At 62.8% G+C, this 111,564-nt stretch carries 98 protein-coding genes, 4 tRNA genes and 1 pseudogene (2 of these 103 running past the window's edge); 40 read left to right on the top strand and 63 right to left on the bottom strand.

What is annotated here, in order from left to right; translation table 11 throughout:
• From ACZ9GA_RS22065 to ACZ9GA_RS22020, 10 genes are all read right to left on the bottom strand, one after another.
• Window positions 1-148, bottom strand: the beginning of a protein-coding gene (locus ACZ9GA_RS22065; RefSeq protein WP_457360755.1) for a 2-hydroxyacid dehydrogenase. The gene continues 842 nt to the left of window position 1, outside the view; 148 of the gene's 990 nt are visible here — the first part of the coding sequence; its start codon is at window positions 146-148; its stop codon lies beyond the left edge, outside the window.
• Window positions 149-263: 115 nt separating this feature from the next.
• Window positions 264-3,017, bottom strand: a complete 2,754-nt coding sequence (locus ACZ9GA_RS22060) for a response regulator (RefSeq protein ID WP_457360756.1) — start codon at window positions 3,015-3,017, stop codon at window positions 264-266.
• A gap of 114 nt (window positions 3,018-3,131) precedes the next feature.
• Window positions 3,132-3,827, bottom strand: a complete 696-nt coding sequence (locus tag ACZ9GA_RS22055; protein WP_457360757.1) for an outer membrane protein — start codon at window positions 3,825-3,827, stop codon at window positions 3,132-3,134.
• Between the two features lie 4 nt (window positions 3,828-3,831).
• Entirely contained in the window at window positions 3,832-4,326 is a 495-nt protein-coding gene (locus ACZ9GA_RS22050; RefSeq protein ID WP_457360758.1) for an SRPBCC family protein, read from the bottom strand.
• A gap of 46 nt (window positions 4,327-4,372) precedes the next feature.
• Complete coding sequence (locus ACZ9GA_RS22045) at window positions 4,373-7,705, bottom strand: beta-ketoacyl synthase N-terminal-like domain-containing protein (protein WP_457360759.1); 3,333 nt, start codon at window positions 7,703-7,705, stop codon at window positions 4,373-4,375.
• A 40-nt stretch (window positions 7,706-7,745) separates the two neighbouring features.
• The gene (locus ACZ9GA_RS22040) at window positions 7,746-8,825 is read right to left on the bottom strand and encodes an acyl carrier protein (protein ID WP_457360760.1); all 1,080 of its coding nucleotides are present in this window, start codon (window positions 8,823-8,825) and stop codon (window positions 7,746-7,748) included.
• Between the two features lie 91 nt (window positions 8,826-8,916).
• Entirely contained in the window at window positions 8,917-10,686 is a 1,770-nt protein-coding gene (locus ACZ9GA_RS22035) for an FAD-dependent monooxygenase (protein WP_457360761.1), read from the bottom strand.
• Window positions 10,687-10,689: 3 nt separating this feature from the next.
• On the bottom strand, window positions 10,690-11,301 hold the full coding sequence (locus ACZ9GA_RS22030; RefSeq protein ID WP_457360762.1) for an HAD family hydrolase: 612 nt from the start codon (window positions 11,299-11,301) through the stop codon (window positions 10,690-10,692).
• The gene (locus ACZ9GA_RS22025; RefSeq protein ID WP_457360763.1) at window positions 11,291-12,805 is read right to left on the bottom strand and encodes a class I adenylate-forming enzyme family protein; all 1,515 of its coding nucleotides are present in this window, start codon (window positions 12,803-12,805) and stop codon (window positions 11,291-11,293) included. Before ACZ9GA_RS22025 ends, ACZ9GA_RS22030 begins: the two co-directional genes overlap by 11 nt.
• Before the next feature lie 36 nt (window positions 12,806-12,841).
• Entirely contained in the window at window positions 12,842-13,882 is a 1,041-nt protein-coding gene (locus tag ACZ9GA_RS22020) for an SDR family oxidoreductase (RefSeq protein WP_457360764.1), read from the bottom strand.
• 540 nt (window positions 13,883-14,422) lie between these two features.
• Between ACZ9GA_RS22020 and ACZ9GA_RS22015 the strand changes: the two genes are divergently transcribed.
• The 8 genes from ACZ9GA_RS22015 to ACZ9GA_RS21980 all read left to right on the top strand — a co-directional run bounded on the left by ACZ9GA_RS22015 (window position 14,423) and on the right by ACZ9GA_RS21980 (window position 23,437).
• Window positions 14,423-15,004 carry a TetR/AcrR family transcriptional regulator gene (locus tag ACZ9GA_RS22015; protein ID WP_457360765.1) on the top strand — a complete coding sequence of 194 codons (582 nt, stop codon included), beginning with the start codon at window positions 14,423-14,425 and terminating at the stop codon, window positions 15,002-15,004.
• A gap of 81 nt (window positions 15,005-15,085) precedes the next feature.
• A complete protein-coding gene (locus tag ACZ9GA_RS22010) occupies window positions 15,086-15,811 on the top strand; it encodes a response regulator transcription factor (RefSeq protein ID WP_457360766.1) in 726 nt (241 codons plus the stop codon).
• Window positions 15,811-17,157, top strand: coding sequence for a HAMP domain-containing sensor histidine kinase (locus ACZ9GA_RS22005; RefSeq protein ID WP_457360767.1), 1,347 nt, complete (start codon window positions 15,811-15,813; stop codon window positions 17,155-17,157). The genes ACZ9GA_RS22010 and ACZ9GA_RS22005 overlap by 1 nt, the downstream gene beginning before the upstream one ends.
• Window positions 17,158-17,246: 89 nt before the next feature.
• Window positions 17,247-18,149, top strand: a complete 903-nt coding sequence (gene cysM, locus ACZ9GA_RS22000) for a cysteine synthase CysM (RefSeq protein ID WP_457360768.1) — start codon at window positions 17,247-17,249, stop codon at window positions 18,147-18,149.
• A complete protein-coding gene (gene rlmD, locus ACZ9GA_RS21995) occupies window positions 18,149-19,531 on the top strand; it encodes a 23S rRNA (uracil(1939)-C(5))-methyltransferase RlmD (protein ID WP_457360769.1) in 1,383 nt (460 codons plus the stop codon). Before cysM ends, rlmD begins: the two co-directional genes overlap by 1 nt.
• Before the next feature lie 83 nt (window positions 19,532-19,614).
• A complete protein-coding gene (relA, locus tag ACZ9GA_RS21990; RefSeq protein ID WP_457360770.1) occupies window positions 19,615-21,861 on the top strand; it encodes a GTP diphosphokinase in 2,247 nt (748 codons plus the stop codon).
• Window positions 21,862-22,038: 177 nt separating this feature from the next.
• Window positions 22,039-22,872 (top strand): nucleoside triphosphate pyrophosphohydrolase, encoded by an 834-nt coding sequence (gene mazG, locus ACZ9GA_RS21985; protein ID WP_457360771.1) that lies wholly within the window; start codon window positions 22,039-22,041, stop codon window positions 22,870-22,872.
• A gap of 25 nt (window positions 22,873-22,897) precedes the next feature.
• Window positions 22,898-23,437, top strand: coding sequence for a DUF2058 domain-containing protein (locus ACZ9GA_RS21980; protein ID WP_457360772.1), 540 nt, complete (start codon window positions 22,898-22,900; stop codon window positions 23,435-23,437).
• Between the two features lie 69 nt (window positions 23,438-23,506).
• Here the strand turns inward: ACZ9GA_RS21980 and ACZ9GA_RS21975 are convergent, their stop codons facing one another.
• The 5 genes from ACZ9GA_RS21975 to pyrC all read right to left on the bottom strand — a co-directional run bounded on the left by ACZ9GA_RS21975 (window position 23,507) and on the right by pyrC (window position 26,914).
• A complete protein-coding gene (locus tag ACZ9GA_RS21975) occupies window positions 23,507-23,689 on the bottom strand; it encodes a hypothetical protein (RefSeq protein ID WP_457360773.1) in 183 nt (60 codons plus the stop codon).
• A 349-nt stretch (window positions 23,690-24,038) separates the two neighbouring features.
• Entirely contained in the window at window positions 24,039-24,515 is a 477-nt protein-coding gene (bfr, locus tag ACZ9GA_RS21970; protein ID WP_457360774.1) for a bacterioferritin, read from the bottom strand.
• Window positions 24,516-24,716: 201 nt separating this feature from the next.
• Window positions 24,717-24,935, bottom strand: coding sequence for a bacterioferritin-associated ferredoxin (locus tag ACZ9GA_RS21965; RefSeq protein ID WP_008365903.1), 219 nt, complete (start codon window positions 24,933-24,935; stop codon window positions 24,717-24,719).
• A gap of 264 nt (window positions 24,936-25,199) precedes the next feature.
• On the bottom strand, window positions 25,200-25,871 hold the full coding sequence (gene rnt / locus ACZ9GA_RS21960; RefSeq protein WP_416426392.1) for a ribonuclease T: 672 nt from the start codon (window positions 25,869-25,871) through the stop codon (window positions 25,200-25,202).
• Window positions 25,868-26,914, bottom strand: a complete 1,047-nt coding sequence (pyrC, locus tag ACZ9GA_RS21955; RefSeq protein ID WP_457360775.1) for a dihydroorotase — start codon at window positions 26,912-26,914, stop codon at window positions 25,868-25,870. Before pyrC ends, rnt begins: the two co-directional genes overlap by 4 nt.
• A gap of 131 nt (window positions 26,915-27,045) precedes the next feature.
• Here pyrC and ACZ9GA_RS21950 point away from each other — a divergent pair, with 131 nt between their 5' ends.
• Together ACZ9GA_RS21950 and ACZ9GA_RS21945 are read left to right on the top strand one after the other, a co-directional pair.
• Entirely contained in the window at window positions 27,046-27,990 is a 945-nt protein-coding gene (locus ACZ9GA_RS21950) for a flagellar protein MotY (protein ID WP_457360776.1), read from the top strand.
• A gap of 246 nt (window positions 27,991-28,236) precedes the next feature.
• Entirely contained in the window at window positions 28,237-29,454 is a 1,218-nt protein-coding gene (locus ACZ9GA_RS21945; RefSeq protein WP_455924394.1) for an argininosuccinate synthase, read from the top strand.
• A 63-nt stretch (window positions 29,455-29,517) separates the two neighbouring features.
• Here ACZ9GA_RS21945 and ACZ9GA_RS21940 read toward each other — a convergent pair whose 3' ends face one another.
• Window positions 29,518-30,213, bottom strand: coding sequence for a hypothetical protein (locus ACZ9GA_RS21940; protein WP_457360777.1), 696 nt, complete (start codon window positions 30,211-30,213; stop codon window positions 29,518-29,520).
• 573 nt (window positions 30,214-30,786) lie between these two features.
• On the opposite strand from ACZ9GA_RS21940, the gene ACZ9GA_RS21935 reads away from it, so the two are divergent.
• On the top strand, window positions 30,787-31,413 hold the full coding sequence (locus ACZ9GA_RS21935; RefSeq protein WP_027977185.1) for a response regulator: 627 nt from the start codon (window positions 30,787-30,789) through the stop codon (window positions 31,411-31,413).
• A 109-nt stretch (window positions 31,414-31,522) separates the two neighbouring features.
• Here ACZ9GA_RS21935 and ACZ9GA_RS21930 read toward each other — a convergent pair whose 3' ends face one another.
• The 4 genes and pseudogenes from ACZ9GA_RS21930 to metG form a co-directional block, all read right to left on the bottom strand.
• Window positions 31,523-31,702, bottom strand: coding sequence for a PA3496 family putative envelope integrity protein (locus ACZ9GA_RS21930; RefSeq protein ID WP_457360778.1), 180 nt, complete (start codon window positions 31,700-31,702; stop codon window positions 31,523-31,525).
• Window positions 31,703-31,809: 107 nt separating this feature from the next.
• Entirely contained in the window at window positions 31,810-32,448 is a 639-nt protein-coding gene (nth, locus tag ACZ9GA_RS21925; RefSeq protein WP_027977187.1) for an endonuclease III, read from the bottom strand.
• 49 nt (window positions 32,449-32,497) lie between these two features.
• Window positions 32,498-33,295, bottom strand: a pseudogene (locus ACZ9GA_RS21920) (RnfABCDGE type electron transport complex subunit B); the annotation flags it as partial.
• A gap of 155 nt (window positions 33,296-33,450) precedes the next feature.
• A complete protein-coding gene (gene metG / locus ACZ9GA_RS21915) occupies window positions 33,451-35,493 on the bottom strand; it encodes a methionine--tRNA ligase (RefSeq protein WP_457360779.1) in 2,043 nt (680 codons plus the stop codon).
• Between the two features lie 238 nt (window positions 35,494-35,731).
• Here metG and apbC point away from each other — a divergent pair, with 238 nt between their 5' ends.
• The gene (gene apbC, locus ACZ9GA_RS21910) at window positions 35,732-36,826 is read left to right on the top strand and encodes an iron-sulfur cluster carrier protein ApbC (RefSeq protein WP_457360780.1); all 1,095 of its coding nucleotides are present in this window, start codon (window positions 35,732-35,734) and stop codon (window positions 36,824-36,826) included.
• 162 nt (window positions 36,827-36,988) lie between these two features.
• Here apbC and ACZ9GA_RS21905 read toward each other — a convergent pair whose 3' ends face one another.
• Window positions 36,989-37,198, bottom strand: coding sequence for a cold-shock protein (locus ACZ9GA_RS21905; protein ID WP_008365925.1), 210 nt, complete (start codon window positions 37,196-37,198; stop codon window positions 36,989-36,991).
• A gap of 361 nt (window positions 37,199-37,559) precedes the next feature.
• Here ACZ9GA_RS21905 and dcd point away from each other — a divergent pair, with 361 nt between their 5' ends.
• Both dcd and ACZ9GA_RS21895 read left to right on the top strand, forming a co-directional pair.
• Entirely contained in the window at window positions 37,560-38,126 is a 567-nt protein-coding gene (gene dcd / locus ACZ9GA_RS21900) for a dCTP deaminase (protein ID WP_003184751.1), read from the top strand.
• Window positions 38,127-38,226: 100 nt separating this feature from the next.
• The gene (locus tag ACZ9GA_RS21895; protein WP_457360781.1) at window positions 38,227-38,442 is read left to right on the top strand and encodes a hypothetical protein; all 216 of its coding nucleotides are present in this window, start codon (window positions 38,227-38,229) and stop codon (window positions 38,440-38,442) included.
• Here the strand turns inward: ACZ9GA_RS21895 and pdeM are convergent.
• The 9 genes from pdeM to ACZ9GA_RS21850 all read right to left on the bottom strand — a co-directional run bounded on the left by pdeM (window position 38,415) and on the right by ACZ9GA_RS21850 (window position 48,714).
• Window positions 38,415-39,098 (bottom strand): ligase-associated DNA damage response endonuclease PdeM, encoded by a 684-nt coding sequence (gene pdeM / locus ACZ9GA_RS21890; RefSeq protein ID WP_457360782.1) that lies wholly within the window; start codon window positions 39,096-39,098, stop codon window positions 38,415-38,417. The genes ACZ9GA_RS21895 and pdeM overlap by 28 nt on opposite strands.
• Window positions 39,095-41,533, bottom strand: coding sequence for a ligase-associated DNA damage response DEXH box helicase (locus ACZ9GA_RS21885; RefSeq protein ID WP_457360783.1), 2,439 nt, complete (start codon window positions 41,531-41,533; stop codon window positions 39,095-39,097). The genes pdeM and ACZ9GA_RS21885 overlap by 4 nt, the downstream gene beginning before the upstream one ends.
• A 154-nt stretch (window positions 41,534-41,687) precedes the next feature.
• On the bottom strand, window positions 41,688-42,452 hold the full coding sequence (locus tag ACZ9GA_RS21880; RefSeq protein ID WP_457360784.1) for an ABC transporter ATP-binding protein: 765 nt from the start codon (window positions 42,450-42,452) through the stop codon (window positions 41,688-41,690).
• A 13-nt stretch (window positions 42,453-42,465) separates the two neighbouring features.
• Entirely contained in the window at window positions 42,466-43,584 is a 1,119-nt protein-coding gene (locus tag ACZ9GA_RS21875) for a succinylglutamate desuccinylase/aspartoacylase family protein (protein WP_457360785.1), read from the bottom strand.
• A 9-nt stretch (window positions 43,585-43,593) separates the two neighbouring features.
• Complete coding sequence (locus ACZ9GA_RS21870) at window positions 43,594-44,304, bottom strand: ABC transporter permease (protein ID WP_457360786.1); 711 nt, start codon at window positions 44,302-44,304, stop codon at window positions 43,594-43,596.
• Window positions 44,301-45,029 carry an ABC transporter permease gene (locus tag ACZ9GA_RS21865; protein ID WP_457360787.1) on the bottom strand — a complete coding sequence of 243 codons (729 nt, stop codon included), beginning with the start codon at window positions 45,027-45,029 and terminating at the stop codon, window positions 44,301-44,303. Before ACZ9GA_RS21865 ends, ACZ9GA_RS21870 begins: the two co-directional genes overlap by 4 nt.
• A gap of 66 nt (window positions 45,030-45,095) precedes the next feature.
• On the bottom strand, window positions 45,096-45,875 hold the full coding sequence (locus tag ACZ9GA_RS21860) for a transporter substrate-binding domain-containing protein (protein WP_457360788.1): 780 nt from the start codon (window positions 45,873-45,875) through the stop codon (window positions 45,096-45,098).
• 197 nt (window positions 45,876-46,072) lie between these two features.
• Entirely contained in the window at window positions 46,073-47,710 is a 1,638-nt protein-coding gene (locus tag ACZ9GA_RS21855; RefSeq protein ID WP_457360789.1) for an ATP-dependent DNA ligase, read from the bottom strand.
• The gene (locus tag ACZ9GA_RS21850) at window positions 47,707-48,714 is read right to left on the bottom strand and encodes a ligase-associated DNA damage response exonuclease (RefSeq protein ID WP_457360790.1); all 1,008 of its coding nucleotides are present in this window, start codon (window positions 48,712-48,714) and stop codon (window positions 47,707-47,709) included. The genes ACZ9GA_RS21855 and ACZ9GA_RS21850 overlap by 4 nt, the downstream gene beginning before the upstream one ends.
• Window positions 48,715-49,008: 294 nt before the next feature.
• Between ACZ9GA_RS21850 and ACZ9GA_RS21845 the strand changes: the two genes are divergently transcribed.
• Complete coding sequence (locus ACZ9GA_RS21845) at window positions 49,009-49,557, top strand: glutathione peroxidase (RefSeq protein WP_027977201.1); 549 nt, start codon at window positions 49,009-49,011, stop codon at window positions 49,555-49,557.
• A 151-nt stretch (window positions 49,558-49,708) separates the two neighbouring features.
• On the opposite strand, the gene ACZ9GA_RS21840 is transcribed toward ACZ9GA_RS21845, so the two are convergent.
• From ACZ9GA_RS21840 to ACZ9GA_RS21830, 3 genes are all read right to left on the bottom strand, one after another.
• Entirely contained in the window at window positions 49,709-50,980 is a 1,272-nt protein-coding gene (locus ACZ9GA_RS21840; protein ID WP_457360791.1) for an OmpP1/FadL family transporter, read from the bottom strand.
• A 144-nt stretch (window positions 50,981-51,124) separates the two neighbouring features.
• Window positions 51,125-51,607 carry a hypothetical protein gene (locus tag ACZ9GA_RS21835; protein WP_027977203.1) on the bottom strand — a complete coding sequence of 161 codons (483 nt, stop codon included), beginning with the start codon at window positions 51,605-51,607 and terminating at the stop codon, window positions 51,125-51,127.
• Window positions 51,608-51,960: 353 nt separating this feature from the next.
• Window positions 51,961-52,182, bottom strand: coding sequence for a hypothetical protein (locus ACZ9GA_RS21830; RefSeq protein ID WP_027977204.1), 222 nt, complete (start codon window positions 52,180-52,182; stop codon window positions 51,961-51,963).
• Window positions 52,183-53,363: 1,181 nt separating this feature from the next.
• Between ACZ9GA_RS21830 and ACZ9GA_RS21825 the strand changes: the two genes are divergently transcribed.
• Window positions 53,364-54,740 carry a DNA recombination protein RmuC gene (locus ACZ9GA_RS21825; RefSeq protein WP_457363675.1) on the top strand — a complete coding sequence of 459 codons (1,377 nt, stop codon included), beginning with the start codon at window positions 53,364-53,366 and terminating at the stop codon, window positions 54,738-54,740.
• Here the strand turns inward: ACZ9GA_RS21825 and ACZ9GA_RS21820 are convergent.
• On the bottom strand, window positions 54,711-58,184 hold the full coding sequence (locus ACZ9GA_RS21820) for a hybrid sensor histidine kinase/response regulator (RefSeq protein ID WP_457360792.1): 3,474 nt from the start codon (window positions 58,182-58,184) through the stop codon (window positions 54,711-54,713). The two genes, ACZ9GA_RS21825 and ACZ9GA_RS21820, sit on opposite strands and share 30 nt — an antisense overlap.
• Window positions 58,185-58,396: 212 nt before the next feature.
• Complete coding sequence (locus ACZ9GA_RS21815) at window positions 58,397-58,948, bottom strand: TetR/AcrR family transcriptional regulator (protein WP_457360793.1); 552 nt, start codon at window positions 58,946-58,948, stop codon at window positions 58,397-58,399.
• Between the two features lie 91 nt (window positions 58,949-59,039).
• On the opposite strand from ACZ9GA_RS21815, the gene ACZ9GA_RS21810 reads away from it, so the two are divergent.
• The 3 genes from ACZ9GA_RS21810 to ACZ9GA_RS21800 all read left to right on the top strand — a co-directional run bounded on the left by ACZ9GA_RS21810 (window position 59,040) and on the right by ACZ9GA_RS21800 (window position 63,427).
• The gene (locus tag ACZ9GA_RS21810) at window positions 59,040-60,224 is read left to right on the top strand and encodes an MFS transporter (protein WP_457360794.1); all 1,185 of its coding nucleotides are present in this window, start codon (window positions 59,040-59,042) and stop codon (window positions 60,222-60,224) included.
• An 88-nt stretch (window positions 60,225-60,312) separates the two neighbouring features.
• Window positions 60,313-61,461 carry a TDT family transporter gene (locus ACZ9GA_RS21805; protein WP_457360795.1) on the top strand — a complete coding sequence of 383 codons (1,149 nt, stop codon included), beginning with the start codon at window positions 60,313-60,315 and terminating at the stop codon, window positions 61,459-61,461.
• A 91-nt stretch (window positions 61,462-61,552) separates the two neighbouring features.
• On the top strand, window positions 61,553-63,427 hold the full coding sequence (locus ACZ9GA_RS21800; RefSeq protein WP_457360796.1) for an MFS transporter: 1,875 nt from the start codon (window positions 61,553-61,555) through the stop codon (window positions 63,425-63,427).
• 136 nt (window positions 63,428-63,563) lie between these two features.
• On the opposite strand, the gene sugE is transcribed toward ACZ9GA_RS21800, so the two are convergent.
• The 3 genes from sugE to rdgC all read right to left on the bottom strand — a co-directional run bounded on the left by sugE (window position 63,564) and on the right by rdgC (window position 66,011).
• Window positions 63,564-63,878, bottom strand: coding sequence for a quaternary ammonium compound efflux SMR transporter SugE (gene sugE, locus ACZ9GA_RS21795; RefSeq protein ID WP_457360797.1), 315 nt, complete (start codon window positions 63,876-63,878; stop codon window positions 63,564-63,566).
• 121 nt (window positions 63,879-63,999) lie between these two features.
• Window positions 64,000-64,932: a bile acid:sodium symporter family protein gene (locus ACZ9GA_RS21790; RefSeq protein WP_457360798.1), complete on the bottom strand. Its 933-nt coding sequence runs from the start codon at window positions 64,930-64,932 to the stop codon at window positions 64,000-64,002.
• A 158-nt stretch (window positions 64,933-65,090) separates the two neighbouring features.
• Window positions 65,091-66,011: a recombination-associated protein RdgC gene (rdgC, locus tag ACZ9GA_RS21785; RefSeq protein ID WP_455924419.1), complete on the bottom strand. Its 921-nt coding sequence runs from the start codon at window positions 66,009-66,011 to the stop codon at window positions 65,091-65,093.
• A gap of 163 nt (window positions 66,012-66,174) precedes the next feature.
• On the opposite strand from rdgC, the gene ACZ9GA_RS21780 reads away from it, so the two are divergent.
• The 4 genes from ACZ9GA_RS21780 (at window position 66,175) to ACZ9GA_RS21765 (ending at window position 66,686) form a co-directional block, all read left to right on the top strand.
• Window positions 66,175-66,250 (top strand) — tRNA-Val (locus ACZ9GA_RS21780).
• 19 nt (window positions 66,251-66,269) lie between these two features.
• Window positions 66,270-66,346, top strand: a tRNA-Asp gene (locus tag ACZ9GA_RS21775).
• A gap of 168 nt (window positions 66,347-66,514) precedes the next feature.
• Window positions 66,515-66,590 (top strand) — tRNA-Val (locus ACZ9GA_RS21770).
• Window positions 66,591-66,609: 19 nt separating this feature from the next.
• A tRNA-Asp gene (locus tag ACZ9GA_RS21765) sits at window positions 66,610-66,686 on the top strand.
• Between the two features lie 186 nt (window positions 66,687-66,872).
• Here the strand turns inward: ACZ9GA_RS21765 and ACZ9GA_RS21760 are convergent.
• From ACZ9GA_RS21760 to ACZ9GA_RS21750, 3 genes are all read right to left on the bottom strand, one after another.
• Complete coding sequence (locus ACZ9GA_RS21760) at window positions 66,873-69,326, bottom strand: penicillin acylase family protein (protein WP_457360799.1); 2,454 nt, start codon at window positions 69,324-69,326, stop codon at window positions 66,873-66,875.
• Window positions 69,327-69,473: 147 nt separating this feature from the next.
• Window positions 69,474-70,118 carry a glutathione binding-like protein gene (locus ACZ9GA_RS21755; protein WP_457360800.1) on the bottom strand — a complete coding sequence of 215 codons (645 nt, stop codon included), beginning with the start codon at window positions 70,116-70,118 and terminating at the stop codon, window positions 69,474-69,476.
• Window positions 70,119-70,240: 122 nt separating this feature from the next.
• Window positions 70,241-70,444 carry an SEC-C metal-binding domain-containing protein gene (locus tag ACZ9GA_RS21750; RefSeq protein WP_027977214.1) on the bottom strand — a complete coding sequence of 68 codons (204 nt, stop codon included), beginning with the start codon at window positions 70,442-70,444 and terminating at the stop codon, window positions 70,241-70,243.
• A 166-nt stretch (window positions 70,445-70,610) separates the two neighbouring features.
• On the opposite strand from ACZ9GA_RS21750, the gene ACZ9GA_RS21745 reads away from it, so the two are divergent.
• Together ACZ9GA_RS21745 and ACZ9GA_RS21740 are read left to right on the top strand one after the other, a co-directional pair.
• Complete coding sequence (locus ACZ9GA_RS21745) at window positions 70,611-70,925, top strand: hypothetical protein (protein ID WP_457360801.1); 315 nt, start codon at window positions 70,611-70,613, stop codon at window positions 70,923-70,925.
• Complete coding sequence (locus ACZ9GA_RS21740; RefSeq protein WP_457360802.1) at window positions 70,925-71,215, top strand: helix-turn-helix domain-containing protein; 291 nt, start codon at window positions 70,925-70,927, stop codon at window positions 71,213-71,215. Before ACZ9GA_RS21745 ends, ACZ9GA_RS21740 begins: the two co-directional genes overlap by 1 nt.
• Window positions 71,216-71,221: 6 nt before the next feature.
• Here the strand turns inward: ACZ9GA_RS21740 and ACZ9GA_RS21735 are convergent, their stop codons facing one another.
• A complete protein-coding gene (locus ACZ9GA_RS21735) occupies window positions 71,222-71,701 on the bottom strand; it encodes an LEA/WHy family protein (protein ID WP_457360803.1) in 480 nt (159 codons plus the stop codon).
• A gap of 103 nt (window positions 71,702-71,804) precedes the next feature.
• Between ACZ9GA_RS21735 and ACZ9GA_RS21730 the strand changes: the two genes are divergently transcribed.
• A complete protein-coding gene (locus ACZ9GA_RS21730) occupies window positions 71,805-72,341 on the top strand; it encodes a hypothetical protein (RefSeq protein ID WP_457360804.1) in 537 nt (178 codons plus the stop codon).
• Here the strand turns inward: ACZ9GA_RS21730 and ACZ9GA_RS21725 are convergent.
• Complete coding sequence (locus tag ACZ9GA_RS21725; RefSeq protein WP_457360805.1) at window positions 72,331-72,807, bottom strand: YchJ family protein; 477 nt, start codon at window positions 72,805-72,807, stop codon at window positions 72,331-72,333. The two genes, ACZ9GA_RS21730 and ACZ9GA_RS21725, sit on opposite strands and share 11 nt — an antisense overlap.
• A gap of 4 nt (window positions 72,808-72,811) precedes the next feature.
• A complete protein-coding gene (locus ACZ9GA_RS21720) occupies window positions 72,812-73,309 on the bottom strand; it encodes a DUF6231 family protein (protein WP_457360806.1) in 498 nt (165 codons plus the stop codon).
• Window positions 73,310-73,461: 152 nt separating this feature from the next.
• Between ACZ9GA_RS21720 and ACZ9GA_RS21715 the strand changes: the two genes are divergently transcribed.
• The 4 genes from ACZ9GA_RS21715 (at window position 73,462) to ACZ9GA_RS21700 (ending at window position 76,212) form a co-directional block, all read left to right on the top strand.
• Window positions 73,462-74,163: a PA1041 family peptidoglycan-binding anchor lipoprotein gene (locus ACZ9GA_RS21715; RefSeq protein WP_457360807.1), complete on the top strand. Its 702-nt coding sequence runs from the start codon at window positions 73,462-73,464 to the stop codon at window positions 74,161-74,163.
• An 89-nt stretch (window positions 74,164-74,252) separates the two neighbouring features.
• Complete coding sequence (locus ACZ9GA_RS21710; RefSeq protein WP_457360808.1) at window positions 74,253-74,978, top strand: PA1041 family peptidoglycan-binding anchor lipoprotein; 726 nt, start codon at window positions 74,253-74,255, stop codon at window positions 74,976-74,978.
• Between the two features lie 204 nt (window positions 74,979-75,182).
• A complete protein-coding gene (locus ACZ9GA_RS21705; protein WP_457360809.1) occupies window positions 75,183-75,461 on the top strand; it encodes a DUF1145 domain-containing protein in 279 nt (92 codons plus the stop codon).
• A complete protein-coding gene (locus ACZ9GA_RS21700) occupies window positions 75,454-76,212 on the top strand; it encodes a collagen-like protein (RefSeq protein WP_457360810.1) in 759 nt (252 codons plus the stop codon). The genes ACZ9GA_RS21705 and ACZ9GA_RS21700 overlap by 8 nt, the downstream gene beginning before the upstream one ends.
• Window positions 76,213-76,218: 6 nt before the next feature.
• Here ACZ9GA_RS21700 and ACZ9GA_RS21695 read toward each other — a convergent pair whose 3' ends face one another.
• The gene (locus ACZ9GA_RS21695) at window positions 76,219-76,683 is read right to left on the bottom strand and encodes a CopD family protein (RefSeq protein WP_457360811.1); all 465 of its coding nucleotides are present in this window, start codon (window positions 76,681-76,683) and stop codon (window positions 76,219-76,221) included.
• 96 nt (window positions 76,684-76,779) lie between these two features.
• Here ACZ9GA_RS21695 and dinG point away from each other — a divergent pair, with 96 nt between their 5' ends.
• The 6 genes from dinG (at window position 76,780) to ACZ9GA_RS21665 (ending at window position 85,121) form a co-directional block, all read left to right on the top strand.
• On the top strand, window positions 76,780-78,924 hold the full coding sequence (dinG, locus tag ACZ9GA_RS21690) for an ATP-dependent DNA helicase DinG (protein ID WP_457360812.1): 2,145 nt from the start codon (window positions 76,780-76,782) through the stop codon (window positions 78,922-78,924).
• A gap of 83 nt (window positions 78,925-79,007) precedes the next feature.
• Complete coding sequence (locus tag ACZ9GA_RS21685; protein ID WP_457360813.1) at window positions 79,008-81,296, top strand: beta-galactosidase; 2,289 nt, start codon at window positions 79,008-79,010, stop codon at window positions 81,294-81,296.
• Window positions 81,297-81,521: 225 nt separating this feature from the next.
• Window positions 81,522-82,667: a serine hydrolase domain-containing protein gene (locus ACZ9GA_RS21680; RefSeq protein ID WP_457360814.1), complete on the top strand. Its 1,146-nt coding sequence runs from the start codon at window positions 81,522-81,524 to the stop codon at window positions 82,665-82,667.
• 116 nt (window positions 82,668-82,783) lie between these two features.
• Entirely contained in the window at window positions 82,784-83,785 is a 1,002-nt protein-coding gene (locus tag ACZ9GA_RS21675) for an OmpA family protein (RefSeq protein ID WP_457360815.1), read from the top strand.
• An 18-nt stretch (window positions 83,786-83,803) separates the two neighbouring features.
• Window positions 83,804-84,451: a pyridoxamine 5'-phosphate oxidase gene (gene pdxH, locus ACZ9GA_RS21670; RefSeq protein WP_457360816.1), complete on the top strand. Its 648-nt coding sequence runs from the start codon at window positions 83,804-83,806 to the stop codon at window positions 84,449-84,451.
• 205 nt (window positions 84,452-84,656) lie between these two features.
• Window positions 84,657-85,121 carry an outer membrane lipoprotein gene (locus tag ACZ9GA_RS21665; protein WP_027977231.1) on the top strand — a complete coding sequence of 155 codons (465 nt, stop codon included), beginning with the start codon at window positions 84,657-84,659 and terminating at the stop codon, window positions 85,119-85,121.
• Window positions 85,122-85,246: 125 nt separating this feature from the next.
• Here ACZ9GA_RS21665 and nhaA read toward each other — a convergent pair whose 3' ends face one another.
• The 4 genes from nhaA to ACZ9GA_RS21645 all read right to left on the bottom strand — a co-directional run bounded on the left by nhaA (window position 85,247) and on the right by ACZ9GA_RS21645 (window position 89,796).
• Window positions 85,247-86,422 (bottom strand): Na+/H+ antiporter NhaA, encoded by a 1,176-nt coding sequence (nhaA, locus tag ACZ9GA_RS21660; protein ID WP_457360817.1) that lies wholly within the window; start codon window positions 86,420-86,422, stop codon window positions 85,247-85,249.
• 288 nt (window positions 86,423-86,710) lie between these two features.
• Window positions 86,711-88,324 (bottom strand): NAD(P)/FAD-dependent oxidoreductase, encoded by a 1,614-nt coding sequence (locus tag ACZ9GA_RS21655; RefSeq protein ID WP_457360818.1) that lies wholly within the window; start codon window positions 88,322-88,324, stop codon window positions 86,711-86,713.
• Window positions 88,325-88,438: 114 nt separating this feature from the next.
• Window positions 88,439-89,116, bottom strand: a complete 678-nt coding sequence (locus ACZ9GA_RS21650; RefSeq protein ID WP_457360819.1) for a COG3650 family protein — start codon at window positions 89,114-89,116, stop codon at window positions 88,439-88,441.
• Window positions 89,117-89,196: 80 nt separating this feature from the next.
• Entirely contained in the window at window positions 89,197-89,796 is a 600-nt protein-coding gene (locus ACZ9GA_RS21645) for a short chain dehydrogenase (protein ID WP_457360820.1), read from the bottom strand.
• A gap of 100 nt (window positions 89,797-89,896) precedes the next feature.
• Here ACZ9GA_RS21645 and ACZ9GA_RS21640 point away from each other — a divergent pair, with 100 nt between their 5' ends.
• Entirely contained in the window at window positions 89,897-90,781 is an 885-nt protein-coding gene (locus ACZ9GA_RS21640) for a LysR family transcriptional regulator (RefSeq protein ID WP_457360821.1), read from the top strand.
• A gap of 100 nt (window positions 90,782-90,881) precedes the next feature.
• Here the strand turns inward: ACZ9GA_RS21640 and ACZ9GA_RS21635 are convergent, their stop codons facing one another.
• The 6 genes from ACZ9GA_RS21635 to ACZ9GA_RS21610 all read right to left on the bottom strand — a co-directional run bounded on the left by ACZ9GA_RS21635 (window position 90,882) and on the right by ACZ9GA_RS21610 (window position 96,245).
• Window positions 90,882-91,583, bottom strand: coding sequence for an ABC transporter ATP-binding protein (locus ACZ9GA_RS21635; protein ID WP_027977237.1), 702 nt, complete (start codon window positions 91,581-91,583; stop codon window positions 90,882-90,884).
• The gene (livG, locus tag ACZ9GA_RS21630) at window positions 91,584-92,351 is read right to left on the bottom strand and encodes a high-affinity branched-chain amino acid ABC transporter ATP-binding protein LivG (protein WP_457360822.1); all 768 of its coding nucleotides are present in this window, start codon (window positions 92,349-92,351) and stop codon (window positions 91,584-91,586) included.
• On the bottom strand, window positions 92,348-93,604 hold the full coding sequence (locus tag ACZ9GA_RS21625; protein WP_457360823.1) for a high-affinity branched-chain amino acid ABC transporter permease LivM: 1,257 nt from the start codon (window positions 93,602-93,604) through the stop codon (window positions 92,348-92,350). Before ACZ9GA_RS21625 ends, livG begins: the two co-directional genes overlap by 4 nt.
• The gene (gene livH, locus ACZ9GA_RS21620; protein ID WP_455921385.1) at window positions 93,601-94,524 is read right to left on the bottom strand and encodes a high-affinity branched-chain amino acid ABC transporter permease LivH; all 924 of its coding nucleotides are present in this window, start codon (window positions 94,522-94,524) and stop codon (window positions 93,601-93,603) included. Before livH ends, ACZ9GA_RS21625 begins: the two co-directional genes overlap by 4 nt.
• Window positions 94,525-94,751: 227 nt before the next feature.
• Entirely contained in the window at window positions 94,752-95,870 is a 1,119-nt protein-coding gene (locus ACZ9GA_RS21615; RefSeq protein ID WP_457360824.1) for a branched-chain amino acid ABC transporter substrate-binding protein, read from the bottom strand.
• A 60-nt stretch (window positions 95,871-95,930) separates the two neighbouring features.
• Complete coding sequence (locus ACZ9GA_RS21610; protein ID WP_457360825.1) at window positions 95,931-96,245, bottom strand: hypothetical protein; 315 nt, start codon at window positions 96,243-96,245, stop codon at window positions 95,931-95,933.
• Between ACZ9GA_RS21610 and ACZ9GA_RS21605 the strand changes: the two genes are divergently transcribed.
• A complete protein-coding gene (locus ACZ9GA_RS21605; protein WP_457360826.1) occupies window positions 96,244-96,549 on the top strand; it encodes a DUF2288 domain-containing protein in 306 nt (101 codons plus the stop codon). The two genes, ACZ9GA_RS21610 and ACZ9GA_RS21605, sit on opposite strands and share 2 nt — an antisense overlap.
• Before the next feature lie 108 nt (window positions 96,550-96,657).
• Here the strand turns inward: ACZ9GA_RS21605 and ACZ9GA_RS21600 are convergent, their stop codons facing one another.
• The gene (locus ACZ9GA_RS21600) at window positions 96,658-98,793 is read right to left on the bottom strand and encodes a hypothetical protein (protein ID WP_457363676.1); all 2,136 of its coding nucleotides are present in this window, start codon (window positions 98,791-98,793) and stop codon (window positions 96,658-96,660) included.
• A 172-nt stretch (window positions 98,794-98,965) separates the two neighbouring features.
• Window positions 98,966-101,233 carry a putative bifunctional diguanylate cyclase/phosphodiesterase gene (locus ACZ9GA_RS21595; RefSeq protein WP_457360827.1) on the bottom strand — a complete coding sequence of 756 codons (2,268 nt, stop codon included), beginning with the start codon at window positions 101,231-101,233 and terminating at the stop codon, window positions 98,966-98,968.
• 260 nt (window positions 101,234-101,493) lie between these two features.
• Between ACZ9GA_RS21595 and ACZ9GA_RS21590 the strand changes: the two genes are divergently transcribed.
• Window positions 101,494-102,843 carry a spinster family MFS transporter gene (locus ACZ9GA_RS21590; RefSeq protein ID WP_457360828.1) on the top strand — a complete coding sequence of 450 codons (1,350 nt, stop codon included), beginning with the start codon at window positions 101,494-101,496 and terminating at the stop codon, window positions 102,841-102,843.
• Between the two features lie 145 nt (window positions 102,844-102,988).
• Here the strand turns inward: ACZ9GA_RS21590 and ACZ9GA_RS21585 are convergent, their stop codons facing one another.
• From ACZ9GA_RS21585 to rapA, 6 genes are all read right to left on the bottom strand, one after another.
• On the bottom strand, window positions 102,989-104,356 hold the full coding sequence (locus tag ACZ9GA_RS21585; RefSeq protein WP_457360829.1) for an ABC transporter substrate-binding protein: 1,368 nt from the start codon (window positions 104,354-104,356) through the stop codon (window positions 102,989-102,991).
• Window positions 104,357-104,367: 11 nt separating this feature from the next.
• Complete coding sequence (locus ACZ9GA_RS21580) at window positions 104,368-105,195, bottom strand: aKG-HExxH-type peptide beta-hydroxylase (protein ID WP_476227656.1); 828 nt, start codon at window positions 105,193-105,195, stop codon at window positions 104,368-104,370.
• A gap of 13 nt (window positions 105,196-105,208) precedes the next feature.
• Window positions 105,209-106,180 (bottom strand): ThiF family adenylyltransferase, encoded by a 972-nt coding sequence (locus tag ACZ9GA_RS21575; protein WP_457360831.1) that lies wholly within the window; start codon window positions 106,178-106,180, stop codon window positions 105,209-105,211.
• On the bottom strand, window positions 106,173-107,366 hold the full coding sequence (locus ACZ9GA_RS21570; protein WP_457360832.1) for an MFS transporter: 1,194 nt from the start codon (window positions 107,364-107,366) through the stop codon (window positions 106,173-106,175). The genes ACZ9GA_RS21575 and ACZ9GA_RS21570 overlap by 8 nt, the downstream gene beginning before the upstream one ends.
• A gap of 86 nt (window positions 107,367-107,452) precedes the next feature.
• Entirely contained in the window at window positions 107,453-107,605 is a 153-nt protein-coding gene (locus ACZ9GA_RS21565; protein WP_457360833.1) for a hypothetical protein, read from the bottom strand.
• 439 nt (window positions 107,606-108,044) lie between these two features.
• A complete protein-coding gene (gene rapA / locus ACZ9GA_RS21560; RefSeq protein WP_457360834.1) occupies window positions 108,045-110,891 on the bottom strand; it encodes an RNA polymerase-associated protein RapA in 2,847 nt (948 codons plus the stop codon).
• A 374-nt stretch (window positions 110,892-111,265) separates the two neighbouring features.
• Here rapA and ACZ9GA_RS21555 point away from each other — a divergent pair, with 374 nt between their 5' ends.
• Window positions 111,266-111,564 carry the 5' portion of an aspartate-semialdehyde dehydrogenase gene (locus tag ACZ9GA_RS21555; RefSeq protein ID WP_457360835.1) on the top strand. It continues 46 nt past the right edge of the window, so only the first 299 of its 345 coding nucleotides appear in the window; it begins with the start codon at window positions 111,266-111,268; its stop codon lies off the right edge, out of view.

Below are 111,564 nucleotides of genomic sequence, written 5' to 3'. Positions count from 1 at the left end.
CGCACACCACCTGGAAGCCCGCGGCCAGGGGCGCGGTGTCCGGGGTCAGGCGGGCGGGTTGGAAGTGCAGGTCGATGTCGAGGTCGCGGGGTACGGACAGGAAGCTGTCCTGGTCGTAGGGTTGGCTGCTGAACAGGAGGGTGCGCATGGGGGCTTCCTTAGGGGCAGGTTTGGGTCCGCGGTGTGGCCATCGCGACCAAGGTCGGCTCCTACGCGGATCGTGGTAGGAGCCGGCCTTGGCCGCGATGGGGCCGATACGGTCTTCAAGCAGAAACGCGGGCATGCTCCGCCAACCGCTGGATCGCCGCATCCAGCTCATCCAGGGCTTCCTGCGCCTGGCCATCGTCCTGCTTGAGCAAGGTCTCGCTGCGCTGGCACGCCGCGCGCAGTTGCGGCACGCCGCAGTAGCGGGTGGCGCCGTGCAGGCGGTGGACGCGCTCGATGGTCAGGGTCTGGTCCTGGGCGTCGCGGGCGGCCTTGATGGCTTTGCGTTCTTCGTCCAGCGAGGCCAGCAGCATGGCCAGCATGTCGGCCGCCAGGTCCTCCTTGCCGGCGGCCAGGCGCAGGCCTTCCTCGGGGTCGAGCACGTGCAGTACGTCATCCTCGGGCGCCCAGTCGCTGCGCTCGGTGGTGCGGGTGCGCAGCACCAGGCCTGTCCATTTCAATACCACCTGGGCCAGTTGCCGGTCGCTGATGGGCTTGGTCAGGTAGTCGTCCATGCCGCTCTGCAGCAGGGCGCGCTTTTCGTTGGCCATGGCGTGGGCGGTCAGGGCGACGATGGGCAGGGCCGGGCCGGTTTGCGTGGCTTCCCACAGGCGGATTTTCTCGGTGGTCTCGCGGCCGTCCATGCCGGGCATCTGCACGTCCATCAGCACCAGGTCAAAGCGCTCCTCATCCTGCACGGCCTTGATGGCGGTCAGGCCGCTGTCCACGGCCAGTACTTCGGCGCCCAGGTCTTCCAGCAGGGTTTGCACCAGCAGCAGGTTGGCCGGGTTGTCGTCCACGCACAATACCCGTGGCGCGCGGTTGCCCAACGGTTCGCTGGTGTCGTGGCGCAGGCGCTTGGGGTTGATCAGGTCGCTCAGGCCGCGGCGCAGCTTGCGCATGCAGGCCGGCTTGGCCTGCAACTGGCTGTGCGGGTTGGGCACGGTGTCGTGGAACAGCGTCTGCTCGGTGGTGGGGCACAGCACCAGCACGCGGCAGCCCAGTTGCTCGATGTCGCGCACCTGGGTGGTCAGGCGCTCAGGCCCAACGTCATAGCTGGTCAGGCCCAGCACGGCCAGGTCGATGGGCTGGCCGGCCAGTTGCGCGGCACTCACCCCGGCCACCAGTTTCTCCATCGACGCGAAGGCGGTCACCATCAGGCCCAGGTCTTCCAGCTGGTGCTGCAAGGCCTGGCGGGCCAGTTCGTGCTGCTCGATGATGGCGATGCGGCGACCCTTGAGCGGTTCGGTGGGCAGGTCCTCGGCATCGTCACGGGCCTTGGGCAGGCGCAGGCTGATCCAGAACTCCGAGCCTTCGCCGGGAGTGCTGTCGACGCCGATCTCGCCGCCCATCTGCTCGATCAGGCGCTTGGAGATCACCAGCCCCAGGCCGGTGCCGCCCGGCTGGCGCGACAGCGAGTTATCGGCCTGGCTGAAGGCCTGGAACAGTGCGCGCACGTCCTGGGTGGACAGGCCGATGCCGGTGTCCTGCACGCTGATGCGCAGCTGCACGCCGTCGTCGTTCTCGTCTTCGAGCATGGCGCGGGCGACGATGGTGCCTTCGCGGGTGAACTTGATGGCGTTGCTGACCAGGTTGGTGAGGATCTGCTTGAGGCGCAGCGGGTCGCCGATCAGCGACAGCGGCGTGTCGCGGTACACCAGGCTGACCAGCTCCAGCTGCTTGGCGTGCGCGGCCGGTGCCAGGATGTTGAGGGTGTCCTGCAGCAGGTCGCGCAGGTTGAACGGGATGCTGTCGAGCACCAGCTTGCCGGCCTCGATCTTGGAGAAGTCGAGGATCTCGTTGATGATGCCCAGCAGGCTGTCGGCCGACTTCTCGATGGTGCCCAGGTAATCGAGCTGGCGCGGGGTGAGCTCGCTTTTCTGCAGCAAATGGGTGAAACCCAGGATGCCGTTGAGCGGGGTGCGGATCTCGTGGCTCATGTTGGCCAGGAACTCGGACTTGATGCGGCTGGCCTCCAGGGCTTCCTTGCGCGCCAGGTCCAGCTCGATGTTCTGGATCTCGATGGTTTCCAGGTTCTGGCGCACGTCTTCGGTGGCCTGGTCGACGCTGTGTTGCAGTTCTTCCTGGGCGCCTTGCAGGGTCTCGGCCATGCGGTTGATGCCGGCGGCCAATTCGTCCAGCTCGTGGCTGCCAAGGGCGGGCAGGCGGCTTTCCAGATTGCCGTCCTTGAGTTGCAGCACGGTCTGCTTGATGTGGCTGATGGGGCCGTTGATGCTGCGGCTCATGCGCAGCGCCAGCAGGGTGGTGGCCAGCAGGCCGCCGAGGATCAGCATCAGGCTGGCGAACAGCCCGCGGTACACGCGCAGCAGGGTGCCGTCATGGGACAACTCCAGCTCCACCCAGCCCAGCAGGCGGTCGGACTCGCCGGGCACTACATCGCCCGCCAGGTCGCGGTGGTGGCCGAACACCGGCAGCAGGTAGCGGGTGGCGTCGTTGCCGCTGCGTTGCAGCAGGTGGGTGCTGTTGCCGATGGGTACCGGGTTGAGCATGCTCGGGCCGGCATGGGCCAGGGAGGTACGGTCGGCGCCCAGGAACGACACGGCGCGCACGTCGGCCTGCTCCAGGGCCTGGGCAGCGATGCGCTCCAGCAGCGGCGAGTCATTGCGCGCCATGCCATGGGCCACCAGCGGCGCCAGCTGCTCGGCAATCATCTGCCCGCGGCGCAGCAACTGGGCCTCCAGTTCGGCCTGCTGCACCCAGCTGAAATAGCCCCCCAGCAGCACCGCCATCAAGCTGGCGGGCAGCAGGGCCAGCAAGAGCACGCGGCCCTTGATCCCGAGTCGTTTCAGCACGCCTGTTTCTCCCGGCCATGGCTTTCGATAATGGGCGCGAACAGCCGCGCGCCACACGGCAAAATACCTTGCCGTGGCCGCGCGTGCATCCGTTAAGGGCGCTTTCTATCGATTTTAAAGCCAGTACTGCACGCCGAACATCAGGGACTGGGCGTTGTAGCGGGTGCTGACATCCCCTGCGGGCAGGCCATTGATGTCGCCAAAGTGCGCCGCGCGGGTTTGCAGGTAGCGGTAGTCGACGGAGGCCGACCAGTGGCTGTTCAGGGGCATGGCCACGCCGGCGCCCAGTTGCCAGGTGGGTACGTCATCGCGGTGGGTGGCGCCGAACGACACGCCGTTCGCCGACAGGCCTTTGATGGTCAGGCGGGTATAGCCCAGGCCGCCGCCTATGTAAGGCTTGATGCGCGAGAAACCGTTCGGCATCGGCAGGTCATACCACAGGTTGGCCATCAGGCTGCTGCCCGCCTCCTGGCCGTTGCCCGAGGCGGTGCTGCCGCCTTCGTACACACGGTTTTCGAAGCGGTCCAGGGAGTTCTTGCGGTACGCCAGCGCCAGTTCCGGACGCAGGCCGATCGGTGAGCGCCAGCCCACCGCGGCGTCCAGGGCGTAGCCTGACGACAATGGCTGGTCGTAGTGCATTTGCACGAAGTTCAACGAGTTTTGCCGCAGATCCTGCGGGGCAACCCAGTTGGCGCCGCCCAGCAGGCTGGCATATATGCCGCTGTCTTCGGCCTGGGCAAGGGCGCTCTGGCTGCAGGCCAGGCCCAACAACAACGAGGTGGAGAGGTAACGCAGTGGCAATGCTGTCATGGGTTCAGTTCGCTTGAGACGGTGTGAGCGCCAGGGGCGCGGGGGGCAGTGACGGCAATGGCGGCTGTTGGGCCAGGGTGGCGCGCTGCTCGGCCAATGTGCGCAGGTTGCGCAGCGCCTTGCTCATGGCGCCGCGCAACAGGCCCAGCATCAGGCCGCGATACAGGAAGCTGAACCGCCCGGCGAGCCGCACGGTATGGATGACATGGGTTTCGCGTGCGCCGATGCGCCGCAGGTGATGGCTGAAATTCAGGTCCATCCCCAGCAGCCGGGCACTGTTGGTGTAGCTGTAGGTGGGTTTGACGTCCTCCAGCCGCAGCGGCATTTTCAGGCCGTTCTTGAGGGTGCACAGGCCGCGCGTGCCGGCGGCGAAGGGGCCGTCGAGCGTGCAATGGCGCACGTCGGTGTCCCACTGCGGGGCGTTGGCGAAGTCGCTCCACAGGTGCCATATCTCGGCGGCGGGCGCTTGTACGCGTATTTCCAGTCGTAGCTCGGTCATGGTTGCACCTGGGCGGTGGATTGAGGGGGGAACTGGCGCGGCTCGGTCATGCTGGCTCCAACTGCTCGCTGAGCACCTGGGCGGTCAGGCTGGCCTGGCCGAGGGGCTCGCCGTCGACCAGCAACTGGATCACCGTGCGGTTGGTCTTGAATGCCCGCTGTGTGGTGGCGGGCGCAGCAGGGGTGGCCAGGGTCAGCGTGCGTCCGCGGGGCAGCGGGCGCCGCAGGCTGAAATCCAGGGCCAGCAGGTTCATGGGGGTGTTCAGGGCAATGCCCATGGCGCCGTGGGCAACCTGCATAAAGGCCTGGCGGGCGATCTCCAGGAAATACACCATGGAGTGGCAATGCGGGTGGCCTTCGTGAAAGAAATGGCCCGCGGCGATTGCCGTGGTCAGCACCTGCCCCTGGGTGTCGATATCGCCCACCAGGATGTTCTGCGCGCGAACCTTGTGCAGCCACGCCTGGCGTGTGCAGGGGGCCACAGCGTTGGGCTGCGACGCACCGCCCTGGGCGTCGCCGCGGGCAATGGACAGGGTGCACAGGCACACCAGTTGTTCATCCTGCACCAGGCGGGCAACGAACACCTGGGTGTCGCCCTGCTGTTGCAGCTCGATCGTGACCGGGCGCTGCTTCTGGACGTAGCGGTGGAAGCGGATGCTCAAGCCATGAATGAACAGGCCATCGCCCTGCAGGCCAGGCACGGCGTACTCGCCCAGCTGCAGGGCACCCTCGATCAGCAGGATGCCGGGCACGTGGTCCAGCGGATGGTCGAAGAAGTAAGGATGGGACTCGTCCACCACCAGTTGCGCGTGCAGGCTTTGGGGGCTGCGGCGTACCACGTGCTGGATCACGCTGTGTCGCGGGTGGCGCTGCATGGGCAGCGGTGCTGCCGGTTGACGGCTGTGCTCCAGCAGGGCCTGGAGCGCGCGGCTGCGCAGTTGCAGGCTGCTGAGCAACGTCTGGGCCATGGTATCGCCCAAGGCCAGCATATCCACGCCCTCTGCCGGCTGCAGGGTTTGCCGGGGCGATATCGGCGGCGCCACGCGCGCCGGCGCGAAATTGAGCGTGAACGGCGAGCGGAGGGGGGCGGTTTCAGCTGGCGCCTGCCAGGCGCGGAGCTGTTCGGCGTGCAGCCATAGCACCACCTGGTCGCCCTGGCGGACTTCGATCAGGCGCGGTCCGGGTGCGTCGAGCAAAACGGCCAGCAGGGTGGTGATACCGCTGGCCTCGGCCAGGTAGCCGGTGGTGCCTTGCAGCGGGTCGGCAGGCGAGGCCTGCAACTGGCATTGGCTGACGGTGGTGTGGGCCGGTACTGCCAGTAGCTGGCGGGCCTGTTCAAGGCCGGGCGCCGCGTGGCCGGGCAAGGCGGCGTGCAGGCGTAGCAGGGGTGTGTGTTCGTCGTCCTGCCGGTAGCGGCGCAAGGCCAGGACGCCCATGCCCTCACCCTGAGCAACGGATGCCTGGTGTGCCTGCCGGACTTCCACGGCGCCACTCAGGAAGCGCCCGGCGCCCAGCAACAGGGTGTCGATGCCCTGTTCAAACCATTGCGGTGCGGCCAGCAGGGTGTGCCAGAACAGCCCGGCGGTGCCCGCCAGTGTCTGGTGGAAACCACGCAGGTCAAAGATCTTGGCCGGGTAGCCGGACAGCATGCAGGGCAACATGGTGGCTACGTCGGCTACTTCGATGCCGGGCGCGGCGCTGCCGGCGTCGCGGTAGTGCCCGCTGGCGGCGCTGTAGGCGTTGGTGAAGCGCTCACCGCCCATGTTGCAGCACATGATCATCGCGGTGCTGCTGTTACCCGCTACCCCTGGCAGCCGACGCAGCAGGTGCCCGACACGGTCGGCAATCAACAGTTTGAACGGGTCGATGTGGTTCAGCGGTTTGGGCCCCATGCCGTAGCCGTGGATATCAATGACGCGGTTGTCACTCAGGAAATGCCCGTACAGGGGCGGCTGGCCGTCCAGGCTGTCGCCGAAGCGCCCGCTGGGAAAGGCGCGCGGCTGGGCCGGTGGCTGATGAAGTTGCCCGGCCAGTTCGTGCAGTGAGCCGGCGTGGGCAAAAGCGGCCTCCGCCTCGACCACCATCAGGTCCAGGGGCACGACCGCCGAGGGGGCAGGCACCGGGGCGGCGGGCTGTGGCCGGTATTCTTCCACCACCACATGGGCGTTGGCGCCGCCGAAGCCGAAGCTGGATATGCCGATGCGCAGCGGTTCGTCGACCGCTGGCAGTGGGCAGGCGGCAGAGGTCGCCAGCCGCAGGCACGTGGCGTCCAGTTTGGCGCTGGCGGGGTAGTCAACCTGTGGCGGAACCTGGCGATGGGCGAGCATCAACAGGGCCTTGGCCAGTGCCGGGCCGCCCGCCGCTGCCAGGGTGTGGCCGATGGTGGTCTTGATCGAGCCCAGGGTCAGCGGCCGGTCGTCGGCCCGGTGTGCGCCGAAGAAGCGCTGCAGTGAGCCCAGTTCCGTGGCGTCGCCCAGGGGCGTGCCGGTGCCATGGCTTTCCAGGTAGCTGGCGCTGGCGGGGTCCAGGCCGGCCCATGCCCGTTGGTAGGCGGTGTACTGGGCCCGCTCGCCCGGGGCGAACGCCGAGCCTTCGGCGCCGTCCGCCGACAGGCCGACGGCTTGCAGCCGCGCCAATGGCTGACGCCCTGCGTTCACGGCGCAGTCCGGGGGTTCGAGCAGGAAGGCGACCGCGCATTCCCCAGGGACAATGCCGTCGGCGTCCTGGCCGAATGCCTGGAGACGGGCGCGGGGCGAGAAGGCGGTCAGCTGCGAGAACCCCAGAAAGAGCGCGGGCGGCATCAGCGTGTTCAGTGCCATCACCACGACCTGGTCGGCCTGGCCGCTGCTGATCAGTGCCCCGGCCATGTCCAGGGCATAGGGGAACGAGCTGCAGGCGGTGTCTACGGTCAGGGCCGGGCCCCCCAGGTGCGCCTCGGCGGCCAGGCGGGCGATCTGTTGCGCAGGGGTCAGGCCCGCCGCGGCAGGGTCGCCGGCGCTGGCGATGAAGTAGCTTTCGTCGCTCCAGGATGTGGCGACGATCAGCGCCGTACGTTGGCGGTCCAGGCCTTGGCACTGGGCCAACAGGCTGTCGAGCACCTGCTGGCCGATCCCCAGTTGTCGTCCCTGGTGCAGCGTCCCGGTGTGGGCGTCATCGGCCAGGGCAAAGGCGTTGTGCAGGTAAACGCGATCCTTGCTGCCGGGGCGTGGGTGGTAAATGCTGTCGGCGTCCAGGTTCCAGCGTGGCAGCAATGATTGGCTGCTGGCGCTGCGGCCGCTTTGCAGCAACTCCCACAGGCCTTCGATGCTGTCGGCGCCCGGGAAGCGGCCGGCCATGGCGCTGAAGCACAGCGCCGGTTTGTTCGAGGCGGTTGCCGTCATGACGATCTCCTTATGTGTGACGGTGCTGCCGAAGGCGGCTTCAGCTCATGCGGGCCAGCAGGTCCAGGGTTTCGCTGGAGTTGCGTCGCGACATCAGCGCCTCGCCGGCGAAGGCGCTGGTTTTGCAGGCCTGGGCCATGTTCTGGCACAGCGCCGCGCGGTCGAAGCCGTTCAATCCCAGCTCGGCGAACGGCTGGGTGCTGTCGGTGGCCGCCGTGGTACTGAGCAGCGGCGTCATGGCCTCTGCCAGCAAGGTGTCGTGGCCGGGCAACGGGGGGCGCGTGTCATCGCGCAGCAGGGCCTTGATCTGCTCGATGGTTTGCTGGGCACAGCGGCTGTCGGCGAGGGCGCTTTCGTGGGCCTTAAGGCGTGGCCATTGCTGACTGAGCAGGTCGAGGAAATCCAGGCGGATCAGTGAATCCAGGCCCTGTTCTTCATAAGCCTGCCGTGGATCGAGATCGCCGATGGCGAAGCCGGTGATGCTGGCCAGGTGCGCCATGACCTGGGTGTGCACGTCCTGGTCATCGGGTTGCTCACCGTGCGTGGCGGCTGCCTGCGGGGTGGGCTGAGCCTGCAGCATGGCCAGCACGGCGGCCGGCGTGGCCAGGTCGAAAAAGGCGCTGGCGTGTTCGCAGGCTTCGGGGAAGGCCTTGGCCATGGCGTCGAACAGGTCGACCCGGCTCAGCGAGTCCAGCCCAAGCGCATCGAAGCGCTGGCCCAGGTCGATGGCGGCGCTGGGCTGACCGATGAGCGCGCTGATTTCATCGCGCAGCCACTGCTGCGGGCCGGCCTGGGGTTCAGGCAGGGGGCTGTTGGCGGCCGCCTGGGGGGCGGGCACGCTGGACACCACGGTGGGTGGCGGCACAGGGGCAGTGACCAGGCGCACGGCCGGGCTGTGCTGGTTCAGGTACAGGCTCTGCACCACTTGCCGATGGGCGTCCAGGTAGTGCGAGGTGACTGTCTGGGCCTGCTCCAGCAGGCGCATTAGCACGCTTTCGCGCGATTCATGGGTATCGCACAGTGAATCGATGATTTTGCCCGAGAGATCGAAGTAGCTCTGGGCGATCTTGCCATTTGAAACGATGAAATCCTGAACCACATTATCAAGTGCTGCACGCATGGAGTTGCCTCATAAAAATGGAGATGAACGTGACCTTGCCGCCGCAGGTGGGCGGCAGGTCGTTTCGGCAATGGCATCAGTCAGGGGGCGCTCAGGCGGGCTGGGGCTCCGGCACCCGTGCCATGGCGGCGGCGGGCGTTATTGTTTTTATGAGGCCTGAGCGCAGCTGCAGGAAGCTGGTCAGGGCCAGGGGGGCCAGGCCCTGGAAGGCAATGTAGCCATCAGGGCGGATCAGCATCAGGCTGCCGGCGGGCGCGTGATAGCGCCTGTGCAGGCGCCAGTCGGGGTCCAGCAGGGTGCGCTGGTGGGGGGCGAAGTCGTTGCTGTCCAGGGCGTCCAGTACACAGAACGCCTGCACTGCGGGGTAGTCGCGCTCCACCTGGGCGGCCAGTTGGCGGTGGCCCTGCAGCCACGGGGAGAACTGGTCGGCGCCGGTGAAGATCAGCAGGGTGAAACCCTGGCCAAACAGGTCCAGCAGGTGGCTGGGCAGCGAGTCGGCCTGGCTTTGCCACAACTGCACGTCGGGGGCCAGTTGGCCGGCCAGCGGCGCGCGGCCGTTGTATGGCTGCTTGTCGCCTTTGCGCTTCCAGTCATTGCGCTGTTTGGGCGTCAGCGACTGCTGAATGTATTCGCTGGGCGTGTAGTGGTACTGGTGGCCGGAAATCATCGAGGGCAGCACGCGCTGGACCTTCTTGCGGCGTGTCAGCAGGGGCAGCAGGTTGTCACGCGCCCACACCAGGGCACGTTTTTGCACGGTAATCAGGGACGTCAGCCGGTGCGCGGTATTTTCCACTTCCAGCGCCACCGGGTAGCGCTCCTGGTGGTAGCTGTCGAGCAGCGAGGCGTCGCTGTAGCCCTTGTCGACGAACGCCAGCTTCCACGCCAGGTTGTAAGCTTCGGAGATGCCCAGGTTCATCCACTGGCCGCCAATCGGGCTGCCGATGTGAGCGCTGTCGCCCAGCAGGAACACCGAGCCTTTCTGCATGTGCTGCACGCGGCGGTGCTGGAACGAGGCGATGGTGGTGGACGACAGGTTGGACAGGGTCATGCGCTGGCCACGGCCTTCGCACAGGCGCTGGAAATTCTCCAGGGTCAGGGGCGGGCGGTCGGCTTCGTCGGCCGGCAGGTCGTAGGGCATTTCGATGAACAGGCGGTAGCGCGACTGAGCGTTGATCGGTGCCACGGCCACATAGCCCTGGGTGGCGCCCAGGAAAAAGGCACCCTCGTCCTGGCTGCCGTCCCACTGGATGTCGGCATCGGCGAGCATGAAGAAGCGCTCGTAGAACGCGCCCTCGAAGGTCATGCCCAGTTGTTTGCGAATCGGGCTGCGCGCGCCGTCGCAGGCGGCTACCCAGCGGGCGCTCAGGTGCTCCTCGCCCCTGTCGGCGTGCACCAGGCGTACGGCTGCGTGGTCGTCACCCTGCAGCAATTGGGTCAGCTCGGTGTTCCATTCCACTTCCACCCCCAACGCCTCCAGGCGCTGCAGCAGAATCGCTTCGGTCTTGGGCTGGGGCAGGCTGAGCAGCATGCGGTAAGGCGCCTGCAACTGGGCGAAGTCGTAATTGAGGATGCGCTTGCCGTCGGACTGCACCGAGAACTGGTTGATGCTGAAGCCCTGTGCCACGGCCTGCTCGGCCACCCCCATGGTGCGGAAGATTTCCAGGGTGCGCGAGTGCACGGCAATGGCTTTGGTGGCCGTGGAGGGCCCGGCGTTTTTCTCGATGATGCGAAACGCCACGCCGCGCTGTTTGAGCAGGATGGCGAGCGTCAGCCCTACGGGGCCGGCACCGACGATCAGAACGGCAGGCGATGACGGGCGCGGAGTGCTGTTGGGGGCTTCGCTGGGCATTGGGCTGTTCATCGATCAGTACCAGTTGCGATAGAAGGGGAACGTGGCGGCGTCCAGCAGGGCGGCGTCACCGGAAGAATCGCCGTAGGCGTAGATGTCGTAGTCCTCGAGGTTGCCGACACAGGCGCGCAGGCGGGTGACCTTTTCCCGGTCCACGCAATTGCGTCCGTCCAGGCCGCCGGTCAGCCCGTGCTTGTCGGTGGCAAGGCGGGTGCCGCACACGTGGTCAAAGCCCACCATGGCGCCCCAGGGGCCCAGGTAATTCTCGGGTGAGTTGCTGACCAGCGCCGTGACATGGCCCCGCGCCTGATGCCATTGCAGGCGCCGCAGTGCGTCGGGGCGTAGCCAGTGGACCAGGTGTTCGGTGATGAAAAAGCGCGCATGCTCGCGCTCCTGATCCACCCCCAGCCCCTTGAGGTAGCGCTGGATGAAGGACAGCCGCGCTTCCATCAGCGGCACCACCCCCAGCAGTACGCCGGCCATTTTTGGCAGCATCGGTACCATGCGCAGCCAGAAGCGCGGGCTGCCTTCGATAAAGCGCATGTAGCGCCAGAACGTGTGGCGGTCGGTGAGGGTGCCGTCGAAGTCGAAGACGGCAAGCACCGGGCGTGAGGTTTCAACTTGCATGGGCGGGCTCCATGAGGGGGACGATTCCGATGGCGCGCGGCAGTTTGAAACTGCACAGGTGGCGGGCCAGCACAGCATTGAGTTCGGCGGGGGCGAGGCTTTCGCTGCACTGCACGCTGAGGTACAGCACGTTGACCTGTTTGTGGTCGGCGACCACGTAGGCCTTGGCCGCGGTGACGTGGGGGTGCTTGAGGGCGACAGCTTCGATTTCGCTGAAGTCGATCATCTGCGCCTTGATCTTCGAGATGCGCAGGCGCTGGCAGTAGAAAAACACGTGGCCGCTGGCGTCGCGCCACACCAGGTCCCCGGTGTGCAGCCAACCGTCGCGGACAAAACGCGCGCTGACCTCGGGTTCCGCATCGTAGCCCTCGAACACCATGGGGCCGCGAATCAGCAATTCGCCGATCTGGCCGGTTCGTACCGGCTCACCTTCGCTGTCCACGACCTGCAATTGCACATCGCGCACGGGCCGGCCCATGGCGCCGGTTGAGCCGGGTTGCAGCGAACTCTGGACCAGCATCGGCATGCTTTCGGTCAGGCCATAGCCTTGCAGCACCGCCGCGCAGCCCAGCAGGTCGCCCAGTTTGCGGCCTTCCTCGGCTGGCAGGTGGCTGCCCCCCGAGTACAGCATCAACTGGGGGTGCAGCGGCAGTGGCGCGGACTTGCGCTTGGCCAGGCGCAGATTGAAATAGCGAATCACGTCCGGCACCAGGCAGGCGAACGTCACTTGATGCTGCGACAGCACCTCGGCCAGGTCCCGGTTGAGCAGGGTGTTGGTCATCAGCAGCGTGGCACCGATGCTCAACGGGAAAACCAGCATCACCGACAGGCCGAAAATCGCATACAGCGGCAGTGTCACCAGGTGGACCGAGCCCACGCCCTGTGGGTGGAAGTGTTCGTGCAGGCCATCGCTGGACAGGGTCAGGTCCAGGTACCGATGGGGCACCCCCAGCGGCCGACCAAGGCCGCGGTAGGTGTATTGAATGGACGCGATCGGGTTGCCCTGGGGCAGCACCAGGGGGGCTGGCCGTACTGTCAGGCTGCCCAGGGCCACGGCGTTGTCCGGCAGCGCCGCCTGCGCGTTGGCCGGGTCGATCAGCAACGTCTGGCGTATTGGCGCCTGGCCCAGCGCGGCAGCATGCTGCTCGGCCAATTCGGCCAGGGTAATCACCACGGCGGGGCGTGCGGCGCGCAGTACCCCGGCCATCTCGAAGGGGGTCAATTTGTAGTTGAGAATGACCGGGGTCGCGCCGCTGCCCAGCAAGGCCAGGTAGAAGGCAATGAATGCCGCGCCGTTGGGCAACATCAGCGCCACGCGCTCGCCTTCGGTGACGGCCAGCGTGTCCAGGGCACCTTTGCACTGGCGAGCGTATTCGTGCAGTTGCCCGTAGGTGAAGTCGGCGTCGCTTTCGTCCAGGTTGCGAATAGCGCACTGGTCTGGATGGGAATGGGCGAACTCAATGAAACGATGCACAAAGCCGGGTTGGGGTGAAATAGGTGCCATTGCTGCAAAACCTCCTTCCTGGTTCAGGGGCGGTGCTTAGTCGAGCGTTGAAAGCGGGGCGCCGTTGTCGGCCAGATAGTCGTTGTCGCGGTACCACGTGAGCGTGTCGGCCAGGGTCTGTTCCACCGGCCGGAAGCTGCAGCCCAGTTCCCGGGCGCTTTTGTCGTGGCTGAAGTGGGTGCGGCCGCGCTCCTGGGCCATCAACTTGACCGTCGAGGTGCTGATCAGTACCGGCTTGCCAGTGATCAGGTGGTACACCTCGTACACGGAGGCGATCAGCCGCAGCATCGCCAGCGGTACCTTGCGTTGCGGCGCGGGTACGCCGCTGACGCTGGCCAGTGCCTTGAAAATGCTGCCCATGTCCATGTGCCGGCCGGCGGCCAGGTACCGTTCACCGCTACGGCCTTTCTCGGCGGCCGCGATCAGGTGCAGGGCAACGTCCCGGGCATCGACCACCGAGAACGTGCCTGGCAATACACCGGGCAACTTGCGCTGGACGAAATCGAGCAGGAATTGCCCCGAGGACGTAGGCCCGATGTCGCCGGGGCCGAACATCCAGCCGGGCAGCACCATGCTGATCGACATGTCGGGGTGCTGGCGCAGGAACTCATGCACCACCTGCTCGGAAAGGATCTTGCTGCGGTAGTAATCATCGGCGCCGTGTTCGGGGCGCGACATGGTCTCGTCGATCAAATCGTCGGGGCCGCCCTGCAGTACGGCGATGGAGGAAACGTGCACGGCCTGGCGGACACCGGCCTTATACGCGGCGGCCAACAGTAGTTCGGTGGCCTTGACGTTAGTGTCGTAGAGCATTTGCCAGTGTTTACCACCCTTGTAACTGTCACGGAAGTACGCGGCGGTGTGCAGCAGGGTGTCACAGCCCTGCAAGTGCTGACTGAATTTTTCCACTTCCAACAAGTTGCCCTGTATCCATTCGACGGGCAGATCGCCAAATTGCTTTCTGGCTTTTTCCACGGATCGCACCAGCGCTTTGACTTTGATGTTGCGCTGCAGAAGTGTATGTACCGTGTTGTTTCCCAATAAGCCGGTTGCACCGGTTACAAATGCACATTCCATTGAAAGACCTGCTTGATAACACGCTTCGGTGGGGTGGACCCAGACCTGTGCGCTGTGCCCAGGGGGCGCCGCCAGGTCCGTGGCTGAAGCGATTAAAGACCATTCGGTATTCAAAAATCAAGCGGTATTTAATTGGTCATTAAGGACTGGTACCAAAGTCGTAATTATTGGTTAAGTTACTGATTTATATGAAGTTTATACGGTTATTCGCGCTGTTTGCACAACGCTTCCAGGCTGCTAAAATGGCTAGCAATATGAAAAAATGTGTCAGGGTGCCTAGGTTTTTGTCGAGGTGGTACGATGGTTTCAGTTGTGCCGGCAGGGGTTGAGGGCGCGTGCCCATGAGGGGTAATGGCCATTACTTTGGAATCAGTTGTCGAACGCTTTTTTTGCCGATGCATGCCCAATGTTGGGATGATGGGTTATCATGAATCTGAAATAAATTGTTACCTGCCTGCTGTTGTGGTTTCGGGATGTCTCGCCAACTATTCATCCTTTCAGCGTTAAAGTCTGGAGTTTCAAGTGTTGATAAAAACTAGAATGGGTCGGGAAGAAAAACAGCAATATACCCGCGAGAAACTCTTTGAGGCTGCCACCGAACTTATGGTCAGCAAGGGCTATCATGCGGCCAGCGTTAGCGATATTGCAGAAACCGCCGGCTTTTCCAAAGGTGCGTTCTTTTCCAACTTTGCCAGCAAGGCCGATTTGCTGGTGGCACTTACCCAGCGCTTCAAGGGCGTGGAGATCGATCGCCTGGCCAGTGCGCTGAGCTCAGGCGCCTCGGCTGCCGAGCTCAGCCAGGGGCTTGTGGTGTACATCGACAACCTGAAGAACAACAAGGCCTGTGTGATTCTGGACGTGGAGCTGCAGTTGATCGCGGCCCGCGACGAGTCGTTCGCCCGCCACTACCACGACTTGCACCAGCAAAACAGTGAAGCGCTGGGTGAGCTGATCGAGATGATCTTCAACCACCATGGCAAGCGCGCGCCCATGGAGCGCAGTGTCCTCGCCATGTTGTTCACCGCCTTGTCCGAAGGCCTGGTGCTGCAGGGGCACAGTGATCCGGCCCAGCAAATCAAGCTGGTGCTCGAAGCCCTGGTGGAGCATGCCGCGCCGCTGTGAATGCTGACCGGACGACGGGCGGTTGCTTGCTGGCAACGGGATCACTGATAATTGGTTATTGATAATCAGTGCCAGATGCCAATGAATCCTGTAAGCAATTGTGTCGGCAATATCCTCGCCATCGAAGACGATCCGGTGCTGGGCGCCTATGTGCATCAGGAGCTGGGCCGCTGCGGCTTCCAGGTCACCTGGTGCCAGAACGGCAGCGATGGCCTGGCCCTGGCCCGCGGCGAGGGGTTCGACGTAGTGCTGATGGATATTCTGCTGCCCGGCATGAATGGTCTGGACGTGCTGCAGCACCTGCGTGAGCACTCGGCCACGCCGGTGATCCTGATGTCGGCGCTGGGGGCCGAGGCCGACCGCATCACGGGGTTCCGCCGCGGCGCCGATGACTATTTGCCCAAGCCGTTCAGCGTCGACGAATTGCAGGTGCGGGTAGAGGCGATCATGCGCCGGGTGGCCCTGGAGCGTCGCCGTACCCAGCCACCTGCGCGGGTGGAGGCAGCAGCCGATGAGTTGTGCTTTCACGACCAGCATTCCGACATCAGCTTCAGCGGCCGTGCGGGCGGGTTGACCCGCAGCGAGTTCCGCCTGCTGGACACCCTCAATCGCCATGCCGACGAGGTGTTGAGCAAGGCCTTCCTTTATCAGCACGTGCTGCAGCGCGGCTACGTGCAGCACGACCGCAGCCTGGACATGCACGTCAGCCAGATCCGCCGCAAACTCAAGGCCGTGGGCTACCTGGCCCGCGAGGTGCGTACGGTGTGGGGCAAAGGCTACGTGTTCAGCGCCAGCGAGGCGCTGTGATGCCGGGCCGTCAGTCGCTGTTCTGGAAGCTGGTGGTACTGCTGATCGCGTTCTGCCTGTTGATGATCTGGTTGAGCTGGTCGTGGGGCCGGTATATGGAGACCCAGAACGCCTTCCTGTCCGAGCCTGCCAAGGCGGTGCTCAGCCACTATGCCGAAGATGCCGAGCAGGCCTGGGAGCAGGGCGGCACGGCGGGCGTCGACGCCTGGCTGGCCAGCATGGCCGCTCAGGAACAGGGCTGGATGGGCGTGATCGGCCGCGATCTGCAACCCCTGGGCAGCCGGCCGCTGACTGACGCCCAGGCCCAGCGCATGACCTTTCTGCGTGGCCTGGACTGGCCGGTGAGCCGGCGCAGCATGGGCCTGCCGTGGCTGCGCATACCGTTCCCGCACAACCCCGTGGCCGGCAGCCTGGTGATCGAATTGCCCGAGCGCCTGATGCCGGGCCGGTTTGCCTTGCTGTGGCACGTGACCATCACCGGCCTTATCCCCGGGCTGTTTACCTTCCTGTTGTGCGTGGGCCTGTATCGGTTGCTGATCGCGCCGCTCAACCGTCTGCGCGAACAGGCCAACGCCTGGCGCGCCGACCCGTTGCAGGGGCGCCTGACCGCCCAGGCCACCAGCCGCGCCGATGAGCTGGGTGAGCTGGGTCGCGCCTTCGATCACATGGCCGAGCGCCTGCAAAGCACCGTGGCCCTGCAACGCCAGCTATTGCGCGATCTGTCCCATGAGTTGCGCACGCCGCTGAGCCGCCTGCGCGTGGCCAGCGACAGCGAGCAGGACTGCGCGCGCCTGCGGGACCGTGTACAGCGCGAGGTGCAGGGCATGCAGCGCCTGGTCGACGATACCCTGCAACTGGCCTGGCTGGACACCGAGCGCAAGGCACCGTCCCTGGAGCCCATCCAGGTACAGGCGCTGTGGGAAATGCTCGCCGAAAACGCGTGTTACGAAAGCGGCTGGCCGGCCAGCCAACTGCACTGCACCGTCAGTGCCGACTGCTGGGTGCAGGGCAACCTCAACACCCTGGCCCAGGCGCTGGAGAACATCCTGCGCAACGCCATCCGCCATTCCCCGGCGCGCGGCGTGATCAGCCTGCATGGCCAGCGCGAGGGCGACCAGTGGCTGCTGTCGCTGGAAGACCAGGGCGGCGGCGTGGCCGAAGGCGACTTGGAGCGCATTTTTCACCCGTTCATCCGCCTGGACGGTGCGCGCCCCGGCGATGGCGGCTTTGGCCTGGGCCTGAGCATCGCCCGCAACGCCCTGACCCGCCAGGGCGGGGCCTTGTGGGCGCAAAACACCGGTGCCGGCCTGCGCTTGAACCTGCGCGTAGCAGCTGCTTATAGCTGAATGGAATTAAGCCCGCACTTTGCGTGATATGGCCGCGGGGCGTTTGCCGGTATGATAGGCGCCCCCGCAGTCCGGATTGCGAAATCGCCATGACCCTGCAGTACCCAACCATCGCCGATTGCGTCGGCAACACGCCGCTGGTGCGCTTGCAGCGCCTGGCCGGTGAAACCAGCAATATTCTGCTGCTCAAGCTTGAAGGCAATAACCCGGCAGGTTCCGTGAAGGACCGCCCGGCGCTGTCGATGATCACCCGCGCCGAAGCGCGTGGGCAGATCCAGCCCGGCGACACCCTGATCGAAGCGACCTCTGGCAACACCGGTATTGCCTTGGCCATGGCGGCGGCGATCAAGGGTTACAAGATGATCCTGATCATGCCCGACAACTCCACCGCCGAGCGCAAGGCTGCCATGACCGCCTATGGCGCCGAGCTGATCCTGGTGACCAAGGAGCAGGGCATGGAAGGCGCCCGCGACCTGGCCGAACGCCTGCAGGCCGAAGGCCGCGGCAAGGTGCTGGACCAGTTCGCCAACGGCGACAACCCCGAGGCGCACTACACCAGCACCGGCCCGGAAATCTGGCGGCAGACCAACGGCACCATCACCCATTTCGTCAGCTCCATGGGCACCACCGGTACCATCATGGGCACGTCGCGCTACCTCAAGGAGCAGAACCCCGACGTGCAGATCGTCGGCCTGCAACCGATGGAAGGCTCGGCCATCCCCGGCATCCGCCGCTGGCCCACCGAGTACCTGCCCAAGATCTACCAGGCTGACCGCGTGGACCGTATCGTCGACATGGCCCAGGCCGAGGCCGAAGACATCACCCGCCGCCTGGCGCGTGAGGAAGGCATCTTCTGCGGCGTGTCCTCGGGCGGTGCCGTGGCGGCCATGCTGCGCCTGTCGCAGGAAGTGGAGAACGCCACCATCGTGGCGATCATCTGCGACCGCGGCGACCGCTACCTGTCCAGCGGCATTTTCGATGCGCCCAACTGATGGCTAAGAAGAATGTCGGCCTGCGCTTCCAGCCTGCGGGCGGCCAGCGCGCCGTGCAGGTGCCCACGGGCAAGAAGCAGCGCCTGGATATCGAACGCCTGAGCAACGACGGCCGCGGCATTGCCTTCCTGGAAGGGCGCACTTGGTTCGTGCTGGGCGCCCTGGCCGGCGAGCAGGTGGAAGCGCGCGTGCTCAACGCCCACGGCAAGGTGGTGGAGGCACGCACCGAAAAGGTGCTCAAGGCCAGCGCCATGCGCCGTCCTGCCCCGTGTGCCCACGCCGACCGCTGCGGCGGTTGCAGCGTGCAGCACGTGCCGCGCGAAGAACAGCTTGCACTCAAACAGCGCATGCTCGCCGAGCACCTGCAGCGTGCCGGCAACATTGCGCCGCCACAGTGGGATGCGCCGCTGACCGGGCCCGAATTCGGCTACCGCCGCCGCGCCCGCGTGGCCGTGCGCTGGGACGTGAAGGCCCGCAAGCTGGACGTCGGCTTCCGCGCCGCCGCCAGCCAGGACATCGTTGCCATCGCCGATTGCCCGGTGCTGGTACAGCCCTTGCAACCGATCATGAGTGGCTTGCCCGCCGTGCTGCAAGGTTTGAACAAGCCCCAGGCCATCGGCCATGTGGAGCTGTTCGCCGGCACTGCGCTGTGCGTGCTGGTGCGCCACACCGCGCCCTTGCCTGAAGGCGATCTGCAGGCCTTGCTGGCGTTCTGCGCCCAGCACGACGCGCAGCTGTGGTTACAGGGCGAAGGCGCGCCGCAGCCGGTGCAGGAAGACGCAGTGCTGGGCTTTGCCCTGGCGCCGTGGAACCTGACCCTGGCTTATCGCCCGAGCGATTTTGTGCAGGTCAACGAGGCGGTCAATACCGCGATGATCGAACAGGCCCTGGCCTGGCTCGACCCGCAACCCCAGGAGCGCGTGCTGGATCTATTCTGTGGTTTGGGCAACTTTGCGTTGCCGTTGGCGACACGGGTAAAGGACGTGGTGGCAGTGGAAGGTGTGCAGGTCATGGTCGACCGGGCGGCAGCCAATGCGCTCAGCAACAATCTGCATAACGTGAAGGTTTTTCAGGCCGATTTGTCGCAGCCGCTGGCTGGGGCAGACTGGGCCGCCGGGGGCTTTTCTGCGGTACTCTTGGACCCACCGCGCGACGGTGCTTTCGAGGTGGTCAGGAACATCCCGGCACTGGGTGCCAAGCGATTGGTGTATGTGTCCTGCAACCCGGCAACTTTGGCCCGCGATGCGGTCGAATTGATCAAGCAGGGCTACCGGTTAAAACGTGCCGCAATCCTCGATATGTTCCCCCAGACAGCGCATGTCGAGGCGATGGCGTTATTTGAAGCGGACCAGGAAGGTCCGTCTAATCCGACTGGTGCTTGAAAGCAAGACCTTCGCCGGCCCAGCGAAGGTCAAAGCCAGCGATCTGTGGGCGCGTTAGCAACGCGTCATAGGGAAGGTAAAAGATGGTACAGGTGAGAGCACACCAGCCGATCAACACCGACGGCAGTATCAATCTCGATGCATGGCTCGATCATATCGTCAGCGTCGATCTGGCGCTGGACCGTGAAGCCCTGAAGACTGCCTGCGAGTTCGCCCTGCAGGCCGAGCAGCAAGGCAACAAGGCCAAGCATTCATGGGCCGACGGGACCTCGTGTTTCCAGGCCGGCCTGGAAATTGCCGAAATCCTTGCCGACCTCAAGCTGGACCAGGACACCCTGGTGGCAGCCGTCATCTACCGCGCCGTGCGCGAAGGCCGCGTGACCCTGGCCGACGTGGGCCAGCGCTTTGGCTCGGTGGTCACCAAGCTGATCGACGGCGTGCTGCGCATGGCCGCCATCAGCGCCAGCCTCAGCCCGCGCCAGTCGCTGGTGCTGGGCAGCCAGGGCCAGGTGGAAAACCTGCGCAAAATGCTGGTGGCCATGGTCGACGACGTGCGCGTGGCGCTGATCAAGCTGGCCGAACGTACCTGCGCCATCCGCGCCGTGAAAAACGCCGACGAAGAAAAGCGCAACCGCGTGGCCCGCGAGGTGTTCGACATCTACGCGCCGCTGGCCCACCGCCTGGGCATCGGCCATATCAAGTGGGAGCTGGAGGACTTGTCCTTCCGCTACCTGGAGCCCGACCAGTACAAACAGATCGCCAAGCTGCTGCACGAACGGCGGCTGGACCGCGAGCGCTTCATCAGCGACGTGATGACCCAGTTGCAGAACGAGCTGTTGGCCACGGGCGTGAAGGCCGACATCAGCGGCCGCGCCAAGCACATCTACTCCATCTGGCGCAAAATGCAGCGCAAGGGCCTGGAGTTCAGCCAGATCTACGACGTGCGCGCGGTGCGCGTGCTGGTGCCGGAAATGCGCGACTGCTACACCGCGCTGGGCATCGTCCACACCTTGTGGCGGCACATTCCTAAGGAGTTCGACGACTACATCGCCAACCCCAAGGAAAACGGCTACCGCTCGCTGCACACCGCCGTGATCGGCCCCGAGGGCAAGGTGCTGGAAGTGCAGATCCGCACCCACGCCATGCATGAAGAAGCCGAGCTGGGCGTGTGTGCGCACTGGCGCTACAAGGGCACCGACGTCAAGTCGGGCTCCAACCACTACGAAGAGAAAATCTCGTGGCTGCGCCAGGTGCTGGAATGGCACGAAGAGCTGGGCGACATTGGCGGGCTGGCCGAACAGCTGCGCGTGGACATCGAGCCTGACCGCGTCTACGTGTTCACCCCCGACGGCCACGCCATCGACCTGCCCAAGGGTGCCACGCCGCTGGACTTCGCCTACCGCGTGCACACCGAGATCGGCCACAACTGCCGTGGCGCCAAGATCAACGGCCGCATCGTGCCGCTTAACTACAGCCTGCAGACCGGCGAGCAGGTGGAGATCATCACCAGCAAGCACGGCACGCCGAGCCGCGACTGGCTGAACTCCAACCTGGGCTACGTGACCACCTCGCGCGCCCGGGCCAAGATTGTGCACTGGTTCAAGCTGCAGGCACGCGACCAGAACGTGGCGGCCGGCAAGACCTTGCTGGAGCGCGAGCTGAGCCGCCTGGGCCTGCCCCAGGTGGACTTCGAGCAGCTGGCCGACAAGGCCAACCACAAGACCGCCGAGGACATGTTCGCGGCACTTGGCGCGGGCGACCTGCGCCTTGCGCACCTGGTCAACTCGGCCCAGCAACTGGTGGAGCCGGAGCGCGGCAACGAGCAGCTGGAGCTGATACCGCGCAAGTCCAGCACCGGTTACAAGCCGGGCAAGCGTGGCGACATCCAGATCCAGGGCGTGGGCAACCTGATGACGCAGATGGCCGGCTGCTGCCAGCCGCTGCCGGGCGACGCCATCGTCGGCTACATCACCCAGGGCCGTGGGGTGAGCATTCACCGCCAGGACTGCGCCTCGGTGCTGCAACTGTCCGGCCGTGAGCCTGAGCGCATCATCCAGGTCAGCTGGGGCCCGGTGCCGGTGCTCACCTACCCGGTGGACATCATCATCCGTGCGTACGACCGTTCCGGGCTGTTGCGTGACGTCTCCCAGGTGCTGCTCAACGAGCGCATCAACGTGCTGGCGGTGAACACCCGCTCGAACAAGGAAGACAACACCGCGCTGATGTCGCTGACCATCGAGATCCCCGGGCTGGATGCCCTGGGGCGCTTGCTGGGGCGTATCTCGCAGTTGCCGAACATCATCGAGACCCGCCGCAACCGTACCCCTTGAGTGATTTTCGCTAATCCTGGGGATTGCATTGCCGGGAGCCCACGCAATTCGTAGCAGCGGCCGTCAGGTCGCGTCACAGGCGCCGCGCACTGGCTGACCCACCGCGCCGCTTGTGACGCAGCCTTCGGCAGCTGCTACAGAGGCGGGGGGCACACTGAGGTATACAGGAACATTCCGATGTATTCACTTGAAGACTTGCTGCACCTCATGGCCCGCCTGCGCGACCCGCAGTACGGATGCCCGTGGGACATCAAGCAGACCTACACCACCATCGTGCCCTACACCCTGGAAGAAGCCTACGAGGTGGCCGACGCCATCGAGCGCGGCGACTTCCAGCATCTGCAGGGCGAATTGGGCGACTTGCTGTTTCAGGTGGTGTATTACAGCCAGCTGGCGCGTGAAGAGGGCCGGTTCGAGTTCGACGGCGTGGTCGACAGCATCACCCGCAAGCTGATCCGTCGCCACCCTCACGTGTTTCCCACCGGCGACCTTTATGCGCCGCTGGATACCCCGCGCCTGACCGAGGAGCAGGTCAAGCACCGCTGGGAAGAGATCAAGGCCCAGGAGCGCGCCGAGAAGGCCGAAGCGCCCGAGCAGCTGTCCTTGCTCGACGACGTGCCCCACGCCTTGCCGGCCCTGGCCCGCTCGGCCAAGCTGCAGAAGCGCGCCGCCGGCGTCGGCTTCGACTGGCCCGAAGCCCTGCCGGTGCTGGACAAGGTGCGCGAAGAGCTGGACGAAGTGCTGGAAGCCATGGCCGGTGACGACAAGGCCGCGGTGGCCGAGGAGATCGGCGACCTGCTGTTCAGCGTGGTCAACCTGGCCCGTCACCTCAAGGTCGACCCGGAAAATGCCCTGCGTGGCGCCAATGGCAAATTCGAAAGACGCTTCCGTTTTATCGAACAGGCATTGCGCGACACCCACCGACCCATTGAAAATTGCACCCTGGAAGAGTTGGACGCCCTGTGGGGCGAGGCCAAACGTCAGGAAAAGAACCTGCCCAGCTGTGGCTGAGCCCGTTGCATAAGTGAGCCCGTACATGAGCATCTCTCTTCGTGACCAATTGCTGAAAGCCGGCCTGGTCAACCAGAAACAGGTCAAGCAAGCCAGCAAGACCCAGCAGAAACAGAAACGCCTGGAGCATAAAGGCCAGGTGGAAGTCGATGACACCCAGCAGCGCCTGGCCAAGGAAGCGATGGCCGAGAAGGTCAAGCGCGACCAGGAGCTGAACCGCCAGCAGCAGGAAAAGGCCGAGGAAAAGGCCCGTGCCGCCCAGGTCAAGCAATTGATCGAAGTGTCGCGCCTGCCCAAGCTGAACACCGAGGACTACTACAACTTCGTCGACGACAAGAAGGTCAAGCGCCTGTCGGTCAACGCCCTGATGCGTGCCAAGCTGAGCTCGGGCTCGCTGGCCATCGTGCATCACGCTGGCGGCTACGAAGTGATTCCGCGTGAGGCGGCCCTGAAGATCCAGGAGCGCGCGCCGGAGCGTATCGTGCTGCTCAACGTGGTGACCGAAGAGCCGGATGCGGATGACCCGTACGCCGCCTACGTCATCCCGGATGACCTGATGTGGTAAGCCACGCCAGATAAACAAAACCCCGCCTAGGCGGGGTTTTTTGTTGAAGGCAGTCAAGTCTGCAAACAATTACTGGTGGGAGCGCTGGGCTTCCAGGTTTTCCAGTTCGGCCTTATAGCTCTGGGCGTCGTTCTCGTTGTGGAACATGCCGACCAGCAGGTCTTGTTGGTACACGTCCCAGATACGGATGCCCGCGGCAACACCCTCGTGGGACATATGTGAATCGTCGCGTTCGGTTACTTTAACAGTCATTTGAAAGCTCCAATTTCTCAAGTTCTGCAGCAAGGCTCTGCAGGACTCTTTTATAGAATTTGTTAGCTTCCTAAGTAAACAGCTGATTTCTGCAAGGGTTTTTTGCGAAATTTGCGCGAATGGCTGGAAGGCCCGTGATAGAAGGCCTGCGGCGGTTTGTCGCACCCTGTGCGGGCTACATGAAAGTATCTTCATATTGCTTTATGGAACAAAAAAAGCCCCGCAATGGCGGGGCTCTGTATTCGTCTTGGTAGGAGCAGGCCTTGGCCGCGATGAGGCCCGACCTGTAATCGGTGGTGCCTGCATCGCGACCAAGGTCGGCTCCTACCAATGAACCCCTGCGGGGCTTTTATTCCTCGTCGCCCATGCTCGACTGCAGGTAGTTCTCCAGGCTGACCTTGTCGATCAGGCCCAGTTGGGTCTCCAGCCAGTCGATGTGTTCTTCCTGGTCTTCCAGGATGTCTTCCAGCATGTCGCGGCTGCCGAAGTCACCGCTGGTTTCGCAGTGGGCGATGGCGGCCTTGATGTCGGTGTGGGCCTTGCGCTCGATCTTCAAGTCGCACTCCAGCATTTCGCGGGTGTGCTCGCCGATCAGGATCTTGCCCAGCTCTTGCAGGTTGGGAATGCCTTCCAGGAACAGGATGCGCTTGATCAGTTTGTCAGCGTCCTTCATGGCCTGGATGGATTCTTTGTATTCGAACTTGCCCAGCTTGTTCAGGCCCCAGTCTTCATACATGCGTGCATGCAGAAAGTATTGGTTGATGGCGATGAGCTCGTTCCCGAGGATCTTGTTGAGATGCTGGATGACGCTGATATCGCCTTTCATGATGGGGTCCTGTCCTGGTTATGTGGTGCCAATGACGGAAGTTTGAGCCCGACAACTTCCGCTGTCAAACCTAAGTTATTGAATAATATATAAAAATTAATCGGAATAAGAATGTTTGAGTTCTGCATCCAGCGCGTAACTAGTTGAATTGCAGGCATAAAAAAACCGGACACAGGGTCCGGTTCTTCAAAATGGGGTGTTTCAGGCGGCGGTAAATTCTACCGGGTAGGGCAGGGCGGCCTGTGTGGCTTGCAGCTCGGTGAGCGTTTCGCGTACCACCTGCTTGGCCAGGCACGCGCATTTACCGCATTGTGAGGCCACACCCAAGGTCTGGCGGACGTCCTTGTAGCTGCAGCATCCTTCATAGATCGCGTCACGGATCTGACCGTCGGTCACACCTTGGCAGAGGCAAACATACATAGGGGTACACACCGTCGCTGTGTCGTCTTGATGCGGTGAGACTAATCGTAATGAGAATGCTTGTCAAAACAACTTCGCATTATAAATGTGAGGGGTGATGAGTGGTCATGCCTACCGCTGTAGCCGCTGCCGCCAGGCTGCGCTGGGCCAGTGCCTCGCTGGTAACCTTCAGGGTTCACACCGGCCAGCGCAGCCTGGCGGCAGCGGCTACACCGGTAATGAAAACGGCGCCCGAAGGCGCCGTTGGCAATGCGGAAGGCTCGATCAATGATCAAAATCTTCCCAACCGCCCATTTCCTTCCAGCGGTTGACGATGCCGCAGAACAGCTCGGCCGTCTTCTCGGTGTCGTAACGCGCCGAGTGCGCCTCACGGCCATCGAAGTCGATGTCGGCGGCCTGGCAGGCCTTGGCCAGCACGGTCTGGCCGTAAGCCAGGCCAGCCAGCGTCGCGGTGTCGAAGCTGGAGAAGGGGTGGAACGGGTTGCGCTTGAGGTCGTTGCGCGCCACGGCGGCGTTGAGGAACCCCAAATCGAAGCTGGCGTTGTGGCCCACCAGCACTGCGCGTTTGCAGCCGTTGGACTTAAGCGACTTGCGGATGCTGCGGAAGATCTCGGTCAGCGCCGACTCTTCGCTGACCGCCATGCGCAGCGGGTGGTCCAGCTTGATGCCGGTGAACTCCAGCGCTGCGGCTTCAATGTTGGCGCCCTCGAACGGCTCCACACGGAAGAACAGTGTGTGCTCGGGGTACAGGAAGCCCATCTCGTCCATGCCGATGATGGTGGCGGCAATTTCCAGCAGGGCGTCGGTGGCGCTGTTGAAGCCGCCGGTCTCGACATCGACCACGACCGGCAGGTAACCGCGGAAACGCGCCGCCATGGGGTGGCGCGAGGCGCTGCTGCCGCTGTCCAGGTCTTCGTCGAATTGGTCTTCACTCACGCGTTTTGCTCCAGCAGACGCCAGCGCAGTTTTTCACCGGCGCGCAGCGGGATGACGGACAGCTCGCCGAACGGCAGGCTGGCCGGGGCAGTCCACTCTTCGCGGACCAGGGTGATGCGGTCGGTGTTCACCGGCAGGCCGTAGAACGCCGGGCCAAACAGGCTGGCAAAGCCTTCCAGTTTGTCCAGGGCATTGCGCTGTTCGAACGCTTCGGCGTACATCTCGATGGCAGCGTAAGCGGTGTAGCAACCCGCACAGCCGCAGGCGTTTTCCTTGGCGTGCTGGGCGTGAGGCGCCGAGTCGGTGCCCAGGAAGAACTTCGGGCTGCCGCTGGTAGCCGCGTCCAGCAGCGCCACCTGGTGGGTGTTGCGCTTCAGGATGGGCAGGCAGTAGAAGTGCGGACGAATGCCGCCTACCAGCATGTGGTTGCGGTTGTACAGCAGGTGGTGCGCGGTGATGGTGGCCGCCACGTTGGCCGAGGCCTCGTTGACGAACTGCACGGCATCGCCGGTAGTGATGTGTTCGAACACTACCTTCAGGGTAGGGAAGCGTTCCACTACACGGCGCATGTGCTCGTCGATGAACTGCTTCTCGCGGTCGAACACGTCGACTTCGCCACGGGTCACTTCACCGTGCACCAGCAGCAGCATGCCCACTTCGGCCATGGCTTCCAGTACCGGGAAGATCTTGTCGATGCTGGTCACGCCCGAATCGGAGTTGGTGGTGGCGCCGGCCGGGTACAGCTTGGCGGCGTGCACGAAGCCGCTGGCCTTGGCGGCGCGGATCTCGTCGGGGGTGGTCAGGTCGGTGAGGTAGAGCACCATCAACGGCTGGAACTGGCTGCCGGCCGGGCGTGCGGCCAGGATGCGCTGACGGTAGGCGTCGGCTTCCTCGGCATTGCGTACCGGTGGGACCAGGTTGGGCATGATGATTGCGCGGCCAAAAGTGCGCGCTACGTCGCCGACGGTGTGGGGCAACACGGCGCCATCACGAAGGTGGATGTGCCAGTCATCGGGACGCAGGAGGGTCAGGCGGTCGGACATTGGGGGGGTTCCAGGCGGTTCGAACTCGGGGGAATGCTACCGCAAATGGCCTCGGCAGGCACTCGCTATCAAGTTTTGCCGACGACGTCCGATAGCCCGTGGGTATGTGGTACAAATCTGTGGAGCCTCCCGTGCGCCAGCGTTATCTAGCCCTGTTCAGTATCTTCGCCAGCCTGCCCGCCATGGCTATCACTTTCCAGACCCGTCTGGAGAACGTCGAGTGGAAGGTCGAGGGCGACCAGTTCGAATGCCGACTTGTCCAGCCGATCACCGATTTCGGCTCGGGCGAGTTCGTCCAGCGCGCGGGCGAGGGCGCGGTGTTCAGCCTCAAAACCACCAGCCGGCTGTTGGGCCGCGGCTCGGCCACCCTGCTGGCTGCCGCGGCGCCGTGGCAGCCAGGCCGTGGCGACATCAACCTGGGCGCCGTGCGCATGGGCGGTGGCGGCACCTTGTTCAGCAGCTCCCAAGGCCAGGCCAGCCGTCTGATCGGTGGCCTGATCGAAGGCCGCAGCACCGTGGTGCGCACGTTCTCCGGCGAGACCGGTCGGCCCACTGAAGTACGCCTGCTGCCCGTCAAGTTCAACCAGGGCTACAGCGATTTCCAGGCCTGCACCACCAAGCTGCTGCCGATGAACTTCGATCAGGTCAGCCGCACTCAGGTCGGCTTCCCCGGCGGCGGTGCTGACCTGGACGCTGCCGACAAGCGTCGCCTGGACACGATCCTTGCCTATATGAAAGCCGACCCCACGGTGAATCACGTGGAGCTCGATGGCCATTCCGACAACAGCGGCAACCGCCTGACCAACCGCGACATGTCGCGCCGCCGCGCCCTGGCGGTGCTGGACTACCTGAAAGCGGCGGGCGTGCCGGAGACCGACATGGTGATGCGCTTCCATGGCGAGCAGTACCCGGTGGCGCCGAACACCACTGCGGCCAACCGTGCGTTGAACCGGCGGGTGAATATTCAATTGTCGCGGGTGCCGGTGGCGGACAAGCCGGCGGTGGCGCCTGAGGCGGTGCAGCAGGCACCTGCGCAGCCCGGTCCGGCCCAGCCCAAGCCGCCAGCACAGCTATAGCCTCTGTATTGCGACACAGTGTGGGAGCGGGTTCTACCCGCGAAAAGGACGGCGTGGGCTGACTGATGCACCGCGATGCCCTTTTCGCGGGCAGAGCCCGCTCCCACAGAAGAGAAAGAGGGTGGATAGGGTCGCCCGGGCGAAAGTTATTGTCGCTTCATCGTCATTTGCTGTCGCGCCTCTGTAATTCTGCGGGTTTGAGCGGTAGACTAATCGGCTTTCCGTACAACCCCGTGGAGTGATGGCATGGCGGACGTAAACAAGGTCGTTCTGGCGTATTCCGGCGGCCTGGACACTTCGGTGATCCTCAAGTGGCTGCAGGACACATATAACTGCGAAGTGGTGACCTTCACCGCTGACCTGGGTCAGGGCGAAGAAGTAGAGCCTGCTCGTGCCAAGGCGCAAGCCATGGGCGTGAAAGAGATCTACATCGACGACCTGCGCGAAGAATTCGTGCGTGACTTCGTGTTCCCGATGTTCCGCGCCAACACCGTCTATGAAGGCGAGTACCTGCTGGGTACTTCCATCGCCCGTCCCCTGATCGCCAAGCGCCTGATCGAGATCGCCAACGAAACTGGCGCCGACGCCATTTCCCACGGCGCTACCGGCAAGGGCAACGACCAGGTGCGTTTCGAGCTGGGCGCCTACGCCCTCAAGCCAGGCGTGAAAGTGATCGCCCCTTGGCGTGAGTGGGACCTGCTGTCGCGCGAGAAACTGATGGACTACGCCGAGAAGCACGCGATCCCGATCGAGCGTCACGGCAAGAAGAAGTCCCCGTACTCGATGGACGCCAACCTGCTGCACATCTCCTATGAAGGCGGCGTGCTGGAAGACACCTGGACCGAGCACGAAGAAGACATGTGGCGTTGGACCGTCTCGCCAGAGAACGCGCCTGACACCGCTCAGTACCTGGAGCTGACCTACCGCAACGGTGACATCGTCGCCCTTGACGGCGTCGAGATGAGCCCGGCCACTGTTCTGGCTACCCTGAACAAGATCGGCGGCGCCCACGGCATCGGCCGTCTGGACATCGTGGAAAACCGTTACGTGGGCATGAAGTCCCGTGGCTGCTACGAAACCCCAGGCGGCACCATCATGCTGCGCGCCCACCGTGCCATTGAGTCCATCACCCTGGACCGCGAAGTCGCTCACCTGAAAGACGAGCTGATGGCCAAGTACGCAAGCCTGATCTACACCGGCTACTGGTGGAGCCCTGAGCGTCTGATGCTGCAACAGATGATCGACGCCTCGCAGGTCAACGTGAACGGTGTGGTCCGCCTGAAGCTGTACAAGGGCAACGTCATCGTCACCGGCCGCAAGTCGGACGACTCGCTGTTCGACGCCAACATCGCCACCTTCGAAGAAGACGGCGGTGCCTACAACCAGGCTGACGCGGCGGGCTTCATCAAGCTCAACGCCCTGCGCATGCGCATCGCGGCCAACAAGGGTCGCAAGCTGTTCTGACAGCACCCTGGTTGAACCACAAAGCCCCGGCCTGTCCGGGGCTTTGTGTTTTTGGGCGTAATGTCATTTGCTGGCCGCGGCGGTGTAATCGGCAAGGGCGGTGAGTCGGCGGGTCAGGGTGGTCAGCGCGGCCTGTTCCAGGTCATAGGCGCTGACGACGCATTCGTTACTGCCGGCCATGGCGTGATTCAAGGCATGGTTCAACAGCGCGCCCATGGGGTTGAGCCGTTGAGACGTGCGGTACAGGATGATCAGGTGGCGTTCGCCGCTGCGTTCCGGGCACAGGATTTGGCTGATGGTGGCGCTAAGCTCCTCATCGGTGACGAAGTGCTGACAGTCGAGGATATACAGGGCTTTCGATTCACCCATGCGTTGCCTGCGTGCTTCTGCTGCGGGAGGTGGTGGAGGTGCTTGAGCTGGGCTGGGCGCTGCCGTGGCGACAGGCGCCACTATCGGTTCCGGGGCGGGTGGCGCGTGATGGCTGGGACTGGCTTCGGCGCTAGGCCCGTTGGCTATCTGGAGAAAGTCGTTCTCATTACTAAAGTCCGACGGCGAATACAACACCTTGTAATTGAAGTTTAGTGTTACAAAAAACAACAACGTAAGGAATGGCGGGAAGCCAATCAGGAACCACGTATACAGATCTTGGCTGTCATCTTTGAGAAAAGGCAATGACGCCAGTGCAGAGGCTTCGACTATTGCCGCAAATATGGCAATGATCGTCAGCGGGTTCTTGGTGTGCGCGGGTGGGCTGGTCATTGAAACTCCTTGGCACGGCATCAGTGCGGGCCGGCATCTGTCCTTGGAATGTTAGAGTTTCGATGGCAGTAGCCACTCGATGCATAGTTATTTTTGTTTGCGAATATGACGGCGGCAGGTGCCCGTATGCATGCCCCGGGAACTGCTGGCCTCAGCGAATCGCGCGGGGTGCAGGTCGGTCGGGGCGTCTGGCGGGATCTACCAGGTGCGGGGTTATTTACAGGCAGTTATAAAGAGTACAGATGCCTTTGTGGAAATCTGTCAGTTGGCAGTTGCGGGAGGCGCAAGGCAGTTTGAAACAGGTTGACTGGCTTGTAAGGAAATACTCAATTGCTGTCCATAAATCAATGTGCAATGCTCAATCACGTCATATATTTGTCAATGCAGGGCTACCAATTGTCGGAAAAATCTGGAGGGAACTTCAAGGAGTGAGGTTTTCTGTAGGAAATGTCTCTCTTGGCTGTAGGTTTTGTCTTTGCTGCTAGGTGGCTGGCGGCGATGCAATGCAAAGAGCCGGACGACTAGGCTATTGTGCGGGCTCTAAAAATTCGAACAGCGAAAATTGGATTTGCCATGAATAAAGTGCTGATCGTGGATGATCATCCTGTCGTTCGCCTGGCGGTGCGCATGCTGATGGAGCGCCACTGCTACGAGGTGGTCGGCGAGACGGACAATGGCGTGGATGCCTTGCAACTGGCTCGTGAGCATGAACCAGATATCGTCATATTGGATATTGCCATTCCCAAGCTCGATGGCCTGGAGGTGATCGCCCGCCTGGCCAGTGAAAAGCGCGCGGCCAAGGTGCTGGTGCTGACTTCGCAGTCGCCCGGACATTTTTCCATGCGCTGCATGCAGACCGGCGCCGCAGGGTACGTGTGCAAGCAACAGGAACTGACTGAACTGCTGAGTGCGATCAAGGCGGTGCTGTCGGGCTACAGCTATTTTCCCAACCAGGCACTGCACTCGGTACGCTCAAGCCTGGGCAATGCCTCGGAAGCGCAGATGATCGAACGCCTGTCCGGGCGCGAGATGATGGTGTTGCAGCAGTTGGCGCGGGGCAAGAGCAACAAGGAAATCGCCGACGGCATGTTCTTGAGCAACAAGACCGTCAGTACCTACAAGACCCGCTTGTTGCTCAAGCTCAACGCCCGCTCGCTGGTGGACCTGATTGAGCTGGCCCAGCGCAATGGCCTGGCGTGAACGCAGCCGTAGCCGCTGCCGCAGGCTGCGCTGGCCAGAGTGTGCGCTGAAGGTCTTGGGGGGATAAGCAGGGCCAGCGCAGCCTGGCGGCAGCGGCTACAGCGAGGGGCTACAGATCGAAGTCGTAATCGGCCAGCTGCTTTTGCAGGCGGCGCTCTTCCAGCAGGTTGTCGATGGTGCGGCGCTTGCTCAGGTTGGTTTTCGCCGTCTCTGCCGGCGCGTCAGCTTCATCGTTGTCGACAGGGGCAAACTCGTCTTCCACATCCAGTTCTTCTTTACCGGTGCTCATAAAGTCAACTCCAGGCTTGGAATGCCATTGGCGCACCTTATATCGGTAAATCAGCAGCGCGTAAAAAAGATTTTTTCAATCGCCTGATGGATTTTTTCAATAAGCAATCAATCGTCCGAGGTTTTGTGCTTGTAGTCGCACAGGTCCTCGATACGGCAGCTGCCGCAGCGCGGCTTGCGCGCCTGGCACACGTAGCGGCCATGCAGGATCAGCCAGTGATGGGAGTCCAGCAGATACTCCCTGGGCACAAACTTGAGCAGATTCTTTTCCACTTCCACCACGTTCTTGCCGGGTGCGATGCCGGTGCGGTTCGCCACCCGGAAAATGTGCGTATCCACGGCCATGGTCGGCTGCCGGAAGGCGGTGTTGAGCACCACGTTGGCGGTCTTTCGGCCTACGCCGGGCAGGGCTTCCAGTGACTCACGGTCCTGTGGGACTTCGCCGCCGTGCAACTCGACCAGCATGCGGCAGGCTTCGATTACATTGCGCGCCTTGCTGTTGTAGAGGCCGATGGTCTTGATGTACTCGGACAACCCCTCCACGCCCAGGGCGTGAATGGCCGCTGGCGTGTTGGCCACCGGGTACAGCTTGGCGGTGGCCTTGTTCACGCCCACGTCGGTGGACTGGGCGGACAGAATCACGGCGATCAGCAGTTCGAAGGGCGTGCTGTAGGCCAGTTCGGTCTTGGGTTCGGGGTTGTCTTCATGCAGCCGGCGGAAAATTTCCCGGCGTTTGACGTTGTTCATCGGTCACGGTGTCCTGGTTTGCACGGGGTCAAGGCTGGCCAAGCAGGCCCGCCAGATGCGCCTCCGCCTGCCTGGCTTCGTCGTCCAGGGTTTGCAGGCGTTCGAACTGTTGTTGCGTGGGCGGCGTGGTGTAGGCCCGCAGGGTCTTGCTCCACTGCGCGCGTGTCATGGCGGCGGCGATCTTGGCCTGCTTGAGCTGGGCGTCGACGTTGGCGGCCTTTTGCGCCTTGATGCGGGCCAGGGCGGCCTGTACCGGGTCGCTGACTGGCGCAGGCGCCGCAGCGGGCGCGGGCACTGGGGTGGCGCGCTGGGTTTCGCGGCGTGCGGCCAGGCGGGCCAGGCGGGCGTTGCGGTTTTCGAAGCGGCGGCGGGCACGGTCGCGCTTGAGCAGGCGGGCCTGGCGGTCTGCTTCGCTGTGCGCAAGGCCGCCGACGATGGCCAGGGTGGCATCGGGCAGCGGCCGCAGGTCGATGCAGTCCACCGGGCAGGGGGCCACGCACAGGTCGCAGCCGGTGCATTCGTCAGTGATGACCGTGTGCATCAGCTTGGCCGCGCCGAGGATGGCGTCCACCGGGCAGGCCTGGATACATTTGGTGCAGCCGATGCATTCGGCTTCACGGATATGGGCCACTTGGGCAGGGGCGCTGCCGCGGCTGGTGTCCAGCGCGATCACGGGCAGCTTGAGCAATTGCGCCAGGGCGCCGAGGGTTTCGGTGCCACCAGGGGGGCATTTGTTGATCGCCTCGCCTGCCGCGATGCCCTGGGCGTAGGGCAGGCAGCCACCGTGGCCGCATTTGCCGCACTGGGTCTGGGGCAGCAGGGCGTCGATGCGTTGGATCAGGCTCATGGGCGGGATTCGTGGGGGGCAGAGGTATTGATGGTGAGGCTACGGGCCTCTCGCGAGCAAGCTTTGCTCCCACAGTGTTGAGCCTGGCATAAATGCATGCCGTTACACTGTGGGAGCAATGCTTGCTCGCGATCGGTGCGACGCGGTGCGAAGGCTTACTTGATCCGCTGACCCGGCTTGGCGCCGCTGTCGGGGCTCAGCAGGTAGATTTCTTCGCCGCCAGGGCCGGCAGCCATGACCATGCCTTCGGACATGCCGAAGCGCATTTTGCGCGGCTTGAGGTTGGCAATCATCATGGTCAGGCGACCTTCCAGCTCGGCCGGGTTCGGGTAGGCGCTCTTGATGCCCGAGAACACGTTGCGTTGCTCGTCGCCGATGTCCAGGGTCAGGCGCAGCAGCTTGTCGGCACCTTCCACGTGCTCGGCCTTGAGGATCAGGGCCACGCGCAGGTCAACGGCAGCGAAGGTGTCGAACTCGATTTCGGCAGCCAGCGGCTCCTTGGCCAGCTCGCCGTTGCCGGCCGGGGCGTTGGAGGCCTGGGCGGCTTCCAGGTCTTCCTTGGAGGCGTCGACCATGGCCTGCACCTTCACCGGGTCGATACGGCTCATCAGCGCCTGGAACGGGTTCAGCTGGTGGTTGGCCAGCAGGGTGGCGTGGTCGGCCCAGGTCAATGGCGCCACGTTGAGGAACGCCTCGGCGTCGGCGGCCAGTTGTGGCAGCACCGGCTTGAGGAAGATCACCAACTGGCGGAACAGGTTCACGCCCAGGGCGCACACGGCCTGTACTTCGGCCTGCTTGCCTTCCTGCTTGGCCAGGGCCCAGGGGGCCTTGTCGGCGATGAAGGCGTTGGCGCGGTCGGCCAGGGCCATGATTTCACGCATGGCGCGGGCGAAGTCGCGGTTCTCGTAGGCTTCGGCAATGCTTGGCGCGGCGGCCAGGAACGCGTCGGTCAGCTCTGGCGCGGCATTTTCGGCCACCAGCACGCCTTCGTTGCCCTTGTGGATGAAGCCTGCGCAGCGGCTGGCGATGTTGACCACCTTGCCCACCAGGTCGGAGTTGACCTTCTGCACGAAGTCTTCCAGGTTCAGGTCCATGTCGTCCACGCCACGGCCCAGTTTGGAGGCGTAGTAGTAGCGCAGGTACTCAGGCGACAGGTGATCCAGGTAGGTGCGCGCCTTGACGAAGGTGCCACGCGACTTGGACATCTTCTGGCCGTTGACGGTCAGGTAGCCGTGCACGTTCACCGCAGTAGGCTTGCGGTAGCCGGCGCCTTCGAGCATGGCGGGCCAGAACAGGGCGTGGAAGTTGATGATGTCCTTGCCGATGAAGTGGTACAGCTCGGCGGTGGAATCCTTGGCCCAATAGGCGTCGAAGTCCAGGTCCGGACGGCGCGCGCACAGGTTCTTGAAGCTGGCCATGTAGCCGATTGGGGCGTCCAGCCATACGTAGAAGTACTTGCCGGGCTCGTCCGGGATCTCGAAGCCGAAATACGGCGCATCGCGCGAGATGTCCCACTCCTGCAGGCCACTGTCCAGCCACTCGGCCAGCTTGTTGGCGACGGCGTCCTGCAGGGTGCCGCTGCGGGTCCACTCCTGCAGCATGGCCTGGAAGTCAGGCAGCTTGAAGAAGAAGTGCTGGGAATCCTTGAGCACCGGCGTGGCGCCGGAGATCGCCGACTTGGGGTTCTTCAGTTCGGTGGGCGCGTAGGTGGCACCGCACTTTTCGCAGTTGTCGCCGTACTGGTCTTCGGCCGCGCATTTGGGGCAGGTGCCCTTGATGAAGCGGTCGGCCAGGAACATCTGCTTGTCCGGGTCGAAATACTGGGTCACCGAACGCTGGGAAATGTGCCCGGCGTCGCGCAGCTTCAGGTAGATCTGCGCGGACAGCTCGCGGTTCTCTTCGGCGTGGGTGGAGTGGAAGTTGTCGAACTCCACCAGGAAGTCGGCGAAGTCGGTGCTGTGCTCCACCTGTACGCCGGCGATCAGCTGTTCAGGGGTGATGCCTTCCTTTTCCGCGCGCAGCATGATGGCCGAGCCGTGGGCGTCGTCGGCGCAGACGTAGGTGCACTGGTTGCCGCGGTGCTTCTGGAAACGCACCCACATGTCGGTCTGGATGTACTCGACCATGTGGCCAAGGTGGATCGAACCGTTGGCGTAGGGCAGGGCGCTGGTGACGAGAATCTTGCGGGGCTCGGACATGGGGCTCGGCTACTTAGAAGTCAAAACAAGATCGGCCACTATAAAGGCCTGGCGGATTTTTTTCACCCCCGTAGCCGCTGCCGCAGGCTGCGCTGGCCCTCAAATGCACAGAAGATCTGCAGTGAGGCGGCTGGCCAGCGCAGCCTGCGGCAGCGGCTACGGGATTGGCGCAGATTTCCGGGCGCGGACGCGCTAGGATAGCCGTCTGTCTTGCTCAGTCTTTATAACGGGAGAACCCATGGGTGCCGTCAATCGCGCCGCCGTCGAAGCCGTACTTGGCCAGTACACCGACCCCTACCTGAACCAGGACCCGGTCAGCGCCGGGTGCGTGCGCGCCATCGATATCGAAGGCGGGCAGGTCAACGTAGTGCTGGAACTGGGTTACGCCGCCGGCCTGTTCAAGAACGGTTTTGCCCAGGTGCTGCAGACGGCCGTCGAAGGCCTGGAAGGCGTGACGCGCGCCACCGTGCGCATCGACTGCGTGATCGGCGCTCACAAGGCCCAGGCCCAGGTGCCGGGCATGGCCAACGTCAAGAACATCGTTGCCGTGGCCTCGGGCAAGGGCGGCGTGGGCAAATCCACCACCGCCGCCAACCTGGCCCTGGCGCTGGCCCGTGAGGGCGCCCGCGTGGGTATCCTCGATGCCGACATTTATGGCCCCAGCCAGGGCGTGATGTTCGGCATCCCCGAGGGCACCCGGCCGCAGGTCAGGGACCAGAAGTGGTTTGTGCCGATCAAGGCCCATGGCGTGGAAGTAATGTCCATGGCCTTCCTCACCGACGACAACACGCCGATGGTATGGCGCGGCCCGATGGTGTCCGGCGCGCTGCTGCAGCTGATCACCCAGACCGCCTGGGACGACCTGGATTACCTGGTGATCGATATGCCGCCAGGCACCGGTGACATCCAGCTGACCCTGGCGCAGAAAGTGCCGGTGGCAGGCTCCGTGATTGTCACCACCCCTCAGGACCTGGCGCTGCTGGATGCACGCAAGGGCGTGGAGATGTTCCGCAAGGTCAACATCCCGGTGCTGGGCGTGGTGGAGAACATGGCCGTGCACATCTGCTCCAACTGCGGCCATGCCGAGCATCTGTTTGGCGAAGGTGGCGGCGCGAAGCTGGCGGCGCAGTATGACGTCGAGGTACTGGCGTCGTTGCCGTTGTCGATGGTGATTCGCGAGCAGGCCGACAGCGGCAAGCCTACGGCCATTGCCGAGCCGGAAAGCCAGATTGCCATGGTCTACCAGGAGCTTGCCCGCCACGTGGGCGCGCGCATTGTGATGCAGGAAGCGGCAGCGCCGGCGATGCCGAGCATTACCATCTCTGACGACTGAGTCGCTGTAGCCGCTGCCGCCAGGCTGCGCTGGCCTATGCTTCGCTGGAGATCTTCAGTGAATGCAAGGGCCAGCGCAGCCTGGCGGCAGCGGCTACGGCGAATTGCAGGCATAAAAAAACCCCGCTCGAGAGCGGGGTTCTTTTGAACTGTTCAGTACAAGTTAGATAACTTGAACTTCTTCAGCTTGCATGCCTTTCTGGCCGCGGGTAGCGACGAAAGAAACTTGCTGGCCTTCTTTCAGGCTTTTGAAGCCGTCAGCTTGGATAGCTTTGAAGTGTACGAACAGGTCGTCACCGGATTGTGGAGTGATGAAGCCGAAGCCTTTTTCATCGTTGAACCACTTAACGGTACCGGTTTGGCGATTGGACATGGTAAATCTCCTTGGACAAAGTTAACTGCGGCTCAGGAAATGCCCTGGCCGAGACTGAGTGCAAAGAGCAGGAAAATTCATGAAGATGTAAAACATCGGGTAGAGATTCTCAGTGACACAAGCAACACAGTGACGCCACCTTAACCCTTTTTCAGGGGCCTGCCAATGCCCTGATACACGAATATCCCAAATCATGACTGACGGTGTGGGCAAGTGACGAAAAGTCGCAGTTTTAGAGGGCTGCAGCGCACCGAATGACCGGGCGGTCCAGCTAAATGTCCCTGGTGCTTTGAGCCATGGCGCGTGGTCCGGTAAGATGCGGGCATCATTTTCACCACCTCGCTATTCAGGACACCCCGCCATGAGCATCAAATCGGACAAGTGGATTCGCCGCATGGCGCAAGAGCACGGCATGATCGAGCCTTTCGTCGAGCGCCAGATGCGTGGCGAAGGCGCCGACCGCCTGATCTCCTTCGGTGTGTCCAGCTACGGCTACGACGTGCGCTGCGCCGACGAATTCAAGGTGTTCACCAACATCAACTCGGCCACCGTCGACCCCAAGAACTTCGACGAGAAGAGCTTTGTCGACGTCAAGAGCGACGTGTGCATCATCCCGCCCAACTCCTTCGCCCTGGCCCGCACCGTGGAGTACTTCCGTATCCCGCGCAACGTGCTGACCATCTGCCTGGGCAAGAGCACCTACGCGCGCTGCGGCATCATCGTCAACGTCACCCCGCTGGAACCTGAGTGGGAAGGCCACGTGACCCTGGAGTTCTCCAACACCACCACGCTGCCGGCCAAGATCTACGCCAACGAAGGCGTGGCGCAGATGCTGTTCCTGGAGTCGGACGAAGAGTGTGAAGTGTCCTACAAGGACCGCGGCGGCAAGTACCAGGGCCAGCGCGGCGTCACCCTGCCGCGTACATAATCCGACAGGCGCAAGGAATTAGTCGGCAAATCGGCACTCTATCCAGGTGAACAGTTCCGTTTCGCGTCGCGCGAAACGGGCCTTTGACCAGGGAGTGCCTATGAAAATCGACCCGACCATCAGCGCTGAACTGGCCAGGCTGGAGCCCAACCAGATTGGCGTGCTTGCCTGGACCTTGCTGGCCAACCCCATGGCCCATCTGTCAGGCGGCGTACCGGGCCAACCGGATCCCGACCCCAACCCGGATTACCCGCAGCCTGAAGAACCGGGCGAGCCGACCATCCCCGATCAGCCCCCACCTGCGCCCGTCGCCTGACGTCGCACTGGCCACACCTGGCCGTCGCCGACCACGAACAGTGTCTCGTCGCGGCCTGGGTGTACCGCATGGCCGCCGGTAAAGGCGCCAAACGCCGGTAGCAGGCTGACATCCCCACCCAACCTGAAACACGGCAGGCGCAGGCTCTGGCGGCCCCTGCCGTGCAGCCGATACACCGGATGCACATGCCCGGCCAGTACCGGCAGGTGCGGGTGCGCGTCGGGTTCGTGCTGCAACGCGAACGGCCCCAATAACAACGGCTCTGCCACCACCTCGAACGCCAGGCTTGCCGGTGGGTCGCCCGCACGGCGGTCGTGGTTACCCCTGATCAGCGTCACCGCCAATTGCCCGTGCCGTTCGCGCCACTGTTGCAGCGCAGCCAGGGTTGCGGGCCCCTGCGAGCCAGGGGCATGCAGAAAATCGCCCAGGAAGATCAATTGCTGGCAGTCATAAGCGGCCAGCAATCGATCCAGCACCGCCAGGTTGCTGGCCGTGGTGCCATGGGGCACCGGCTGGCCCAGGCGGCGATAGGCGGCCGCCTTGCCGAAGTGGGCGTCGGCAATTAGCAGCGCTCGCCGCTCGGGCCAATAGATGGCTTTGTCGGGCAGCAGCCACAGGCTGGTGCCATGAAAGTCGACGGCGTGATGAGTGCTCATGGCCCGGCCGCCGTTTCCAGGTCGCTGACCATCCGTGCAATACGGTCGGCGAGTTTTTCGCTGCTGAGGCTTTCGCGGAATCGCTCCACCATCAGCGGGAACGCCAGCGGCGTGGCGCGCTTGAGGGCATGCAGGTCCAGGCGCTGGCCCTGCATGCGCACCAGCGTCTGCTCCAGACGTTCCACATCCAGCTCCTGACGCAACACTTCCTCCTGGGCCTGGGTCAACAGCAGGTTGCCGGCGTCGTATTGCTTGAACACTTCGAAGAACAGCCCGCTGGAGGCTTGCACCTGGCGGGTGCTTTTTTGCGAGCCGGGATAACCCCCGAACACCAGGCCTGAAATACGCGCGATCTCACGAAACCGGCGCAGGGCCAGCTCGCCGGCATTGAGGCTTGCCAGCACGTCAGCCAGCAACTGGTCCGGGCTAAGCAGCGCGCCATTGAGCCACTGTGGCCAGTCTACGGCGGTGGCACTGAGCAATTCGAAGCCGTAGTCGTTGACGGCGATGGAGAACGTCAGCGGCTGGCGCTGACTCATGCGCGAGGCCAGCAGGCTGCCCAGGCCCAGGTGCACCTGGCGGCCGGCAAAAGGGTAGAGGAACAGGTGCCAGCCTTCGCGCGATTTCAGGGTTTCGGCCAGCAGGGTGCTTGGCGTAGGCAGGGCCGACCAGTGCTGCTGCACTTCCAGCAACGGCTGCACGGCGCGCATCGGCGGGCTCTGGTATTCGCCTTGGGCAGCCAGGCCCAACTGGCGTACCAGCGCATCGGCCAGTTCGCTGGACAGCGGCATGCGCCCACCATTCCAGCGCGGTACGGCGGCCTTCTTGGCGGTGCTGCGCTTGACGTAGGCGGTCATGTTTTCCACCCGTACCAGCTCCAATTGGCGGCCGGCAAACAGGAAACCGTCGCCGGGGCGCAGGCGGGCAATGAAGCCTTCTTCGACGCTGCCGAGCGAACGCCCGCCGCCGCCCTTGCTCCAATATTTCAGTTGCAGGCTGGCGTCGCTGACGATGGTACCGATGCTCATGCGATGACGGCGTGCCAAGCGCGCGTCGGGCACGCGCCAAATGCCGTGTTCGTCGGGCTCCACCCGGCGGTAATCGGGGTAGGCCGTGAGCGAGTGGCCACCGTGGCGGACGAAGGCCAGCGCCCATTGCCATTCATCGTCGGTGAGCTCCCGGTAGGCCCAGGCGCTGCGCACTTCTTCCAGCAGTTCGTCGGGCAGAAACCCGCCGCCCAGGGCCATGCTGACCAAGTGTTGCACCAGTACGTCCAGGGGCTTGCGCGGCGATTCACGTGGCTCGATCTGCCGCGCGGCCACCGCCTGTTCTGCGGCCGCGGCTTCCACCAGTTCCAGGCTGTGGGTAGGCACCAGGGTGACCCGCGACGGCCGCCCGGGCGCATGGCCCGAGCGCCCGGCGCGCTGCATCAAGCGCGCCACGCCCTTGGCCGAACCGATCTGCAGCACGCGTTCCACGGGCAGGAAGTCCACGCCCAGGTCGAGGCTGGAGGTGCACACCACGGCCTTGAGCTGGCCATCCTTGAGCGCGCGCTCCACCCAGTCCCGGGTTTCCCGGGCCAGTGAGCTGTGGTGCAGGGCGATGATGCCTGCCCAGTCGGGGCGCGCGTCGAGGATGGATTGGAACCAGATTTCCGCCTGGGAGCGGGTGTTGGTGAACGCCAGGCAACTGCTGCTGGAATCGATCTCGGCCACGACCTGATCGAGCATGCGCAGGCCCATGTGCCCGCCCCAGGGGAAGCGTTCGATTGCTGCGGGCAGCAGGGTGTCGACTTCGATGCGCTTGGCTTCGGCGCCTTGCACCGTAATGCCTTGCTCGATGCCCAACAGCACGTCCTGGGCGTGGGCCTGATTGCCGAGGGTGGCCGAGATGCCCCACACGATCAACCCAGGCTGCCAGCGCCGCAGACGCGCCAGGGCCAGTTGCAGCTGCACGCCGCGCTTGTTGCCGATCAGTTCGTGCCATTCGTCCACCACCACCATCGCCAGGCTGGCAAATTCAGTCTTGGCGTTTTCGCGTGCCAGCAGCAGGGTCAGGCTTTCCGGGGTGGTGATCAGCGTGGTGGGCAGGCGGCGGCCCTGGCGGGCGCGTTCGGCGCTGCTGGTGTCGCCGGTGCGCAGGCCCACGGTCCAGGGCAGCTTCAGCTCGTCCACAGGGGTGAGCAGGGCGCGATGGGTGTCGGCGGCCAGGGCGCGCATGGGGGTGATCCACAACACCGTCAGGGGGGCGGTGCGGCTGCCTGGTTTGGCGAAGCGGTTGAGGGCGGCGAACCACAGGGCGTAGGTCTTGCCGGCGCCGGTGCTGGCGTGCAGCAGGCCTGACTGCCCGGCCTTCACGGCCGCCCATACCTGCTTCTGGAAGGCGAAGGGTTTCCAGTGGCGGTCGGCGAACCAGTGTTTGGCGTGGTCGGGCATTGGCGCTGTCCGTGGGGGTTAAACCAGAGACAGCGGCGGTGGAAGGTTAGTTGCGACGCGTGTAGCCGCTGCCGCAGGCTGCGCTGGCCAGGGTGGACGCTGGAGATTTCCAGTGGGGCATGGGCCAGCGCAGCCTGGCGGCAGCGGCTACAAATTACTTCAGGTTGCCACTGAGGAACTGGCGCAGCCGCTCGCTCTTGGGATTGCCCAGCACATCCGCCGGCACACCTTCTTCTTCCACCAGCCCCTTGTGCAGAAACATCACTTGGCTGGACACCTGCCGGGCAAAGCTCATCTCGTGGGTCACCATGATCATGGTGCGGCCTTCCTCGGCCAGGCCCTGGATCACCTTCAGCACTTCGCCCACCAGCTCCGGGTCCAGCGCCGAGGTGGGTTCGTCGAACAGCATCACCTCAGGCTCCATGGCCAGCGCGCGGGCAATGGCCACGCGCTGCTGTTGGCCGCCGGAGAGGAAGGCCGGGTATTGATCGGCCACGCGCGCCGGCAGGCCGACCTTGTCCAGGTAACGGCGGGCACGCTCTTCGGCTTCGTGCTTGCTCACGCCCAGCACCCGGCGCGGGGCCATGGTGACGTTTTCCAGCACGCTCATGTGGCTCCACAGGTTGAAGTGCTGGAACACCATGGCCAGGCGCGTGCGGATGCGCTGCAGCTCGTGCGGGTCGGCCACGCGCATGCCGTGGCTGTCCTGCACCATGCGCACGGCCTTGCCATCCAGGCTCATGGCGCCGTCGTTGGGGGTTTCCAGAAAGTTGATGCAGCGCAGGAAGGTACTCTTCCCCGAGCCGCTGGCGCCGATCAGGCTGATGACGTCGCCGGTCTTGGCCTTGAGCGAAACGCCCTTGAGCACTTCGTTGTCGCCATAGCGTTTGTGCAGGCCATCGATGGTCAGTTTGTACATGGGCAATCAGGTCTCAAGGCGAAAGAAGGTAGCCGCTGCGGTAGGCTTCACGGCCGGCCACGTGGGCCACGACCATGCCGGCGGTGGCCATGCGCCGCAGCGAGCGGGCGTACAGCAGCCCCGGCTGGGTGCAGCGCACGGGCGTGATGCGGTCGGTAATGGGGTCGATGACGTCGGCAATCAGCTGGCCGGCGCTCATCTCTTCGCCCGGCAGCACGTGGAACACCAGCAGGCCGCCCGCCGCGGTGGTCACCGGCTCCACGGCCGCCAGCGGCGTGGCCGGGTACAGCAGCTCGGGCTGCGGCGCGGCAGTACCGGCGATAGCGCCGAAATCGGTCAGGTAGTCCAGGATCGCATCGGCGTCGGCACCGGCCGTATGGTGGTCGACGTCCAGTTGGCCGCGCAGCTCCACGGTCACCGAGAAGCTGCCCTGGGGGATCTCGAAGCGGTGGTTGAAGCGCTGCTGCAGCTCCCACCACACCAGCGTGAAGCATTCGTCGAACGAGTGCCCACCGGAGTCGGTGGCCAGCAGGCTGGCCTGGGCGCCCAGGTAGCGCGACAGCGGCTCCACCTTGGGCCACGCCTCGGGGGTGGTGTACAGGTGCGCCACGGCTTCGAAGTCGCAGTGCAGGTCCAGCACCATGTCGGCGTCGCAGGCCAGGCGTTGCAGGGTCAGGCGCTGGGACTGCAACTGGGTGTCCGGCACCTGGGCTTCCAGGGCGCGGCGCAGGCTGGCGCGGATCAGCCGCGCGTTGTGCTGCGGGTCGTCGCCCAGGTGCGGCTCCACCTCGTCGCCCACCTGGTCACTGACATCGACGAACAGGCGGTTGAAGTTCTGCCCGCTCTCCAGCTCGTAGCGGCCCAGCGGCACGTCCATCAGCACCTGCTCAAGGCCCACCGGGTTGGCCACCGGCACCAGGACGATTTCGTGGTTCAGGCGCCCGGTCTGTTCCAGCTCGCGCAGGCGCTGCTTGAGGTGCCAGGCCACCAGCATGCCGGGCAACTCGTCGGCGTGCAGCGAGGCCTGGATGTAGATTTTACCGGCGCCGTCCGTGGGGCCGAAGTGGAAGCTGTGGATCTGCCGGCCGGTGCCAGGCACCGGGCTGATCAGGTCATGGGTGCGATGCAGCATGTGGGGTTCCTAGTGCGCAGGGCCGAGGAAGGCCAGCCAGCGGCGTTCGGCCAGGCGAAACAGGCCCACCAGCGTGAAGGTGATGGTCAGGTAGATCAGCGCCGCGATGCCGAACGACTGGAACGTCAGGAAGGTGGCCGAGTTGGCGTCGCGCGCCACCTTGAGGATGTCCGGCACGGTGGCGGTGAAGGCCACGGTGGTGGAGTGCAGCATCAGGATCACTTCGTTGCTGTAGAAGGGCAGCGAACGGCGCAGGGCCGACGGCATGATCACGTAAGTGTAGAGCTTCCAGCCGGTCAGGCCGTAGGCCTTGGCGGCTTCGACCTCGCCGTGGTTCATGCTGCGGATGGCCCCGGCGAAAATCTCCGTGGTGTAGGCGCAGGTGTTGAGGGCGAAGGCCAGGATGGTGCAGTTCATGGCGTCGCGAAAGAACGCATTGAGCTCTGGCTGGTTGCGTACCGCTTCGATGCTGTAGATGCCGGTGTAGCAGATCAGCAGCTGGATATACAGCGGCGTGCCGCGGAACAGGTAGGTGTAGAACTGCACCGGCCAGCGCACCCAGAAGTGGCTGGACACGCGGGCGATGGACAGCGGGATGGACACCATGAAGCCGATGGCAATGGAGGCCGTCAGCAGCCACAGGGTCATGGCCAGGCCGGTGATGTGCTGGCCGTCCGAATACAGGAACGGGCGCCAGTATTGCTGCAACAGTTCGATCATCGCACCGCCTCCCGGCTGCCTGCGCTGTAACGCCGTTCGGCCCAGCGCAACACCACGTTGGAGGCGCTGGTGATCAGCAGGTAGATGATGGCCGCCAGGACCAGAAAATAGAACAACTGGTAGGTGCTTTTGCCGGCGTCCTGCGCGGCCTTGACCAGGTCGGCCAGGCCGATGATCGACACCAGCGCGGTGGCCTTGAGCATCACCATCCAGTTATTGCCGATGCCCGGCAGGGCAAAGCGCATCATCTGCGGGAACACCACGTAGCGAAAGCGCTGGCCGCGTTTCAGGCCGTAGGCGGTGGCCGCTTCCACCTGGCCGCGCGGCACGGCGAGGATCGCGCCACGGAAGGTTTCGGTGAAGTAGGCGCCATAGATGAACCCGAGGGTGATCACACCGGAGGTGAAAGGATCGATCTCGATGTAGTCCCATTCCATGGCATCTGTGAGATTGGTCAGCCAGGTTTGCAGGCTGTAGAAGATCAGCAGCATCAGCACCAGGTCGGGCACGCCGCGGATCAGGGTGGTGTACAACTGGGCGGGCACGCGCAGCAGCTTGACGCTTGAAAGCTTGGCCGTGGCGCCCAGCAGCCCCAGGCACACGCTGACCAGCAGTGACAGCACTGCCAGTTTGATGGTCATCCAGGTGCCTTGCAGCAGGATCGGGCCGAAACCCTTCAGGCTGAGTGCCGAAAGGCCCAGGTTTTGTAATAGGTCGTCGAACATGGATCAGGCCTGTGCAGGTAGAAAAAACGCCTTCCCCCTGTAGGAGGAAGGCGTTGTCACCAAAGGTTACTTACCGCTGTACAGGTTCAGATCACCGAAGTGTTTCTTCTGAATGGTGTCGTAAGTGCCATCCTTGTGTAACGCTTCGATACCTTTGTCCAGCAGGGCCTTGAGCTCTTTGTTACCTTGTTTGATACCGATGGCGGTCTTGGCCGGCAGCAGTGGGTCATCCACCGGCTTGCTGACTTCGTAGCCCTTGCCGGCGTCGGACTTCAGGAAGCCCAGTTCAGCCTGCAGCATGTCCTGGATCGAGGCGTCCAGACGGCCGTTGGTCAAGTCGGCATACACCTGGTCCTGGTTGGCGTACGGCTGGATCTTCACGCCGGCCGGTTCCAGCTTGGCCTTGGCGTAGGCTTCCTGGATGGTGCCTTGCTCGTAGCCCACGGTCTTGCCTTTGAGCGATTCGGGGGTGCCGTAGTCTGCACCTTTTTTGAACACCAGCGCGGTCGGGCCGGAGAACAGTTCGCTGGAGAAGTCGATGACCTTCTCGCGGGCTTCGGTCACGGTCATGGACGAGATCACGCCGTCGAATTTACCGGCGTTCAGGCCGGGCACCATGCCGTCGAAGTCGTTCTCGACCCATTTGCACTGCACTTTGAGTTCTTTGCAGATGGCGTTGCCCAGGTCGATGTCAAAGCCCACCAGGCTGCCGTCGGCGGCCTTGGATTCAAAAGGTGCGTAGGACGGGTCCACGCCGAAGCGCAGTACCTTGTAATCCTTGGCCATCGCGGCGCCAGCAGACAAACATAAGGCCAGAGCAGAAAGGGTCAGCAATGCTTTTTTCATTGTGCAGTCCTTAGAACCTGAGAAGAGCGTACAGGCGTACGCGACATTCGTTACCGGCGGATGCCAGACATCATTGTGATAGCAATTTTCGCACCACAGTCCCCGAACGAGCGTTTAAATGGGGCACTGCAAAGGCTCTGGCGCAGCGGCCTGCCCAAAAAAGGGCGAGCCCGAAAACGCGCCCCAAAAGTGGGCGTTCAGCCCAGCAAGTCTTGCAGCGTAGCCAGACTATCGGCTTCTTCCACCGGCTTGTCATGCCGCCAGCGCAACATGCGCGGAAAACGTACGGCAATGCCGCTTTTATGACGTTTTGACAGGGCAATACCTTCAAAACCGAGCTCGAACACCAGGGTGGGACGCACGCTGCGCACGGGGCCGAACTTCTCCACGGTAGTCTTGCGCACGATGGCATCGACTTGGCGCATTTCCTCGTCGGTGAGCCCCGAGTAAGCCTTGGCGAAGGGCACCAGGGTGCGCTCGCTGGCCTCGGGCGGGCCGTCCCATACGGCGAAGGTGTAGTCGCTGTACAGGCTGGCGCGCCGACCGTGGCCGGCCTGGGCGTAGATCAGCACGGCGTCGACGCTGAAGGGGTCGACTTTCCATTTCCACCAGGTGCCCATGTCCTTGGTGCGGCCCACCCCGTACAGCGCGTCGCGGGCCTTAAGCATCATGCCTTCCACGCCCAGGCGGCGGGAGTGTTCGCGCTGTTGGTCGAGGTCCAGCCAATCAGTGCCTTGCACCACGGGCGACAGGCGCAACACCGGGGCCGCGGTGGCGGTCACCAGCGTTTCCAGTTGAGCGCGTCGTTCAGCCTGGTTGCGGCTGCGCCAGTCATGGCCCTGCCACTCCAGCAGGTCGTAGGCCAGCACCGCCACGGGGATCTCTTCGAGCAGCTTCTTGCTCAAGGTCTTGCGGCCGATGCGCTGTTGCAGCAGGGCGAAGGGCTGCACCTGGTCTTTCCACACCACGATTTCGCCGTCGATGACGGTGCCGTCCGGCAGGCTGTGCTCCAGTGCCAGCAGCTCCGGGAAACGATCGCTGACCAGTTCTTCGCCCCGGGACCAGATCCACAGGCGGCCGTCGCGCTTCACCAGTTGGGCGCGGATGCCGTCCCATTTCCATTCCACTTGCCAGTCGCTGACCGGGCCCAGCAATGCTTCGAACTGGTCGGTGGGTTGTTGCAGGGCGTGGGCCAGGAAGAACGGGTAGGGCTGGCCGCCGCGCTGGGCATGTTCGTCGGCGGACTCGGCGGCGATCAGCTTGCGGTAGCTGTCCGCCGTGGGGCGATGGGACAGGTCGGTGTAGCCCACCAGGCGCTGGGCCACGCGCTTGCTGTCGATGTCGGCCAGTTGCGCCAGGGCGCGGGTAACCAGCAGTTTTGATACGCCCACGCGGAAGCTGCCGGTGATCAGTTTCAGGCACACCATCAGGCTTTGCCGGTCCAGCTGCGCCCACAGCAGCGGCAGGCGTTCGGCCAGGGTCTCGGGCGGCAGGCCGCGCAGGGGCAGCAGGGCCTGTTCTACCCACCAGGCCAGGCCCTGATCGCTGCTGTGGAACGATTCGGGCAGTAGCAGGGAAAAGGTTTCGGCCAGGTCGCCGACGGCCTGGTAGCTTTCTTCGAACAGCCATTCGGGCAGCCCGCTGGTGCTGACGGCGATGTCGCGCAGCACCCGGCTGGGTACCAGTTGCCGGGGGCGGCCGCCGGACAGGAAGTACACGGCCCACGCCGCATCATCGGCCTGGGCGTGGCTGAAATAGTCCAGCAGGGCGTCGCGCTTGGCGTTGGTGGAGGTGGTTTCGTCCAGGCGGGCGTAGAGCTCGGCAAAGGCTTTCATGCGCTGGCCTGCTCCTGCTCTTCATCGCCGTACTCGGTGGTAAAGCCCTGGGCGTCCAGCCCCAGGTCGCGCAGGTAGCGCACCAGCACCGCCACCGAGCCGTGGGTGACCATCACCCGTTCGGCGCCGGTTTGTTCGATCGCCCATAACAGCCCCGGCCAATCGGCATGGTCGGACAGCACAAAGCCACGGTCCACGCCGCGCCGCCTGCGGGTGCCGCGCAGGCGCATCCAGCCGCTGGCGAAGGCATCGCTGTAGTCGCCGAAACGGCGTATCCAGGTGCTGCCGCCGGCCGAGGGTGGGGCCAGGATCAGCGCCTGGCGCAGGGCGGGGTCGGTCTTTTTGAAGTCGCCGGCGTAATGGGTTTCGGGAATATGAATGCCGCCTTCGCGGTACACCCGGTTCAACGGCTCCACAGCACCATGCACCAGGATCGGCCCGATGCTGGCGTCGATGCCGTGCAGAATGCGCTGCGCCTTGCCGAAGGCGTAGGCGAACAGCACGCTGGCTTTGCCGGCCTGGGCATTGGCGCGCCACCAGCTGTCGATTTCGTTGAAGATTTCCTGCTGCGGCTGCCAGCGGTAGATGGGCAGGCCGAAGGTGGATTCGGTGATGAAGGTGTGGCAGCGCACGGGCTCGAACGGCGTGCAGGTGCCGTCGGCTTCCACCTTGTAGTCCCCGGAGGCGACCCATACTTCGCCCTGGTATTCCAGGCGCACCTGGGCTGAGCCCAGCACGTGGCCGGCGGGGTGGAAACTGAGGGTGACACCGTGGTGCACCAGGCGCTCGCCGTAATCGAGCGTCTGCAGATTGATGTCGGCGCCCAACCGCGCTCGCAGAATGCCGGCGCCGGGGCTGGCCGCCAGGTAATGCTGGTTGCCCGTGCGCGCGTGGTCGCCATGACCATGGGTGATCACCGAGCGCTCCACCGGACGCCAGGGGTCAATGTAAAAATCCCCTGGTGGGCAATACAGGCCTTCGGGGCGGGCGATGACGAGGTCCATGGGGTGCGGCCTGTGCAGGAGGGGCTTAAATCTCAGAGGTATCCCTGGTGGTGGAAGTTCGTAATTTGTGATGCGCTGCGCCCGGACCCATGCTCGCCCCTGAAATCGCCCCAGCCCCGTAGCCGCTGCCGTCAGGCTGCGCTGGCCCGCGTCAACCCTGAAGATCTCCAGCGAGGCGCAGGGCCAGCGCAGCCTGGCGGCAGCGGCTACGGGTTGGGGGGAATTCAGGTTGAGCGTTGCGTGGGGGCTGATGTGGGGGTAGGTTGGGGCTTCAAGTCATCGAGGACGCCCGCCATGAAACTGCGCTGGATAACGGTACCGCTGCTGTTGCTCGCCACCGCGGGCACTGCCCTGGCCGACTGCCCCGAGTTGCTGCAAGGGCAGATGACCAAGCTGCGCGGCAAGGAGTCAATCGACCTGTGCCAGCGCTTTGCCGGTAAGCCGCTGGTGGTGGTCAACACGGCCAGTTATTGCGGCTTCGCCCCGCAATTCACCGGGCTGGAGGGTCTGTACAGCCGCTACAAGGGCCAGGGCCTGGAAATGATTGGCGTGCCGTCCAACGACTTCAAGCAGGAAGCCCAGGACACGGTGGAAACGGCCAAGGTCTGCTACGCCAATTATGGCGTGACCTTCACCATGACCCAGCCGGCGGCGGTGCGCGGCGCCGACGCCACGCACCTGTTCAAGGTGCTGGCCGAGCAGAGCAGTGCGCCGAAGTGGAATTTCTACAAGTACGTGGTGGACCGGCAGGGCAATGTGGTGGCCAGCTTTTCCAGCATTACCAAGCCCGATGACCCCGACCTGATTGCCGCCGTGGAGAAAGCCATCGCCTCCAAACCCTGATGTAGCCGCTGCCGCCAGGCTGCGCTGGCCAGTGTGAGCCCTGGAGATCTCCAGTGAGGCAGAGGGCCAGCGCAGCCTGGCGGCAGCGGCTACGATGGCAGCCATAAAAAAAACCGCCGAGGCGGGTTTTTTTGTGCAGCCGGTACGCGAATCAGAAGCGGTAGGTAATCGAGGTACCGAAACCGCTGGCGCTGTTCTTGTACTTGGAGCTGTAGGCCAGCTTGGAAGCCGACACTTCGTTGACCTTCACGCTTTCTTCCCACAGGTAGGAGTAGGCGAAGTCCAGGGTGATGTTGTCCACCGGGGTCCAGCCCACACCGAAGCTGACGGCCTGACGGTCGCCGGTCGGGATGCGTGGCGAGCGGTTGACGTTGTTGGTCGGGGACTGGTCAACCGAGTAACCGGCGCGCAGTACCACTTCCTTGTTCAACTGGTAGGCGGCGCCAATGGCGTGGGCCCAGGTGTCGTGCCAGTTCTGCTCTTCGGTGATGGTACCCAGCGAGCCTGCCAGCAGGGCAGGCACACCCGAGTTTTCCACGGTGATGTCTTTCAGGCGACTCCAGCGGGTCCAGGTGCTGCCGGCGTACAGGGTCCAGTCATCGCCCACTTTCTGGGTGATGGAGAAGTCCACGGACTCAGGCGTGGTCAGGTCCAGGGAGGCGTCGTAGCTTTTGCCGCTCAGACCCAGCAGGCCGAAAGTGCCGCCGGTGATCTTGGTGTCGCCGTCCAGGTGGAAATCAACCTTGGAGTGGTAGGTCACGCCCAAGCTGGTGGTAGGGGTGGCCTGCACCAGGATACCGGCGTTGAAGCCGATGGCGGTGTCGTTACCGTTGATCCTGACCTTGCCGTCATTGAGGCCCGGGCTGGATGCGGTCGGCACCTGCGAGGTCAGTTCGCCGTCGATGCGGTTGATGGTCGGGCCGAAACCGATCGAGACCACATCGTTGAAGGCGTAGCTGACGGTAGGCTGGAAGGTGTACACCGACACCTTGCTCTTGTTTGCGTAGTAACGGCCAGCGAAGTCGCTGCCGTAGTCGGTGATCAGACCGAACGGCACGTAAAAGCCGACACCGAATGCCCAATGGTCGTCGATAGGCTTGACGTAGTAGCCCATCGGCACGGCGGTCAGCGGCACCATGTCGCCGTCTTCCTTGCCGCCCAGGGTGGAGCGCGTGTCGCTGATATCAGTCTTGGCACTGATGACCGCAGCCCCCACGGTCACTTGTTCGTGCTTGAGGCGCGACATGCCGGCAGGGTTGCCGTAGATGGTGCTGGCGTCATCGGCAGAAGAAGAGCGGCCGGCAAACCCGGTACCCATGCCACTGATGCTGGTTTCGTTGATGGCAAAGCCACTGGCGAACAGCTGAGTGGAGGCGACTGCGACGGCGATGCTGATTGTGGTCTTGAGCATTACTTTTTTCATTATTAGAACTCCATGTGATCACCGAAGCGAAAACTACCAACATTTTCGCTGCGGCGCTATAGCCCGTATCGCTGGAGATAGAGCGGTTTTGTAGGACAATCCGACCAGATTCGCGGCTTATAAGCTGGCGTTATGCCATGATCTTCAGCTGGCTAATCTGTCACTGACGGTAATGCAGGTTGCCCAGGCGGCAGTGAAATCCCTTATGCGCCCCTGAGGCTGGAAGGTTTGGCGCCATATTCTGGCCATGCCGATAACATCATCGGCCTGTGGCAAGGGCGTTTTTTGCTCTTCGATCAAAAGCCACGCAATAGCGGTGGCGTACCGAAGGTTGACGGTCAATTCCTGATGCGGGCCACTTAAAAAAGCATGTTGGCTGGCCAGCCCCCTGACGAGGCTGGCCAGGTCCGGGTCCAGGGCAAGGTAGCGATCCCACAATGCCTGGTGGCGCAACGCGCCGATGCGGTACAGCCCGTGGCCGCGACGCCCGTGAAGTTCGGTGCCCAACGCCGACTGGCTGGCGGCCACGCCCAGTAGCAGGGCCTCGGCCGTGGGGCAGTGCCGCCCCAGGTACATCAGCGTCGGACGTATCACGTACTGGCTCAATTCCCGTGCGGCGATCCCCATAAACCCTGCGACCTCTCCTGTCTGGCCGACGGAACCTGGGTGCTTGGCAGCAGTGAATCGAAGGGGCTCCGCCGGAAGCGGCGCGAGCCGCTTGAATTGAAGTGTAGTGTGATATGTATGCTGTAAAGGGCTGTTTTTAAATTATTTGTGGGTGGAGTAAACGGCGGTATATGCCCTCAGGCGATAACGCTGTAGCCGCTGCCGTCAGGCTGCGCTGGCCGATGCGAACCCTGAAGATCTCCAGCAAGGCATAGGGCCAGCGCAGCCTGGCGGCAGCGGCTACGGGCTACATTAAAAACCGCAGACATAAAAAAGCCCCGCTTGAGCGGGGCCTTGGTGTCGCCTGGGTGCGATCAGGCAACCAGTGCTTGACGCGTACGGTCGATCACGGCTTGCAGCGGTTCAGCGCTGGAGTATTGCTCCGGGTACAGGCGTTCGCTGTGGCGGGCAATACCGTGCTCATTGACGACGGTAAAGCTGAAGCAACCTTTGCGAGCAGCCATGATCAGGCAGTTCAGTGGTGCAAAGGCGTCAGTCAGGGTGCGCATGGCATCTTGAGTATGGATAGTGTTCATAGTTATTGGATGTTCCTGCAAAAGACACGGATAAGATCCGTGCACACTAAAAACGTTCCAGTAGCGCGGGCCACCATTGGCCGGGGCGAAGAACCTGACTGGAACAAAGCAGCCAGTGTGAGCGCATTCAAATGTGGCGCTTGGGCTGACCGGTAGGTACTTAGGAGGACAGGCAACACACCGGGGCAAAGGTTCGCTGCCCGTGGGTGAAGATCCTGATCAATCAGCAGGTTGGTTAGGTCAGAGTAAAGAGGCTTGGCATCGACACCTGGCTATGGCCACGGCGCGTGAAGTGTTTACCTGGAAACCATCGAGTAGGTCGGTCCGCTGTGTCAGCAGGGGGTTCGCTTTGCTGCGAACGACGTGCTGGAGGACTGTTTCGACCAATAAATTGACTTTCAGCTTGGTACTAACGATGCCAAGGCTAATCGATAGCGTGGGTAACTTGCAAGCACTATTTTGATGGAGGCGATGTATGGCCTGTGCTCGATCGCCAGCAGACCAGTTTGCCTCTTCCTGCCCTGCTTGTGAAGCCCCTGAAAACGCCGTATTTGCCCTGAAACGTGAGGGCGGGTGCAAAAATGGTGCGGTGGTGCGCCTCCATTCGGGGCAGTTGTGCACACAGTGCCATCGGATTGTCATGCACCTGCAAAGCCCTTGCCGAAGGGCCCCCTACGCCGGATTGAAAATTTAAGTCAATGAAAAAAAACGCTTTTTTTAACTGGTGAAAAAATCGTCAGTTTGACTGGAGCCCCTATTCTACAAGGGTTTGCGGGCATTGGAGGACGGTTGTCCACTGAGTTATCCACAGCTTCTGTGGATTGTCCCGAGCGCTTGCTCTAGCACGGGCGTACCCGGTTATTTCATGTTTGCGACCAACGCTTCACCTGCATTTGTCAATCGACGGCTCAGCACTTTTCGCTCCTGACTCATGCCACTATTTTTTTCTTCGCAGAATCAAAATCGTGCGGCTATCGCCCGACCGGAGGCAAACACGGTCGTCAGTTTGCCGCCGGTCGCCGCATCGCTCAGACTGTGGTCTTTGTTTGTCTGTGGTGGAAATTGACATGGCATTTGACCTCACCAGCCTTCTGCTCGGCCTGTTGTTGGCCGGGGCCCCCAGCCTGGCGCTGGCCTGGCAGATACAACGGCGCCTGAGCGCGTTGAGTGCCGACACGGCGCTGCTGCAGGAGCGCCTGGCCACGGCGCAGCTGGCCCAGGACGGTTTGAGTGCGCAACTGGATGCCAGCCGCGACGAGATCAGCGACCTGGCCCAGGCCAACACGGTCAAGCAGGCCGAGCTGGCCGCCCAGGCGCGGGAGCTGGAGCTGCTGCAGATCGAGCGCGACAACGCCCGCGACGCCGCCCACGCCTGGAGCCTGGAGCGCAACGGCAAAGAGGTGGAGCTGCGCCGCCTGGATGCCCAGTGCGCCGGTCTGCAGGCCGAACTGCGTGAACAGCAGGACAGCCATCAGCAGCGCCTGACCGACCTGCAAGGCTCGCGTGATGAACTGCGGGCGCAGTTCGCCGAACTGGCCGGCAAGATCTTCGATGAGCGCGAACAGCGCTTTGCCGAGACCAGCAACCAACGCTTGGGGCAGTTGCTCGACCCGCTCAAGGAGCGCATCCAGTCGTTCGAAAAACGCGTGGAAGAAAGCTACCAGCAGGAAGCCCGCGAGCGCTTCTCCCTGGGCAAGGAGCTGGAGCGCCTGCAACAGCTCAACCAGCGCCTGAGTGATGAGGCCACCAACCTGACCCAGGCCCTCAAGGGCCAGAAAACCCAGGGCAACTGGGGCGAGCTGATTCTGGAGCGGGTGCTGGAACACGCAGGCCTTGAGAAGGGCCGTGAATACCAGACCCAGGTCAGCCTCAAGGGGCCTGATGGCGAGCGCTTCCAACCCGACGTGCTGATTCTGTTGCCGGGCGACAAGCAGGTGGTGGTCGACTCCAAGGTCAGCCTGACCGCGTATCAGCAGTACATCAGCGCCGATGATCCGGCGGTGTCCCAGGCGGCGTTGAAGCAGCATGTGCTGTCGCTGCGCAACCACGTGAAAGGTTTGTCGGGCAAAGACTATAACCGCCTGGAAGGGCTGCACAGCCTCGACTTCGTGCTGCTGTTCGTGCCGATCGAGGCGGCGTTTTCGGCGGCGTTGCAGGCCGAACCCAACCTGTTCCAGGAAGCCTTCGACCGCCAAATTGTCATTGTCAGCCCCACCACGCTGCTGGCCACGTTGCGGGTGATCGACAGCCTGTGGAAGCAGGAGCGTCAGAGCCAGAACGCCCGGGAAATCGCCGAGCGCGCCGGCTGGCTGTACGACAAGTTCGTGCTGTTCATCCAGGACCTGGACGAGGTGGGCAACCGCCTGCAACAACTGGACAAGGCCTATGGGGCGGCGCGCAACAAGCTGGTGGAAGGCCGCGGCAACCTGGTCAGCCGCACCGAGCAGCTCAAGCTGCTGGGCGCGCGGGCGAGCAAGAGCCTGCCGGCCGACCTGCTGGAGCGCGCCATGACCGACGCCGAAGGCGCCTCACTGCCGGCTGAGGTGCCGGTTCAGTAACGCGCGCAGGGCCGCCGGTTTCACCGGCTTGGCCAGGTAGTCGAGGCCGGCGGCGTGCACCTGGGCCAGCACTTCGGGGCGGCCGTCGGCGCTGATTACCATGCCGGGGATGGGCGCGCTCAGGTGCGCGCGCAGCCAGGCCATCAGTTGCGGGCCGGTGTCGCCTTCGTCCAGGTGGAAATCCACCAGCGCCAGGTTGGGGCGCATGCCTCGCTCCAGCAGGCGGCTGCAATCGCCGCGGTCGCGGGCGGTGTACACCTGGCAGCCCCAGCGGCTGAGCAGGCTGTTCATGCCGATCAGGATGCTGTCTTCGTTGTCCACGCACAGCACGCTCAAACCGCTGAGGTTCTGGCCCTTGCTGGGCGCGGCCACCGTCGGTGCCGGGGCTTCGGCGCTGGCCAGCGGCACGCGCACGCTGAACACGCTGCCCTTGCCGGGCCAGGAGCGCACTTGCAGGCGGTGGCCCAGCACCCGGCACAGGCCGTCGGCAATCGCCAGGCCCAGGCCCAGGCCTTTTTCGGCGCGGGTCTGGTGGCTGTCCAGGCGCTTGAATTCCTCGAAGATCACTTGCAGCTTGTCATCGGGGATGCCCGGCCCGCGGTCCCACACCTCCAGGCTCAAGGCGCCGGCCTTGCGCCGCACGCCCAGCACGATCGGGCCCTTGCCGTAGCGCAGGGCGTTGGTCAGGAAATTCTGCAGGATGCGCCGCAGCAACTTGCTGTCGCTGTCGATGCGCGCCGTCGAGGAATGCAGGTGGAAGCTCAGGCCCTGCTGGTTGGCCAGGGCCTTGAATTCGGCCCCCAGGGTTTCAAACAGATCGCCCACGGCGAAGGGTTTGGGGTCGGGGGTGATCTTGCCGTTTTCCAGGCGCGAGATGTCCAGCAGGTCGCTGATCAGGTCTTCGGCCGAACGCAGCGAGCTGTCCATGTGCTGCACCAGTTGCTGCGCCTCGGCGGAAAGGCCGTCACCTTGATGCGAAAGCGCGGCGGAGAACAGCCGTGCAGCGTTCAGCGGCTGCATCAGGTCGTGGCCCACGGCGGCCAGGAAACGCGTTTTCGACTGGTTGGCGGCCTCGGCAATACTCTTGGCGTCGGTGAGGGCCTGGTTGAGCTGCGACAGCTCCTGGGTGCGCTCGCTCACGCGTTGTTCCAGGCCTTCGTTGGCGGCTGTCAGGGCTTGCTCGGCTTCGCGGAAGGCCGTGATGTCGGTGAAACTCATGACGAAGCCGCCGCCCGGCATGGGGTTGCCGATCAGTTCGATCACCCGGCCATTGGGGAACAAGCGCTCGGAGGTGTGCGCACGGCCCTGGCGCATCCAGTGCAGGCGGCGGGCCACGTGCACCTCGGCCTCGCCGGGGCCGCACAGGCCGCGCTCGGCGTTGTAGCGGATGATGTCGGCAATCGGCCGGCCGACGCTGATCAGGCCGTCGGGGTAGTTGAACAGTTCCAGGTAGCGGCGGTTCCAGGCCACCAGGTGCAGGGACTGGTCGACCACGCTCACGCCCTGGCTGATGTTCTCGATGGCGCCTTGCAGCAGGGCGCGGTTGAACTGCAGCACTTCACTGGCTTCGTCGGCGATCTTGACCACATCTTCCAGCTGCATGTCGCGGCCTTCGATGGCGGCGCGTACCACCACGCGGGTCGATGAGCTGCCCAGGACACCGGCCAGTAATCGCTCGGTGTGGGCGATCCAGTCGTTGTCGGCGCTCTGGTTGGGGTTGAAGCCGATGCCTTGGCGGTAGGCGAAGCGCAGGAAACTCTGGCGTGCCCGCTCTTCACCGACGAAGCGCGAGGCCAGGGTCAGCAGGTCTTCGATCTGCACCGACAACGGCAACCGGCCGCCGGGGCGGGCGCTGGTTTCCTGGCCGATAAAGCGCCCCGCCTGCCAGTGCTCCGACACCCGCGTACGCGATAGGGCTGAGACCCAGGCAAACAGTGTGAAGTTGCCGGCCAGCGACAGCACCACGCCCAGGGTCAGCGGGGTGATCGGCAGGCCCATGGCGTCGTCGTGCAGCCAGGCCAGGCCCGGAAACAGGTGCAGCGACAGGCCCAGGCTGTGGGCCGCCAGCGGCAGTACCAGGGTGTAGAACCACAGGAAGGTGCCGGCGGCGAGCCCGGTGAACACGCCGCGGCGGTTGGCCTTTTTCCAGTACAGCGCACCGAGCATGGCCGGGGCCAGCTGCGCCACGGCGGCGAAGGCAATCTGGCCGATGGTGGCCAGGCTGGCCGTGCTGCCCAGCAGGCGGTAGCTGACGTAGGCCAGCAGCAGAATCACGACGATGCTGATGCGCCGCACCGACAGCATCCAGTGGCGGAACACCTCGAACGGCCGCTCGGCGCTTTGCCGGCGTAGCAGCCAGGGCAGCAGCATGTCGTTGGAGACCATGGTCGACAGCGCCACGCTGGCAACGATGACCATGCCGGTGGCCGCGCTGGCGCCGCCGATAAAGGCCAGCAAGGCCAGCGCCGGGTGGGATTCGGCCAGGGGCAGGCTGATCACGAACGAGTCGGGGATGACCGAGGCGGGCAGGCGCAATTGCCCGGCCAGGGCGATGGGCACCACGAACAGCGCCGCCAGGATCAGGTAACCGGGGAACACCCAGCGCGCCAGGCGCAAGTCCTGGGGCTCGATGTTCTCCACCACGGTGACGTGGAACTGCCGCGGCAGGCAGATCATCGCCATCATGGCCACGCCGGTCTGCACCACCATGGACGGCCAGTTGATGGTCTCCTGCCAGTAGGTGTCCAGGCGCGGGGCCAGGGTGGCCTGGTTGATCAGGTCATCGAAGCCGTCATACAGGCCATAGGTGATGAAGGCGCCTACGCCGAGGAAGGCGAACAGCTTCACCAGCGCCTCGAAGGCGATGGCCAGCACCATGCCGCGATGGTGCTCGGTGACGTCCAGGCTGCGCGTGCCGAAGACGATGGTAAACAGTGCCAGCACCAGCGACACCACCAGCGCGGTGTCTTGCACGCGGGTGCCCGAGGCGTCGGCGCTGGCGCCGATCAGCAGGTTGACGCCCAGCACGATGCCCTTGAGCTGCAGGGCGATGTAGGGCAATACGCCCACCAGGCAGATCAGCGCCACCACCACCGCCAGGGACTGGGACTTGCCGTAGCGGGCGGCGATGAAGTCGGCGATGGAGGTGATGTTTTCCTGTTTGCTGATCAGGATCATCTTCTGCTGCACCCAGGGCGCAAACACCATGAGCAGCACCGGGCCCAGGTAGATGGGCAGGAAGGCCCACAGCTGTTCGGCGGCCTGGCCGACGGCGCCGAAGAACGTCCAGCTGGTGCAGTACACCGCCAGCGACAGGCTGTACACCCAGGCACGCACGCGCGGCGACAGTGGCGTGCTGCGGCGGTCGCCGTAGAAGGCGATGGCAAACATGACGGCCATGTAGGCCAGGGCGACGGCGGCGATCAGCCCGCTGGACAGCGACATCAAAGGCTCCGGTGCGTGCAGGTGTGGGAGCTGGCAAGCCAGCTCCCACAAAGATATTTTCTGCTTCAGGTTCGGTGCACAGTCTCGCATGGCGCAGGCCACGGCGTCAGTGTCGACCAAGGTTGTAGCCGCTGCCGCCAGGCTGCGCTGGCCTGTGTGAACCCTGAGAACCTCGAGCGGGGCATGGGGCCAGCGCAGCCTGGCGGCAGCGGCTACAGGGTCGCTGCCAGGCTCAGGTCCACCAGCGTGTGCATTTGCTCGACACTGGGCGCCGACTCGGCGAACAGGATGCGGTACACCACGGGCGCCACGATCAGGTTCAGCAGGTGGTCGGCCGCAGGTGGGTTTTCACCCCGGCCATGGGCGCGGTCGAGGATGGTTTGCAGTTGGCCGCGCAGCACGGTGGCGCACTGGAACGAGCAACCGCTGGCGATGAAGTCGCGCATCATGTTGCGCCCCGGCTCCGAGTTCATCTCGTCCAGGTACTGCTCGGCCCACGCCAGCAGGTCGGCGCGCAGGCTGCCCAGGTCGGCCGGGTCACTGTCGGGGCGCAGGCGCGCCAGGCTGACGTCGGCCAGCAGCGCGGCCAGCTCGCCCCAGCGGCGGTAAATGGTCGACGGGGTGACGCCGGCGCGGCTGGCAATCAGCGGCACGGTCAGGCTGTCGCGCGCCTGCTCTTGCAGCAGGGCACGGACGGCCGCGTGTACGGACTCTTGCACACGGGCACTGCGGCCGCCCGTGCGGATACCTTCTTTAATAGCCATTCAACGACCTTAACACAAAGCGTTTGCTTTAAGCTTGAAGCGGGTGCAGACTCCGCTAATGCAATGATTTAGCTTTTGCGGAGCGTGCCACATGTCCAACGTCCTGTCTGCAAGAAACAGCCTGACCTATTTGTCGGTGGTGCTGCTGACCTTCCTGGCGGCCTCCAGCGCGCCGACACCGCTGTATCACCTGTACCAGGAAACCTGGCGGTTTTCGCCGGGCATGCTGACCATGATCTTCGGCGTCTACGCCCTGAGCCTGCTGGCGGCGCTGCTGACTGTCGGTTCGTTGTCCGATTATATCGGCCGTCGCCCGGTGCTGCGTGCGGCGTTGTTGATCAACATGCTGTCGATGCTGGCGTTTATCTACGCCCGCGATGTCAGCTGGCTGTTGGTCGCGCGCATCCTGCAGGGCTTCGCCACCGGCATGGCCACCAGCTCCCTGGGCGCAGCATTGCTGGACAATGATCGGCAGAAAGGCCCACTGCTCAACAGCCTGGCGCCTTTGCTGGGCATGGCGTCCGGGGCGCTGGGCAGTGGCCTGCTGGTGCAATACGCGCCGATGCCCACAGAGCTGGTGTATATCGTGCTGCTGGCGTTGCTGGTGGTGCAGGCCGGGTTGCTGGTGTGGTTGCCCGAAAGCGTCAGTGCGCAGCCAGGCGCCTGGGCTTCGTTGCGCCCACGCTTGAGCGTGCCGCCTCAGGCCCGCGCTGCCGTGTGGCGCATGTTGCCGGTGAACACGGCGGTGTGGATGACCGGTGGCTTCTTTCTGTCCCTGGCGCCATCGCTGGTGCGTGCTGCGACCGGTACCACGTCGAACCTGATCGGCGGGGCGCTGGTGGCTACCTTGACCCTCAGCGGTGCCGCGGCCATCTACGCCCTGCGCGCCAGCGCTGCCGACAAGGTGCTGCGCCTGGGCACGTTGCTGTTGGCCGTCGGTATTGCCTTGGTACTGCTGGCAGCAAACCAGCAGGCGCTGCTGCTGTTCTTCATCGGTGCGGTGATTGCCGGCGCCGGTTTTGGCAGTGGCTTCCTGGGCTCGGCCCGCAGCGTGCTGCCCCTGGCCCATGCTCATGAACGCGCCGGCCTGATGTCGACGTTCTACGTGCTGAGCTATCTGGCCTTTTGTGTGCCGGCGATCCTGGCGGGGTTCCTGGTGCGCACTGTAGGGCTGGTGACCACCAGTGACGGCTATGGTCTGCTGCAGATCGCCTTGTGTGGCGTTGCCCTGCTGGGTATGTGGCTGCGTCGTGGGACGGCGCCCATATCGGCATAATCGATGACCTATAGCGAAACTACCCGTTTAGTAGATAAACAAAAGGCGGCTAGCATGGCCTGACCTCACACGAGGACAGGAGACCCCCATGCACCGCCCGATTGCCCTGGCCACCCGGCCATTCAGCGCTTTGCAGCACCCCCGCGAAGTGATCCGTCAATTCACCCCCAACTGGTTCGCCGTGGTCATGGGCACCGGTGTGCTCGCCCTGGCATTGGCGCAACTGCCGGCCGGCTGGCCGCTGATGCACAGCCTGGCCCATGGCCTGTGGCTGCTGGCGGCGCTGTTGTTCTGCCTGTTCACGGGGCTGTACGGCGCGCGCTGGGTGCTGTTTTTCGACGAGGCGCGGCGCATTTTCGGGCACTCCACGGTGTCGATGTTCATCGGTACCATCCCCATGGCCCTGGCGACCTTGATCAATGGCTTCGTGCTGTTCGGCTTGCCCCAGGTGGGCGAGGGTGCGTTGCCGTGGCTGCAAGGGTTGTGGTGGCTGGACGTGGGCCTGTCGCTATTGTGCGGGGTGGGTATCCCGTTCCTGATGTTCACCCGCCAGCAGCACAGCATCGACCAGATGACCGCCGTGTGGCTGTTGCCTGTGGTGGCCGCCGAAGTGGCCGCTGCCAGCGGCGGCTTGCTGGCGCCGCACCTGATCGACCCTGCCGCGCAGTTCGGCATGCTGATCACCAGCTTCGTGCTGTGGGCGTTCTCGGTGCCGGTGGCGTTCGCGATTCTGACGATCCTGATGTTGCGCATGGCCCTGCACAAGTTGCCCCATGAAAACATGGCGGCCTCGAGCTGGCTGGCGCTTGGCCCCATCGGCACCGGTGCCTTGGGCATGTTGCTGCTGGGCAGCGACGCACCAGCCATCTTCACTGCTGCAGGCGTGCTGCCGGGCGTGGGCACCATGATCGACGGCCTGGGCGTGGTCAGCGCAGTGATTCTGTGGGGCATGGGCCTGTGGTGGATGCTGCTGGCGGTACTGATTACCGTGCGCTACCTGCGCAGCGGCATGCCGTTCAACCTGGGGTGGTGGGCGTTCATCTTCCCGCTGGGTGTTTACACCCTGGCCACCTTGCGCCTGGGCAATGTGCTGCATCTGGCTTTCTTTACCCTGTGCGGGCAAGGTCTGGTGGCCTGCCTGGCCATGTTGTGGGCGGTGGTGATGACGCGCACGTTGCGTGGGGCGTGGCGGGGCGAACTGTTTGTGTCGCCGTGCATCGCGGCAAAGTTTAGGTAATCTATGGGCCAAGGATGTGGCCTGCAGGGTCGCAGGCCGCATCCAAAGCCATTAGCCTAAGCCAAATCGGCGCCACCAAGGTGCAAGGACGATGAGTCACCCCTCGCAATTCACTCTGTTGGGCAAACGGCGTTTCCTGCCGTTTTTCGTTACCCAGTCCCTGGGTGCCTTCAACGACAACGTATTCAAGCAATCGCTGATTCTGGCGATCCTCTACAAGCTCAGCATCGAGGGCGACCGCTCCATCTGGGTCAATCTGTGCGCGATGCTGTTCATCCTGCCGTTTTTCCTGTTTTCGGCGCTGGCCGGGCAGTTCGGCGAGAAATTCAACAAGGACAGCCTGATCCGCGTGATCAAGCTCGGCGAGATCGTGATCATGGCGGTCGGCGCCACCGGCTTCATGTTCGATCACTTGTGGATGATGCTGGCGGCACTGTTCGCCATGGGCACCCATTCGGCGCTGTTCGGCCCGGTGAAGTATTCGATCATGCCCCAGGCCTTGCGCGAAGAAGAACTGGTGGGCGGCAACGGCCTGGTGGAAATGGGTACGTTCCTGGCGATCCTGGCTGGCACCATCAGCGCCGGCGTGATGATGTCCCAGGCGCACTACGCGCCCATCGTCAGTTGCGCCATCGTGCTGGTGGCGGTGTTGGGCTACCTGGCCAGCCGCGGCATTCCCCGTGCGGCTGCCGACACGCCTGAGCTCAAGCTGAACTGGAATATCTTCAGTGGCTCCTGGGCTACCTTGAAGATGGGCCTGAAGCAGACCCCGGCCGTTTCGCGCTCGGTGGTGGGTAACTCGTGGTTCTGGTTTGTCGGGGCCATTTACCTGACGCAGATCCCGGCCTACGCCAAGGACTGGCTCAATGGCGATGAGACGGTGGTCACCCTGATCCTCACGGTGTTCTCGGTGGGCATCGCCCTGGGGTCGGTGCTGTGCGAGAAACTGTCGGGGCGCAAGGTGGAGATCGGCCTGGTGCCGTTCGGCTCATTCGGGCTGACCCTGTTCGGCCTGCTGCTGTGGTGGCATTCAGGCGACTTCGCCCAGGCACCGCTGGAAAACGACTGGCTGACGCTGCTGGGCATCGGCCACACCTGGTGGGTGCTGGCGGACATCCTAGGCCTGGGCATTTTCGGTGGCTTCTATATTGTGCCGCTGTACGCGCTGATCCAGTCGCGCACCGCCGAGAACGAACGTTCGCGGGTGATCGCCGCCAACAACATCCTCAATGCCTTGTTCATGGTGGTCTCGGCCATTGTCTCCATCGTCTTGCTCAGCGTGGCCAAGCTGTCGATCCCGCAGCTGTTCCTGGTGGTGTCGGTGATGAACATCGCCGTCAACGCGTACATCTTCAAGATCGTGCCCGAGTTCACCATGCGCTTCATGATCTGGCTGCTCAGCCATTCCATGTACCGGGTCAAGCATCAGGACCTGGAGCAGATTCCTGACGAGGGCGCGGCATTGCTGGTGTGCAACCACGTATCGTTCGTCGATGCGTTGCTGATCAGCGGCGCGGTGCGGCGGCCGATTCGCTTTGTGATGTATTACAAGATCTTCCAGCTGCCGGTGCTCAACTTCATCTTCCGCACGGCGGGGGCCATACCGATCGCCGGGCGTGGCGAAGACCTGCACATCTACGATCAGGCGTTCAAGCGCATTGCCGCCAGCCTGGCCGAGGGCGAATTGGTGTGCATTTTCCCCGAGGGCAAGTTGACGGCCGATGGCGAGATCAACGAGTTCAAGAGCGGGGTGACCACGGTGCTGCAGCAGACACCGGTGCCGGTGATTCCGCTGGCATTGCAGGGGTTGTGGGGCAGCTTCTTCAGCCGGGACCCGCAGAAGGGCTTTTTCCGCCGGTTGTGGTCGCGGGTGACGGTGGTTGCGGGTGCGCCGCTGGCGGCGGATCAGGCGGTGCCCTCGCAATTGCGTGCACGGGTTAGTGAGTTGCGGGGGGATGGTCGTTAATTGTTGGTGAGGCTGCCGGCCTCATCGCGAGCAAGCTTTGCTCCCACAGTGTTGAGCCGGATACAGGTATAAGCCTCGACACTGTGGGAGCAAAGCTTGCTCGCGAGAGGCCGGAACACTCAGCAACAGATTTAAATCAGGCGCTGATCTTGAGGCCAATCAAACCGGTGATAATCAGCAATACACTGGCGATCCGCATCGGGGCAAGGGACTCACCAAACAGCACCACCCCCGCAATCACCGTCCCCACCGCACCCACGCCCGTCCAGATCGCATACGCCGTGCCCAGCGGCAAATCGCGCATGGCCAGGCCCAGCAGCCCCAGGCTTGCAGCCATGGCAGCAACGGTCAACACGGTAGGCAGGGGGCGAGAAAAGCCATCGGTGTATTTGAGCCCGATGGCCCAGCCCACTTCGAACAGGCCGGCAAAAAACAGAATCAACCAAGGCATGGCAACCTCCATCATTCAATTAAGTGATGGGGCCGTCCCCGAATGAAAAATGCGCAGTCACGGGTCGTCCCGTGACTGCGCATTATAGTGCCCAAGTCCCATCACCCAGACAAGATGCCCGTTACGAGCGGTCCTTCATCTTGCGGAAGAAGGTGGCCAGCAGCGCCCCGGAAATGTTGTGCCACACACTGAACAGCGCACTGGGCACCGCCGCCAGGGGCGAGAAGTGTGCACTGGCCAGGGCGGCGCCCAAACCGGAGTTCTGCATGCCCACTTCCAGGGCCAGGGATTTGCGCTGGGCCAGCGGCAGCTTGAACACCCGCCCCGTGAAGTAGCCCAGCACAAAGCCGAAGCTGTTGTGCAGGATGACCACGGCCATGATCAGCAGGCCCGATTCGGCGATCTTCGCCTGGCTGGCGGCCACCACGGCGCAAACGATCATGACGATGCTGACCACCGACACCAGCGGCAACACCTCCACGGCGTAATGCACGCGCGCGCCCAGCAGGCGTTGGGCAACCACACCCAGCACGATGGGCAGCATCACCAGCTGCAGGATCGACCAGAACATCTCCATAAACGATACCGGCAGCCATGCCGACGCCAGCAGCCAGATCAATGCCGGGGTCAGCAGCGGGGCGAGCAGGGTGGTGACGGCGGCGATGGCCACCGACAGCGCCAGGTCGCCCTTGGCCAGCCAGGTCATGACGTTGGACGCCGTGCCGCTCGGGCAGCAGCCGACCAGGATCACGCCCACGGCGATTTCTGCCGGCAGGTGGAACGCCTGGCACAGCAACCAGGCCATGCCCGGCATGATCACAAAGTGCGCGACCACGCCCAGCAGCACGCGCCAGGGGTGGCGGCTGAGTTCGGCGAAATCGTCGAGCTTGAGGGTCAGGCCCATGCCGAACATCACCAGGCCCAGCAGCGGTACGATCAGCACTTTGAGGGCGATGAACCATTGCGGGAACAGGAACGCCAGGACGGCGAACAGCAAGACCCAGTAAGCGAAGGTGTTGCCGACAAAGCGGCTGAGGGCGGCCAGGGCACGCATGGGGGTGTTTCCTTGTTATGGATTGCGGTGGCAGGCCTGCGGCACTTTTAGTGGGAGCGGGCTCTGCCCGCGAAAAGGGCGGTGCGGTACATCAGGTGTAATGCATCGGCCTTTTCGCGGGCAGAGCCCGCTCCCACAGAGGTTGTGTCAGGGCCGCATCAGATACCCTGCGGCAGCTCTTCGCCGCCCAGGGCTTCGAACAGCGCCGGCAGGAAGTCGCCGAAGGTCAGCATCATCAGGGTGAAGCTGGCGTCCAGCTGGCCCAGTGCCTCGTCGCCGCCGTCTTCTTCAGCCTGGTCCTGCAGCAGTTCTTCGAACTTCAGGCGCTTGACCACCATCTTGTCGTCCAGCACGAACGACAGCTTGTCCTGCCAGGCCAGCGACAGCTGGGTTACCAGCTTGCCGGTGCTCAGGTGCAGTTGGATCTCGTCGGCGGTCAGGTCCTGGCGCTTGCAGCGCACGATGCCACCGTCTTCTTCCACGTCACGCAGTTCGCACTCATCCAGCACATAGAAGTCGGGCGCGGCCTGTTGGGTCTTGACCCACTCGGTCATCACTGCGGTCGGCGAGGTTTTTACCGTCAGCGGGCGCACCGGCAGCGAGCCGATCACTTCGCGCAGGGTGGACAGCAGGTCTTCGGCGCGCTTGGGGCTGGCCGAGTTCACCAGGATCAGGCCCTGCTTGGGGGCGATGGCGGCGAAGGTCGACGAGCGACGGATGAAGGCACGCGGCAGGAAGGCCTGGATGATCTCGTCCTTGATCTGGTCGCGCTCTTTCTTGTAGACCTTGCGCATCTGCTCGGCTTCGATCTCTTCGACCTTCTCTTTGACCGCGTCGCGCACGACGCTGCCTGGCAGGATGCGCTCTTCCTTGCGGGCGCTGATCAGCAGGAAGTCGCCGCTGACGTGAACAAGCGGGGCGTCTTCGCCTTTACCAAAGGGGGCGACGAAACCGTAGGTGGTCAGCTCCTGGCTGGCGCACGGGCGGGCCGGCTTGGTGGCCAATGCGGTTTCCAGTGCTTCGGCGTCGAAAGGAATATCTTGGGTCAAACGGTAGACAAGCAGGTTTTTGAACCACATGGGGTGAATCACTCCTCAGCACATAAGGGGCGCATTATTGTCCCGTGTGAGGGCGCAGGCCAACCCTGCGCTAAGTGATTGGAAGGCTTGGAAAAATAAATTAAAAAAGAGCTTGCCAGGCTATAGGCCCATCCGTAGAATGCGCGCCACACCGAGAGACAATGGGTGATTAGCTCAGCTGGGAGAGCATCTGCCTTACAAGCAGAGGGTCGGCGGTTCGATCCCGTCATCACCCACCATTATCTCTTTGTGTATCGCGCAGCGGTAGTTCAGTCGGTTAGAATACCGGCCTGTCACGCCGGGGGTCGCGGGTTCGAGTCCCGTCCGCTGCGCCATATTCGGTATCAGGAACACTGAACGCCTGATACCAACGAAAAAGCCTGCCTAGTGCAGGCTTTTTTTCGTCTGCAATAAATGATTTTCGCTGCGATGCAATAATTGTCATTTGTGGCTTGCCATATGCAAAATCCATCCGTAGAATGCGCGCCACACCGAGAGACGAAGGGTGATTAGCTCAGCCGGGAGAGCATCTGCCTTACAAGCAGAGGGTCGGCGGTTCGATCCCGTCATCACCCACCACTCGCTCACAGTGTATCGCGCAGCGGTAGTTCAGTCGGTTAGAATACCGGCCTGTCACGCCGGGGGTCGCGGGTTCGAGTCCCGTCCGCTGCGCCATATTCGGCACCAGGAACACTGAACGCCTGGTACCAAAAAAGAAGCCTGCCTTGTGCAGGCTTTTTTTCGTCTGGACTTTTTGCTACATCGCGCGTAGCCGCTGCCGAAGGCTGCGCTGGCCCTGCGCCTCGCTGGAAATCTCCAGTGGGGCATAGGGCCAGCGCAGCCTGCGGCAGCGGCTACGGGTTACTTGGCGGGGGTCAGGGTGAGGCGCTGGGTGCCGTAGGCGCGGTCGAAGTTTTGCGGCTGCAGCGGGATGCTCACGTACTGCCCCTTCATCCAGCCATCAATGCCGTCGGCATAATGCGGGCTGGCCGGGTTGCCCGACTGGCCAGGGCTGTTCTGCCCCATCAGCGGCTCGTTCTGCGCAAAGTCGACGATAAAGCGCATGGTCGCCGCCTGAGTCACATCAAAGCTCTGGCCCCAGGCATAGGCTGCGGCATTGAGGGTGGTGTGATCGCCCCCTGCCTGACGCACCGGTTGTGCAGCGCCCTTGGTGGCCCACTGGTAATGATGCAGGTTGCCCCACTGCCAGGCTTTGTGGTCGGCACCCAGTTGCCGTTCGCCTTCGTTTACGGCCGCTGCCAGGCTGCGCGCCAGGATGGCTGGCTTGTCTTCTTTCTGCGCAGTGCGCACGTCGTCCCAGAACGGGCTGTCCTCGCGGGCCAGCAAGTGGTCGGCCTGGGCCGAGTACGACAGGTTGCCGGCGGCCACGAAAGCTTTCCACGCCGGGCCGTCCTGTGGGCCCAGTTCGTCGAGGAAGATCTGCTGGCTGCTTGCCTGCAGGAACAGTTCGTACAGCGCAGCGTCCGACGACTGCGCGGCCAGGTTGCCATTGAACGCCAGCAGGCGGGTCAGGGCCTCCTGGGCCTTGGCGCGGTCGGCGGCGGGCAGGGCGTCGATGGCCTGTTTCAGCGGCTGGGCCATGCCCGGCGCCTGGAACATGGTCTTGAGCTTGGCGGCGAAGGTGGTGGTCTGGTCGTACTGCATGGCGATCAGGCTGCGGGTGTCCTGCTTGCCGGCGCCGGCCAGTTCGGCCAGGCGCTCGCTGCGCTCCGGGTAGTACCAGGAACTGGACAGCTGCATGCCGTAGCCTTTGGGCACGGTGCGCTGGTTGGCGGTGCCCAGCCAGCCTTGCGGCGGGTCCTGGTCATAGGGGTGCAGCATGGCGTCGGCAAAGCCGTCCCAGTCGTAGCGGCTGTCCCAGCCCGGCGACGGCACCAGGCCGCGGCCTTCACGGCGGTTGGGCAGGCGCCCGGTAACTTGCCAGCCCACGTGCTGGGCGTCGGCGAACACCATGTTGACGGCGATGGCGCGGATTTCCCGGCTGGCGTCCGACGCTGCGTCCACGGACTTCGCCCGCGACAGGTCGAACAGCGCATCCAGGCTCTTGTCGTCCTTGAAGTCCGGGGTTTGCAGGGCCAGGCCCAGGCCGCTGCCGATGGGCGCGCCGCCCAGCATGCTGTTGAGCAGCGCGCCATGACGGGTATCAAACACGGCTTCGCGCAGCGGCGCCTGGCCTTTGGCAAAGAAGGTTTCCTGACGCACGCCTACCGGCCGCCACTTGCCATCGGCCAGGTACTGCAGTTGGTTGCCCTGACGCTGCAGTTTCTCCAGGAACAAGTCCTGGTTGTCGCCCATGGCCGGGGTCATGCTCCAGGCCACCTTGCCGTTGAAACCGGCCATCACGCCGGGGATACCGGCCAGGGACACGCCCGCTGCCTGGTATTTGGGCGCGCGGATCTGCACGTAACTCCACAGCGACGGGGCGCTCAGGGGCTGGTGGGTATCGCTGGCCAGCAGGCTGCGGCCATTGCGCGCGCGGGCCGGGGTGATGGCCCAGTTGTCGGCGCTGGTCAGGCTCGGCAGGTTCAACCCGGCCAGGTCACCGGCGGCCTTGTCGACGTTGGCCAGGCCCGGGATCTGCGCCAGGCTGACGCCCTTGAGCTTGTCGGTTTCATCGAACGGCAGCGGCTCATCCGGGTAGGTGGGGATCAGCCAGGCCAGCTTGTCGGCGCCGACTTTCTGCGCCAGGGTCAGCGAGGCCAGTTCTTCGCGCAGGTTGGCCGACAGGCTGAAGTTGAACAGGGCAAAGATCAGCGCCGAGTCTTCCGGCTTCCAGTACTCAGGCTTGTAACCCGACTCGGCCAGGTCCATCGGCAGCTTGTCGCGGTAGCGGAACAGGTAGGCGTTGACGCCGCGGGCGTACACCTCGAAGAAGCGTTTGAGGCGTGGCGACGCGGCGGCGTACATATCCTCGGCGTTTTTCTTCAGGTTGACGGCGCGCATGAAACGGTCGACGTCGAGCATGCCTGGGCCGGCCATTTCCGACAGGCGGCCCTGGGCCAGCAGGCGCATGCCCACCATCTGGCTGATGCGGTCGCTGGCATTGATATAGCCCTGGGCAAACAGCGCGTCGTGGAAGTTGCTGCTTTCGATCAGCGGCATGCCAGTGGCGTTGCGGCGCACCGAGACGTTCTGGGCCAGCCCCTTGAGCGGCTGCACGCCGCTGTCAGGCGGCACGCTGTCGGCATAACGGCTGTCCAGCCATGACTGGCAACCGGTCAGGCTGATCAGCCCGGCCAGGGTCGCGGCAACGCCGAACCGGGGAAGACATTGAGTAAAGGCTGGCGAGGCCATGGTGGAGGCTCCTGCGGGGCTGGCGTGTAAAAGGCGCTACGTTAGTGAGCGCGCACACGCCACGCAAGCGGGCCGCCAGCTTTATTTGCACCGCAGGTCGGCGGGCGCCGCAGGCGGTGTGGGCAAGTGCCTGCGGCGCCACGCAAATCAGGCTTTGGGCGGGTTGATCCGCTCTACCCAGGCGTAGGCGCGTTCAGTGGCCGGGCGCGCCTTGATGGCCAGGAACCAGCGCTTGAGGTGGGGGAAATCGTCGAGGTTCTGGCTTTGCCGCTCGTAGGGCACCACCCAGGGGTAGATGGCCATGTCGGCAATGCTGTAGTTGTTACCGGCGACGAAGGCGCGGTCGGCCAGGCGCTTGTCGAGCACGCCGTAGAGGCGGGCGGTCTCGTCGATGTAGCGCTTCATGGCGTAAGGGATTTTTTCCGGGGCGAACACATTGAAGTGGTGGTTCTGCCCGGCCATCGGCCCCAGGCCGCCCATCTGCCAGAACAGCCATTGCAGCACCTGCTCGCGGCCACGCAGGTCGCTGGGGATGAACTGGCCGGTTTTCTCTGCCAGGTACAGCAGGATGGCACCGGACTCGAACAGCGAAATGGCTTCGCCACCGTCGGCAGGCTGGGTGTCTACAATTGCCGGGATGCGGTTGTTGGGGGAAATCTTCAGGAAGGCCGGTTCGAACTGTTCATTCTTGCCGATATTGACCGGGTGGACCTGGTACTCAAGCCCGGCTTCTTCCAGAAACAGGGTGATCTTGTGGCCGTTGGGGGTAGTCCAATAATGCAGATCGATCATGAAACGCTCCAAAGTCTCAAACGTCTTGCCGGATCGACTGTTTTACTCCCCTGCTAATTTGTTTCAAGGCATTTCAGCATTCCAAGGCCGGAAGCGCATGCGCCCGGCCCTGGGTCATTCAATCAGGCGCCGTGGCACTTCTTGAATTTCTTGCCGTTGCCGCACGGGCACGGGTCGTTGCGGCCCACGTCTTTGAGGGCGTTGCGCACTGGCTCTTGCGGCTCGTGGTTGCAGTGCGGACCGTGTACATGGCCGTGGTCGTGGTGGTGATCATGGTCGTGATCGTGGTTGCAGTCAGGGCCATGAACATGGGGTTGCTGGGTCATCTGGGTGTCTCCGAATTAGATCGGGAGGGATTATCTCATTGCGGGTGGGGGGAGGGGAGGGCGGAAAACAAAGAAATATCCTGCGTGGGAATCGGAAACCGCTGATGGTCAGAGAAAGCTTGACCTCTTAGGCTTTTTGTACGCCAATGACGTAGCTGGAATCTTGATGATTTTTGTAGAAACGCGGGTATTTACCGAGGACTTGCCCAAGTACCTCACTGATGAGGAGTACCGTGCATTTCAGGTTTTCCTGGCTCGCGATCCGGAAGCAGGCGACAGAATTCCCGGCACCGGTGGACTGAGAAAGGTTCGCTGGTCAGTCGCAAGCCGAGGAAAAAGGGGAGGGGTGCGGATCATCTATTATTACTTGATGCCCATGGATCAGTTGCGGTTGATCCTGATTTATCAGAAGGGGATCAAGGATGATCTGCTTGAGGAAGAAAAACGTCAGCTCAATGCGCTGAATCGAGGTTGGTCATAATGGAAAAAGAGCTATTCAATCGCCTTCTGCAAGGCATGCAGGAAATGGACGAGATTCATCGCGGTGTCCGCGAGCCGTCCCGGGTGTTTTATGTGGATGCCTTGAAGGTGAAGGAGATACGTCAATCGACAGGACTATCGCAGGAAGGTTTTGCCCGAACCATCGACGTGGCCGTGGGCACCTTGCGCAATTGGGAGCAAGGGCGTCGCGAGCCTGAGGGGCCTGCAAGGGCGCTACTGCGTGCCATCTACAATGACCCCGAGCATGTCCTTGCGGCATTGCGCCGATGATCAGCACTATTTGCGCATCAACTCCCCCGGCATAACCTCCCCACTACGCCGCAACACCACCTCATCCCAATCCACCACCCCCGTCTTCAACTCCCCCTCCAACCGATAGGGAATCGGCCGGTCAGGATGCTTCAACAGCTTCACCACATCGCGCAGGTGCTCCCACAGGTTGGTGCGCACCGGCACGTCGTAGCGGGCACTGGAGTGGCCATCCACCCGCAGCCATTCGTCGTATTCGTCGTCGGCCAGCAGGAAGCCGGCCAGTTGCACGCGGTACTTGAGGCCGCGCACGGTGAGGGTGCTGTCGTTGGGGTTGTCGATGCGAAAGTGCAGCATGAACTGCTGCTGCAACAGCTTGGCTTTCACCACCTGCACGGAAAGCAGGTGCACCTCGGGCGTGCGGCTGTCGTCGGCAAACCAGCTGGCGCAGCCGTGCAGGCCCAGCAACAGGCAGACAGTGATCAGGCGCAGTGTCCATTTATGCATGGTCAGTCCCTCGCGTTGCCTTGAGTCTACAACCCACACCTGGCTTGTTGGCAAAATCCTGAATGGGCCATACTGTGGCCATTACCCTCGATGGACCAGAGCTATGGGACTGTTCGAAATTGTCTTCCGCGGCGAGTTGGTGCCCGGTGCGCAGTTGGCGCTGGTGAAGGCCAACCTGGCCAAGCTGTTCCAGTCCGATGGCGCGCGCATCGATGCGTTGTTCAGTGGCCGGCGGCTGGTGCTCAAGAGTGACCTGGATCCCCAGGCCGCGGAGAAGTACCGCTCGACGCTTGAGCGCGCCGGGATCGTGGTCACCGTCGAGGCGGTGCCGGTGTCGGTGGAGGAGATCGAAATGGCGCCTCCGCCCGACGCGCCGGGGTTTGTCCGCAAACCGGCAAAAATGGCCGAGCCCTGGGTGGCGCGCGATTGCTACATGGCGGCGTTCGTCGAGGTGCAGGCCCCTGACTACGATGTGGCGGAAGCGGGTAGCGACCTGCAGCCGGAAAAGCCCCAGGTACTGCCGCCGCGCCTGGACTTGGCGCAATTCAGCCTGGCCCCGGCCGGCAGCGACATGGGCCAGAAGGCTCGGCCCGCTGCACCCCCGCCGCCAGACACCAGCCACCTGAAAATCACGCGCTGATATAACCGGCGCAGCACTTCTTGAACTTCTGCCCACTGGCGCACGGACAGGCGTCATTGCGCCCTGCCTTCAATGGCACCGTCGGGTCGATGAAATACCAGCGCCCGGCATTCTGCACAAACGACGAACGCTCGCGGTGGCTGTGCTCGCCCGCGGCGTCATGCCAGCGCGCCACGAAGGTCACGAACGCGTGCTCGGGCTGGCCGCCGAACACCTCGGCGCTTTCCACCGTCAAACCCAGCCAGGTGCTCTGGGCGCTCCAGTCGCCGATGGCCTGGCGGTCCAGGCCGCTCTGCTGCACCGGCAAGGTGGTGGCCACCAGGTAATCGATCAGGCCCAGCACGTAGGCGCTGTAGCGCGAGCGCATCAGCGCCTGGGCGTCGGGTGCCGGCAGGCCGGCGTGATAATGGCCGCAGCAGGCGTCCAACAGGTTGCCGCTGCCGCAAGGGCAAATGCTTGTGCTCATCGGGTTACCACCAGTACTTGCCAAAATTCTCCGGGTTGGCCCAGAAGCGCGAATTGAGCCAGTCGGGCACCTGCTTATATTCACGCAGATCATAGGTGAACAGGGTCAGCACCTGCTGGTCGCGCTGGAAGCGCTCGCTGGCCTGCAGGGCCAAGGCGTAGAAGTCGGTTTCCGCCCAGCCGCAGGCGGCCAGGTCTGCCAGCACGGCAATGCGACTGGCGTTGAGGTTGCGGATGCCGGCCAACAGTTCCAGTGCCGGGCGCTTGGGCAGGTGTTCCAGGCAATCGACCACCACCGCCAGGTCAAAACGCTGACCGGCAAGGTCGGCAGGCAGCGCGCCCGGGACGGCCTGGGCGACGACGCTGTCCGGGTGAGCTTCACGGAAGGCGGCCAGCGCCGGGAAATCACTGGCGCCTACCACCAGCAGGCGCTGCGGGGCATAGCGATCCAGAAGGGCGGCCAGCGCCTGTTGCGGCGTGCGCGTAGAAAAGCTTGCAGTCATTGAGCATCCTCGATCAGAACTGCCAAGACTAGCCTTGTTCCGGGCCGAAACCTAGCCTGTATGGCTTATTGCTGGCGCATCTGCAAACTGCCGTCTTTACTCCCAATGCAGTCGGTTGTCCGCCGATTCCCCCCCATTTGGAGAGAAACCTGATGAGCATAGTGAGTAAGGCGCTACCTTTGGTACTGCTAACCAGTGTGTTGACTGGTTGCGCAGGTTTGCAGAAAACCGACTGGCCCAAGTGCGCTGCGGTCGGGGGCGTGACGGGCGCAGCCTTGGGGTCGATCGAGAACTCGACCTGGGCCGGGTGGGGCGTGCTGGTGGGCGGCGGTGTGGCGGCAGCCTATTGCTGGGTGCATGGCGACGGTGACGAAGACGGCGACGGCGTGATGGACAGCGTCGACAAGTGCCCGCATACCCCGCGCGGCACGCCGGTCGATGCCACCGGTTGCCCATTCCCGCCACCGGCCCCGGCCCCTGTCGCCGAACCGGCGCCGCTGCCCAAGCAGGAAGTCATCGTCATCCGGGATGTGCACTTCGAGTTCGACTCGGCGCGCCTGACTGGCCCGGACAAGGCGCAATTGGACAAGGTTGCGACCAAACTCAAAACCGAGGCGCCGTCCACCCAGCTGACCGTAACCGGTCATACCGACAGCGTCGGCAAGCCTGGCTACAACAAAAAGCTGTCTGACCGCCGCGCCCATTCGGTGGTGGACTACCTGGTAAGTGCGGGCATTCCACGCTCCAGCTTCGTCTCCGTTACCGGTGCGGGCGAGACCCAGCCTGTGGCCGATAACAAGACGGCTGATGGCCGCGCCCAGAACCGTCGGGTGGAAATCCGCCTCGACCGCTGAAAACCTCGCCACGCGCGGCTTGTGAATTTCACAGGCCGGTCTTTACTCCTGTGTTACCGGCACCGGCCGGTGACACAGGAGCATTTCATATGAGATCAATCTGGCGGGCAGCGTTACCCGTTCTTCTGGTCAGCAGTGTTCTCACCGGTTGCGCCACTACCAGCGATGGCAGTGCCCCGCTCAATCAAAAGAACTGGCCTATCTGCAGCCTTATCGGTGGTGTAGTGGGTGGCGGCCTTGGCGCCATCAAAAGCTCATCCTGGGCCGGTGGCCTGGGCGTTCTGGGCGCAGTCACCGGTGGCTTGATCTGTTACGCGCAGGATGGCGACGAGGATGGCGACGGGGTGTTCGACCGCCGCGACCATTGCCCCGACACGCCGCCCAATACCCCGGTCAACCACATGGGTTGCCCATTGCCGCAATACCCGGCAACGGTCAAGGCGCCCGAGCCGACCCCGCCGCCTGAAGAGGTGATCACCCTCAGCGACGCCGGCAATGTGTTGTTTGCCTTCGATTCCTCGGCCCTTACCCAGGAAGCCCGCAGCCAGCTGCAGGACCTGATGAGCAAGCTCAAGGCCGCCGATGTGGTCAGCGTCAAGGTGGTGGGCCACACCGACAGCAAGGGCACCGACGCCTATAACCAGAAATTGTCCGAGCGGCGCGCTGACAGCGTGGCCAAGTTCCTGATCAGTCAGGGGCTGGCCGCCAACAAGGTGACCAGCGAAGGCGATGGCGAGCGCAAGCCGGTGGCTGACAACGACACTGACGAAGGCCGCGCGAAAAACCGCCGTGTCGAGCTGCACATCAACCGCTGACTGCCCCACCCGTAGGAGCTGCCGCCAGGCTGCGCTGGCCCTTTAATACACTGAACATCTCCAGTGAATCACAGGGCCAGCGCAGCCTGTCGGCAGCGGCTACGCGGTTATGGCGAAATTCTGTCATTTTTTGTTCATGCAGATATGGCACAAACACCACCCCGGCGTTACTGTGCGGGGAAAGAATAATCAATGGGGGCGGGCATGGCGTGGTTGTGGACCCTGGGCAAGGCCTTGACGGTGTTGTTCTGGTGGGTGGTACTGGTCAATCTGCTCATGCCCATGACGCATCCGTTCCGATCGCTGATCAACCTGACCGGCGCGACGTTGATGCTGTTGCATCTGCTTGAAGTCCTGTTCTTCCACGCCAGCTTGCGTGGCCGTTCCCATCCCTGGTTTGACCGCCTGCAGATCCTGCTGGTGGGTATATTTCATGTGCGTTCAATTCCGACCCGGTCGGTGCAGGAGAGCAACAATGCGTAGGCTGTGTCTGGTAGCGGCGTTGTTCACGCCTTTGGCAATGGCCCAAAGCTTGAGTGTCGAACCCCATTCGTTGATGCGCCTGCCCGGCAAGGACGGCGTGCTGACCCTCGACCGCCTGGTGGTGGAGGACTACGCCACCTTGCTGGTGCCGGACAACCTGGTGGAACTGAAAGTGGGCGAGCTGCACCTGGGGCATGAAGCGCGTATCGCCATCGTGCCGGGCAGTGAGCAATTGCGTATCGAGGCGCGCCACGCCGAACTGGGCGAGGGCAGCCAGATCCTGGCCCGTGGCGCCCCGGGCACCTATGAAAAGGACGCCCTGCCGGGCCGCGACCTGACCCTGCAATTGCAGTCCCTCAGTGGTCCGCTGTTGTCGATTGACGCCCGTGGTGGCGCCGGTGCGCCGGGCTATTTCGGCCTGGATGGCGCCAACGGCGATGCGCCGGGTTGCCTGTGGGGCGACGCCGGCCGCGGCCACGACGGCCTCAATGGCGGCAACGGGCATGATGGCGCTGCCGGTGCCCAGGTGCACCTGCAAGTGCCGCGCGACTACCCGGCCAACGCCATCAAGGTCGAACTGGACGGCGGCGCGGGCGGTCTGGCGGGCAAGGCCGGCAAGGCGGGCGCCGGTGGCAAGTCCAAGGGCTGCTTCATCTATAGCACCGCAGGCGCCAAGGCCGGCCGTGCTGGCCAGCCGGGCGAGCCGGGCGTGGCCGGTCGCCCCGGTGCGCTGACCCTTCAGCGCCTGTAACCGCACCTACAGCGGTGGTCGCGCCGCGGCCACCGCCACCAGCAGGAAACCGATGATCAGGTTGATGCCCACCAGCCGGCGTATCTGCGCCAGCTGGGTACCGGCGCCTGCCCAGTCCTCTGCCTGCACGGCGGTGTTGAAGGTGGGCAGTTGCAGGGCGGTGATGCGCAGGAACAACGCCACCATCACCACGTACAACCCCATCATCACCTGCACATAGCGCGGCGCGGTCTCGAAACCGCTGAAGCTGATCTGGATCATGCCGATGCCACTGATCGGAAGAATCAGCACAGACACCCAGACCCAGATAAAAAAGCGTCGGAAAACTTCCCGCCACAGCTTCAGCCGCGCCGGTGCGTCCAGGGCTGTAACCGCCGCCGGGCGCAGCACCAGCCAGGCGAAGAACATGCCGCCCACCCAGATGAAGGCTGCCCAGACATGCAAGGTGTAGAGGGGGGCAAAGGCTGCCATGTGGATCTCCGTTCAGCGCGCGAGGGTTTAGCGGGGTATGATAGCGGCCCTTAATGAAACACTGAAAATTTATCCAGGCGTTCACGCCCCAGAATCATGATCAGCAACCAACTCAAAACCCAGATACAGGGCGCCTATACGCGTTTCCTCGAAGCCAAGAGCCTCAAGCCTCGCTATGGCCAGCGCTTGATGATCGCCGAAGTCGCCAAGGTACTGGGCGACATCGAGTGTGACGACGAAGGGCGTCGCTCGGGCGACTGCGCCGTGGTGGCCGTCGAGGCCGGCACCGGTACCGGCAAGACCGTGGCCTACAGCCTGGCGGCGATCGCGGCTGCCAAGGAGGCGGGCAAGCGCCTGGTCATCGCCACGGCCACCGTCGCGCTGCAGGAGCAGATCGTCTACAAGGACCTGCCCGACCTGATGAAGAACAGCGGCCTGAACTTCACGTTCTCGCTGGCCAAGGGCCGCGGCCGCTACCTGTGCCTGTCCAAACTGGACGTGCTGTTGCAGGAAGGCCACGCGCAGACGGCCACCGCCCAACTGTTCGAGGAGGAGGGCTTCCGCATCGAGGTGGACGAAGCCAGCCAGAAGCTGTTCACCAGCATGATCGAGAAGCTGGCCGGCAACAAATGGGACGGCGACCGTGACAGCTGGGCCACCGCCCTGGAAGACAAGGACTGGGCCCGCGTTACCACCGACCACAGCCAGTGCACCAGCCGCCATTGCCCCAACTTCCAGCAGTGCGCCTTCTACAAGGCCCGCGAAGGCATGGGCAAGGTCGACGTGATCGTCACCAACCACGACATGGTGCTGGCCGACCTGGCCCTGGGTGGCGGCGCCGTGCTGCCTGACCCGCGCGACACCATGTACGTGTTCGACGAAGGCCACCACCTGCCGGACAAGGCCATCGGCCATTTCGCCCATTACACCCGTCTGCGCTCCACCGCCGACTGGCTGGAAACCACGGCCAAGAACCTCACCAAGTTGCTGGCCCAGAACCCGTTGCCCGGCGACCTGGGCAAGTGGATCGAGCAGGTGCCGGAGCTGGCGCGCGAGATCAAGACCCACCAGCAGTTCATGTTCAGCGCGTGCGAGCAGCTGGCCGACTTCCGCGCCGGTGAGGACATGGAAGGGCGCGAACGCCCACGCCATCGTTTTGTCGGCGGCGTGGTGCCTGAGCACATGCGCGAAATGGGCATCGAGCTGAAGAAGGGCTTCGCCCGTCTCAACGACCTGTTCACCCGCCTGGCCGACCTGCTCAAGGAAGGCATGGACGCCGAGAAGAGTATCGGCATCGCCAGCCACCAGGCCGAGGAATGGTACCCGCTGTTCGGCGGCCTGCAGTCCCGTGCCCAGGGCAACTGGGAACTGTGGACCGCCTTCACCGCCGAAGACCCGGAAGACAGCCCGCCCATGGCGCGCTGGCTGACCCTGGCCGAGGCCGGTGCCATGTTCGACATCGAAGTCAACGCCAGCCCCATCCTGGCCGCCGAGATGCTGCGGCGCAACCTGTGGAACGTCGCCCACGGCGCCGTGGTGACCTCGGCCACCTTGACCGCGCTGGGCAAGTTCGACCGCTTCCGCATGCGTTCGGGTCTGCCCAAGACGGCTGTCACCGCCGTGGTGCCCAGCCCGTTCCACCACGCCGATGCCGGTGTGCTGCGCGTGCCGGACCTGCGTGCCGACCCGCGCGACGCCACCGCGCACACCGCCGCCATCATCCGCGACCTGCCCAGCCTGGTGGAAGGCTCGCGCGGCACCCTGGTGCTGTTCTCCTCGCGCCGGCAGATGCAGGACGTGTTCGACGGCCTGGACCGCGATTGGCGCAAGCAGGTGTTCATCCAGGGCAACCTGTCCAAGCAGGAGACCCTGAACAAGCACAAGGCGCGCGTCGATGGCGGCGACTCCAGCGTGCTGTTCGGCCTGGCCAGCTTCGCCGAAGGTGTCGACTTGCCCGGCGCCTACTGCGAGCACGTGGTCATCGCCAAGATCCCCTTTGCGGTGCCGGACGACCCGGTGGAAGCGGCCCTGGCCGAATGGATCGAAGCGCGGGGCGGCAACCCGTTCATGGAAATTGCCGTGCCCGACGCCTCCTTGAAGCTGATTCAGGCCTGTGGCCGACTGCTGCGTACCGAGCAGGACCGCGGCACCATCACCCTGCTGGACCGCCGTCTGGTCACTCAGCGCTATGGCAAGGCGATCCTCAACGCCCTGCCGCCGTTCCGCCGCGAAATATCCTGAGGCAGCAGGGCAACATTGCCCTGCTTAACTGTCTATACACCTGATCGAGGCCGACACCGGCCGTCAAGGAGAGCTGGAACCCCATGATTCGCCGTTCGTTACCCGCTGTATTCGCACTGCTGGTTGCCACCCCGCTGCTGGCGGCCCCTGGCGCGCAGCAGACGCTGTTCAACTTCGTTCGTCCCGCCGATGTGGTGCAGGTGACGACCGCCGATGCCAGCCTGCCGCAGTACAACGCCGAACAGACGGCCGAAGGGGAGGTGTTGCGCCGGGTGACCTTCAACCCGGTCGCCGCCCCCAGCCTGACCCTCAAGCCGCAGACCGGCGTGTGGGACTGGTCCGCCGACAGCGCCATGACCCTGCGGGCGCAAAGCGCCATGGACTGGGCCGTGACCCTGTACGTGAAAATCCAGAGCAGCGACGGCAAGACGCTGACCAGCCGCATCGACCTGCCGGCAGGCCCGGCGCAGACCCTGGTGATTCCGCTGGCGGCCAATTCGCCACTCAGCCAGGGCATGCGCGCCGGCCCGCCGATGCCGTGGATGCACGACGGCCAACGCACGCTGCTGGCCAGCAGCGAGGGCGAACTCAGCGCCAGCCAGGTGGTGTCGGTGACCCTGTCGATGGACAAGCCCGCCGCTGCGCAAAACATCCTGCTGGAGCGTTTTGGCGTGGTGGAAGGCGATGTCATGCAGAAAGCCGCCTATGCCGATCTGGTTGACGAATACGGCCAGTTCAACCGTGGTCGCTGGCCCGAGAAGGTCAGCAGTGACGATCAGCTCAAGGCGGCCGCCACACGTGAACAGGCGCAGCTCAAGGGCTGGCTGGCCGAGCGTGACAAGGCGCCACTGGACAAGTTTGGTGGCCTGACCCAGGGCCCGGCGTTCAATGCCAGCGGCTTCTTCCGCACCGAAAAACGCGATGGCCGCTGGTACCTGGTTACCCCCCTGGGGCACCCGTTCTATTCGCTGGGCGTCAATGCAGTCGCCGCCGACAACGACCGTACCTACGTGCAGGGACGCGAGTGGATGTTCACCAGCCTGCCCAAGGCCGACGAGGCGGGCGCGCAATACTACGGTCAGAGCAACAACCAGGACGGTAACGGTTCGTCCGTGGGCCGTGGTTTCGGCAGCGGTCGCTGGTTCGATTTCTACGGCGCCAACCTGCAGCGCACCTACGCCACCCCTTGCACCCCGACTGCCCAGGCGCCGTGTGCGGCGCAGCCGTTCGATGCCATCCGCTGGCAGAAGCACACCCTGGACCGCCTGCAGGCCTGGGGTTTCAATACCCTGGGCAACTGGAGCGCGTCGACCCTGGAAGGCAACCAGCGCGTGCCGTATGTACTGCCGCTGTCGATCGTGGGTGACTACGCCAGCATCAGCACCGGCATGGACTGGTGGGGCCGCATGCCCGATCCGTTCGACCCGCGCTTTGCCATGGCCACCGAGCGTGCCGTGGCCATCGCCGCCCGTGATCACCGTGACGATCCCTACCTGATCGGCTACTTCGCCGACAACGAACTGGCCTGGGCCGGCCCCGGCAGTGAGCCCAAATCCCGTTACGCGCTGGCCTATGGCACCTTGCGCCAGACCACCGACGTACCGGCCAAGCGCGCGTTCCTCAAGCAACTGCGCGACAAGTACCGCAACCAGGAAGGGCTGTCCAAGGCCTGGGGCATCAACCTGCCGGCCTGGGAGCTGATGGAAGACCCCGGCTTCCAGGCACCGCTGCCGAACGCCGAGCACCCGGAAATCGAGGCCGACCTCAAGCAGTTCCAGCGCGCGTTCGCCGACACCTACTTCAAGACCATCGCCGATGCGCTCAAATGGCACGCCCCCAACCACCTGCTGCTGGGTGGCCGCTACGCCGTTTCCAGCCCGGAAGCGGTGGACTCGTGCGCCCAGTACTGTGACGTGCTGAGCTTCAATTTCTATACGCCCAAACCCCAGGACGGCTACGACTTCGCCCGTCTGCGCCAGCTGGACAAGCCGGTGCTGGTGTCCGAGTTCACCTTCGGTTCGCGTGACCGCGGCCCGTTCTGGCCGGGGCCGATGGAAGTGGCCAAGGAAGAGGACCGTGGCACGGCCTATGCCACCTTCCTCAAGGCAGCGCTGCAGGAACCCACCATCGTCGGCGTGCATTGGTTTCAGTACCTGGACCAGCCCGTGACGGGCCGCCTGCTGGATGGCGAGAACGGTCATTTCGGCCTGGTGGGCATCACCGACGTGCCGTATCAGGGCTTTGTCGCGGCGGTACGCAAGAGTAACCAGGACAGTCTCGACCAACTGGCCAAAGGCCTCACCGTAGCGGCGCCTGCCGAGAAAGGCGACAAGGCTGGCAGCCACGCCAAAGGCGGCGCTGCGCACAAATAACCTTGAGGGAGCGGGCTCTGCGTGGGAGCGGGCTCTGCCCGCGAAAGGCGCGCCGCCCTGCGCCAGGTGCTGCGCGGTGTGCCCTTCGCGGGTAGAACCCGCTCCCACACGTCAAACCCTGTATGCAGAAAGATACCTACCGCCGGGCATGCATGTGTTCACAAATGGCCCAAGGGCTGGAACAATGCCCCCCACTTTGTTCAATGCTGTGCAGGGAGTGGGTGGGTGCAGATTCAGGGTCATTACGAGCTTCAGTTCGAGGCGGTGCGCGAGGCCTTCGCCGCCTTGTTCGACGATCCCCAGGAACGCGGCGCCGCGCTGTGCATCCAGGTAGGTGGCAACACGGTCGTCGACCTGTGGGCCGGTACTGCCGACAAGGACGGCCAGCAGGCCTGGCACAGCGATACCATTGCCAACCTGTTCTCCTGCACCAAGACCTTCACGGCCGTCACCGCCCTGCAACTGGTGGGCGAGGGCAAGCTCGACCTCGACGTGCCCGTCGCTCGCTACTGGCCTGAATTCGCCGCCGCCGGCAAAGACAGCATCACCCTGCGCCAACTGCTGTGCCACCAGGCCGGCCTGCCAGCGCTGCGTGATGTGCTGCCCGCCGAGGCCCTGTACGACTGGCAGGTGATGGTCGACGCCCTGGCCGCCGAGGCGCCCTGGTGGACGCCAGGCACCGGTCACGGTTACGCGGCCATTACCTACGGCTGGCTGATCGGCGAACTGCTGCGTCGCGCCGACGGCCGTGGCCCGGGCGAATCCATCGTCGCCCGCGTGGCCAAGCCGCTGGGTCTGGATTTTCACGTCGGCCTGGCTGACGAAGAGTTCTACCGCGTCGCGCACATTGCCCGCAGCAAGGGCAACATGGGCGACGAAGCGGCCCAGCGCCTGCTGCAGGTGACCATGCGCGAGCCTGCTGCCATGAGCACCCGTGCCTTTACCAATCCGCCGTCGGTGCTCACCAGCACCAACAAGCCTGAGTGGCGTCGCATGCAGCAACCGGCGGCCAATGGCCATGGCAACGCACGCAGCCTGGCGGGCTTCTACGCCGGCCTGCTCGACGGCAGCCTGCTGGAGTCGGAACTGCTCAACGAGCTGACCCGCGAACACAGCATCGGCCAGGACAAGACCTTGTTGACCGCCACCCGTTTCGGCCTGGGTTGCATGCTGGACCAGCCGCAGCTGGCCAATGCCACATTCGGTTTGGGGGCTCGTGCTTTCGGCCATCCAGGCGCCGGTGGCTCGGTCGGTTTCGCCGATCCCGAGCACGATGTGGCCTTCGGTTTTGTCACCAATACCCTGGGCCCCTACGTCTTGATGGACCCGCGTGCACAAAAGCTGGTGCGGGTGCTTGCCACTTGTCTATAAACTGCGCGGATCGACCGGCGGCACGCTGAATCGGACCGATTCAACTACTATTCAATCAACGGTTTAAACGGGTTTTCTAACCCGATTTGTATCAACCTCATCCTTGTGGAAAGCTTATGTACACCAATAAATCCATTGCGTTTGCCCTGTGCCTGGCTGTAACCGGCTGCGCTCAGACTCCACAAAACACATCGGCTGACAACGGCGGCGCCCACTGGTGGTCGTTCGGCAGTTCCGACAAGGCGGTAGACAAGGATGTGGCAGGCGCAATCACCGACAAGGTGAACAAGGATGAGGCCAAGCCGGCCGTTGCCCCGGTAGCCGTGGCAGCCGCCCCGGCCGCCACTGAAAAGAAATGGTACTGGCCGTTTGGCGGTTCCAGCGACAGCGCTGCCAAGCCTGGCGCGCCTGCCGTGGCCGCCGTACCGAAGATCGACGCCAAGATGACCCAGGCCTGGCTGGACAGCTACGAGCCGAAAGTGCGTGAAGCGGTCAAGGGCACCAGCTTCCAGGTTGAGCGTCGCCAGGACGTGCTGGTGGTGGTTGCGCCGATCGACGGCAGCTTCAACCCCAAGCGCCCCGAGCTGCTGCTGCCTGTTACCCTGAGCCCGATCACCAGCATTGCCAAGGCAGTCGAGACTGATCCCAAGACCGCCGTGCTGATCCTGGGCCACGCCGATGCCACCGGTGCTGCCGATGTGCAGAAAATCAGCTTGCAGCGCGCCCAGTCGGTCAGCGCCATCTTCCGCCTCAGCGGCCTGAAGGGCCAGCGCCTGGCCGCACGCGGCATGGGTTCGCTGATGCCTCGCGCCGCCAACGACAGCGTCCAGGGCCGTGCCCTGAACCGTCGTATCGAGATCGTGCTGACCCCGCAGGAAACCATGGTTGCCCTGGTGGCCAAGTACAGCGCACCGACCCCGCCAGTGGCCGAGATGGTTGCCGTGCAGGACGTCAAGCCGGCCCCGGCCGCCGCACCGGCTGGCAAGAAAGCCGTTGCCAAGAAAGCCGCCGCGAAAAAAGCCCCGGCCAAGGCAGTTGCCAAGAAGAAAGTAACCCCAGCCAAGGCGGCAGCGCCGGCCAAGAAAAAGGCTGACGCCGTCGCGCAAACCCAGAACTGATCGTCAAGGAAACGCGCAATGACCCAGGCTTTGGCCGATATGCGCCGTGACTACACCCGTGACGGCCTGACCGAGGCCAATGCCCCGGTCGAGCCGTTCGAGTTGTTCACGCGCTGGTTCGAAGAGGCGATAAAGACCGAGCAGGCGCCGGTGGAGGCCAACGCGATGACGCTGGCCACCGTCGACGCCGATGGGCGGCCACATTGCCGTGTGCTGTTGCTCAAGGCCCTGGACACCCAGGGCTTCACCTTTTTCACCAACTATGAAAGCGCCAAGGGGCGGCAGCTTGCGGCCAACCCGTTTGCGGCCATGACGTTCTTCTGGCCCACCCTTGAGCGCCAGGTGCGTATCGAAGGGCGGGTCAGCAAGGTCAGCCATGCCGAATCGGACGCCTACTACCAGGTGCGCCCGCTGGGCAGCCGCCTGGGGGCCTGGGCTTCGCCGCAAAGTCGGGTGATCGCCGATCGCGCCGAACTCGAAGGCCTGCTCAAGGCCACCGAGCAGCGTTTCAGCGACACCCAACCAGACTGTCCTGAGCATTGGGGCGGTTACCGCCTGGTACCCGAGCGCATCGAGTTCTGGCAAGGGCGGTCCAGCCGGCTGCACGATCGCCTCAACTACCGTCGGGCTGATCAGGCCTGGCTGCGCGAACGCCTGGCCCCCTGATCATCGCGTTCGACCTTTTGCTCTCCTCTGTTGTCCAGACGATATGGCATAGTTGCTCTTAAGTGACTATGCCCTGCCGTCGCTCGTTCCAAGCCCGTCAAGCGGCTGTACTCGAGCTGAATGGACACAAATTATCCAAGCTGGCGTCGTGACAGCCTGCGATCGTCAGCGTTTAATGGGCACATACGCCCCTCGGAGAAATTTCATGCGTAAATCTGCACTGCTTCTTGCCTGCTTCACGACTACGTCCCTGTTCCTGGGCGGCTGTGTCTCCAACCTGACGGGTGATACCTATTCGCGTGATGAAGCTCGCCGTGTGCAGACCGTGCGTATGGGTACCATCGAGTCCCTGCGCCCGGTCAAGCTCGAAGGCACCAAGACCCCGATCGGCGCCGGCGCTGGCGCCGTGGTCGGCGGCGTCGCCGGTAGTGCCATCGGTGGTGGTCGCGGCAGCATCATCACTGCGGTGATCGGTGCCGTGGCCGGTGGCCTGGTGGGTTCGGCCGCCGAAGAAGGCATGACCCGCGCCCAGGGCGTGGAGATCACCGTGCGTGAAGACGACGGCAGCATGCGCGCCTATGTGCAGCAGGTTCAGGAAAACGAGATCTTCCGCGTGGGCGAACGTGTTCGCATCATGACGGTGGATGGCACCAGCCGCGTTTCGCACTGATTCATGCTGCAACAAAAAACCGGCCTCGGCCGGTTTTTTGTTGTCTGGGATTTGTGTCGCCTGTTTCCCGAGCTTCGCCCGGTCCCACAGGGGGGCTGTGGGACCGGGCGAAGCTCGGGAAAAGCTCACTGCCGAACCCGACTGGCCCACGCAGTAACTGCATACCCCACAAACGCCGCCACAATCGAGCCGGCCAAAATCCCCATGCGGTCCTCCCCGGCAAACACACTCTGCCCCGGCACATACGCCAGCGACCCCACGAACAAACTCATGGTGAAGCCGATCCCGCACAGTATCGACACCCCCAGCAGCTGCATCCAGCTGGCGCCCTGTGGCAGGTGCGCCAAGCCCACCTTGATGGCCAGCCAGGTCAGGCCGAACACCCCCAGTGTCTTGCCGATCAGCAGGCCACTGGCGATGCCCAGGGGCACGTGGTGGGTAAAGCTGTCCAGGGTCACGCCTGCCAGCGGCACGCCGGCGTTGGCGAACGCAAACAGCGGCAGGATCGCGTAAGCCACCCACGGGTGCAGGGCATGCTCCAGGGTGCGCGACGGCGAGGTTTCGGCGTGGCGGGTACGCAAGGGTATGCAGAACGCCAGCGTGACGCCCGCCAGGGTGGCGTGCACGCCGCTCTTGAGCACGCACACCCACAGAATGGCCCCAATGATCAGGTACGGCGCCAGGCGCACCACGCCCAAGCGGTTCATGGCGATCAATGCCACCAGGCAGGCAGCCGCCAGCATCAGCGCCAGGCTGGACAGGGCGCCCGAATAGAACAGCGCAATGACCACGATGGCACCCAGGTCATCGATGATCGCCAAGGTCATCAGGAACAGCTTCAGCGACACCGGCACGCGCTTGCCCAGCAACGCCAGCACGCCCAGGGCAAAGGCAATGTCGGTGGCCATGGGGATGGCCCAGCCGGCCAGCGCCGCCGGATCATCCTTGTTCAGCGCCCAGAAAATCAGCGCCGGCACCACCATGCCACCGATAGCCGCGGCCCCTGGCAGGGCAACCTGCGAGACATTGGAGAGCTGGCCTTCCAGCACCTCGCGCTTGACCTCAAGGCCGATGATCAAGAAGAACAGCGCCATCAGGCCATCGTTGATCCACAACAGCAGCGGCTTGGCGATTGTCAGCGCACCCACCTGGGCCACCACGGGGGTGTCGAGGAAGCTGTTGTACAGGCCGGACAAGGGCGAGTTGTTGATGATCAGGGCCAGCACGGCGGCGGCGATCAGCAGCAGGCCGCTGGCCGCTTCGAGCTGAAAAAATCGTGTCAGAGTACTACGCAGAGGCACGGTCGCTCTCCATCCTTGTGTTCGAGGGGCACACCCTAACCCGTACTGGCGGTTGTTAAAACAAAAGTTATATTCGTTTTTGTTATAACGGAGAGTGCCGGATTGGCAGGGGGCGGGACACTAGCAGAACGTTGGAGGGGAGGAGATAGGACGTGTCTGATTCGACTGTAGGACGTTTCTGAAGCGAGACCTGTAGCCGCTGCCGGCAGGCTGCGCTGGCCCGCCTGTACACCGGAAAGCTCCAGCGAGGCACAGGGCCAGCGCAGCCTGGCGGCAGCGGCTACGGGCTTAGGCGTTCAGGCCCAGCATGCTGCGCGCCACGGCTTCGGCGATACGGATACCGTCAACGCCTGCCGACAGAATGCCGCCCGCGTAACCAGCACCTTCACCGGCCGGGAACAGGCCCTTGAGGTTCAGGCTCTGGTACTCGGCGTTGCGGGTGATGCGCAGCGGCGACGAGGTACGGGTTTCGATGCCGGTAAGGATCGCGTCCGGGCGGGCGAAGCCGCGGATCTGCTTGTCGAACGCCGGCAGCGCTTCGCGGATGGCTTCGATGGCGAAGTCAGGCAGCGACAGCGCCAGGTCACCCAGGGACACGCCCGGCTTGTAGGAAGGCTCCACATCGCCCAGTGCCGTGGACGGCGTGTTGGCGATGAAATCGCCGACCAGCTGTGCCGGTGCCTGGTAGTTGCTGCCACCCAGCAGGTAGGCGGTGGACTCCAGCTTTTCCTGCAGCTCGATACCGGCCAGTGGGCCGCCCGGGTAGTCCACCTCGGGGGTGATGCCCACCACGATGCCCGAGTTGGCGTTGCGCTCGTTGCGCGAGTACTGGCTCATGCCGTTGGTGACCACGCGTCCCGGCTCCGAGGTAGCGGCTACCACGGTACCGCCCGGGCACATGCAGAAGCTGTACACCGAGCGGCCGTTTTTGGCGTGGTGCACCAGCTTGTAGTCGGCGGCGCCCAGTTTCGGGTGGCCGGCGTACTTGCCCAGGCGCGCCTGGTCGATCAGGCCTTGCGGGTGCTCGATGCGGAAACCGATGGAGAACGGCTTGGCTTCCATGAACACGCCACGGGCGTGCAGCATGCGGAACGTGTCGCGGGCGCTGTGGCCCAGGGCCATGACTACGTGGCGGGACATCAACTGCTCGCCGTTTTCCAGCACCACGCCTTGCAGCTGTTCGTTGTCGATCAGCAGGTCGGTGACCTTGTTCTCGAAACGGATCTCGCCGCCCAGGGCTTCGATCTCCTGGCGCATGGTTTCCACCATGCCGGTCAGACGGAAGGTGCCGATGTGCGGTTTGCTGACGTAGAGGATCTCTTCCGGCGCACCGGATTTGACGAACTCGTGCAGCACCTTGCGGCCGTGGTGCAGCGGGTCCTTGATCTGGCTGTACAGCTTGCCGTCGGAGAAGGTACCGGCGCCGCCCTCACCAAACTGCACGTTGGACTCGGCGTTGAGCACGCTTTTGCGCCACAGGCCCCAGGTGTCCTTGGTGCGCTGGCGCACTTCCTTGCCGCGTTCCAGCACGATCGGCTTGAAGCCCATCTGCGCCAGCAGCAGGGCGGCGAAGATGCCGCATGGGCCAAAGCCCACCACCAGTGGGCGCTCGGTCAGGCCTTCGGGGGCGTGGCCCACCACTTTGTAGCTGACGTCCGGCGCGGGGCCGACGTTGCGGTCTTCGGCGAAGCGCGCCAGCACGGCGGCTTCATCACGCACGCTCAGGTCGATGGTGTAGATGAATTGCAGCTCGCTGTTCTTTTTGCGCGCGTCGTAGCTGCGCTTGAACAGGGTGAAGTCCAGCAGATCGGCGTCGGCGATCCCCAGGCGCTGCACGATGGCCGGGCGCAGCGCCTCGTCGGCGTGGTCCAGGGGCAATTTGAGTTCGGTGATTCGTAACATGACAGGGTCCAATATCCGGGCCACAGGGTTGACCCGGCAGCTTTGCACTAACCGGCCATTATAAGCGCTTGCGAGGGGTTGCCGTCAGGTTTTAACCGCCTGACGGCACAACATTCAGTCGTTGCGGGCGCCACCGAAGTAGGCGCAGCCCCGGTAAGGCTGGTCATTGACGCGCAATTCAGCCGTCATCTGCTGCACGCTGCCGGTGGTCGGGTCCACGCAGCGCTGTGGTGCCACCCACAGTTCCACATGCAGGCCGTTGGCCTCGGTGCTCAGGCTCAGGCGGCCATCGGGCAAGGTTTCTTCCACGAAAGGCACGGCCAGCGGTGGCTGGTCGGCACGGCTCAGTTCCAGGCCCTTGCCGCTGGCGCGCAGCTCCCATTTGCTGGGTTCGGTGCCCGCTGCACGCAGGGTCAGCAGTTTGAAGTTGGGGTCGTTGCAGGAGGCGGCGGAGCGTTCCAGGCGATAGAACTGGTGCAGGTCGATGGTGCCGTCCATGCCTTTGGACTTGCTGGCCTCGAAGCGCCCACGCACGTCGGCGTACACCTGGCCGGATTTGCCGACGATGCCTGCGGCTTCCTGCAGCACGCCGGTCTGGCCGACATCGGTGACGGCGTAGTGACGCTGCTCGCCACACGGCTGGAACAGCAGCTTGCCGTTGTCGCCCATCAGCACGCCCTGCATGCGGGTCATGCCGGCAGTGGACGGTTGGCTGGGGGCGGAAGCGAACAGTTGGCAGCCGGCGAACAGCGGCAGCAGGGCAACGTACAGCAGAGAACGGGCAACGCGCATCGGGGGCCTCCTGGTAAGTGGGGGCACCGTAGCACAGCAGAAGTGAAAATTGTGCGCACAACCCTGTGGGTGGCGAGGCTTTATCCGACGATGAACACCTGGCCAGTCTGCAGGCCTTCGACGCTTTTGGCGTAGGCCAACGCCACCTCGGCGGCCGGTACCGGCTTGTAGCCGCGGAAATACGGCGCATAGCTGCCCATGGCTTCCTCCAGCACCGTGGGGCTCACGGCATTCACCCGCAGGCCACGCGGCAACTCGATGGCAGCCGCCTTGACGAAGGCATCCAGCGCCCCGTTGACCATCGCCGCCGACGCCCCGGTGCGGATCGGGTCGCGGTTGAGGATGCCCGAGGTCAGGGTGAACGACGCGCCGTCGTTGGCAAACTCGCGGCCAATCAACAGCAGGTTCACCTGGCCCATCAACTTGTTCTGCAGGCCCAGGCTGAAATCATCGTCCGTCATCTCGCCCAAGGCCTTGAAGGTGACACTGCCCACGGCGCTGACCAGGGCGTCGAAGCGACCGGTTTGTTCGAACAGACGGCGGATGGATGCCGGGTCGCTGATATCCACCTGCAACTCGCCGCTGTTGCGGCCAATGCGGATCACGTCGTGGCGTTGGGCAAGTTCAGTGGCAACGGCGGAACCGACAGTGCCGCTGGCACCGATCAACAGAATCTTCATGGTGGGTGTCCTTCAGTGGGTGTGCTGTCAGTGTAGGGATTTGCTTTTTTCTGATAATCCCTCTAATAGGCAACCTTTGGTTTTCATATGGAAACAATCCATGAGCGAGCTGGATGACCTGGCGGCCTTCGCCGTGCTGATCGAAGCGGGCAGCTTCACCCGTGCTGCGCAGCAGTTGGGCTGGAGCAAGGGGCAGTTGTCCAAGCGCATCAGTGGCCTGGAAAGCAGCCATGGCGTGCAGTTGCTGCACCGCAGCACACGGCGCCTGAGCCTGACGGCGGCCGGCGCTGCCCTGTTGCCTGAGGCGCGGGCGCTGGTGGCGCAAATGGAGCGCGCGCATCAGGCCCTGGCGCTGCTCAAGGACGAACTGGCAGGGCCGGTGCGCCTGACTGTGCCAGTGTCATTGGGTGAAACCTTCTTCGAAGGGCTGTTGCTGGAGTTCGCCCGCGACTACCCGCAGATCAGCCTGGAACTGGACCTGAGCAATGGCTACCGAGACTTGGCCCGCGAGGGCTTCGACCTGGCCATCCGCGAAACCGTGGCCAACGACGAACGACTGGTAGCGCGGCCTCTGCTGACCATGCAGGAGATCACCTGTGCCAGCCCTGCGTACCTGGCACGGCATCCAGCGCCGGTCACGCCGCAGGATTTGAGCACGCACGCGTGCCTGCTCAACAGTCATTACCGGGGGCGGGAGGAGTGGCGCTATCACCAGCATCACGAACTGATTCGCGTGGCGGTGTCGGGGCCGTTTGCCAGCAATCATTACAGCTTATTGAAGAAGGCGGTGCTGGTCGGGGCGGGGGTGGCAAGGCTGCCGTCGTACATGTTGCACGCGGAACTGGGGGAGGGACGGTTGGTGGCGTTGCTGAAGGGTTATCAGACCGCCAGCACGCCGTTGTACTTGGTGCATCCCTACCAGGGCGGATTGCCCCGGCGGGTAGAGGTGCTGGCCCAATACCTGATTGCCTGGGCCACCCTGTAGCCGCTGCCGCCAGGCTGCGCTGGCCCTTGGATACACCGGAAATCTCCGGTGAGGCATAGGGCCAGCGCAGCCTGCGGCAGCGCCTACGGTAATGGCGAGGTTATCCGCCCAGGTAAGCGTCGCGCACTTTCGGGTCGTTGAGCAGCGCCTCGCCGGTGCCTTGCATCACCACCCGGCCGTTCTCCAATACATAGGCCCGGTCCGCAATCTTCAGCGCCTGGTTGGCGTTCTGCTCCACCAGGAACACCGTCACGCCATCCTTGCGCAGTTGTTCGATGATGTCGAAGATCTGCTGGATGATGATCGGCGCCAGGCCCAGCGATGGCTCGTCAAGCAGCAACAGCTTGGGCTTGCTCATCAGTGCGCGACCGATGGCCAGCATCTGCTGTTCGCCACCGGACATGGTGCCGCCGCGCTGGTTGAAGCGTTCCTTGAGGCGCGGGAACAGTTGCAACACCTTGTCCATCTGCGCCTGGTAGTCGCCCTTGTCGGTGAAGAACCCGCCCATGGCCAGGTTCTCCTCCACGGTCAGGCGGGCAAACACCCGGCGGCCTTCAGGCACCACGGCGATGCTCTTGCGCATGATCTGCGCGCTGTCCTGGCCCACCAGCTCTTCACCCATGTAACGGATGCTGCCGGAGTGGGCCTGGGGCGAGCCGCACAGGGTCATCAGCAAGGTCGACTTGCCGGCGCCGTTGGCACCGATCAGGGTGACGATCTCGCCCTGCTTCACCTCGACGTTGACGCTGTGCAGCGCCTGGATCTTGCCGTAGAAGGTGGAAACGTTTTCGAACTGCAGCATTTACGCTTCCCCCAGGTAGGCTTTGATCACTTCAGGATTGTCACGGATCTGCTCGGGCGTGCCATCGGCCAGCGGCGTGCCCTGGTTGATCACCACGATATGGTCGGAAATGCTCATGACCAGTTTCATGTCGTGCTCAATCAGCAACACCGTGGCGTTGTGCTCCTGGCGCAGGGTGGCGATCAGCGCCTTGAGGTCGTCGGTCTCGCGCGGGTTGAGGCCGGCGGCGGGCTCGTCGAGCATCAGGATGCGCGGGCGCGTCATCATGCAACGGGCGATTTCCAGGCGGCGTTGCTGACCGTAGGCCAGGGTGCCGGCCGGGCGGTTGGCGAACTCCTTGAGGTTGACCTTTTCCAGCCAGAACTCGGCGTACTCCATGGCCTCGCGCTCGCTTTTGCGGAACGCGGGGGTCTTGAACAGGCCCGCCAGGAAGTTGGTGTTCAGGTGGCGGTGCTGGGCAATCAGCAGGTTTTCCACGGCGGTCATGTCCTTGAACAGCCGCACGTTCTGGAAGGTCCGCACCACACCCTTGCGGGCGATCTGATGGCCCGGCATGCCCTGAATGGGCTGGCCGTCCAGCAGGATGGTGCCGCCGGTGGGCTTGTAGAAACCGGTCAGGCAGTTGAACACCGTGGTCTTGCCGGCGCCGTTGGGGCCGATCAGGGCCACCACCTGCTTTTCCTTGACGCTCAGGCCCACGCCGTTGACGGCCAGCAGGCCGCCGAAACGCATGCTCAGGCCGCTTACTTCGAGAATGTTCTGCGTCATTTTCGCAGCTCCATGTGGGGGCGCTGCATCGGCAACAAACCTTGAGGACGCCAGATCATCATCAGCACCATCATGGCGCCGAACATCAACATGCGGTAATCGCTGAACTCACGCATCATTTCCGGCAGCAGGATCATCACGATCGCCGCCAGGATCACGCCCAGTTGCGAGCCCATGCCACCCAGCACCACGATGGCCAGGATGATGGCCGACTCGATGAAGGTGAACGACTCGGGCGTCACCAGGCCTTGGCGCGCAGCGAAGAAGCTGCCGGCGAAACCAGCGAAGCTGGCGCCCAGGGTAAAGGCCGAGAGCTTGATGATGGTGGGGTTCAGGCCCAGCGCGCGGCAGGCAATCTCGTCTTCACGCAGCGCTTCCCAGGCACGGCCAATGGGCATGCGCAGCAGGCGGTTGATGATGAACAGTGCGGCCAGGGCCAGCAGCAGGGCCACCAGGTAGAGGAAGATCACCTTGCCGACCGGGTTGTAGGTCATCCCGAAATATTCGTAGAACGTCTGCGCGCCATCGGCGGCGGAACGGTCGAACGACAGCCCGAACAGGGTCGGCTTGGGGATGTTGCTGATGCCGTTGGGGCCACCGGTAAGGTCGGTGAGGTTACGCAGAAACAGGCGGATGATTTCACCGAAGCCCAGGGTCACGATGGCCAGGTAGTCACCGCGCAGGCGCAGCACCGGGAAGCCCAGCAGGAAGCCGAAGGTGGCCGCCGCCAAACCCGCCAGCGGCAGGCAGATCCAGAAGCTGAAGCCGTAGTAGTGCGACAGCAGCGCGTAGGTGTAGGCACCCACCGCGTAGAAGCCCACGTAGCCCAGGTCCAGCAAGCCGGCCAGGCCCACCACGATGTTCAGGCCCAGGCCCAGCATCACGTAGATCAGGATCAGGGTGGCGATGTCCACCGCCCCGCGCGAGCCGTAGAACGGCCACACGAATGCCGCCGCGATCAGCGCCAGCATGATCCAGCGCTGGGTCTTGGGTCGGGTCAGGAAGTCACCGGCACCGGCGGGCAGCAGGGAAGGGCGCGGCGCCGATTTCATGGCCGAACTGATCTGCTGGTTGAACAGCACGCGCAAAAACATCAGGGCCGAGCACAGGGCAATCACCACCAGGGTGGTGGTGCTGGTTTCATGCACTTCCAGGTTGATGCCGACGATGGATAGTTTCAAGCCCAGCACCGGGTAGGCCACGGCCCACACCAGCAAGGCGCTGAAGAACGCCGATTTGAGATTCCGAGTCATACTTTTTCAACCTCCGGACGGCCGAGAATCCCGGTTGGCCGGAACAGCAGCACCAATACCAAAAGGCCGAACGCCACCACATCCTTGTACTGGTCGCCGAACACATCGGCGCCGAAGGCTTCGGCCACGCCCAATACCAGCCCGCCGAGCATGGCGCCCGGGATGCTGCCGATACCGCCCAGCACGGCCGCGGTGAAGGCCTTCAGGCCCACCAGGAAGCCGGCGTTGGGGTTGATCACCCCGTATTGCATGCTCAACAGCACCGCGGCGATGGCGGCCAGGGCCGCGCCGATGACGAAGGTCAGGGCGATGATGTTGTTGGTGTTGATGCCCAGCAGGTTGGCCATCTTCATGTCCTCGGCGCAGGCGCGGCAGGCGCGGCCCAGGCGGGAGCGGGAGATGAACAGGGTCAGGCCCAGCATGGCGACCAGGGTCACCACGAACACCACGATCTGCATGTAGGAGATCAGCACTTCCTGTGCCCCCCCTGGCCCGAAGCTGAGGTTGCCCGGGATCAGGTTGGGAATCGATTTGTCCTTGGAGTCTTGCGAGAGCAGAACCGTGTTCTGCAAAAAGATCGACATGCCGATGGCCGAGATCAGCGGGATCAGACGGTTGCTGCCGCGCAGGGGGCGGTAGGCGATCCGTTCGATGCTGTAGCCATAGGCACTGGTGACGACGATGCTGGCGCAGAACGCCGCGGTCATCAGCAGGGGTACGTTGTCCAGGCCCAGCATGGCCAGGCCGGCGATGGCGATGAACGCCACGTACGAGCCGATCATGTAGACCTCGCCGTGGGCGAAGTTGATCATTCCAATGATGCCGTAAACCATTGTGTAGCCAATGGCGATCAAAGCATACGTGCTGCCAACGGTCAGGCCGTTAACCAGCTGTTGGAAGAAGTGATAGATGTCAGGCATTACCGCGCGCTCCTAAAAACCTGATACGCATTTCACTGGTGGAGTCATTTTCCCGCTCGCACGCCTGGCCGGGGCACAGGTGCGGAGTTTTATGCCAGCGAACCGCTGGTGACGGTTTTAAGATTTTCAGGTGAGCCGCCTTCCGGATCGCGGAAAGCGCGCCCCATTACCTCGTAAAACAAAGCCCACTGCTTGCGCAGTGGGCTTGTTGGCGTGTCAAACAGCGCTTACTGAGGGCTGACTTCGGTCTTCGGCTTGCCGAAGTGCCATTCGTAGACCACGAATTTGAAGTCTTTCAGGTCGCCCTTGGCGTCGAAGCTCAGGTCGCCAGTCGGGGTTTTGAAGGTGCCGGCGTGAATGGCTTCGGCCACCTTGGCGGGGTCTTCGCTCTTGGCGGCCTTGATGCCGTCAACAATCACTTCCACGGCCGAGTAGGACGGGAACACGAACGGGCCGCTCGGGTCCTGCTTCTTGGCCTTGAAGGCATCAACCAGGGCGACGTTCGATGGGTCCTGGTCGAAGGATTTCGGCAGGGTCACCAGCAGGCCTTCGGCAGCGCCCTGGGCGATTTGCGAGATGGAGTCGTTACCCACGCCTTCAGGGCCCATGAACTTGGCGTTCAGGCCTTTTTCCTTGGCCTGGCGCAGGATCAGGCCCAGCTCCGGGTGGTAGCCGCCGTAGTAGACGAAGTCGACGTTGGCCTGTTTCAGCTTGGCGATCAGCGACGAGAAGTCCTTGTCGCCGGCGTTGATGCCTTCGAACACGGCCACTTTCACGTTCTTGCCTTCCAGGGTCTTCTTGACCGCGGTGGCGATGCCTTCGCCGTACTGCTGCTTGTCGTGGATGACCGCAACGATTTTCGGCTTCACGTGGTCGGCAATGTAGTTGCCGGCCGCAGGGCCTTGCGCGCTGTCCAGGCCGATGGTGCGGAACACCATCTTGTAGCCGCGGGTGGTGATGTCGGGGCTGGTGGCGGCAGGGGTGATCATGATCACGCCTTCGTCTTCGTAGATGTCCGAAGCCGGCTGGGTGGAGCTGGAGCACAGGTGGCCGACCACGAACTTGACGCCGTCGTTGACCACTTTGTTCGCGACCGCTACCGCTTGTTTCGGGTCGCAGGCATCGTCGTATTCGACGGCTTCAAGCTTCTTGCCGTCGACACCGCCCTTGGCGTTGATCTGCTCGATGGCCATTTTCGCGCCAGCGAACTGCATGTCGCCGTATTGGGCCACAGCGCCGGTTTTAGGGCCGGCGATGCCGATTTTGATGGTGTCTGCGGCGAACGAATGGCTGGCAACCCCCGCCAGAACCAGTGCGGCGAACAGCTTGGAAATCTGCTTAGTCATAATGCTCCACTCTAACTGTTGTATTTTTTATAGTCTTGCCGCGAAAGCTGCAGGACCGGGTCATGTCGATACCGGTGTCGTGTGTGTCCACGACTGCCCGGCGAACGGCAAACACCCCCGATCAGCCCCCGTCAACTGTACCGGTACAGTGTAGAGCGCCGCTTGTTCCATTGAAAAGCTGGCGCCTGGGGGCAAATGGCCAGGGTGTCGCTTTATCGACAGGAAGTTACAGAAAAACGGCGGCGCAAACCCCTGCAGCGGGTCGTCATCCTTGGCTTTCCGAACTTGCCAATCAATCACATATTTGAAACCGGGTTTTTCCGCGTGAATCCGGGCGTTATCATTGGCCCAGAATTTCTTTTTGGTGAAACCCATGACTGAACAACCTAGCACCCTCTATGCCAAGCTGCTCGGCGAGACTGCCGTAATCGGATGGCAGGAGCTGCAACCGTTTTTTGCCCGCGGTGCCCTGTTGTGGGTCGAGCCTGCGCTGGATTTGGTCGCTGCCGCCGAAGCCGTGGCCACGGATGACGGCGCGAAAGTGAAGCAATGGATGGATGCCGGTTTGCTCGGCAAGGTGTCTGAGTCGCAGGCGCTGGACTGTGTGGAACGCGAGCCGACGCTGTGGGCGGTGGTGGTGTCGCCGTGGGTGCTGATCCAGGAAAGGGCAGCGGAGTAATTGGCGCACTTTTTTGGTGCTCTGTAGCAGCTGCCGCAGGCGGCGTCCGGCGTCACCCCGACTGTGCGGCTGGACGCGACCTGGCGGCCGCTGCTACAGGGGTTGTGTTTAATCGATGTAATCGGTTTTGCCGGTGTGGTTGTTCAGCGAAATCACCCGCGTCTTGCCAATGCGGTGGCGGTAGATCTCGCGCAGATACTTCACCGCCTTCTTCACGCATTCGCGCGACAAGCGAATGTCATTAATCGACACAAATTTGCTTTTGTCGTTGATCAACTCTCGATACTTCTTCTCGTACATTGGTTTGATTGCGTACCAGTTGGTATCAAGGATCTTGGCCGGGTTTTCGAATTCGTTGAGCAATTCGTCGAGGTGCCCTTCGTCGAACTCGTCGCTGACGATGTAATCCAGGATGGCGTTGTCCAGGGTGTCGTCGAAACGGTACGAATTGCGCGCAAAGCAGCGCTTGATGAACGCCACGATCAGGGTCAGGAAATCATCCGACAGGCAGGGGCTCTTGGCGATCAGGGTGGTCAACGACAGGTTGGCCGAGGCGCCGATCACCAGTGCGTAGCGCTTGAGCGTGGTGTTGGGGAACAGGCTGTTGAGGTGGGTCTTGAGCCGGTTCAGGTCCATGTAGGACAGTTTGTAGTCTTTGGGCAGCGACACGATGGACACCACCGACGAGCAGTTCTTGAAGAAATGCAGGTCGTGCAAGGCGGCCGCGTCGTAGCCCGAGGCCTGGTATTGCTCCAGCGCCGCCCGGTAGCGGCGTGACTCGATGGGCAGCAGGCTGATGCCTTCGATGGCCTGGGTCATCTGGTTGAAATGCGGCAGGTCGATGCTGCGGAAGAACAGGTCGTCGATGTCCAGGCGCGGCTGCTCCTTCTCGAACACTTTGAATTTGTCGCCGCTGGGCGCTGGGGTTTCCGGTACCACCGATTCGGCGTAGGCAATGGCCACCGGGCCGGCCAGGCTCATGAACAGGTCATTGGCGTCCAGGCGGATGGTTTCGCCGATGTCGATGCCGGCGCGGCGGAAATAGTTCTGGTCGTAGTCGGTGGTCACCGCCTGGGCCGTGAGGATGTTGAAGATCTGCTGGGAGATGTACTGGTTGGCGTGCTTCTCCATGGCGTTGACATCGATGTTATGGATGGTGCCGTCGTCGCTTTCTTCGGCGTAGCGCATGATGTCGTTGGAGATCAGCATCATCGCGTTCCAGGGGCGGATACGGCCCATGACGCTGGCTTCGCTGCTGTCATCGTCATCGAAGTTGTAGGAGAAATCCCATTCCTCGGACAGGTATTTGCACAACAGCCGTCCGGCATTGATGTGCAGGGCTTCGGACATTTCGCTGCGGTGATCGGAAATGTTCGGCAGCACGCAGATGCCGCTGGTGAAGATGGGCTCGAATACGAAGGAATGGCCGCTCTTGCCGTCGTTCTCGTCGGCAGGCTTCGTATCGAACGTCTTGTTCATGTACGAGTATTGCTGGGCCAGGCCGAACTCCGAGGCCATGCCCGAGCCGGTACCGCCGCCTGCACTGAAGATGTAAAAGTACAGGCGCGACTGGTTGGCCTTGATGCCGCAGGAGTCGATCAGGTAGGAGTGGATCAGCTTCCAGTCGGCGCTGGAAAAGCGCTCGGTGTCCTTGTTGAGGATGATCTTGGCCAGGTACTGGCCCAGGATCGGCGCGTTGCCGGCGCCGCCGGCGTGCACCTCCGACAGGTCCATGATCTTCATCTTGCTGTAGTCGCGGATGAAGCCGCTTTTTTCGGCCTTGCGCGAGAAGCGGATGCGCCCGGCAATGTCTTTGTCCAGGTCGCCGAGCATCACCAGCGGTTCCACCAGGAACACCGGCTTGTTGGCCTTGCCGCCGCCCAGGCGCAGGTTGTTCTGAATCCATCGGGCCGGGCTGTAGGACTTTTCTGTATCGATGTTCGGGTTGTTGAACTCGTTGAGGTAGAACGTGCGGGCGTTGTACACCAGCTCTGCCACGTCCAGGGCGATGTTGGAGCCGCAACGGCCCAGACCGATCAGGCACACCGAGGGGAATTCTTGGTCGCGGCGCGGTTGGCCGTCGTCCTCCTGCAGCACCGCGTGGGGGAACACCATGTCGCGCAGGCCGTCGAGGTTGTCGAGGATGCGCTGGGTGTCGGTTTCGGTGTAGTACAGGTACTGCTGCGCGCTGGCGGGCTTGGGCAGGTAGCCGCCTTGCAGGGGCTCGCAGAGGGGCACGGTCATTGGTTCGAGGGCCGCCGGAGCGGCGTTGTTCTTGGAATTCATGGGGCGGAGTCGGCCTGGGCAGGAGGCGCGTACAATCGATATCAACGCGCCATCACGAAAATGAGAGGCGCGACTTTACAGCGCACCCTGCCTGGCAGCGATAGGGGTTTACCCTGGCCCCTCTAGGGGGTTACCTGGCCGGGCGAGCGCTGGGAACGTCGGCGAACAGGTCGCGAACCACGCGCTCATCGGTGGTACGGGCCGGTACCGGGAAATTGCTCTCGGCCCCGGTGCTGCTGCGCCGTTCGTTCAAGTGGTCAAGGATGGGTCGCAACTCGGAAAGGGGCACGGGGCGGCTGAGCAGATAGCCCTGCACGTAGTCGCACCCGTAGCGGCTGAGGAATTCGTACTGCTGCACGGTTTCCACGCCCTCGGTAACCACCTGCAAGTGCAGGGTGTGGGCCATGACGATAATGGCCTGGACAATCTCCATGTCGGCTGCCGAGCGGGGAATGTCCTGGATGAACGAGCGGTCGATCTTCAGCGTGTCCAGCGGCAGGCGCTTGAGGTAGGCCAGCGAGGAATAACCGGTGCCGAAGTCGTCGATGGACAGCGACACCCCCAGCGCGCGGATCTGTGACAGCAGGTTGATGGTGGTGGCGATATTGCCCATCAGCGCGTTCTCGGTCACCTCCAACTCCAGGCGGTGCGGCGCCACGCCAGCGTCGGCCAGGGCCTCGCGTATTTCGGCCACCAGCTCTTCGCGCGCCAGGTTCAGGGCCGAGCAGTTGACGGTGATCTTCAGCTGTTCGCAGCCGTTGTGGCCCAGGTGCGAGAGGTCGCGGCAGGCGCGCTTGAGCACCCAGTGGTCAAGCTCTGCAATCAGGCCATTGGCTTCGGCGATGGCGATGAAACGGTCCGGCGTCAGCAGGCCGTGTTCGGGGTGGCGCCAGCGGATCAGCGCTTCGAGCTTGGCCACGTGCCCGCTGCGCAGGTCGAAAATTGGCTGGTAGAACAGTTCCAGCTCGTTGCCGGCGCGCAGGGCGTTGCGCAGCTCTTCTTCCAGTTGCAGCTCCAGGGTGGCCTTGGTGCGCAGGTTGGCGCTGAAAAAATGCAGTGAATTGCGCCCCGCGCCCTTGGACTGGTACAGGGCCAGGTCCGCGTGCTTGAGCAATTCGTCGCAGGTGTCGCCGTCATCCGGGAACACGCTGATGCCGATGCTGGTGGTCATCACCATGCGCCGGCCGGCCAGGTCGATGGGCTCCTTCATTTTCTGCATGATGCGCTGGGCCATGTTTCGGGCCTCATCGCGGTTGTTCATGGTAATCAGGATGCAGAACTCGTCGCCGCCGAACCGCGCCACCACGTCGGCATGGCTGCGGGTGGCGCCCTTGATGTGGCTGGCGATCACCTTGAGCAGTTCGTCGCCTGCGTCGTGGCCGAGGCTGTCGTTGATGCGCTTGAAATGGTCGATGTCCAGGAACATCACCGCCAGCATGCCGCCGCTGAGCTTCTGTTCGATCAGCTTTTCGCCGAACAGCTGGTTGAAACCGCGGCGGTTGATCAGGTTGGTCAGGGCGTCGTAGTGGGCCACTTGCTGCAGCGACATCCGCGCCTGGTCCAGCTGGCTGAGCAGGGCGTTGACCCGTCGCAGGTCGTGTTCCTTGCTTTGCAGCTTCTTGTCGGCCAGCGCTGCGCTGAGGCTGCTGGCAATGATCAACAAGGTAATGAAGGCCACGGTCAGGCCCAGCTCCAGGCTGTTGTCGACCATTGGCGCGTGCAGCGGGCTGCCCTGCGGCACGGCCATGACCAGCGACCACATGCCCAGGAAGTGCGTGGCGACAATGCCTGCACCCATCAGCAGGCTGGCGCTGTATTTGAGCAGTTGGTGGAAGGTGCCGCTGCCTTCGCGAAAGTGCCGCGCCAGCAGCAGCGCGGCGAAACTGGCGGCGATGGCCACCACGATCGACAGGCCAAACAGCCAGGGCTCGAAGTACTGGGTGGCGTTCGAGCGCATGGCGATCATGCCCACGTAGTGCATGCCGGCAATGCTCAGGCCGATGCCGATGGCGCTCTTGAAATAGTCGAACAGCTTGATGTTTTCGCGGCTCAGGGTGCTCATGGCCAGCAGCCCGGCCACCAACGCGATCAGCAGCGACACCACGGTCACCGGCAGGTCGAAGTGCATTTCCACCGGTGTCTGGAAGGCCAGCATGCTGATGAAATGCATGGCCCAGATGCCGCCGGCCAGGCAAAGGGCGCCGATCCAGCGCCATTGATGGCGGGCCGACGGCCGTTCGACATGGCTGATGCGTTCGGCCATGTCCAGGGTGGCGAAGCTGCCGCAGCAGGCCACCAGGTAGGCCAGCAAGACCAGGAACGGATTGTGGCTGCAATTGAGCAGGATCTGCCCGTGGTCTGGCAGGTCCCCGATGAAATGTAAACCAAGCCAATCCATAGCGTGCCTCTGGCCGAACACTCCCATGCCACCCGAGGGTGGCGAGTTGGGAGCAGTATAGAAGGTTGCCTCTGACTACTGGCAAAGTGCTGCTAATCATTTCGGAATCGGATACATAGCCAATCGCAATAACCCCGTAGCCGCTGCCGCCAGGCTACTGGCTATGCCCTACCATCACGCTAGCTGATGCTGCCGACATTTGCCCATTCACCTTCTAGATTTCATCTGGCCCACAACAACAAAAACAGCGAGTGCCCATCATGTCATCCCCTGCCCAGGCGCCCCATGCGTGGCGCATTCTGTTCCTGCTGTTCCTGGCCAACCTGTTCAATTTCTTCGACCGCACCATCCCGGCGATCATCATCGAGCCGTTGCGCATGGAGTGGCACCTGAGCGATTTCGAACTGGGGATCGTCGGCACGGCGTTCACCTTGGTGTACGCGGTGGCGGGTATCCCGCTGGGGCGCATGGCCGACCGTGGTTCGCGCCGCAAGATGATGGGGTGGGGGCTGGCGGTGTGGAGTGCCCTGACTGCGGTGAACGGTTTTGTCGGCGGTTTCTGGACATTCCTGCTGGTGCGCATGGGCATCGGCATTGGCGAGGCCAGCTACGCGCCCGCGGCCAACTCGTTGATCGGCGACCTGTTCCCGCCCCAGCGGCGCGGTCGGGCCATGGGCATTTTCATGCTGGGGCTGCCGCTGGGCCTGCTGCTGGCGTTCTTCACCATCGGCGCCATGGTCGAGTTCTTCGGCAACTGGCGTGCGCCGTTCTTCGTCGCGGCGGTGCCGGGGCTGTTGCTGGCGCTGTTCATGTTCGGCATCCGCGAACCGGCCCGTGGCGCGGCCGAGGCGGAGCCGGTGTCGCAGCAACCGCTGGACCGGCCGCTGCGCCGGTTGCTGGCGATCCCTACCTTCTGCTGGCTGGTGCTGGCAGGCCTGGCATTCAACTTTGCCACCTATGCCTGCAACAGCTTCATGGTGCCGCTGCTGCAGCGCTACTTCCATTTGCCGCTGCATCAGGCGGCGGTGTCCACCGGTGTCATCGTCGGCGTCACCGGCCTGGTGGGCCTGACCCTGGGCGGCTGGGTGGCCGACAAGGTCCAGCAACGCCTGGCCAATGGCCGGCTGGTGCTGGCCGCCAGTTGTATGGTGGTGGCGGCCAGCGCCACGGCCTGGGCGCTGATGGCGGGGCGTATCGATATCGGCCTGTTCGTCACGGTGTTCGGGCTGGGCTGGTTCTTCAGCTACGCCTTTTATACCTGCGCTTACACGGCGATTCTGGAAGTGGTGCACCCGCGCATGCGTGCCACGGCCATGGCGTTGTTCTTTGCCGGGCTGTATTTGCTGGGCGGGTCGATGGGGCCGGTGGCGGCGGGGTTGCTCAGTGATCGTTTTGCCCATCAGGCCATGGCGGCGGCCGGGGCCAGTGAGATGACTGAGGTGTTCAAGGCGGAGGGGCTGCATGACGCGATGCTGGCGATACCGGTGGCGCTGGTGTTGACGCTGGTGTTTCTGGCGATGGCGGCGCGCAGCTTCAAGCGCGATGCGCAGCGGATGAAGGAGGGGATGGTGGTGTCCTGTTCGCAGTCCGGGTTGGTAGTGGGGCTTTAGTGAGAGTGTCGATGTTTAAATGAAACTCGACAATATGAGTGGTCGCTACATTGAATAATGCAATACCGCCGGGGCGCTTGAGGCGCCACGGCGGCGTTCGATTCTAGGAGGGTCATTCAAAATCAACCAGAGGACACATTTGCAGTTAACACAACTTTACAGGTGCTCCTATCTCATAGAACGACTTGGGGCAAATTCCTCTCCTTACTAGCGCGGCGGTAGGCAGGGTCACCAAAGGGATGGATAGCCCTTCGTCTGAGATGATTTTTTCCATTCCTGCTGCGGCAGTAGCTTCTACGTCAGCGCTGAGATTGCTTAAGTAGATAGAGTATAAGATCTTCGCATGCGCAAGCGCTTCGTCGTTGAGGTGGCCTTTGAATAGATCCGCTTTGTAAAACCCCAAGGGGCCATACATTGAGGGTGCATTTATTGTAAGTCTTAACTCCGATGTCGCGGACCAGTCGCCGAACGTTACAGCCTTAAGGTTTGCCATTATTCCTATTTTTCGTAGTTGCGCCTTTAAAATGCCGGCAATGATTAGGTTTGGATAGAATTCATCGTAAGTAATTGTGATTTCGTATTTTTGAAATTGCGCACAAGGCTGGTAGGGGGTCGATGGCTGCTGGGTGTACAGACCGGTGTAGCTTGAAAGAGGTCTGGCAAGGCCCATTAGTGCATCGCTGATTTCGTGTCTGTCAATTGCGCGTGATAAGGTTTTCCGAACGATGGCAGGAAGTTTGAAGAAGTGTGTGCCAGGTACTAAGAAAACTCCGAGGTTAGTGGGGGTTGTATGAAATTCGTCTGATTTTCTGTGATGTTTGTAATCCCCGAATCTCATTACTGTGTCGCATGTTATGTCTATGGTTCCCCTGTAATAATCGTCTATGCAAGCTGAGCGATCGTGATAAGGGGCGTAGTTTACAAATACCAATCTGTCTGCAGTTGATTGAGTGTGAGCGTGGTGCCATTTATTCTTGATGAGTTCTATAAGTGTAGATGATTGCCTTTCAATGCGGTAGGGGCCGGCACTGAGTTCAGGGTTTTCACAGCGAGGGGACAGATTGAACTGGCTCAGCATGCCAGGTAGCCATTTATTGATGTTTCGAAGCTTTAGTTCCAGTGTGCGTCTGTTGATCTCAGTAATGCCGATATAGTCTGACTGGCCTGTGCTGAATTCTTTGTAACCTGCAATGTCGGACAATAAGTTGCAGAAGCGGTTCGACGGTGATCGGATGATCTCCTTGAAGCCTTCAATGTAGTGACGGGCTGTAATTGCAGCGCCATTGGACCAAAGAAGATCGTCGCGGAGTTCAATTGCCAGGCTTCTTCGGTCGCTGGATAGTTGCGACGCATTTGCTGCAAGGTTGACGAGTCTGCCATTGCGATAGGTGAATAAGGGTAAGGCGCATTTCCCAAATATCTGCTGCCCTCCATAATCGCAGGCTGTATGAATGGTGTTTTTGTAAGGAAAGGCGTCGATGGCAATGCTAATTGATTTAGTGTTATGGTGCATACTTTAATGGTCTAGGTGTGTGGGCTGATTGAAGTATCCAGCCATGATTTTATGTTTGATATTAACTTCTTTCCGGTGCACGTCAGAATGTCGGCTGCTTGGAGTGTCTCGACTCCTTGAATCGATTGCATGAGATTTCTGGTTGCGATAATTGCACATCGGTTTCTCATTTCAATGTCTGGGGTGTGGCGCGCTACTTCACTGAGGGCGAGAGCTACTCTCGCGGTTACAAAAGTGGCATGCAATACCGCATCAGCAGGTCTGGATTTCGATCTTATCGGACTGGAGAGGGAGTGGTTAGGGCACTTAATAAAGTCTGTTGCGAACCCACGAATATATAAGTCTATGTGTGATGCCTCATGTGTGAATGCCTCCATGCAATCGGCGGTTGATGAATTTTCTCGTATTCCCACGAGTATGGTTCCGAGATGTTTTTTCGATGAGGCCCCCCTTAACCCGCAACCGCCGACAAGGACAATTTCGCGAACCATCGTGTTTATCAAATGGAATGTCAGTGGTGAGTGCTGCCGGATTGTATCAAGGGCTGATCGTGGCGGCGTGAGGTCGCAAGCCCTCGGGTCCACCGGGAGAATCGTAACGCCATACTCTTCAGCATCTTCAAGATCTTCAATTGTTGATTTCGTTAGTTTTCGAATCCATCGTTGTGAGTCGGATGTAAATAGCGATATTTCTGGTGGGGTCGTATGGTGTTGTTGGCTAGTGTTTTTGTATAGCGATATTGATCGCTTTGAAAAAGCTTTTTCGTTTCTTCTTATCGTTTCTCGTAGGAATCGAATCAAAAAGTCGTTGAGAGGAGGGGAGGGCTTAAAGTTTGTCATGAGTAAGTCGATGCTAAGCATAAGGTGTTTCTCGAATCAGGCTAAGGGTCCATGGGTCTATTACGAGCTCAGTATTCTCTATGGCGGTTAAATTTGAGGAGCAATAGTAGTGTATGAGTTGTGTTGCAAGTACTGAAGTTGCTATTGAGTTGGTTGAGCCAAGGGAACCTTCGCAGGGGGTGAGTAAGTGAAGCTTTAGATGTTTTGCTAGGCTGCACAGGCTTTCGATATAGTTGCTCTTGGCTGTTGTTGAGGTTAGCAGTGGGCCTATGCTTATATCCTCATATCCAACGCCACAGAAAACTACGTCAATATTTTTTAGGTTTGCATGCTCTGTAATGATTTTTCTTATGGTAAGCGGAGGGGTGTCGGCTCCACATATTATTAGGTCTGTCGGTGGTACTAATGTGTTGAGGTCTGATGCCGTCTCAATCTTTGTGGGAATTGCCATGACGTCTGCGTCGGGATGGATAGCGTTTATAAAACGCTCCAATTGTTTTGCTTTTGACTTTCCAATGTCTGCGGGCGTGAAAGGGTGCTGCCTGTTAAGGTTAGATTCTTCTACGTTGTCGGGATCTATGAGAGCGAATTTCTTCAGGCCAGTTGTAGTTAAGTGGTAAGCAAGATTTGCTCCGACGCCGCCGCAGCCAATTATTGTTACGTGAGTGTTCAGGAATATAGATTTTGCGCCTGCTTGAATCTCGAATGCCCGAAGGAGGAATAGGTCGCTCTTGCTCGTGAATTTATTTGTTGGGTGATTTTGTATGTTGATAATCAGATTGAGGTCTCTGAGTTTGCTCAGTATTTCAGCGAGGGATGATTTGCTTTCGAAGGCTTGAAACTCAATATCATTGATGCCTGTCCGAAGCGTTTGAAAAAATGTGATTATCTGGTTTGTTGGGTTTTTTATTAAGTAGGACTTCTTCCCTAGCAGTACGAGGTCGCCGTCATTGTTGATGATGAGGTCGCTATTCAGCTTAAACATGTTGGCTCCTACTTTTTGTGATTTTTGTGTTGGCGTAGAAAATGGCAGCTCCTGCAGCAGGGAATATTGAAATGGCGAGTAGTGAAGTGTTGAGCCCGTGTGGTTCGGCGATCAGTCCATATGTAATGAATCCCGCTGAAATGAATAGCATATCCATGAAGGCGGCAGCTGATAAAGTCGTAGTTCGGAGATGTTCAGATGCTATTGTCGCGTTGATCAAATCGTTCGCTAATATTGTCGCCCACAGAGTCAAGGTGTTGGCCGCAAAAAATGCCGCCATCGCTAGGTGTGGGGAGTAGAGTGTGTTAGCTGCAATTATGATTGAGGTCAATGCCATCAAGGCTGGTATTGCCCAGGCTGGCAGGCAGGGGAAGAGGCGAGTTAGACATAGAACTCCCAGCGCGCTTAGTATCTCTATAATGCCGACAGCTGCGCTTGCCATGCCTTTACTCAATCCGAAATCATGAAATGAAGAGCTGGCGTAGAGAAAGTAAGGGGTCATTGCAGCATGTATCGTTGCAAATGGGAGAGCGATGGGGCCTACAGTAATGAGCTCATTCCAGAAGGTTTTTATTTGCAGTGCGTATTCACTTGTAAAGGGCTGGAGTTTTTCTGTACGAATTAGCGGCAATAGAGAAAGTACGCTAGTGGTGGCCAAGAGGATGGAGGCCGAATAGACCGCCTTCCACCCACCCATGGTTAATATCGGTGCTGCGGAAATCATCGCAAGCCCTAGGGACAGGCTCCCCGCAAATTGAATTGTTGCATAATATCGTGGATATCTGCGGAGGTTGTCGAGTTCTTTTAGGTTTTTATATAAGGCGCTGCTTAATGACCCTGAAATCAGTGAGAATGATAGTGCGTGTAGAATGAAAAAGCTTAGGAAGAGTGAAAAATTTGATACGGATAGGAATTGTCCCGACAGGCTGATTGCCGCCAGCAGGCCTCCAAAACAAAGTGCCAGCAGGCGGCCAAACCTATCGGCTAGATATCCGCTCGGCAACTCAAACGCAAATAGAGAAGCCGAAAAGGCAGTTTGTAGTAAACCAATTTCAATTAATGTATATCCATTTTCTTTCAAGAAAAATACGAATACTCCGCGTTCAACTGAAAATGTGACAAGAAAATAGAATATCGCAAGTCGTTTGCTTGCAATGTCGGCTATAAAAATCTGGGCGGGCCGCATGTTGGCTCCTGGTATTCTGAACTGCTTTGTACCTGGGGGCTATTCTCAAGTATGGAGCCTCCGGGGGCGCCTCCCGGAGGGTAAGATTAGGAGCGGTGAGTTGTCATTCTTACACCGGAATCAATTTCGATTTCGGCGATTTCCAGCGTGGTTAGATCAATGGAATTCACGTTGTCGAGCAGTTCTTGCAGCTCGGGCGGAAGTCCTTCGGTTGGATCTTGGGTTACGTTGTCGTACATGATTTCTATCCTTTCGTATTGTTATTGATAGATGTCGCTGCTTTCGCAGTTTTGTTCCCGCTTAGGCTCGCGCTTTGTCGCGGTAGTTCGATACTAAGTCGACTTCATGACGGCGGCAATTGTTGGGGTTGTAACTGAATTTTTCATTGTTTGTTTTATGGTTTCATTTTTTATTTGAAAAAACGAGCATTTACGTGTAACTGTTTCAGGAAACCAGCACAGAATAGGCCGGTAATACCTTGCAGAATTTGAATGTTTTTTTTTGCTAGCGCCTAGGCTGATCGAGTGGCTAGAAAAAATTTTTGCTTATTGTTGCCGGCTTGGCGCCGGACAGAACTTTAAAGGCGCAATGTCGGTGAGGTTAAATGGGAAACGAGGGTAGACAAACGAAAAAGGCCCGCATTGCGCGGGCCTTTTTCTGCAGCTCAGGTCACGGAGATCAGCCCGCTACCAGCACCCGAATCGCTTCAAGGCGCAATGCCGCCTTCTCGAACATCGCCAGCCCCTGTTCACGCTGCTTGCGCAACGCATCCAGTTCGCTGTCGCGTACGGTCGGGTTGACCGCTTGCAGGGCGGTCAGGCGCGCCAGTTCTTCTTCGGTCTCGGCTGCCAGGCGGCGCTTGGCTTCGGCCACGCGCTCCAGGTGACGCGGCAGCACTTTGGTTTCGCCGGCGTTGATGCGCGGGGTCAGCACGTCGCGCTGGGCCTGGATGAACTTGTTGGCGCTGGCCTTGGGCACGCTTTCCAGCTGGTCGTTGAGGGTCTCGAACGAGACGCGCGACGACAGGTCATTGCCGTTGGTGTCCAGCAGGCAACGCAGGGCTTGCGGCGGCAGGTAGCGGCCCAGTTGCAGGGCGCGCGGGGCAACCACTTCGCTGACGTACAGCAGTTCCAGCAGCACGGTGCCGGGTTTCAGCGCCTTGTTCTTGATCAGCGCCACGGCGGTGTTGCCCATGGAGCCGGACAGCACCAGGTCCATGCCGCCCTGCACCATGGGGTGTTCCCAGGTGATGAACTGCATGTCTTCGCGCGACAGCGCCTGGTGGCGGTCGTAGGTGATGGTCACGCCTTCGTCGTCGCCCAGCGGGAAGCTGGCGTCGAGCATTTTTTCGCTCGGCTTGAGGATCAGCGCGTTGTCGGAATGGTCTTCGCTGTCGATGCCGAAGGCGTCGAACAGGGTTTCCATGTAGATCGGCAGGGCGAACTGGTCGTCCTGCTCTTCAATGGCCTCGACCAGTGCCTTGCCTTCGCCGCCACCGCCGGAGTTGAGCTCCAGCAGGCGGTCGCGGCCGCTGTGCAGTTCGCTTTCCAGGCGCTCGCGCTCGGTGCGCGCCTCGGTCACCAGGGCGTCCCAGTTGTCGTCATCGCCACCTTCGAGCAGCGGCTGCAGGCGCGGGCCGAACTGCTGTTGCAGGGCGTTGCCGGTAGGGCAGGTGTTGAGGAACGCGTTCAGGGCCTGGTGGTACCACTGGAACAGGCGCTCTTGCGGGCTGTCCTGCAGGTACGGCACGTGCAGCTCGATGATGTGCTTCTGACCGATACGGTCCAGACGGCCGATACGCTGTTCCAGCAGGTCCGGGTGGGCCGGCAGGTCAAACATCACCAGGTGATGGGCAAACTGGAAGTTGCGGCCTTCGCTGCCGATTTCCGAACAGATCAGCACCTGGGCGCCAAATTCTTCGTCGGCGAAGTAGGCGGCGGCGCGGTCACGCTCCAGGATGTTCATGCCTTCATGGAACACCGTGGCCGGGATGCCGGACAGCACGCGCAGGGCGTCTTCCAGGTCCATGGCGGTTTCGGCGTTGGCGCAGATCACCAGCACCTTGGTGCGCTTGAGCATTTTCAGCTGGTCGATCAGCCACTCCACGCGCGGGTCGAAACGCCACCAGCGGCCGGACTCGTCGGTCTCGCCCAGGGCGTGGAAGGCCACTTCCGGGTACAGCACCGGTTCTTCGCCCAGCGGCAGTTCCATGTACTGGTCAGGGTTGGCCAGCGGATACGGATGCAATTTACGCTCAGGGAAGCCCTGCACGGCGGCGCGGGTGTTGCGGAACAGCACGCGGCCGGTACCGTGGCGGTCCAGCAGCTCGCGGATCAGGCGCGCGGCGGCTTCGGTGTCGCCATCGTTGACGGCGGTCAGCAGGGCTTCGCCCTCGGCACCGAGGAAGTTGTGAATGGTTTCGTGGGCCTTGGGCGACAGGCGGCCCTGGTCCAGCAGTTCCTGTACGGCTTCGGCCACCGGGCGATAGTGCTCGCTCTCGGCGCGGAAGGCGGCCAGGTCATGGAAACGGTTGGGGTCCAGCAGGCGCAGGCGCGCAAAGTGGCTGTCCTGGCCCAGCTGTTCCGGGGTAGCGGTGAGCAGCAGCACGCCGGGGATGACCTCGGCCAGTTGCTCCACCAGCGAATACTGCGGGCTGGCCTTGGTCTCGTGCCACACCAGGTGGTGGGCTTCGTCGACCACCAGCAGGTCCCAGCCGGCGGCGAACAGCGCGTCCTGGGCCTTTTCGTCGTCGGTCACCCACTCCAGCGAGACCAGCGCCAGTTGCGCGTCCTCGAAGGGGTTGCCGGCGTCGCTTTCGATGAAGCGTTCGGCATCGAACAGGGCAACTTCCAGGTTGAAGCGGCGGCGCATTTCCACCAGCCACTGGTGCTGCAGGTTCTCCGGTACCAGGATCAGCACGCGGTTGGCGCGGCCCGACAGCAACTGGCGGTGGATGACCAGGCCGGCCTCGATGGTCTTGCCCAGGCCCACTTCGTCGGCCAGCAGTACGCGCGGGGCAATACGGTCGGCCACTTCACGGGCAATGTGCAGCTGGTGGGCGATGGGCTGTGCACGTACGCCACCCAGGCCCCACAGGGACGAGGTGAGCTGCTTGCTGGTGTGTTCCAGGGTGTTGTAACGCAGCGAGAACCACGACAGCGTGTCGATCTGGCCGGCGAACAGGCGGTCGCTGGCCAGACGGAACTGAATGAAGTTCGACAGCTGGGTTTCCGGCAGGGTGCAGGGTTGGTTCTGCGCGTCCAGGCCGTGGTACACCAGCAGGCCGTCGACGTCTTCGACTTCCTGGACGGTCAGCTTCCAGCCTTCGAAATGGGTGATCTGGTCACCTGGAGAGAACCGCACCCGGGTCAGCGGCGCGTTGCGCAGGGCATATTGGCGAGTGTCGCCAGTGGCCGGGTAGAGCACGGTCAACAAGCGACCGTCCTGTGCCAGAACGGTGCCAAGACCTAGCTCTGCTTCGCTGTCGCTAATCCAGCGTTGCCCCGGTTGATACTGCTGCGCCATGCTGCCTGACTCCCGCCATGAAAAAGCCGACTATGGTACCGGATGATGGGCGTGAGGGCCAAAGAGTCTCGTCGGGATTTGTGTTGGCCTTTTCCCGAGCTCTGCTCGGTCCCACACCATTCGCGGCAGTGGTGTCAGTAAGGCAAAGCTCTTAGCCTTGAGCGTCCACTAGGTGGACCTGCGTTGCCACTAAAAGCTAAGAGCTTTGCCTCATTGATTCAACTGCCGCGAAAGGTGTGGGACCGAGCGAAGCTCGGGAAGCAGACACCACCAATCGAACCTACAATCTGTGACAGGGTCGATACTTCAAGGAGAAATACTTCAAGCCACCCCACCTGCCGCCGTTACCCCGGCAACAGGAGAACCCACACATCATGTTGCCACCCATCCTCCCCCTAAGCGTAGTCCCGGTGACGTCGCAATTGGACCCGGTTCGACCCACGCCGCCGATCGTGGCGCCGGTCACCCCGACCCAGCCGTCCTCGGACGAGAGCGAGATCGACCTGCGCCAGCGCGATCGGGAAACCGCAGCGTTGCTGCTGCGCGAGGAGGAAGAGCGTCAACGCCGCCGCCAGCGCCAGCGCGAAGAAGCCGAGAACGATCCCGAAGCGCACCTGCCGGTGCCAGGTCATGAGCTGAACGCCGACAATACCGTGCCGGTGGCGCCGCTGAT

The sequence above is a fragment of the Pseudomonas sp. TE3644 genome (assembly GCF_056278815.1).
The sequence above is the reverse complement of the archived record's forward strand: the minus strand, read 5'-3'. Positions and strand labels throughout refer to the sequence as shown.

What these genes read in the sequence shown, in the direction of transcription:
- ACZ9GA_RS22055 (WP_457360757.1), bottom strand. Translation starts at nt 3,827, where the DNA reads ATGACAGCATTGCCACTGCGTTACCTCTCCACCTCGTTGTTGTTGGGC.
- ACZ9GA_RS22050 (WP_457360758.1), bottom strand. Translation starts at nt 4,326, where the DNA reads ATGACCGAGCTACGACTGGAAATACGCGTACAAGCGCCCGCCGCCGAG.
- ACZ9GA_RS22045 (WP_457360759.1), bottom strand. Translation starts at nt 7,705, where the DNA reads ATGACGGCAACCGCCTCGAACAAACCGGCGCTGTGCTTCAGCGCCATG.
- ACZ9GA_RS22040 (WP_457360760.1), bottom strand. Translation starts at nt 8,825, where the DNA reads ATGCGTGCAGCACTTGATAATGTGGTTCAGGATTTCATCGTTTCAAAT.
- ACZ9GA_RS22035 (WP_457360761.1), bottom strand. Translation starts at nt 10,686, where the DNA reads ATGAACAGCCCAATGCCCAGCGAAGCCCCCAACAGCACTCCGCGCCCG.
- ACZ9GA_RS22030 (WP_457360762.1), bottom strand. Translation starts at nt 11,301, where the DNA reads ATGCAAGTTGAAACCTCACGCCCGGTGCTTGCCGTCTTCGACTTCGAC.
- ACZ9GA_RS22025 (WP_457360763.1), bottom strand. Translation starts at nt 12,805, where the DNA reads ATGGCACCTATTTCACCCCAACCCGGCTTTGTGCATCGTTTCATTGAG.
- ACZ9GA_RS22020 (WP_457360764.1), bottom strand. Translation starts at nt 13,882, where the DNA reads ATGGAATGTGCATTTGTAACCGGTGCAACCGGCTTATTGGGAAACAAC.
- ACZ9GA_RS22015 (WP_457360765.1), top strand. Translation starts at nt 14,423, where the DNA reads ATGGGTCGGGAAGAAAAACAGCAATATACCCGCGAGAAACTCTTTGAG.
- ACZ9GA_RS22010 (WP_457360766.1), top strand. Translation starts at nt 15,086, where the DNA reads ATGAATCCTGTAAGCAATTGTGTCGGCAATATCCTCGCCATCGAAGAC.
- ACZ9GA_RS22005 (WP_457360767.1), top strand. Translation starts at nt 15,811, where the DNA reads ATGCCGGGCCGTCAGTCGCTGTTCTGGAAGCTGGTGGTACTGCTGATC.
- cysM (WP_457360768.1), top strand. Translation starts at nt 17,247, where the DNA reads ATGACCCTGCAGTACCCAACCATCGCCGATTGCGTCGGCAACACGCCG.
- rlmD (WP_457360769.1), top strand. Translation starts at nt 18,149, where the DNA reads ATGGCTAAGAAGAATGTCGGCCTGCGCTTCCAGCCTGCGGGCGGCCAG.
- relA (WP_457360770.1), top strand. Translation starts at nt 19,615, where the DNA reads ATGGTACAGGTGAGAGCACACCAGCCGATCAACACCGACGGCAGTATC.
- mazG (WP_457360771.1), top strand. Translation starts at nt 22,039, where the DNA reads ATGTATTCACTTGAAGACTTGCTGCACCTCATGGCCCGCCTGCGCGAC.
- ACZ9GA_RS21980 (WP_457360772.1), top strand. Translation starts at nt 22,898, where the DNA reads ATGAGCATCTCTCTTCGTGACCAATTGCTGAAAGCCGGCCTGGTCAAC.
- ACZ9GA_RS21975 (WP_457360773.1), bottom strand. Translation starts at nt 23,689, where the DNA reads ATGACTGTTAAAGTAACCGAACGCGACGATTCACATATGTCCCACGAG.
- bfr (WP_457360774.1), bottom strand. Translation starts at nt 24,515, where the DNA reads ATGAAAGGCGATATCAGCGTCATCCAGCATCTCAACAAGATCCTCGGG.
- ACZ9GA_RS21965 (WP_008365903.1), bottom strand. Translation starts at nt 24,935, where the DNA reads ATGTATGTTTGCCTCTGCCAAGGTGTGACCGACGGTCAGATCCGTGAC.
- pyrC (WP_457360775.1), bottom strand. Translation starts at nt 26,914, where the DNA reads ATGTCCGACCGCCTGACCCTCCTGCGTCCCGATGACTGGCACATCCAC.
- ACZ9GA_RS21945 (WP_455924394.1), top strand. Translation starts at nt 28,237, where the DNA reads ATGGCGGACGTAAACAAGGTCGTTCTGGCGTATTCCGGCGGCCTGGAC.
- ACZ9GA_RS21940 (WP_457360777.1), bottom strand. Translation starts at nt 30,213, where the DNA reads ATGACCAGCCCACCCGCGCACACCAAGAACCCGCTGACGATCATTGCC.
- ACZ9GA_RS21935 (WP_027977185.1), top strand. Translation starts at nt 30,787, where the DNA reads ATGAATAAAGTGCTGATCGTGGATGATCATCCTGTCGTTCGCCTGGCG.
- ACZ9GA_RS21930 (WP_457360778.1), bottom strand. Translation starts at nt 31,702, where the DNA reads ATGAGCACCGGTAAAGAAGAACTGGATGTGGAAGACGAGTTTGCCCCT.
- nth (WP_027977187.1), bottom strand. Translation starts at nt 32,448, where the DNA reads ATGAACAACGTCAAACGCCGGGAAATTTTCCGCCGGCTGCATGAAGAC.
- metG (WP_457360779.1), bottom strand. Translation starts at nt 35,493, where the DNA reads ATGTCCGAGCCCCGCAAGATTCTCGTCACCAGCGCCCTGCCCTACGCC.
- apbC (WP_457360780.1), top strand. Translation starts at nt 35,732, where the DNA reads ATGGGTGCCGTCAATCGCGCCGCCGTCGAAGCCGTACTTGGCCAGTAC.
- ACZ9GA_RS21905 (WP_008365925.1), bottom strand. Translation starts at nt 37,198, where the DNA reads ATGTCCAATCGCCAAACCGGTACCGTTAAGTGGTTCAACGATGAAAAA.
- dcd (WP_003184751.1), top strand. Translation starts at nt 37,560, where the DNA reads ATGAGCATCAAATCGGACAAGTGGATTCGCCGCATGGCGCAAGAGCAC.
- ACZ9GA_RS21895 (WP_457360781.1), top strand. Translation starts at nt 38,227, where the DNA reads ATGAAAATCGACCCGACCATCAGCGCTGAACTGGCCAGGCTGGAGCCC.
- pdeM (WP_457360782.1), bottom strand. Translation starts at nt 39,098, where the DNA reads ATGAGCACTCATCACGCCGTCGACTTTCATGGCACCAGCCTGTGGCTG.
- ACZ9GA_RS21885 (WP_457360783.1), bottom strand. Translation starts at nt 41,533, where the DNA reads ATGCCCGACCACGCCAAACACTGGTTCGCCGACCGCCACTGGAAACCC.
- ACZ9GA_RS21880 (WP_457360784.1), bottom strand. Translation starts at nt 42,452, where the DNA reads ATGTACAAACTGACCATCGATGGCCTGCACAAACGCTATGGCGACAAC.
- ACZ9GA_RS21875 (WP_457360785.1), bottom strand. Translation starts at nt 43,584, where the DNA reads ATGCTGCATCGCACCCATGACCTGATCAGCCCGGTGCCTGGCACCGGC.
- ACZ9GA_RS21870 (WP_457360786.1), bottom strand. Translation starts at nt 44,304, where the DNA reads ATGATCGAACTGTTGCAGCAATACTGGCGCCCGTTCCTGTATTCGGAC.
- ACZ9GA_RS21865 (WP_457360787.1), bottom strand. Translation starts at nt 45,029, where the DNA reads ATGTTCGACGACCTATTACAAAACCTGGGCCTTTCGGCACTCAGCCTG.
- ACZ9GA_RS21860 (WP_457360788.1), bottom strand. Translation starts at nt 45,875, where the DNA reads ATGAAAAAAGCATTGCTGACCCTTTCTGCTCTGGCCTTATGTTTGTCT.
- ACZ9GA_RS21855 (WP_457360789.1), bottom strand. Translation starts at nt 47,710, where the DNA reads ATGAAAGCCTTTGCCGAGCTCTACGCCCGCCTGGACGAAACCACCTCC.
- ACZ9GA_RS21850 (WP_457360790.1), bottom strand. Translation starts at nt 48,714, where the DNA reads ATGGACCTCGTCATCGCCCGCCCCGAAGGCCTGTATTGCCCACCAGGG.
- ACZ9GA_RS21845 (WP_027977201.1), top strand. Translation starts at nt 49,009, where the DNA reads ATGAAACTGCGCTGGATAACGGTACCGCTGCTGTTGCTCGCCACCGCG.
- ACZ9GA_RS21840 (WP_457360791.1), bottom strand. Translation starts at nt 50,980, where the DNA reads ATGAAAAAAGTAATGCTCAAGACCACAATCAGCATCGCCGTCGCAGTC.
- ACZ9GA_RS21835 (WP_027977203.1), bottom strand. Translation starts at nt 51,607, where the DNA reads ATGGGGATCGCCGCACGGGAATTGAGCCAGTACGTGATACGTCCGACG.
- ACZ9GA_RS21830 (WP_027977204.1), bottom strand. Translation starts at nt 52,182, where the DNA reads ATGAACACTATCCATACTCAAGATGCCATGCGCACCCTGACTGACGCC.
- ACZ9GA_RS21820 (WP_457360792.1), bottom strand. Translation starts at nt 58,184, where the DNA reads ATGTCGCTGTCCAGCGGGCTGATCGCCGCCGTCGCCCTGGCCTACATG.
- ACZ9GA_RS21815 (WP_457360793.1), bottom strand. Translation starts at nt 58,948, where the DNA reads ATGGCTATTAAAGAAGGTATCCGCACGGGCGGCCGCAGTGCCCGTGTG.
- ACZ9GA_RS21810 (WP_457360794.1), top strand. Translation starts at nt 59,040, where the DNA reads ATGTCCAACGTCCTGTCTGCAAGAAACAGCCTGACCTATTTGTCGGTG.
- ACZ9GA_RS21805 (WP_457360795.1), top strand. Translation starts at nt 60,313, where the DNA reads ATGCACCGCCCGATTGCCCTGGCCACCCGGCCATTCAGCGCTTTGCAG.
- ACZ9GA_RS21800 (WP_457360796.1), top strand. Translation starts at nt 61,553, where the DNA reads ATGAGTCACCCCTCGCAATTCACTCTGTTGGGCAAACGGCGTTTCCTG.
- sugE (WP_457360797.1), bottom strand. Translation starts at nt 63,878, where the DNA reads ATGCCTTGGTTGATTCTGTTTTTTGCCGGCCTGTTCGAAGTGGGCTGG.
- ACZ9GA_RS21790 (WP_457360798.1), bottom strand. Translation starts at nt 64,932, where the DNA reads ATGCGTGCCCTGGCCGCCCTCAGCCGCTTTGTCGGCAACACCTTCGCT.
- rdgC (WP_455924419.1), bottom strand. Translation starts at nt 66,011, where the DNA reads ATGTGGTTCAAAAACCTGCTTGTCTACCGTTTGACCCAAGATATTCCT.
- ACZ9GA_RS21760 (WP_457360799.1), bottom strand. Translation starts at nt 69,326, where the DNA reads ATGGCCTCGCCAGCCTTTACTCAATGTCTTCCCCGGTTCGGCGTTGCC.
- ACZ9GA_RS21755 (WP_457360800.1), bottom strand. Translation starts at nt 70,118, where the DNA reads ATGATCGATCTGCATTATTGGACTACCCCCAACGGCCACAAGATCACC.
- ACZ9GA_RS21750 (WP_027977214.1), bottom strand. Translation starts at nt 70,444, where the DNA reads ATGACCCAGCAACCCCATGTTCATGGCCCTGACTGCAACCACGATCAC.
- ACZ9GA_RS21745 (WP_457360801.1), top strand. Translation starts at nt 70,611, where the DNA reads ATGATTTTTGTAGAAACGCGGGTATTTACCGAGGACTTGCCCAAGTAC.
- ACZ9GA_RS21740 (WP_457360802.1), top strand. Translation starts at nt 70,925, where the DNA reads ATGGAAAAAGAGCTATTCAATCGCCTTCTGCAAGGCATGCAGGAAATG.
- ACZ9GA_RS21735 (WP_457360803.1), bottom strand. Translation starts at nt 71,701, where the DNA reads ATGCATAAATGGACACTGCGCCTGATCACTGTCTGCCTGTTGCTGGGC.
- ACZ9GA_RS21730 (WP_457360804.1), top strand. Translation starts at nt 71,805, where the DNA reads ATGGGACTGTTCGAAATTGTCTTCCGCGGCGAGTTGGTGCCCGGTGCG.
- ACZ9GA_RS21725 (WP_457360805.1), bottom strand. Translation starts at nt 72,807, where the DNA reads ATGAGCACAAGCATTTGCCCTTGCGGCAGCGGCAACCTGTTGGACGCC.
- ACZ9GA_RS21720 (WP_457360806.1), bottom strand. Translation starts at nt 73,309, where the DNA reads ATGACTGCAAGCTTTTCTACGCGCACGCCGCAACAGGCGCTGGCCGCC.
- ACZ9GA_RS21715 (WP_457360807.1), top strand. Translation starts at nt 73,462, where the DNA reads ATGAGCATAGTGAGTAAGGCGCTACCTTTGGTACTGCTAACCAGTGTG.
- ACZ9GA_RS21710 (WP_457360808.1), top strand. Translation starts at nt 74,253, where the DNA reads ATGAGATCAATCTGGCGGGCAGCGTTACCCGTTCTTCTGGTCAGCAGT.
- ACZ9GA_RS21705 (WP_457360809.1), top strand. Translation starts at nt 75,183, where the DNA reads ATGGCGTGGTTGTGGACCCTGGGCAAGGCCTTGACGGTGTTGTTCTGG.
- ACZ9GA_RS21700 (WP_457360810.1), top strand. Translation starts at nt 75,454, where the DNA reads ATGCGTAGGCTGTGTCTGGTAGCGGCGTTGTTCACGCCTTTGGCAATG.
- ACZ9GA_RS21695 (WP_457360811.1), bottom strand. Translation starts at nt 76,683, where the DNA reads ATGGCAGCCTTTGCCCCCCTCTACACCTTGCATGTCTGGGCAGCCTTC.
- dinG (WP_457360812.1), top strand. Translation starts at nt 76,780, where the DNA reads ATGATCAGCAACCAACTCAAAACCCAGATACAGGGCGCCTATACGCGT.
- ACZ9GA_RS21685 (WP_457360813.1), top strand. Translation starts at nt 79,008, where the DNA reads ATGATTCGCCGTTCGTTACCCGCTGTATTCGCACTGCTGGTTGCCACC.
- ACZ9GA_RS21675 (WP_457360815.1), top strand. Translation starts at nt 82,784, where the DNA reads ATGTACACCAATAAATCCATTGCGTTTGCCCTGTGCCTGGCTGTAACC.
- pdxH (WP_457360816.1), top strand. Translation starts at nt 83,804, where the DNA reads ATGACCCAGGCTTTGGCCGATATGCGCCGTGACTACACCCGTGACGGC.
- ACZ9GA_RS21665 (WP_027977231.1), top strand. Translation starts at nt 84,657, where the DNA reads ATGCGTAAATCTGCACTGCTTCTTGCCTGCTTCACGACTACGTCCCTG.
- ACZ9GA_RS21655 (WP_457360818.1), bottom strand. Translation starts at nt 88,324, where the DNA reads ATGTTACGAATCACCGAACTCAAATTGCCCCTGGACCACGCCGACGAG.
- ACZ9GA_RS21650 (WP_457360819.1), bottom strand. Translation starts at nt 89,116, where the DNA reads ATGCGCGTTGCCCGTTCTCTGCTGTACGTTGCCCTGCTGCCGCTGTTC.
- ACZ9GA_RS21645 (WP_457360820.1), bottom strand. Translation starts at nt 89,796, where the DNA reads ATGAAGATTCTGTTGATCGGTGCCAGCGGCACTGTCGGTTCCGCCGTT.
- ACZ9GA_RS21640 (WP_457360821.1), top strand. Translation starts at nt 89,897, where the DNA reads ATGAGCGAGCTGGATGACCTGGCGGCCTTCGCCGTGCTGATCGAAGCG.
- ACZ9GA_RS21635 (WP_027977237.1), bottom strand. Translation starts at nt 91,583, where the DNA reads ATGCTGCAGTTCGAAAACGTTTCCACCTTCTACGGCAAGATCCAGGCG.
- livG (WP_457360822.1), bottom strand. Translation starts at nt 92,351, where the DNA reads ATGACGCAGAACATTCTCGAAGTAAGCGGCCTGAGCATGCGTTTCGGC.
- ACZ9GA_RS21625 (WP_457360823.1), bottom strand. Translation starts at nt 93,604, where the DNA reads ATGACTCGGAATCTCAAATCGGCGTTCTTCAGCGCCTTGCTGGTGTGG.
- livH (WP_455921385.1), bottom strand. Translation starts at nt 94,524, where the DNA reads ATGCCTGACATCTATCACTTCTTCCAACAGCTGGTTAACGGCCTGACC.
- ACZ9GA_RS21615 (WP_457360824.1), bottom strand. Translation starts at nt 95,870, where the DNA reads ATGACTAAGCAGATTTCCAAGCTGTTCGCCGCACTGGTTCTGGCGGGG.
- ACZ9GA_RS21605 (WP_457360826.1), top strand. Translation starts at nt 96,244, where the DNA reads ATGACTGAACAACCTAGCACCCTCTATGCCAAGCTGCTCGGCGAGACT.
- ACZ9GA_RS21610 (WP_457360825.1), bottom strand. Translation starts at nt 96,245, where the DNA reads ATGGGTTTCACCAAAAAGAAATTCTGGGCCAATGATAACGCCCGGATT.
- ACZ9GA_RS21600 (WP_457363676.1), bottom strand. Translation starts at nt 98,793, where the DNA reads ATGACCGTGCCCCTCTGCGAGCCCCTGCAAGGCGGCTACCTGCCCAAG.
- ACZ9GA_RS21595 (WP_457360827.1), bottom strand. Translation starts at nt 101,233, where the DNA reads ATGGATTGGCTTGGTTTACATTTCATCGGGGACCTGCCAGACCACGGG.
- ACZ9GA_RS21590 (WP_457360828.1), top strand. Translation starts at nt 101,494, where the DNA reads ATGTCATCCCCTGCCCAGGCGCCCCATGCGTGGCGCATTCTGTTCCTG.
- ACZ9GA_RS21585 (WP_457360829.1), bottom strand. Translation starts at nt 104,356, where the DNA reads ATGCACCATAACACTAAATCAATTAGCATTGCCATCGACGCCTTTCCT.
- ACZ9GA_RS21580 (WP_476227656.1), bottom strand. Translation starts at nt 105,195, where the DNA reads ATGACAAACTTTAAGCCCTCCCCTCCTCTCAACGACTTTTTGATTCGA.
- ACZ9GA_RS21575 (WP_457360831.1), bottom strand. Translation starts at nt 106,180, where the DNA reads ATGTTTAAGCTGAATAGCGACCTCATCATCAACAATGACGGCGACCTC.
- ACZ9GA_RS21570 (WP_457360832.1), bottom strand. Translation starts at nt 107,366, where the DNA reads ATGCGGCCCGCCCAGATTTTTATAGCCGACATTGCAAGCAAACGACTT.
- ACZ9GA_RS21565 (WP_457360833.1), bottom strand. Translation starts at nt 107,605, where the DNA reads ATGTACGACAACGTAACCCAAGATCCAACCGAAGGACTTCCGCCCGAG.
- rapA (WP_457360834.1), bottom strand. Translation starts at nt 110,891, where the DNA reads ATGGCGCAGCAGTATCAACCGGGGCAACGCTGGATTAGCGACAGCGAA.